Annotated in this window: 103 protein-coding genes, 4 tRNA genes, 4 pseudogenes and 1 riboswitch (1 of these 112 only partly in view); of the genes and pseudogenes, 68 read left to right on the plus strand and 43 right to left on the minus strand. The window is 70.2% G+C overall.

Annotated features, from left to right (window positions below):
* Positions 1–107: 107 nt before the first annotated feature.
* The gene (locus ACIBTS_RS29130; protein ID WP_399323275.1) at positions 108–626 is read right to left on the minus strand and encodes a GNAT family N-acetyltransferase; all 519 of its coding nucleotides are present in this window, start codon (positions 624–626) and stop codon (positions 108–110) included.
* Between the two features lie 269 nt (positions 627–895).
* Here ACIBTS_RS29130 and ACIBTS_RS29135 point away from each other — a divergent pair, with 269 nt between their 5' ends.
* Both ACIBTS_RS29135 and ACIBTS_RS29140 read left to right on the plus strand, forming a co-directional pair.
* Positions 896–1873, plus strand: coding sequence for a GlxA family transcriptional regulator (locus ACIBTS_RS29135; RefSeq protein ID WP_399323277.1), 978 nt, complete (start codon positions 896–898; stop codon positions 1871–1873).
* On the plus strand, positions 1873–2508 hold the full coding sequence (locus tag ACIBTS_RS29140; RefSeq protein ID WP_399323279.1) for a DJ-1/PfpI family protein: 636 nt from the start codon (positions 1873–1875) through the stop codon (positions 2506–2508). The genes ACIBTS_RS29135 and ACIBTS_RS29140 overlap by 1 nt, the downstream gene beginning before the upstream one ends.
* Positions 2509–2542: 34 nt before the next feature.
* On the opposite strand, the pseudogene ACIBTS_RS29145 reads toward ACIBTS_RS29140, so the two are convergent.
* The 4 genes and pseudogenes from ACIBTS_RS29145 to ACIBTS_RS29160 form a co-directional block, all read right to left on the minus strand.
* Positions 2543–2854 (minus strand): annotated as a pseudogene (locus ACIBTS_RS29145) (maleylpyruvate isomerase N-terminal domain-containing protein); the annotation flags it as partial.
* A gap of 43 nt (positions 2855–2897) precedes the next feature.
* Positions 2898–3644: a class I SAM-dependent methyltransferase gene (locus ACIBTS_RS29150; protein ID WP_399323281.1), complete on the minus strand. Its 747-nt coding sequence runs from the start codon at positions 3642–3644 to the stop codon at positions 2898–2900.
* 90 nt (positions 3645–3734) lie between these two features.
* Positions 3735–4055 carry an AzlD domain-containing protein gene (locus ACIBTS_RS29155; protein WP_399323283.1) on the minus strand — a complete coding sequence of 107 codons (321 nt, stop codon included), beginning with the start codon at positions 4053–4055 and terminating at the stop codon, positions 3735–3737.
* A complete protein-coding gene (locus tag ACIBTS_RS29160; RefSeq protein WP_399323285.1) occupies positions 4052–4768 on the minus strand; it encodes an AzlC family ABC transporter permease in 717 nt (238 codons plus the stop codon). The genes ACIBTS_RS29155 and ACIBTS_RS29160 overlap by 4 nt, the downstream gene beginning before the upstream one ends.
* 68 nt (positions 4769–4836) lie before the next feature.
* Here ACIBTS_RS29160 and ACIBTS_RS29165 point away from each other — a divergent pair, with 68 nt between their 5' ends.
* Complete coding sequence (locus tag ACIBTS_RS29165) at positions 4837–5412, plus strand: XRE family transcriptional regulator (RefSeq protein WP_319334367.1); 576 nt, start codon at positions 4837–4839, stop codon at positions 5410–5412.
* An 85-nt stretch (positions 5413–5497) separates the two neighbouring features.
* On the opposite strand, the gene ACIBTS_RS29170 is transcribed toward ACIBTS_RS29165, so the two are convergent.
* Positions 5498–5701: a cold-shock protein gene (locus ACIBTS_RS29170; RefSeq protein ID WP_003974443.1), complete on the minus strand. Its 204-nt coding sequence runs from the start codon at positions 5699–5701 to the stop codon at positions 5498–5500.
* A 296-nt stretch (positions 5702–5997) separates the two neighbouring features.
* Between ACIBTS_RS29170 and ACIBTS_RS29175 the strand changes: the two genes are divergently transcribed.
* The 5 genes from ACIBTS_RS29175 to ACIBTS_RS29195 all read left to right on the plus strand — a co-directional run bounded on the left by ACIBTS_RS29175 (position 5998) and on the right by ACIBTS_RS29195 (position 11518).
* Positions 5998–6855 (plus strand): menaquinone biosynthesis protein, encoded by an 858-nt coding sequence (locus ACIBTS_RS29175; RefSeq protein WP_319672746.1) that lies wholly within the window; start codon positions 5998–6000, stop codon positions 6853–6855.
* Between the two features lie 99 nt (positions 6856–6954).
* Positions 6955–8757: a serine/threonine-protein kinase gene (locus ACIBTS_RS29180; RefSeq protein ID WP_399323287.1), complete on the plus strand. Its 1803-nt coding sequence runs from the start codon at positions 6955–6957 to the stop codon at positions 8755–8757.
* A 3-nt stretch (positions 8758–8760) separates the two neighbouring features.
* Positions 8761–9525: a prepilin peptidase gene (locus ACIBTS_RS29185; RefSeq protein ID WP_399323289.1), complete on the plus strand. Its 765-nt coding sequence runs from the start codon at positions 8761–8763 to the stop codon at positions 9523–9525.
* 180 nt (positions 9526–9705) lie between these two features.
* Entirely contained in the window at positions 9706–10905 is a 1200-nt protein-coding gene (mqnC, locus tag ACIBTS_RS29190) for a cyclic dehypoxanthinyl futalosine synthase (protein ID WP_319672743.1), read from the plus strand.
* A 7-nt stretch (positions 10906–10912) separates the two neighbouring features.
* On the plus strand, positions 10913–11518 hold the full coding sequence (locus ACIBTS_RS29195; RefSeq protein ID WP_399323292.1) for a hypothetical protein: 606 nt from the start codon (positions 10913–10915) through the stop codon (positions 11516–11518).
* 69 nt (positions 11519–11587) lie between these two features.
* Here ACIBTS_RS29195 and ACIBTS_RS29200 read toward each other — a convergent pair whose 3' ends face one another.
* On the minus strand, positions 11588–12619 hold the full coding sequence (locus ACIBTS_RS29200; protein ID WP_399323293.1) for a chitinase: 1032 nt from the start codon (positions 12617–12619) through the stop codon (positions 11588–11590).
* A 349-nt stretch (positions 12620–12968) separates the two neighbouring features.
* Between ACIBTS_RS29200 and ACIBTS_RS29205 the strand changes: the two are divergent.
* Positions 12969–13478, plus strand: a pseudogene (locus tag ACIBTS_RS29205) (acyltransferase); the annotation flags it as partial.
* Between the two features lie 32 nt (positions 13479–13510).
* A complete protein-coding gene (locus tag ACIBTS_RS29210) occupies positions 13511–14206 on the plus strand; it encodes a demethylmenaquinone methyltransferase (protein WP_079660509.1) in 696 nt (231 codons plus the stop codon).
* A gap of 43 nt (positions 14207–14249) precedes the next feature.
* Here ACIBTS_RS29210 and ACIBTS_RS29215 read toward each other — a convergent pair whose 3' ends face one another.
* Positions 14250–14564: a PASTA domain-containing protein gene (locus ACIBTS_RS29215; protein ID WP_399323295.1), complete on the minus strand. Its 315-nt coding sequence runs from the start codon at positions 14562–14564 to the stop codon at positions 14250–14252.
* Between the two features lie 132 nt (positions 14565–14696).
* Positions 14697–15203, minus strand: a complete 507-nt coding sequence (locus ACIBTS_RS29220) for a GNAT family N-acetyltransferase (protein ID WP_399323296.1) — start codon at positions 15201–15203, stop codon at positions 14697–14699.
* A 97-nt stretch (positions 15204–15300) separates the two neighbouring features.
* On the opposite strand from ACIBTS_RS29220, the gene ACIBTS_RS29225 reads away from it, so the two are divergent.
* Positions 15301–16608: a geranylgeranyl reductase family protein gene (locus ACIBTS_RS29225; protein ID WP_399323299.1), complete on the plus strand. Its 1308-nt coding sequence runs from the start codon at positions 15301–15303 to the stop codon at positions 16606–16608.
* Positions 16609–16728: 120 nt separating this feature from the next.
* Here ACIBTS_RS29225 and def read toward each other — a convergent pair whose 3' ends face one another.
* Both def and ACIBTS_RS29235 read right to left on the minus strand, forming a co-directional pair.
* Complete coding sequence (gene def / locus ACIBTS_RS29230) at positions 16729–17391, minus strand: peptide deformylase (RefSeq protein WP_399323301.1); 663 nt, start codon at positions 17389–17391, stop codon at positions 16729–16731.
* Between the two features lie 501 nt (positions 17392–17892).
* Positions 17893–18702 carry a C40 family peptidase gene (locus ACIBTS_RS29235; RefSeq protein ID WP_319674907.1) on the minus strand — a complete coding sequence of 270 codons (810 nt, stop codon included), beginning with the start codon at positions 18700–18702 and terminating at the stop codon, positions 17893–17895.
* A gap of 754 nt (positions 18703–19456) precedes the next feature.
* On the opposite strand from ACIBTS_RS29235, the gene ACIBTS_RS29240 reads away from it, so the two are divergent.
* The 15 genes from ACIBTS_RS29240 to recQ all read left to right on the plus strand — a co-directional run bounded on the left by ACIBTS_RS29240 (position 19457) and on the right by recQ (position 37774).
* Positions 19457–19816 (plus strand): NADH-quinone oxidoreductase subunit A, encoded by a 360-nt coding sequence (locus ACIBTS_RS29240; protein WP_007383963.1) that lies wholly within the window; start codon positions 19457–19459, stop codon positions 19814–19816.
* 13 nt (positions 19817–19829) lie between these two features.
* The gene (locus ACIBTS_RS29245; RefSeq protein ID WP_055635348.1) at positions 19830–20384 is read left to right on the plus strand and encodes an NADH-quinone oxidoreductase subunit B family protein; all 555 of its coding nucleotides are present in this window, start codon (positions 19830–19832) and stop codon (positions 20382–20384) included.
* Positions 20381–21163, plus strand: coding sequence for an NADH-quinone oxidoreductase subunit C (locus tag ACIBTS_RS29250; protein ID WP_399323303.1), 783 nt, complete (start codon positions 20381–20383; stop codon positions 21161–21163). The genes ACIBTS_RS29245 and ACIBTS_RS29250 overlap by 4 nt, the downstream gene beginning before the upstream one ends.
* Positions 21160–22500, plus strand: a complete 1341-nt coding sequence (locus ACIBTS_RS29255; protein ID WP_319334333.1) for an NADH-quinone oxidoreductase subunit D — start codon at positions 21160–21162, stop codon at positions 22498–22500. The genes ACIBTS_RS29250 and ACIBTS_RS29255 overlap by 4 nt, the downstream gene beginning before the upstream one ends.
* On the plus strand, positions 22497–23369 hold the full coding sequence (gene nuoE / locus ACIBTS_RS29260; protein WP_319674906.1) for an NADH-quinone oxidoreductase subunit NuoE: 873 nt from the start codon (positions 22497–22499) through the stop codon (positions 23367–23369). The genes ACIBTS_RS29255 and nuoE overlap by 4 nt, the downstream gene beginning before the upstream one ends.
* Complete coding sequence (gene nuoF / locus ACIBTS_RS29265; protein WP_399323305.1) at positions 23366–24718, plus strand: NADH-quinone oxidoreductase subunit NuoF; 1353 nt, start codon at positions 23366–23368, stop codon at positions 24716–24718. The genes nuoE and nuoF overlap by 4 nt, the downstream gene beginning before the upstream one ends.
* The gene (locus ACIBTS_RS29270) at positions 24715–27216 is read left to right on the plus strand and encodes an NADH-quinone oxidoreductase subunit G (RefSeq protein ID WP_399323307.1); all 2502 of its coding nucleotides are present in this window, start codon (positions 24715–24717) and stop codon (positions 27214–27216) included. The genes nuoF and ACIBTS_RS29270 overlap by 4 nt, the downstream gene beginning before the upstream one ends.
* On the plus strand, positions 27213–28574 hold the full coding sequence (nuoH, locus tag ACIBTS_RS29275; RefSeq protein ID WP_319674904.1) for an NADH-quinone oxidoreductase subunit NuoH: 1362 nt from the start codon (positions 27213–27215) through the stop codon (positions 28572–28574). Before ACIBTS_RS29270 ends, nuoH begins: the two co-directional genes overlap by 4 nt.
* Entirely contained in the window at positions 28567–29169 is a 603-nt protein-coding gene (gene nuoI, locus ACIBTS_RS29280) for an NADH-quinone oxidoreductase subunit NuoI (protein WP_319674903.1), read from the plus strand. The genes nuoH and nuoI overlap by 8 nt, the downstream gene beginning before the upstream one ends.
* Positions 29166–30008, plus strand: coding sequence for an NADH-quinone oxidoreductase subunit J (locus tag ACIBTS_RS29285; RefSeq protein ID WP_399323309.1), 843 nt, complete (start codon positions 29166–29168; stop codon positions 30006–30008). Before nuoI ends, ACIBTS_RS29285 begins: the two co-directional genes overlap by 4 nt.
* The gene (nuoK, locus tag ACIBTS_RS29290; RefSeq protein WP_003974374.1) at positions 30005–30304 is read left to right on the plus strand and encodes an NADH-quinone oxidoreductase subunit NuoK; all 300 of its coding nucleotides are present in this window, start codon (positions 30005–30007) and stop codon (positions 30302–30304) included. The genes ACIBTS_RS29285 and nuoK (ACIBTS_RS29290) overlap by 4 nt, the downstream gene beginning before the upstream one ends.
* A gap of 15 nt (positions 30305–30319) precedes the next feature.
* Positions 30320–32284 (plus strand): NADH-quinone oxidoreductase subunit L, encoded by a 1965-nt coding sequence (gene nuoL / locus ACIBTS_RS29295; RefSeq protein WP_399323311.1) that lies wholly within the window; start codon positions 30320–30322, stop codon positions 32282–32284.
* A 5-nt stretch (positions 32285–32289) separates the two neighbouring features.
* Complete coding sequence (locus tag ACIBTS_RS29300) at positions 32290–33861, plus strand: NADH-quinone oxidoreductase subunit M (protein ID WP_399323312.1); 1572 nt, start codon at positions 32290–32292, stop codon at positions 33859–33861.
* Positions 33858–35516, plus strand: coding sequence for an NADH-quinone oxidoreductase subunit NuoN (gene nuoN / locus ACIBTS_RS29305; RefSeq protein ID WP_399323314.1), 1659 nt, complete (start codon positions 33858–33860; stop codon positions 35514–35516). The genes ACIBTS_RS29300 and nuoN overlap by 4 nt, the downstream gene beginning before the upstream one ends.
* A 224-nt stretch (positions 35517–35740) precedes the next feature.
* Positions 35741–37774 carry a DNA helicase RecQ gene (gene recQ / locus ACIBTS_RS29310; RefSeq protein ID WP_399323315.1) on the plus strand — a complete coding sequence of 678 codons (2034 nt, stop codon included), beginning with the start codon at positions 35741–35743 and terminating at the stop codon, positions 37772–37774.
* A gap of 54 nt (positions 37775–37828) precedes the next feature.
* On the opposite strand, the pseudogene ACIBTS_RS29315 reads toward recQ, so the two are convergent.
* The 3 genes and pseudogenes from ACIBTS_RS29315 to fahA form a co-directional block, all read right to left on the minus strand.
* Positions 37829–37948: pseudogene (locus tag ACIBTS_RS29315) on the minus strand (GntR family transcriptional regulator); the annotation flags it as partial.
* Between the two features lie 166 nt (positions 37949–38114).
* A complete protein-coding gene (locus ACIBTS_RS29320; RefSeq protein ID WP_399323317.1) occupies positions 38115–39053 on the minus strand; it encodes a M56 family metallopeptidase in 939 nt (312 codons plus the stop codon).
* Positions 39054–39396: 343 nt separating this feature from the next.
* Positions 39397–40620 carry a fumarylacetoacetase gene (gene fahA, locus ACIBTS_RS29325; protein WP_399323472.1) on the minus strand — a complete coding sequence of 408 codons (1224 nt, stop codon included), beginning with the start codon at positions 40618–40620 and terminating at the stop codon, positions 39397–39399.
* 301 nt (positions 40621–40921) lie between these two features.
* On the opposite strand from fahA, the gene ACIBTS_RS29330 reads away from it, so the two are divergent.
* Positions 40922–42157, plus strand: coding sequence for a DegT/DnrJ/EryC1/StrS family aminotransferase (locus ACIBTS_RS29330; protein WP_399323319.1), 1236 nt, complete (start codon positions 40922–40924; stop codon positions 42155–42157).
* A 67-nt stretch (positions 42158–42224) separates the two neighbouring features.
* On the plus strand, positions 42225–44582 hold the full coding sequence (locus ACIBTS_RS29335) for a lipopolysaccharide biosynthesis protein (protein WP_399323474.1): 2358 nt from the start codon (positions 42225–42227) through the stop codon (positions 44580–44582).
* On the opposite strand, the gene ACIBTS_RS29340 is transcribed toward ACIBTS_RS29335, so the two are convergent.
* The 6 genes from ACIBTS_RS29340 to ACIBTS_RS29365 form a co-directional block, all read right to left on the minus strand.
* Positions 44503–45582 (minus strand): glycoside hydrolase family 26 protein, encoded by a 1080-nt coding sequence (locus ACIBTS_RS29340; protein WP_399323321.1) that lies wholly within the window; start codon positions 45580–45582, stop codon positions 44503–44505. The genes ACIBTS_RS29335 and ACIBTS_RS29340 overlap by 80 nt on opposite strands.
* A 557-nt stretch (positions 45583–46139) precedes the next feature.
* Positions 46140–46619 carry a hypothetical protein gene (locus ACIBTS_RS29345; protein WP_399323323.1) on the minus strand — a complete coding sequence of 160 codons (480 nt, stop codon included), beginning with the start codon at positions 46617–46619 and terminating at the stop codon, positions 46140–46142.
* A gap of 38 nt (positions 46620–46657) precedes the next feature.
* Positions 46658–48535 (minus strand): hypothetical protein, encoded by a 1878-nt coding sequence (locus ACIBTS_RS29350; protein WP_399323325.1) that lies wholly within the window; start codon positions 48533–48535, stop codon positions 46658–46660.
* 103 nt (positions 48536–48638) lie between these two features.
* Entirely contained in the window at positions 48639–49394 is a 756-nt protein-coding gene (locus ACIBTS_RS29355; protein ID WP_399323476.1) for a polysaccharide deacetylase family protein, read from the minus strand.
* An 80-nt stretch (positions 49395–49474) separates the two neighbouring features.
* Positions 49475–50911: a glycosyltransferase gene (locus tag ACIBTS_RS29360; protein WP_399323327.1), complete on the minus strand. Its 1437-nt coding sequence runs from the start codon at positions 50909–50911 to the stop codon at positions 49475–49477.
* A 190-nt stretch (positions 50912–51101) separates the two neighbouring features.
* On the minus strand, positions 51102–52166 hold the full coding sequence (locus ACIBTS_RS29365; protein WP_399323328.1) for a GNAT family N-acetyltransferase: 1065 nt from the start codon (positions 52164–52166) through the stop codon (positions 51102–51104).
* 291 nt (positions 52167–52457) lie between these two features.
* Here ACIBTS_RS29365 and ACIBTS_RS29370 point away from each other — a divergent pair, with 291 nt between their 5' ends.
* A complete protein-coding gene (locus ACIBTS_RS29370; RefSeq protein ID WP_319677078.1) occupies positions 52458–53291 on the plus strand; it encodes an HAD family hydrolase in 834 nt (277 codons plus the stop codon).
* A 212-nt stretch (positions 53292–53503) separates the two neighbouring features.
* On the opposite strand, the gene ACIBTS_RS29375 is transcribed toward ACIBTS_RS29370, so the two are convergent.
* Complete coding sequence (locus ACIBTS_RS29375) at positions 53504–53986, minus strand: transglycosylase SLT domain-containing protein (RefSeq protein WP_319677077.1); 483 nt, start codon at positions 53984–53986, stop codon at positions 53504–53506.
* Between the two features lie 3 nt (positions 53987–53989).
* Positions 53990–54191: riboswitch (cyclic di-AMP (ydaO/yuaA leader) on the minus strand.
* 513 nt (positions 54192–54704) lie between these two features.
* On the opposite strand from ACIBTS_RS29375, the gene ACIBTS_RS29380 reads away from it, so the two are divergent.
* The 4 genes from ACIBTS_RS29380 (at position 54705) to ACIBTS_RS29395 (ending at position 59825) form a co-directional block, all read left to right on the plus strand.
* Positions 54705–55715 carry a polyprenyl synthetase family protein gene (locus ACIBTS_RS29380; RefSeq protein WP_319677076.1) on the plus strand — a complete coding sequence of 337 codons (1011 nt, stop codon included), beginning with the start codon at positions 54705–54707 and terminating at the stop codon, positions 55713–55715.
* Between the two features lie 871 nt (positions 55716–56586).
* Positions 56587–57855: an outer membrane lipoprotein carrier protein LolA gene (locus tag ACIBTS_RS29385; protein ID WP_399323331.1), complete on the plus strand. Its 1269-nt coding sequence runs from the start codon at positions 56587–56589 to the stop codon at positions 57853–57855.
* A gap of 31 nt (positions 57856–57886) precedes the next feature.
* Positions 57887–58894: an ABC transporter ATP-binding protein gene (locus ACIBTS_RS29390; RefSeq protein ID WP_399323332.1), complete on the plus strand. Its 1008-nt coding sequence runs from the start codon at positions 57887–57889 to the stop codon at positions 58892–58894.
* A complete protein-coding gene (locus tag ACIBTS_RS29395; RefSeq protein WP_399323335.1) occupies positions 58881–59825 on the plus strand; it encodes an ABC transporter permease in 945 nt (314 codons plus the stop codon). The genes ACIBTS_RS29390 and ACIBTS_RS29395 overlap by 14 nt, the downstream gene beginning before the upstream one ends.
* Positions 59826–59856: 31 nt before the next feature.
* Here ACIBTS_RS29395 and ACIBTS_RS29400 read toward each other — a convergent pair whose 3' ends face one another.
* The 3 genes from ACIBTS_RS29400 to ACIBTS_RS29410 form a co-directional block, all read right to left on the minus strand.
* Positions 59857–60444: a flavodoxin family protein gene (locus ACIBTS_RS29400; RefSeq protein WP_079660480.1), complete on the minus strand. Its 588-nt coding sequence runs from the start codon at positions 60442–60444 to the stop codon at positions 59857–59859.
* Positions 60445–60573: 129 nt separating this feature from the next.
* Positions 60574–61749, minus strand: coding sequence for an amidase family protein (locus tag ACIBTS_RS29405; RefSeq protein WP_399323477.1), 1176 nt, complete (start codon positions 61747–61749; stop codon positions 60574–60576).
* A gap of 5 nt (positions 61750–61754) precedes the next feature.
* Positions 61755–62255, minus strand: a complete 501-nt coding sequence (locus ACIBTS_RS29410) for a DUF6668 family protein (RefSeq protein ID WP_399323337.1) — start codon at positions 62253–62255, stop codon at positions 61755–61757.
* A gap of 219 nt (positions 62256–62474) precedes the next feature.
* On the opposite strand from ACIBTS_RS29410, the gene ACIBTS_RS29415 reads away from it, so the two are divergent.
* On the plus strand, positions 62475–64127 hold the full coding sequence (locus ACIBTS_RS29415) for a tetratricopeptide repeat protein (protein ID WP_399323339.1): 1653 nt from the start codon (positions 62475–62477) through the stop codon (positions 64125–64127).
* A gap of 51 nt (positions 64128–64178) precedes the next feature.
* Here the strand turns inward: ACIBTS_RS29415 and ACIBTS_RS29420 are convergent, their stop codons facing one another.
* From ACIBTS_RS29420 to ACIBTS_RS29460, 9 genes are all read right to left on the minus strand, one after another.
* Positions 64179–65138, minus strand: a complete 960-nt coding sequence (locus ACIBTS_RS29420; protein WP_399323478.1) for a M28 family metallopeptidase — start codon at positions 65136–65138, stop codon at positions 64179–64181.
* Between the two features lie 199 nt (positions 65139–65337).
* Positions 65338–65841, minus strand: a complete 504-nt coding sequence (locus ACIBTS_RS29425) for a VOC family protein (protein ID WP_399323341.1) — start codon at positions 65839–65841, stop codon at positions 65338–65340.
* 93 nt (positions 65842–65934) lie between these two features.
* Positions 65935–66948 (minus strand): EamA family transporter RarD, encoded by a 1014-nt coding sequence (gene rarD / locus ACIBTS_RS29430; protein ID WP_399323343.1) that lies wholly within the window; start codon positions 66946–66948, stop codon positions 65935–65937.
* A gap of 144 nt (positions 66949–67092) precedes the next feature.
* Positions 67093–67947: an SDR family oxidoreductase gene (locus tag ACIBTS_RS29435; RefSeq protein WP_399323345.1), complete on the minus strand. Its 855-nt coding sequence runs from the start codon at positions 67945–67947 to the stop codon at positions 67093–67095.
* 258 nt (positions 67948–68205) lie between these two features.
* On the minus strand, positions 68206–69285 hold the full coding sequence (locus ACIBTS_RS29440) for a 2-oxoacid:ferredoxin oxidoreductase subunit beta (protein ID WP_399323347.1): 1080 nt from the start codon (positions 69283–69285) through the stop codon (positions 68206–68208).
* Positions 69278–71224, minus strand: a complete 1947-nt coding sequence (locus tag ACIBTS_RS29445; RefSeq protein ID WP_399323350.1) for a 2-oxoacid:acceptor oxidoreductase subunit alpha — start codon at positions 71222–71224, stop codon at positions 69278–69280. Before ACIBTS_RS29445 ends, ACIBTS_RS29440 begins: the two co-directional genes overlap by 8 nt.
* A gap of 263 nt (positions 71225–71487) precedes the next feature.
* The gene (locus tag ACIBTS_RS29450) at positions 71488–72159 is read right to left on the minus strand and encodes a response regulator transcription factor (RefSeq protein ID WP_079660474.1); all 672 of its coding nucleotides are present in this window, start codon (positions 72157–72159) and stop codon (positions 71488–71490) included.
* A 334-nt stretch (positions 72160–72493) separates the two neighbouring features.
* On the minus strand, positions 72494–73903 hold the full coding sequence (locus ACIBTS_RS29455) for a sensor histidine kinase (RefSeq protein ID WP_399323352.1): 1410 nt from the start codon (positions 73901–73903) through the stop codon (positions 72494–72496).
* 126 nt (positions 73904–74029) lie between these two features.
* The gene (locus ACIBTS_RS29460; RefSeq protein ID WP_399323355.1) at positions 74030–75241 is read right to left on the minus strand and encodes a sensor histidine kinase; all 1212 of its coding nucleotides are present in this window, start codon (positions 75239–75241) and stop codon (positions 74030–74032) included.
* Between the two features lie 183 nt (positions 75242–75424).
* Here ACIBTS_RS29460 and ACIBTS_RS29465 point away from each other — a divergent pair, with 183 nt between their 5' ends.
* The 11 genes from ACIBTS_RS29465 (at position 75425) to htpX (ending at position 86706) form a co-directional block, all read left to right on the plus strand.
* Positions 75425–75820: an NADH-quinone oxidoreductase subunit A gene (locus ACIBTS_RS29465; protein ID WP_319334246.1), complete on the plus strand. Its 396-nt coding sequence runs from the start codon at positions 75425–75427 to the stop codon at positions 75818–75820.
* A complete protein-coding gene (locus tag ACIBTS_RS29470) occupies positions 75811–76488 on the plus strand; it encodes an NADH-quinone oxidoreductase subunit B (protein WP_399323358.1) in 678 nt (225 codons plus the stop codon). The genes ACIBTS_RS29465 and ACIBTS_RS29470 overlap by 10 nt, the downstream gene beginning before the upstream one ends.
* Positions 76485–77927 carry an NADH-quinone oxidoreductase subunit C gene (locus ACIBTS_RS29475; protein WP_399323360.1) on the plus strand — a complete coding sequence of 481 codons (1443 nt, stop codon included), beginning with the start codon at positions 76485–76487 and terminating at the stop codon, positions 77925–77927. Before ACIBTS_RS29470 ends, ACIBTS_RS29475 begins: the two co-directional genes overlap by 4 nt.
* Positions 77924–78892: an NADH-quinone oxidoreductase subunit H gene (locus tag ACIBTS_RS29480; RefSeq protein ID WP_399323363.1), complete on the plus strand. Its 969-nt coding sequence runs from the start codon at positions 77924–77926 to the stop codon at positions 78890–78892. Before ACIBTS_RS29475 ends, ACIBTS_RS29480 begins: the two co-directional genes overlap by 4 nt.
* 2 nt (positions 78893–78894) lie before the next feature.
* The gene (locus ACIBTS_RS29485; protein ID WP_399323365.1) at positions 78895–79455 is read left to right on the plus strand and encodes a NuoI/complex I 23 kDa subunit family protein; all 561 of its coding nucleotides are present in this window, start codon (positions 78895–78897) and stop codon (positions 79453–79455) included.
* The gene (locus tag ACIBTS_RS29490; RefSeq protein ID WP_399323367.1) at positions 79452–80129 is read left to right on the plus strand and encodes an NADH-quinone oxidoreductase subunit J; all 678 of its coding nucleotides are present in this window, start codon (positions 79452–79454) and stop codon (positions 80127–80129) included. Before ACIBTS_RS29485 ends, ACIBTS_RS29490 begins: the two co-directional genes overlap by 4 nt.
* Complete coding sequence (gene nuoK / locus ACIBTS_RS29495; RefSeq protein ID WP_079660466.1) at positions 80129–80530, plus strand: NADH-quinone oxidoreductase subunit NuoK; 402 nt, start codon at positions 80129–80131, stop codon at positions 80528–80530. Before ACIBTS_RS29490 ends, nuoK (ACIBTS_RS29495) begins: the two co-directional genes overlap by 1 nt.
* Positions 80527–82521, plus strand: a complete 1995-nt coding sequence (locus ACIBTS_RS29500) for an NADH-quinone oxidoreductase subunit L (protein ID WP_399323371.1) — start codon at positions 80527–80529, stop codon at positions 82519–82521. The genes nuoK (ACIBTS_RS29495) and ACIBTS_RS29500 overlap by 4 nt, the downstream gene beginning before the upstream one ends.
* 6 nt (positions 82522–82527) lie before the next feature.
* Positions 82528–84102: a NuoM family protein gene (locus ACIBTS_RS29505; RefSeq protein WP_399323373.1), complete on the plus strand. Its 1575-nt coding sequence runs from the start codon at positions 82528–82530 to the stop codon at positions 84100–84102.
* A complete protein-coding gene (locus tag ACIBTS_RS29510; protein ID WP_399323376.1) occupies positions 84099–85637 on the plus strand; it encodes an NADH-quinone oxidoreductase subunit N in 1539 nt (512 codons plus the stop codon). The genes ACIBTS_RS29505 and ACIBTS_RS29510 overlap by 4 nt, the downstream gene beginning before the upstream one ends.
* Before the next feature lie 205 nt (positions 85638–85842).
* Positions 85843–86706 carry a zinc metalloprotease HtpX gene (htpX, locus tag ACIBTS_RS29515; protein WP_079660462.1) on the plus strand — a complete coding sequence of 288 codons (864 nt, stop codon included), beginning with the start codon at positions 85843–85845 and terminating at the stop codon, positions 86704–86706.
* A gap of 15 nt (positions 86707–86721) precedes the next feature.
* Here the strand turns inward: htpX and ACIBTS_RS29520 are convergent, their stop codons facing one another.
* A complete protein-coding gene (locus ACIBTS_RS29520) occupies positions 86722–87099 on the minus strand; it encodes a transposase (RefSeq protein ID WP_399323379.1) in 378 nt (125 codons plus the stop codon).
* Positions 87100–87687: 588 nt separating this feature from the next.
* The gene (locus tag ACIBTS_RS29525) at positions 87688–88089 is read right to left on the minus strand and encodes a YccF domain-containing protein (protein ID WP_399323381.1); all 402 of its coding nucleotides are present in this window, start codon (positions 88087–88089) and stop codon (positions 87688–87690) included.
* Positions 88090–88208: 119 nt separating this feature from the next.
* Here ACIBTS_RS29525 and ACIBTS_RS29530 point away from each other — a divergent pair.
* Together ACIBTS_RS29530 and ACIBTS_RS29535 are read left to right on the plus strand one after the other, a co-directional pair.
* A pseudogene (locus ACIBTS_RS29530) lies at positions 88209–88444 on the plus strand (YccF domain-containing protein).
* A gap of 124 nt (positions 88445–88568) precedes the next feature.
* Positions 88569–89132 carry an SMI1/KNR4 family protein gene (locus ACIBTS_RS29535; protein ID WP_399323383.1) on the plus strand — a complete coding sequence of 188 codons (564 nt, stop codon included), beginning with the start codon at positions 88569–88571 and terminating at the stop codon, positions 89130–89132.
* Between the two features lie 303 nt (positions 89133–89435).
* Here the strand turns inward: ACIBTS_RS29535 and ACIBTS_RS29540 are convergent, their stop codons facing one another.
* Entirely contained in the window at positions 89436–90722 is a 1287-nt protein-coding gene (locus ACIBTS_RS29540; RefSeq protein ID WP_399323386.1) for an APC family permease, read from the minus strand.
* A 194-nt stretch (positions 90723–90916) separates the two neighbouring features.
* Between ACIBTS_RS29540 and ACIBTS_RS29545 the strand changes: the two genes are divergently transcribed.
* On the plus strand, positions 90917–91183 hold the full coding sequence (locus tag ACIBTS_RS29545) for a GlsB/YeaQ/YmgE family stress response membrane protein (protein ID WP_399323389.1): 267 nt from the start codon (positions 90917–90919) through the stop codon (positions 91181–91183).
* Positions 91184–91258: 75 nt separating this feature from the next.
* Here ACIBTS_RS29545 and ACIBTS_RS29550 read toward each other — a convergent pair whose 3' ends face one another.
* Positions 91259–91747: a YajQ family cyclic di-GMP-binding protein gene (locus tag ACIBTS_RS29550; protein WP_079660457.1), complete on the minus strand. Its 489-nt coding sequence runs from the start codon at positions 91745–91747 to the stop codon at positions 91259–91261.
* Between the two features lie 236 nt (positions 91748–91983).
* On the opposite strand from ACIBTS_RS29550, the gene ACIBTS_RS29555 reads away from it, so the two are divergent.
* Positions 91984–92065, plus strand: a tRNA-Tyr gene (locus ACIBTS_RS29555).
* A 101-nt stretch (positions 92066–92166) separates the two neighbouring features.
* On the opposite strand, the gene ACIBTS_RS29560 is transcribed toward ACIBTS_RS29555, so the two are convergent.
* Positions 92167–92466, minus strand: coding sequence for a hypothetical protein (locus ACIBTS_RS29560; RefSeq protein WP_334577844.1), 300 nt, complete (start codon positions 92464–92466; stop codon positions 92167–92169).
* A gap of 98 nt (positions 92467–92564) precedes the next feature.
* Between ACIBTS_RS29560 and ACIBTS_RS29565 the strand changes: the two genes are divergently transcribed.
* Complete coding sequence (locus ACIBTS_RS29565; RefSeq protein WP_399323392.1) at positions 92565–92804, plus strand: hypothetical protein; 240 nt, start codon at positions 92565–92567, stop codon at positions 92802–92804.
* 22 nt (positions 92805–92826) lie between these two features.
* On the opposite strand, the gene ACIBTS_RS29570 is transcribed toward ACIBTS_RS29565, so the two are convergent.
* Positions 92827–93483 (minus strand): SDR family oxidoreductase, encoded by a 657-nt coding sequence (locus ACIBTS_RS29570; protein ID WP_399323395.1) that lies wholly within the window; start codon positions 93481–93483, stop codon positions 92827–92829.
* A 173-nt stretch (positions 93484–93656) separates the two neighbouring features.
* Positions 93657–94991, minus strand: a complete 1335-nt coding sequence (locus ACIBTS_RS29575; protein ID WP_399323398.1) for a hydrolase — start codon at positions 94989–94991, stop codon at positions 93657–93659.
* A 257-nt stretch (positions 94992–95248) separates the two neighbouring features.
* Between ACIBTS_RS29575 and ACIBTS_RS29580 the strand changes: the two genes are divergently transcribed.
* From ACIBTS_RS29580 to ACIBTS_RS29605, 6 genes are all read left to right on the plus strand, one after another.
* A tRNA-Thr gene (locus tag ACIBTS_RS29580) sits at positions 95249–95321 on the plus strand.
* Between the two features lie 46 nt (positions 95322–95367).
* A tRNA-Met gene (locus tag ACIBTS_RS29585) sits at positions 95368–95440 on the plus strand.
* An 88-nt stretch (positions 95441–95528) separates the two neighbouring features.
* A complete protein-coding gene (rpmG, locus tag ACIBTS_RS29590) occupies positions 95529–95693 on the plus strand; it encodes a 50S ribosomal protein L33 (RefSeq protein ID WP_003948671.1) in 165 nt (54 codons plus the stop codon).
* A 181-nt stretch (positions 95694–95874) separates the two neighbouring features.
* Positions 95875–96363 carry a MaoC family dehydratase N-terminal domain-containing protein gene (locus ACIBTS_RS29595; RefSeq protein ID WP_399323400.1) on the plus strand — a complete coding sequence of 163 codons (489 nt, stop codon included), beginning with the start codon at positions 95875–95877 and terminating at the stop codon, positions 96361–96363.
* A gap of 7 nt (positions 96364–96370) precedes the next feature.
* Positions 96371–96799, plus strand: coding sequence for a MaoC family dehydratase (locus ACIBTS_RS29600; protein ID WP_319334151.1), 429 nt, complete (start codon positions 96371–96373; stop codon positions 96797–96799).
* 379 nt (positions 96800–97178) lie between these two features.
* The gene (locus ACIBTS_RS29605) at positions 97179–98234 is read left to right on the plus strand and encodes a UDP-N-acetylmuramate dehydrogenase (protein WP_399323402.1); all 1056 of its coding nucleotides are present in this window, start codon (positions 97179–97181) and stop codon (positions 98232–98234) included.
* Positions 98235–98261: 27 nt separating this feature from the next.
* Here ACIBTS_RS29605 and ACIBTS_RS29610 read toward each other — a convergent pair whose 3' ends face one another.
* A complete protein-coding gene (locus ACIBTS_RS29610) occupies positions 98262–98894 on the minus strand; it encodes an NAD(P)-dependent oxidoreductase (protein ID WP_399323404.1) in 633 nt (210 codons plus the stop codon).
* Between the two features lie 96 nt (positions 98895–98990).
* Here ACIBTS_RS29610 and ACIBTS_RS29615 point away from each other — a divergent pair, with 96 nt between their 5' ends.
* Positions 98991–99578 (plus strand): TetR/AcrR family transcriptional regulator, encoded by a 588-nt coding sequence (locus tag ACIBTS_RS29615; RefSeq protein ID WP_399323405.1) that lies wholly within the window; start codon positions 98991–98993, stop codon positions 99576–99578.
* Between the two features lie 4 nt (positions 99579–99582).
* Here the strand turns inward: ACIBTS_RS29615 and ACIBTS_RS29620 are convergent, their stop codons facing one another.
* Together ACIBTS_RS29620 and ACIBTS_RS29625 are read right to left on the minus strand one after the other, a co-directional pair.
* The gene (locus ACIBTS_RS29620) at positions 99583–100614 is read right to left on the minus strand and encodes an adenosine deaminase (RefSeq protein WP_399323407.1); all 1032 of its coding nucleotides are present in this window, start codon (positions 100612–100614) and stop codon (positions 99583–99585) included.
* Between the two features lie 145 nt (positions 100615–100759).
* Entirely contained in the window at positions 100760–101986 is a 1227-nt protein-coding gene (locus ACIBTS_RS29625) for a pyridoxal phosphate-dependent aminotransferase (RefSeq protein WP_319334140.1), read from the minus strand.
* A 240-nt stretch (positions 101987–102226) separates the two neighbouring features.
* Here ACIBTS_RS29625 and ACIBTS_RS29630 point away from each other — a divergent pair.
* The 11 genes from ACIBTS_RS29630 to ACIBTS_RS29680 form a co-directional block, all read left to right on the plus strand.
* Positions 102227–102299 (plus strand) — tRNA-Trp (locus tag ACIBTS_RS29630).
* Between the two features lie 116 nt (positions 102300–102415).
* Entirely contained in the window at positions 102416–102703 is a 288-nt protein-coding gene (gene secE / locus ACIBTS_RS29635) for a preprotein translocase subunit SecE (protein ID WP_079660434.1), read from the plus strand.
* Between the two features lie 80 nt (positions 102704–102783).
* Positions 102784–103641 (plus strand): transcription termination/antitermination protein NusG, encoded by an 858-nt coding sequence (gene nusG / locus ACIBTS_RS29640; protein WP_319673714.1) that lies wholly within the window; start codon positions 102784–102786, stop codon positions 103639–103641.
* A gap of 159 nt (positions 103642–103800) precedes the next feature.
* Positions 103801–104235, plus strand: coding sequence for a 50S ribosomal protein L11 (gene rplK, locus ACIBTS_RS29645; RefSeq protein WP_005481290.1), 435 nt, complete (start codon positions 103801–103803; stop codon positions 104233–104235).
* A gap of 82 nt (positions 104236–104317) precedes the next feature.
* Complete coding sequence (gene rplA, locus ACIBTS_RS29650; RefSeq protein WP_319673713.1) at positions 104318–105043, plus strand: 50S ribosomal protein L1; 726 nt, start codon at positions 104318–104320, stop codon at positions 105041–105043.
* Positions 105044–105219: 176 nt separating this feature from the next.
* Positions 105220–106122, plus strand: a complete 903-nt coding sequence (locus tag ACIBTS_RS29655) for a hypothetical protein (RefSeq protein ID WP_399323410.1) — start codon at positions 105220–105222, stop codon at positions 106120–106122.
* Between the two features lie 92 nt (positions 106123–106214).
* Complete coding sequence (locus ACIBTS_RS29660) at positions 106215–107036, plus strand: hypothetical protein (protein WP_399323412.1); 822 nt, start codon at positions 106215–106217, stop codon at positions 107034–107036.
* A 294-nt stretch (positions 107037–107330) separates the two neighbouring features.
* Entirely contained in the window at positions 107331–107861 is a 531-nt protein-coding gene (gene rplJ / locus ACIBTS_RS29665) for a 50S ribosomal protein L10 (RefSeq protein ID WP_399323413.1), read from the plus strand.
* A gap of 127 nt (positions 107862–107988) precedes the next feature.
* Positions 107989–108369 carry a 50S ribosomal protein L7/L12 gene (rplL, locus tag ACIBTS_RS29670; protein WP_399323415.1) on the plus strand — a complete coding sequence of 127 codons (381 nt, stop codon included), beginning with the start codon at positions 107989–107991 and terminating at the stop codon, positions 108367–108369.
* Between the two features lie 600 nt (positions 108370–108969).
* Complete coding sequence (rpoB, locus tag ACIBTS_RS29675) at positions 108970–112455, plus strand: DNA-directed RNA polymerase subunit beta (RefSeq protein WP_079660428.1); 3486 nt, start codon at positions 108970–108972, stop codon at positions 112453–112455.
* A gap of 110 nt (positions 112456–112565) precedes the next feature.
* Positions 112566–113985: the 5' portion of a DNA-directed RNA polymerase subunit beta' gene (locus ACIBTS_RS29680; RefSeq protein WP_399323417.1), read on the plus strand. Its footprint extends 2480 nt past the window's final position; 1420 of the gene's 3900 nt are visible here — the first part of the coding sequence; its start codon is at positions 112566–112568; its stop codon lies off the right edge, out of view.

Here is a 113985-nt window from a genome sequence, read left to right on the forward strand (position 1 = left end):
AGCCCGTTGCGGTTAACGTCGCACGACGGGTTCGGGAGGAGGCCGCTGGGAAAAGGGGCAGCTCCGCTGCCACCTCGCCCGGCGGCCCACCTCACACTGCCGCTCGCTCAGGGCGCGTCGTCCCGCAGCACGCTGTAGGACACGCCGTCGCGCCAGCGCCCGTCCCGGAACACGATGCTGCGCAGGACGCCCTCGCGGGTGAAACCCGCCTTCTCCAGGGCGCGTTGCTCGGCGATGTTCTCCACTTCGGTGTCCGCCTCGATCCTCATGACGGGCGTGTGCGCGAACAGGTAACGCACCAGGAGGCGTTGGGCCTGGGTGCCGACGCCACGCCCCTGGGCCCGCGGCAGCAGTTGGATGCCCATGTTCCAGCAGTACGAGCTGGGCGCGGTGACGACCTTGCGCCAGGCCACGAAGCCGAGCGCCTCCGCGCCGGACGTCACCATCAACTGGCCGCCGTCGTCGGAGAGCATGCCGTTCTCGGCCCACCGCCGCCTGAAGCGCCCCGGATCCGCCCACCCGAACCACGAGAACGGCCCGGCGGCCTCGGGGTCGACCAGGAACTGTTCCAGCATCAGCAGGTCGTCCTCGCGGACGGGACGCAGGCGCACGGTGTCGTCGATCACCCGGGCCACGCTAGCTGTCTTCCTGCCGCGACGGGGCGGCTAAGGCAACAGGCAGTGCCGAGTACCGGTTGCGCGGCCACGTCCTGGCCACCGGCAAACGCTTCGTCTCCGACCTGTGGATTGCCTACTCGGGCTCACCGACGCCCGATGCCACTTTCGGCATGGCCGGTTGACCGGAGGCTCGGCCACGTGCAGCCGCTCTGGCCGGGGCGGAAAAGGTGGGAAGCGCGTCATTGCTGCCATGTGTGCACGCTGCCAGGCTGGATGGCATGAGGTCTCGAAGTGTGATCATCGTGCTGTACGAGGGTGTGCAGAGTCTGGACGTCACGGGTCCGCTGGAGGTCTTCACCGGGGCAGGTGCCGCCGTGGGGCAGCCGGGCGTGTACCAGATCATGACCGCTGGGCCCGGTGGCAGGCCGGTGCGGACATGCAGTGGGCTGCGGCTGCTGCCCGACGACGACCTCAACCACGTCGAACCGGCGCACACACTTGTGGTGCCTGGCGGCGCGGGTACGGCCGACCCCGACCCGGCACTGGTACGCCGCATCGGTGAACTGGCGGCCGAAGCCGAGCGTGTGGTGTCGGTGTGTACCGGGGCCTTCCTGCTCGCCGAGACCGGCCTGCTGGCCGGACGCCGCGCCACCACGCACTGGGCGTACTGCGATTCGCTCGCGCGGCGTCATCCGGACATCGACGTCGATCCCGAACCGATCTACGTCAAGGACGGGAACACCGCCAGCTCGGCCGGCGTCACCGCAGGCATCGACCTTGCCCTGGCGCTGGTCGAGGAGGATCTCGGCCGCGACGCCGCCCTGCTCGTGGCCAGACACCTGGTGATGTTCCTGCGGAGGCCCGGAGGGCAGGCACAGTTCAGCACGCAATTGGCCGCTCAGTTCGCCGAACGCGATCCACTGCGCGAGGTCCAGCGTTGGATCGCCGAACACCCGGATGGCGACCTCTCCGTCGACACGCTCGCCCGCCGCGCCGCGCTGTCGCCCCGTCACTTCGCCCGAGCCTTCGCTGCCGAAGTGGGGGTGACGCCTGGCCGGTACGTGGACGGGGTCCGGTTGGAGACAGCCCGCCGACGGCTGGAGGACACCGACGACGGGATCGAGCAGATCGCCCGGTCCTGTGGCTACGGCACCCCGGAATCGATGCGGCGCGCCTTCGTCCGTGCCCTGGCCGTACCGCCGGTCGAGTACCGCCGCCGCTTCCGCCCCCACCGAACCCGAACCGGAGGAGAATGATGCAGATCGCCATACTGCTGTACGACCGCTTCACGGCGCTGGACGCCGTAGGCCCCTACGAGATCCTTTCCCGCGTCCCCGGCGCGGAGGTGGTCTTCACCGCCTCCCGACCCGGCCCGGTCCGCACCGACATGACCAGCCTCGCCCTCACGGCCGATGCCGCACTCGGCGAGGTGACCGCCCCCGACCTTCTGCTCGTCCCCGGCGGCCCCGGAACCGCCGACCTCCTGTCGGACGATCCCACCCTCGACTGGCTCCGCAGCCTCGACCACGCCACGACGTGGACCACATCGGTCTGCTCCGGCTCCCTGCTGCTGGCCGCCGCAGGACTGCTCACCGGGCGCCGGGCCACCTCGCACTGGGTCTGCCTCGACCATCTAGCGGCCTTCGGTGCCATCCCCGCCACGGACCGGGTCGTGATCGACGGGAAGTACGCCACCGCCGCCGGCGTATCGGCCGGCATCGACCTGGCCCTGTCCTTGACCGGCCGCATAGCGGGTGACGAAATCGCCGAAGCGATCCAGCTCGTCGTGGAGTACGACCCCCAACCGCCTTATGCCGCAGGCTCGGCCGCCACGGCGCCTGCCTCCCTCATCGCCGCCCTGCGCGCGAGCGACCTCGTCGTCAGCATCTGACCTTGCCGAGGAGCCGCGGTGATGGGGTGCGTTCACCGCTCTTCCGCAATGCGTCCAGCAGTTGCTCCGTGGACTTCGCCAACCAGGCCGGCAGGGCCTCGCGCTCCCGAGGCGCAGCCGGGGCGCCCTCCGCTGCGGACTTGGCCGGGGCAGGCCCTGCGGCGACGGTGGCGGCTCAGGCGCGGCGCCCCTCGCCGATGTGCTGCGCCAGATCGAACAGCGTCCACTCGGGGCAGGTCGGCACCTGCACATCGAGGCTGGGCGCGGAGGCGACCGCGGCGTGGAAGGCGGTCGATCGTTCGTCGATCAGCCGCAGCAGATCGGGGAACTCCAGAGTCTTTTCCACTCCGGCTGTCCATCACTGTGCCCCGACGACCGGACAGCGATTTTCACTGGCCCTGGGCGTCCCCGGAGTCCGGCTCCGCAGGCCTGCGGGCGATCAGGAACGCCTGTGGGACCGACTCGCCGAGCTCGGGCTCCGGCTCGCGTACGGTGCTCGATCGCATCGTGAAGCCGGCCGACGTCAGCAGGCCGGCCATCTGCTCGGGGCGGCGGCGTTCGAAGTCGAGGGCGACCGGGTGGCCCCAGGGGCGGTCGTGGCGGCGGGGCTCGTCGCCGACCTGGAAGGCGAGGAGGAGGTGCCCGCCGGGGGTGAGGACGCGGAGGAACTCGGCGAAGAGGGCGGGGAGTTCGTCCACAGGGGTGTGGATGGAGGAGTAGAAGGAGACGACCCCGTCGAGGGAGCCGTCCGCGTGCCCGTCCAGCTTCAGCATCGAGCCCTGCTCGAACCGGATCCCCGGGTTCTCGCGCCGCGCGACCGCCAGCATCGACTCCGACAGGTCGAGCCCGGACACGTCGAGCCCCATCGAGGCGAGACGCCCCGTCGTCCGGCCGGGACCGCACCCCAGGTCGGCCACCCGGCCACCCTCGCCGACGAGTTCGGCGTACGCCGCGAGCACGGCCCGCTCCAGCGGCCTCGCGACGAGTTCGGCACGGAAGCGCTCGGCGTAGTCCTCGGCGATGGCGTCGTAGAACGTGCGGGTGGCGGTCACGAATCCCGGGGCGGGGGGTGTCGTGTTTCCACTGGTTGCGGCGCGAGACTCGGGGGCCGTGGTGGGGGATGTGGTGTCGGTCATGGGGCGGGACCCTAGTGGGTGCCACCGACAACCGGGTGCGTTCCAAGCCACGCCCGGAGCCACGCCCTACGCCACGCCCGGAGCCACGCCCTACGCCACGCCCAGTGCCCGCAGGGCCCCCGCCGTCGCCGCTGCCCCCAGTACCACCACCGCGAACGGCGCTTTCCGCCACGCCAGTACCCCGCCGGCCAGCACCCCGGCCGGACGCGCCCAGCCGGCCAAGCCGCCGCCCTCGGTGAGCGCGCCCGTCGCCAACAGCGCGACCAGCAGGACCACCGCCCCGGCGGACAGCAACTCCTGCACCCGGGCAGGCAGTTCCACCCGCCCGTGCAGCACGGGGCCGACCAGCCGGAGGGCGTACGTCCCTACCGTCAGCGCCAGGATGAGGATCAAGGTGGCCGTCGTGCTCATGCCGCTGCCCTCCCCTTGCCGTTGTGGCTGCGGCCGTAGAGCGCCAGGCCGGCCAGCGCGAGCAGTACCGGTACCCCGGCCGGGGCTATCGGCGTCGCCGCCAGGGCGACGGCCGCGCCGAGTGCGGCCGGGCGTCGCAGCCCGGCGTCCTTGCGCAGGGTCGGCAGGACCAGCGCCACGAGGACCGCGGGGAAGGCCGCGTCCAGCCCGTAGGCCGCCGTGTCGCCGAGGGCGCTCCCGGCGACGGCGCCCGCGAGCACGCCGATGTTCCATACGGCGAACAGTCCGATCCCGGAGACCCAGAACGCGGCGCGGCGGCGGGCGGGGTCCGGCTGGGCGAGGGCGAAGGCGACCGTCTCGTCGGTCACCAGGTGCGCGCCGAGGAGGCGGCTCGCGCGGCCGGGGCCGAGGAGGTCGGCGACCGCCAGGCTGAACGCGGCGTTGCGCGTGTTGAGGAGCAGCCCGGTCGCGGCGGCGGCGAGCGGACCGCCCCCGGCCAGCACCACACCGACCGCGCTGAACTGGGCGGAGCCCGCGTACACCACCAGCGACATCACCACCGGCACCCACACCGGCAGCCCGCCGGCGACGGCGATCGCCCCGAAGGAGACACCCACCACCCCGCCGGCCAGCCAGACGAGTGAACTGTCGCGGACGAGGGGCCGGAGCACGGAGCTCTCCGAGGACGCGGGTGTTCGTTGTGGCGAACGCATGTTCTCTACAATGGACAGAGCGGCCCATGTTCGTCAAGCCGAACGACCGTACCGATGGAGCGAACGACATGTCCGACCCGGCGTCCCCGCCCCCCTCCCGCCTGCCCCTGGACTGGATCGCCGCCGCCCTGCGCCGCGAGCGCACTCGCGCCGGTCTCTCCCTCTCCGAGCTGGCCAAACGCGCCGGCATCGCGAAGTCCACGCTGTCGCAGTTGGAGGCGGCGAGCGGGAATCCGAGCGTGGAGACGCTCTGGGCGCTGGGCGTGGCGCTGGGTGTGCCGTTCTCGGTACTCGTCGAGCCGCCCGTCTCGGCCGTCCGGGTGATTCGCGCGGGGGAGGGGCCGACGGTCGCCTCGGAACGGGCGCCGTACGTGGCCACGCTGCTGTCGGCCAGCCCGCCGGGCGCGCGGCGGGACATCTACCACCTGCGGGCCGAACCGGGCCCCGCACGGGAATCGGACCCACATATTCCGGGCACGGTCGAGCATCTGATCGTGAGCACGGGACGGGTGAAGGCGGGCCCGGTCGGGGAGCTGGTGGAACTGGAGCCGGGGGACTATCTGACCTACCGGGGGGACGTGCCGCACTCGTACGAGGCGCTGGCACCGGGCACGACGTTCGTGTTGGTCATGCAGCACGTGTGACCCGGCACAGGCAGGAGCCCCGTGCCGGATGGCACAGGGCTCCTTGGGTACTGCTCTCAGACTTGCGATGTCACGGGTGTAAGGATCAGACGGGGGTGACGTTCTCCGCCTGAGGACCCTTCGGGCCCTGCGTCACGTCGAAGGAAACCTGCTGGTTCTCCTCGAGCGAACGGAAACCCTGCGCGTTGATCGCGGAGTAGTGGACGAAGACGTCGGGGCCGCCGCCTTCTTGGGCGATGAAGCCAAAGCCCTTTTCGGCGTTGAACCACTTCACGGTTCCGGTAGCCATAAGCCCTCCTTGGGCCCAAAGGGTTGCCCTGCTCCAGATCCTGCAAGTGTGAAAACAGTGCCGCACAACTGCATACGTCTGAAAACGACGAGAGCCTGCGGTTACATGCTCCGCAGGCTCTGTACTGCAAGGGAAACCAAACTGCAACTTGCGGCGAGCCTAGCATGCAGGCAGCCGAAAGCAATAGAGGTCAAGATCACGTCACCCGGATGTTTGAAGATCGCGAAAACAGGTTGACGTGGAGGGGTTCGGGGGTCGGAGTCCGGAGCGTACCCGACGGGGTCTAGTCTCGCGATGTGGACAATTCTCGCACCCGGCCGCGCGTGGGCCACATTCAGTTCCTCAACTGCCTGCCCCTGTACTGGGGGCTCGCGAGAACCGGCACCCTCCTCGACTTCGAGCTGACCAAGGACACCCCGGAGAAGCTCAGCGAGCGACTGGTGCAGGGCGACCTCGACATCGGGCCCATCACCCTCGTCGAGTTCCTCAAGAACGCCGACGACCTGGTCGCCTTCCCCGACATCGCCGTCGGCTGCGACGGCCCGGTGATGTCCTGCGTGATCGTCTCGAAGGTCCCGCTGGAGGAGCTGGACGGCGCCCGTGTCGCCCTCGGCTCGACCTCCCGCACCTCCGTCCGCCTCGCCCAGCTCCTGCTGGAGGACCGTTTCGGCGTCCAGCCGGACTACTACACCTGCCCGCCCGACCTCAGCCTGATGATGCAGGAGGCCGAGGCCGCCGTACTCATCGGCGACGCCGCCCTGCGGGCCAACCTGCTGGAGGGACCGCGCTTCGGCCTGGAGGTGCACGACCTCGGCGCCCTCTGGAAGGAGTGGACCGGCCTGCCCTTCGTCTTCGCGGTGTGGGCGGCCCGCCGGGACTACCTGGAGCGCGAGCCCGTCATCACCCGCGAGGTCCACCAGGCGTTCCTCGACTCCTGCAGCCTCTCCCTGGAGGAGGTCGGCAAGGTCGCCGAGCAGGCGGCCCGCTGGGAGGAGTTCGACGAAGAGGTCCTGGAGCGGTACTTCACCACCCTCGACTTCCGCTTCGGCGCACCCCAGCTGGCGGCCGTGACCGAGTTCGCCCGCCGCGTCGGCCCGACGACGGGCTTCCCGGCGGACGTGAACGTGGAACTGCTCCACCCCCGTTCTGCGTAACCTGCTGCAGAGACTTACGGGCTCCTTACGGGGCCTACAGGCTCCTTACGGGGCCTACGGGTCATGGCGGGTGTCCTTATGGGGGAGGGGTGGACGTCCATGCAGGCGCTCGGAGCTGACGAACCCACGGCCGTGGGGCCCTACCGGCTGCTCGGCCGGCTCGGGTCCGGCGGAATGGGCCGCGTCTACCTGGGCCGTAGCGCCGGCGGCCGCACAGTCGCCGTGAAGATCGTGCACCCGCACCTCGCCCTCGACGAGGAATTCCGCGCCCGTTTCCGGCGCGAGGTCGAGGCCGCGCGGCGGGTCGGCGGAGCCTGGACCGCGCCGGTCCTGGACGCCGACCCGGAGGCCACGATCCCGTGGGTCGCCACCGGCTACGCGGCCGGCCCCTCCCTGGCCGCCGCGGTCACCTCCGGCGGCGGACCGCTGCCCGAGACCTCCGTAAGGGTTCTCGGCGCGGGCCTGGCGGAGGCGCTCACGACCGTGCACGAGCTGGGCCTGGTGCACCGGGACGTGAAGCCGTCCAACGTCCTGCTGACCGTCGACGGCCCGCTGCTGATCGACTTCGGCATCGCCCGCGCCACCGACGGCACCGCCTCCCTCACCTCGACCGGGGTCTCGGTCGGCTCGCCCGGCTACATGGCCCCCGAGCAGATCCTCGGCAAGGGCGCGTCCGGCGCGTCCGACGTCTTCTCCCTCGGCGCGGTGCTGGCGTACGCGGCGACCGGACGGCCCCCGTTCCCCGGCGACTCCTCGGCCGCCCTCCTCTACAAGGTCGTCCACGAGCTGCCCGAACTGGGCGCGCCGGACGGCGAACTCCGTGGTGAGCTGCGGTCGGTGGTCGAGTCCTGCCTGTCCAAGGACCCGACCGCACGGCCGTCGCCGTCCGAAGTGGCCCACCGGCTCGCTCCCGAGGGCGCGGCCCGGCTGGTGGCGCGCGGGTGGCTGCCGGGGCCGCTGGTGGAGCAGGTGGGGCGCAGCGCCGTACACCTGCTGAACCTGGAGGTGACGGGTGCGGATGAGGATGAGGGCGCGGGGTCAGGCGTCGGTGCGGGTGCGGGTGCGGGTGCGGGTGCGGGCGCGGGTGTAGGGGTGGGTGCGGGCGTTGCCGTGTCCGGGCCGGTGGGGTTCAGCAGTCCGGCGGTGACGTCGGGGCAACCGGCGCTGACGGTCGGCGAGTTCGGGCCGCCGCCCGTGATGGACGGGAGCGCCGCCGCCACGCCGGTGGACGCGGCGCCTTCCGTGCCCGCGCCCCGGGACGCCGAGCCGGTAGCCGCCGGGGGCGGACGCCCCGGCAAGGTCTCCGTCACCGTGGCGGCCGGCGCGACACCCGGCGAGGGCGGCCGCGGACGACGGCTGAGCTGCACCGTCGTGCTGGCGGTCGCGGGCGCGATGGCGGCGGTGACGGTCGGCTCGGTGTTCCTGTTCGACCTGCTGCCGAACGACGACCGTGACGCCGGGAGCTCCGGCGCCGGCGCCTACTCGCCCGCGCCGACGGCCGGTTCGAGCTTCAGCGCCGAGGACGGCGGCCACGACGGCACCGCGCCCACCGCACTCCCGGCCCGCTACGTCGGCACCTGGGAGGGCCAGGGCACCGGCCTCGACGGCGCCCTCCCGATGGGCACCTTCCGGGTGACGGTCCAACCGGCCGACGTGGGCAAGAAGGTGGGGGAGCTGCGGCAGACGGATGTGCTCGGCGGCGTCTGCCTCGACGTCCTGACGCTGAAGCAGGTGACGAAGAAGGACGTCGTCGCCACCTCCGTCGGGGCGAAGAGCAACCACGCGGGCTGCAATCCGACGCCCCACACGATCCGCCTCACCCCGACCGGCGACGACCTCACCTACACCTCGGACAGCGCGGCCGAGGGCAACCCCGTGGCGCGGATGTCGAAGGTCCGATAGGGGATGCCCACACCCCCCAGTGACCTGACGCTGGCCGCCGTCGCCGCACTCTGGGGCGCCGTGGCGGGCGCGCTGCTGCCACGCGCCGCCTACCGCCTCGCCGTGCCCTGGGAGGAGACGGAGGACGGTGCGGAGAAGGACCCCGGCTGGCGGTCCACCTGCCCGGACGGCCACCCGATCCGGGGCTGGCTCGGCCGGGCCAGATGCGGCCGGCGCACCCCCTCCTACGCCCCCGGCGCCCTCCTCCTGCCCGTCCTCACCGCGCTCCTGTGCGCCGCGCTCGCCGCCGCCACCGGGGTGCGGCCCGAGCTGGTCGTATGGCTGGTGCTCGTGCCGGTCGGGGTGCTGCTGGCCGTCGTCGACCTGCGGGCGCACCGGCTGCCCGATCCGCTCACCCTCCCGCTCGCGGCCGCCGCCCTCGCCCTGCTGGGCCCGGCCGCGCTGCTGCCCGAGCACGCCGGCCACTGGACGACGGCCCTGCTGGGCGCGCTCGCCCTCGGCGTCGGCTACCTCGTGCTGCACCTCGTCAACCCCGCCGGCCTGGCCTTCGGCGACGTGAAGCTGGCGCTCGGGACGGGCGCCGTCCTCGGCTGGTACGGCTGGGCCACGGTCATGCTGGGCACGCTCGCCGCGTTCGGGTTCGGGGCGCTGTACGGGGCAGTGCTGGCCGTCGTGGGACAGGGAGGGCGCAAGGCGACGATCGCCTTCGGGCCGTTCATGCTCGCGGGGACGTTCACGGGTCTGCTGATCGGCGCGTACGCGGCGTGAGGGACAGGTCTGCTGATCGGCGCGTACGCGGCGTGAGGGACAGGTCTGCTGATCGGCGCGTGCGCGGCGTGAGGGACAGGTCTGCTGATCGGCGCGTGCGCGGCCTGAGGTCCGGGTGGCGAAAGGGCTGGCGTAGGCTGGTTCGGTCTGTCCACAACCCTTGACGAAAGGGACGCTCCGGTGCCCGAGAAGGCCGACCTCCAGTCTGTGCTCGACCGTGCCGCGGAGGGCGGGCGGATCACCCCGGAAGAGGCCCTCGACCTCTACCGCGACGCCCCGCTGCACGCGCTCGGCGCCGCCGCCGACGCCGTACGCCGCCGTCTGTACGCGGGAACCGAGCACATCGCGACGTACATCATCGAGCGGAACATCAACTACACGAACGTGTGCGTCACGGCGTGCAAGTTCTGCGCCTTCTACGCGGCCCCGAAGGACACCGCCAAGGGCTGGTCCCGCGACCTGGACGACATCCTGCGCCGCTGCGCCGAGACCGTCGAACTCGGCGGCACGCAGATCATGTTCCAGGGCGGCCACCACCCGGACTACGGCGTCGAGTACTACGAGAAGCACTTCGCCGCCATCAAGGAGGCGTTCCCGCAGCTGGTCATCCACTCGCTGGGCGCGTCCGAGGTCGAGCACATGGCGCGGATCTCCAAGGTGAGCGTGGAGGAGGCCATCACGCGGATCCACGCGGCCGGTCTCGACTCCTTCGCCGGCGCCGGCGCGGAGCTGCTCCCCGAGCGCCCCCGCAAGGCCATCGCGCCCCTGAAGGAGTCCGGCGAGCGCTGGCTGGAGATCATGGAGACCGCGCACAACCTGGGCGTGGAGTCGACGTCGACCATGCTGATGGGCACCGGCGAGACCAACGCCGAGCGCATCGAGCACCTGCGGATGATCCGTGACGTACAGGACCGGACGGGCGGCTTCCGCGCCTTCATCCCGTACACCTACCAGCCCGAGAACAACCACCTGAAGGGCCGCACGCAGGCCACGCTCTTCGAGTACCTGCGGATGATCGCCATCGCCCGGCTGTTCATGGACAACATCCGGCACATCCAGGGCTCCTGGCTGACCACGGGCAAGGAGGTCGGCCAACTCTCCCTGCACTACGGCGCGGACGACCTCGGCTCGATCATGCTGGAGGAGAACGTCGTCTCCTCGGCCGGCGCCAAGCACCGCTCCAACCGCCTGGAGATCATCGACCTGATCCGCAAGGCGGGCCGCGTCCCGGCCCAGCGTGCGACGACGTACGAGCACCTCGTCGTGCACGACGACCCGGCGAACGACCCCGTCGACGAGCGGGTCATGTCCCACATCTCGTCCACGGCGATCGCGGGCGGCACCGCCCACCCCGAGCTGAAGCTCCTCACCTCCAACTAGCCTGCGCATGCTGACGATTCACGCCGACTCCAGGGGCCGGGCGCTCGCCGTCGACGGCGCCTGGATCGCCGACGCCGGGCCGCTGGAGGAGCTCGTCGCCGCCCATCCGCGCGCGCGGGTCCGTACCTGGCCCGGCATCCTGACGCCCGGACTGATCAACCTGCACGGCAACGAGCTGCTGGAGGAGGCGTACCACCCGGATCCGCGCGAGGCCGAACTGCTGGGCACCGCGCCGCTGACCGGGGACGCGCTGGCGGAGCTCACCATGGACGACGTCCGCTGGGGCGCGAGCGCCCGGCGCGGGGTGCAGCGCATGCTGGCGCACGGCACGGTCCGGGCGGCCTGCGAGGAACTGCGCAACCGCGCGGTACGGGACGCCGTGCACCGCTCCGGCCTGGCGGTCATGGGCCGCATCGGGCGCCCCGGCGGAACCCCCGCGCTCGACCCGTACGCCGCCGGGCTGCCGGTCGAGTTCGCGCCGCCACGCGAGCGCCACTCCGCAGCCCGGTTCGCCGTCTTCGACGTACAGGACGAGACCGAGCTGGCGGAGCGCGGCGCAGCAAGTTGCGTGGCCACGGTGGTGGAGGGCCGCATCGTCTACCGGCGACGGTAGACGGGCGGCGGGCGGCGGGCCGCCTGGTCGGCCGACGGCGGCGGGCGGCGGGCGGCAAGGGGGGTTTTCCTACTTCGAAAACGCCTCCGCAAATGCTCCCGAACTCTGTTCGACCCCACTGCAGTTGGTCAGAGCGTCATCCTTGGTCGAATCCTTGTCCGAACACTGCTGATCCCGGAACGTCGACCACATGGAAACCCAGGAAATCCCCTTCTCCTCGGCGAACGCCCGCACCTGAGCCGCATCCGCCAGCGAAAACGTCTCGTTGGCGACATCGTTGGTCCCGATCATCGAGGTCAGCGCCATACCCCTCCACGCGACGGAGTCCGCCGTCCCGAACACCGACTTCAACTGCGCCTGCGCCGCCGTCGCCGAGGTGATCGCGTACCCGCCCATGTCACCGGCGTACGACTCGCCGTAGTTCATCGTCATGAGGTTGACGGTCGACACCTGCACGTCGTACTCGTTCGCGGACGCCAGCAGCGCCAGGCTGTCGGAGTCCAGCCCGGACGGCATCACCGGGAGCGTGAAGGAGACCTCCAGGCCGGGCCGTTCCTGCTGCAGCGCCGCGATCGCCCGGGAGCGCAGGGCGACCGAGGCGGGGTCGGTGAGTTCGTCGCCCTCGATGTCGAAGTCGGCCTGCGTGGAGCCGGCCGCGTCGAGCGCCTCTCCGTACGCCTCGGCGAGTTCCGACGCGCTGTCACAGGCGGCCGCCAACTCCTTGCCGGAGGCCCCGCCGAAGGAGACCCGCACCGTGGCGCCCGACTTCGTCAACGCCGAGATACGGGACTTCACCGCCGAGTCGCCGATGGCGTTCGTCTCGTTCCACTTCGGCGTACAGCTGCTGCCGTCGGCGATCACGAACGCCAGGTTGTACGTCGTCGGCGAGCCCGCCAAGTCGTTGACGGAGGCCTCCGCCGCGCTCACGTAGGGCGCGTAGGAGGTGCCCTTGCCCGTGCCCTTGCCGGTGTCGTTGTCCGTGGCCTTGCCCGTGGCCTTGGGCGCAGCGTCCGACGTGTTGTCGGACCCCGCGGAGCATCCTGCCAGTGCCAGGGCGAACAGGCAGGTGACCCCGGCCGTCGGCATCAGGAAACTCCTCATTGCGTATGCACCGCTCTCGTGATTTCTGCCTCAGCACGGAAACAAAGGCCGCTCAAAAGGGATAAGCAACCCTCCCATGGCGGCCAGTGGTTGCGCAGGAGTTTCATGGATCTCTCAGGGATTGAACAGGTTCACTCGTTTCTTGTGGGCCTCTCACATGAGGCTCAGAGTTTGTGCCACATAAAGGCTCTCTAATATCCGGGGAATGCAATCCGAGCCTGCCATCGAAAGCCGTGCCGCCGCCCGCGGCAGCCGTCGCGGTCGCAAACGTGACGTCGCCTCCGTAGAGGGGCCCGTGTTCGTTGACAACTCCTGACGCAGGTCGAAGCTGCTGCGCCGGATCGGTCTCCTCTTCTGCCGGATGCTCGGCTTCGCGCACCGTGACGGCGTCCTGCAGCGCGTGAAGCCGGCCCTGGTGACCGTGGTGTCGCCGGCGGCGATCGGCTTCGGCGGCTGGTACGCCTTCACGCACCAGGCGGACGCCGGCACCTACGACCTGGACGAGATCCCGCTCGCGCAGCCCTTCTGGTCGGCCGGCTTCGTCATGCTGCTGATGTGGGCGAAGGCCTACTTCGGCATCGACTTCGCCTGGCTCACCCGGCTCCGGCGCACGAACCGCGTCGTCACCGTCTTCAACACGCGCGCGGTGACGATCTACCTCTGGCACGAGATCGCCCTGATCCTCGCCGTGCCGCTGATCGACCGGTTCTGGGACATCCCCGCCTTAGAGACGTACCTGCCGCTGGACAGCCAGTGGTTCATGTTCGGCGTGGGCCGGCTGCTGATCGGCGTCCTCGTGCTGGCGTGCGGGTGGGTCGAGGACGTGACGGCACGGAAGAAGCCGAGGCTCCTGCCGTGAGCCGGTGAGGGAGGGGCTGCCACAATGGACGGGTGACCCGCGCTTCCCTGAACAAGCAGCCCAACGAAGTCGCCTCGATGTTCGACCGCGTGGCGGAACGGTACGACCTGACCAACGACGTGCTGTCGCTGGGCCAGGACCGGAGGTGGCGCAAGGAGGTCGCGAAGGCGGTCGACGCCCGCCCCGCCCAGAAGGTCCTGGACCTCGCCGCGGGCACGGCCACCTCCTCCCTCCCCTTCGCCCGCACCGGCGCCTACGTCGTCCCTTGCGACTTCTCCCTCGGCATGCTCCAGGTCGGCAAGCGGAACCACGCCTGGCTGCCCTTCACGGCCGGGGACGCGACGCGGCTGCCCTTCAAGGACGACACCTTCGACGCCGTCACCATCTCCTTCGGCCTGCGCAACGTGCAGGACTTCGACGCCGCCCTGCGCGAGATGTACCGGGTGACCCGGCCCGGCGGACGCGTCGTGATCTGCGAGTTCTCGCACCCGACCTGGGCGCCCTTCCGGACCGTCTACACCGAGTACCTGATGCGCGCCCTGCCCCCTGTCGCCCGCGCGGTCTCCTCCAACCCCGACGCCTACGTCTACCTCGCCGAGTCCATCCGCGCCTGGCCCGACCAGCCCGCCCTCGCCGAGCACCTGCGCAAGGCCGGCTGGTCGAAGGTCGCCTGGCGCAACCTGACCGGCGGCGTGGTCACCCTCCACCGAGGCTTCAAGGACGCCTGAGGCCCGGTTCTCGGCGTTCCTGCGCGGCCACGCTCCCGCGCCTCTACCTGCTGATCGCCTCGAAGGGATCCCCGGGCTGGTCCAGCTCGCGCTGCAGCCCGCCCCCGCCCGGTCTCGGCACGCGCGGCTCGCGCACACTCGCGCCTCCGCCGCCCTCCCCCTCCCCGAAGTCGAACCACACGGTGACGACGGCGCCACGCGGCACCTCGACACCTGGCGGCGGGTACTGCCGTACGACGTAGTCGACGACCGCGCGGTGGAAGTCGGGCCGGTCCGGGGCGGCCAGCAGCACGCCTTGCGCCGCGGCCGCCTCACGCGCGTCCACGGCCATCAGACCCACGAACCTAGGCACGCGCACTTCGGGCGTTTTGGGCGGTATGAGCACAGATGTCACCCCCAGCGGTACTGGAAGGGTAACCGCCCGAGGGTGCCGCCCGGAAGCGTCAAGTGTCTTTCTGTAGTCGATAATTGCGTAAATCGCTACAGAGAGTCACCAGGTGAGGCGGTAGCAGTGCCCTTCCCGCTCCAGCTCGGGCGTCAGGAACACCTCCGAAAGCCGCATCCCCAGCCGTTGCGCGACGGCAATCGACCGCTCGTTGCGCGCGTCGACCATGGCCACCACCCCCGGCACCCCGGCCGCCCGCACCCGCTCCAGCGTCATCTGCGCGGCCGTCGTCGCATACCCCCGCCCCCAGTGCTCCCGCCCCAGCCGCCACCCGATCTCGATCTCCCCCTTGGGACCCCACTCCCGCGGCCACGGCTGGGCGCCCGTGAACCCGATGACCCGGTCGTCCCGGTCCAGCATCGTCCACAGACAGAAACCGTGCTCGGCGTCGTGCCGCCGCTGGCGGGCGGTGAGCTCCTCGTAGGCGGACAGCTCCGCGGATCTGCCTCCGTGGAACTCCATCACCTCCGGGTGGTTGAACACCCGGTGCCACGCGACCGCGTCCTCGTCCGTGGGAACACGCAGCCGTACTTCGGGGAGAGCTCGGTTCACTGGGCAGCCCTTCAGCGGGGTGATCAATTCTGCTGAATAGACTGCCCATGTCCAGTGCCGGTCGGCACGCAGATTCCGAACTTGGGGAGATCCCGCCGTGACCGCCGTGAACGAGCCCCACGCCGAGCCCTTCTCCGAGCACACCGCCGACGTGATCGTCGTCGGCGCGGGGCCGGCCGGCTCCACGACCGCCTACTACCTCGCCAAGGCCGGACTCGACGTACTCCTCCTAGAGAAGACCGAGTTCCCGCGCGAGAAGGTCTGCGGCGACGGCCTCACCCCGCGCGCCACCAAGCAGCTCGTGGCCATGGGCATCGACATCTCCGAGGAGGCCGGCTGGCTGCGCAACAAGGGCCTGAGGATCATCGGCGGCGGCGTGCGCCTGCAGCTCGACTGGCCGGATCTCGCCTCCTTCCCCGACTACGGCCTCGTCCGCAAGCGCGACGACTTCGACGAACAGCTCGCCCGCCAGGCCCAGAAGGCGGGCGCCCGCCTGTACGAGCGCTGCAACGTCGGCGCCCCGATCATCGACGACCGCACCGGCCGCATCACCGGTGTGCGCGCCAAGCTCGGCGAGGAGAAGCGTGAAGTCACCTTCCACGCCCCGCTGGTGGTGGCCGCCGACGGCAACTCCACCCGTCTCTCGCTCGCGATGGGCCTGCACCGCCGCGAGGACCGCCCGATGGGCGTCGCCGTCCGCACCTACTTCACCTCCCCGCGCCACGAGGACGACTACCTGGAGTCCTGGCTGGAGCTGTGGGACCGCCGAGGCCCCGGCGAGGACCGGCTGCTGCCGGGCTACGGCTGGATCTTCGGCATGGGGGACGGCACGTCGAACGTCGGCCTGGGCGTGCTGAACACCTCCGACTCCTTCAAGGAGCTCGACTGGCGCGAGGTCCTCAAGGCCTGGTGCGCGTCCATGCCGGAGGACTGGGGATACACCCCGGAGAACATGACCGGCCCGATCCGCGGCGCCGCCCTCCCCATGGCCTTCAACCGCAAGCCCCACTACACCAAGGGGCTGCTGCTGGTCGGCGACGCCGGCGGCCTGGTGAACCCCTTCAACGGCGAGGGCATCGCCTACGCCATGGAGTCCGGCCAGATCGCCGCCGACGTCATCGTCCAGGCCCACGCCCGCGCCACCCCCGGCCAGCGTGAACTCGCCCTGCAGCGCTACCCGCAGATCCTCGCGGACACCTACGGCGGTTACTACACGCTGGGCCGCGCCTTCGTGAAGCTCATCGGCAACCCGAAGGTCATGAAGATCGCGGCCCAGCGCGGCCTGACCCACCCCTTGCTGATGAAGTTCACCCTCAAGATGCTCGCCAACCTGACCGACCCCACGGGCGGCGACGCGATGGACCGCATCATCAACGGCCTGAGCAAGGCAGCCCCAAAGGCCTGACCACCAACCAACCCGGGCCCTGTGACGGCGGCGGCCCCCACCCCAGGGGCAGCGGCCGCCCCCGCCCCGGAGAACAGCGGCCGGCGCTGGCCCGGTGCAGCGGCTGCCCTCGACCTAGGGCTAGGCCTCCTGCGCCTGCGCCTGAGCCTGAGTGTGGGCTTGGCTCAGGGCCGTGGCCTTGGCGGCCCGGCGCGCGAAGACCTCGTCCCGCCGGTCCGCCACCTGCCGCAGCGCGTCCTTCCGGCCCCTCTTCGAGAGCCGGTCCAGATAGACCTGTCCGTCGAGATGGTCACTCTCGTGCTCCAGGCACCGCGCGAAGTACCCGCGCCCCTCGACGACCAGCGGACGGCCCTCCCGGTCGTACCCCCGCACCACGGCCCGGTCCGGCCGCGGTACGTCCATGACGGCGCCCGGCACCGACAGGCACCCCTCGCCCTCGTCGAGCAGCCGTCGCCCGGCCGGGTCGAGCCGGTCCAGCACCGGATTGACGATGTGTCCGACATGTCGGACACCTTCGTCGTCCCGACAGTCGTAGACGAAGACCCGCAGTCCGACACCGACCTGGTTCGCCGCAAGGCCGGCCCCGTCGGCGACGTACATGGTGAGGAACATGTCGTCGATGAGTGCGGCCAGATCCGGCCCGAACTCGGTGACGTCCCGGCAGGACTTGTGCAGGACCTCTTCGCCGACCTCGGTGATCCGCCGCACCGACCCACCCCGGGCCTCGGGCGCGAACGGCGGATACGACGCAACCGGCTGCCCTTGCACGAACACACGTGGCATGACGTTCTCTCCTCCATCTCATGGACAGGCCATGGAGCTCCACAACCCGCCCACCGAGCATCCCAAGAGAACGACAACCGCGTCCGCGAATCGGGAGAGGATTGGCAGCCGCGAAGCCCGTGTGGTCGAGCAGGCCGAGAGAGCGGCGCGCGGTGCCCGCACGACGAGGGGAGAGGCCGGAGTGCGTGGCCGAGCGCGCCAGAGGCGCGGCTGACGCCCGCCCGAACGCACCGAGAGGGCGGCCAAGGAGGCGAGCCCGATGTGGGAGGGGCTGGCGCGGGAAGGCCCGGCGCGGGAGAGGTGTGGGAGGGGCCGGAGGGGTCGCCGATGCGCGCCCGAACGCGCCGGGGGAGCGGCGCCCGTGGCGGGCCGCGAGAGCGGTCGAACTGCGGGACGATCGGGCCCGCCGCCGGGCGGGCAGGCGGAGCCCGAAGGGCCGCTGCCCCCGAGGCGGCTGCGGCCCTTCCGTGCGTGAGGCGCCCTACGGGCACCGAGAGGGCGTCAGAGCACCCGCACCGCTCCGGTCGGCGGGTCGTACGACAGCGGCTTCTCGGCCACGCCGGTGGACGGGTTCTGCGCACCGACGAACATGCCGTCGCCGACGTACACCGCCACGTGGTACGCGCTGCCCGCGCTCCCCCAGTAGAGGATGTCGCCCGGCTGCAGGTTGTCCAGCGACACCTGGGTGCCGGCGGTGGACTGGTCCTGCGAGACGCGCGGCAGGTCGATGCCGACCTGCTTGAAGGCGGTCTGCACCAGACCCGAGCAGTCCCACGAGTTCGGGCCGGTGCCGCCGGAGACGTAGGCGTCCCCGATCTGCGCCTTCACGAACGCGATGACGGCGGCGGCCGAACCGGTCGCCGTGGACGAGCTGAACGAGCTGGTCGAGCTGCTGCTCGACGCGGACGTCGAGGCCAGCGTGGTCCGCTCGGCGTTGCGCGTGGCACGCTCGGCGGCGGCCTTGCGGGCGGCCTCGGCCTTCTTCGTCGCCTCGGCCTTGGCGTCGGCGAGGTCCTTCTTGGCCTCCTTGGCGGCTGCTGCGGCGGCCGCGTCACGCTCGGCCTGCAGCTGGTAGTTCGCTGCGGCCTGCTGCGTGGCCTGAGCGGACTGCGCGACCTGGGCGGCCAGGTCGCCCGTGAGTACGGGCAGTTCGAGCGTCTGCGTCACCGGCTCGGCGGCGTTCGCCGAACCGGCCGCGGTGGCGACGGCCAGCGTGCCGAGGACACCACTGGCGACTCCGGCCCGCATCGCGATCGTCGACGCGCTGCGGCGGGGTTTCCGGTGGCTGCGTATGTGAGCGGTGTGGGACATGAGTCCAACCGGTATCAGGGGCTCCTCCATACCTTCAAGAAACGTGTGCTGCGCCACAGTTGTTCAATCAACGCCCCAATTCCCCTGCCTCGCGTTCTTTATTGACGCCGTAACGGACATTACGGACGCGGGTGATCAAGCCTGTGATCATGGGCTTTCGTCGTTACGCCCGGATTGCCCGGCACCTACCATCGGTCGAGACTGTTGGCCAAGCCCGCTTCTTGGGCGCCTCTGATGAATGTGGCGGAGGTCACGGAACGGTTACCGCGGCGGCCGCGTCTCGCGCATGCGGTGGGATCGCCTCCGCTCGTGAACGCGTGCACGCGTCCACATGCCGTCCACACCCCGTCCCGCGCTCCCCCTGATGTGTGAACGCGGCCCACTATCAGGACGCCGCATCCATCACGAATTTGCATGCAAGGGAAGCTTCTTGATATTGAGACGCCCCTCGCGGCCTGCGGCGACGAGCGTAAATGTCACTTCTTGTGATCACTCTGACGCTTCGCGTACGAAGATCACCGCTGATATGACTTCATGATCCTTCGTTAGGTGGTGGAGATCACAAAGCTTGTGTAATACCCCGTGTCGCAGATCACAGAGTGGCGGGCATAGGATGCGAGGCAGTTGGGCTTGTGACCTGCTTCACATGTTCGCGATCTTCGCCGGGACAGGCGGGGTTCGTGGGGCCGGTGGGGCCGACGTGAGTCCGATGCCATCGCCAGCAGTCAGTGCCGACTGAGAGGAGCGAGGAGCGGTGAACGCGTATGCGCCCATCCTCGTACTGGGAGCCCTCGGGGCAGGCTTTGCGATCTTCTCCGTGGTCATGGCCACGCTGATCGGGCCGAAGCGGTACAACCGCGCCAAGCTCGAGGCCTACGAGTGCGGTATCGAGCCGACCCCCACGCCGGCCGGCGGCGGGCGCTTCCCCATCAAGTACTACCTGACGGCGATGCTCTTCATCGTCTTCGACATCGAGATCGTCTTCCTCTACCCCTGGGCCGTCACCTTCGACGCCCTGGGTGTCTTCGGGCTCGTGGAGATGCTGCTCTTCGTGCTCACCGTCTTCGTCGCGTACGCGTACGTATGGCGGCGCGGCGGCCTGGAATGGGACTGAGGGGCCTTTAGTCATGGGACTCGAAGAAAAGCTGCCGAGCGGTTTCCTGCTGACCACCGTCGAGCAGGCCGCGGGCTGGGTGCGCAAGGCGTCCGTCTTCCCCGCCACGTTCGGCCTCGCCTGCTGTGCCATCGAGATGATGACCACCGGCGCAGGCCGCTACGACCTGGCGCGCTTCGGTATGGAGGTCTTCCGAGGTTCGCCCCGCCAAGCGGACCTGATGATCGTCGCGGGCCGGGTCAGTCAGAAGATGGCGCCGGTGCTCCGGCAGGTCTACGACCAGATGCCGAACCCGAAGTGGGTCATCTCCATGGGGGTGTGCGCCTCCTCGGGCGGCATGTTCAACAACTACGCGATCGTCCAGGGCGTCGACCACATCGTGCCCGTCGACATCTACCTCCCGGGCTGCCCGCCGCGCCCCGAGATGCTGATGGACGCGATCCTCAAGCTCCACCACAAGATCCAGAACTCCAAGCTGGGCGTGAACGCCGAGGAGGCGGCCCGCGAGGCGGAGGAAGCGGCGCTCAAGGCCCTGCCCACGATCGAGATGAAGGGGCTGCTGCGGTGAGCGACGCGAACGGCACCCATGGCGCGAACGGCTCCTCGAACGGGGTGAACGGCTCGAACGGGGTCAACCCCGAGAAGGATCTCTCCGCTTCCAACCTCCCCGGCCAGCGCGGCCGGGGCGGCGAGGAGGTCCGCGTCCAGCGCGGCATGTTCGGAGCCAACAACGGCGGCGACACCTCCGGCTACGGCGGCCTGGTCCGCTCGATCCGGCTCCCGGGGGCGGCGAGCCGGCCCTACGGCGGCTGGTTCGACGAGGTCGCCGACGAACTCGAGGGCGCACTGGAGGAGCAGGGCCTCCTCCCCGAGAACGCGATCGAGAAGACGATCGTCGACCGCGACGAGCTCACCTTCCACATCGAGCGCGAGCACCTGCTGCGTGTCGCCCGCACCCTGCGCGACGACCCCGCCCTGCGTTTCGAGCTCTGCACCGGCGTCAGCGCCGTGCACTACCCGAATGACAAGGGCCGCGAGCTGCACGCCGTCTACCACCTGCGCTCGATCACCCACAATCGGCTGATCCGCCTGGAAGTCAGCGCCCCGGACGCCGACCCGCACATCCCGTCCCTGGTCTCCGTGTATCCGACCAACGACTGGCACGAGCGCGAGACCTACGACTTCTTCGGGATCGTCTTCGACGGTCACCCGGCCCTGACGCGGATCATGATGCCGGACGACTGGCAGGGCCACCCGCAGCGCAAGGACTACCCCCTCGGCGGCATCCCCGTCGAGTACAAGGGCGCCCAGATCCCGGCTCCGGACCAGCGGAGGTCGTACTCGTGAGCACGCAGTCAGCATCCGCGGCCTCTGCCGCTTCGGCGCGCGAGACCACCGAGGGCACCGTGTACACGGTCACCGGTGGCGACTGGGACGAGGTCGTCCAGTCCGCGGCCCGCGCCGACGACGAGCGCATCGTCGTCAACATGGGGCCGCAGCACCCGTCCACCCACGGAGTGCTCCGCCTCATCCTGGAGATCGAGGGCGAGACGGTCACCGAGGCCCGCTGCGGCATCGGCTACCTCCACACCGGCATCGAGAAGAACCTCGAGTACCGCACGTGGACGCAGGGCACCACGTTCGTGACGCGCATGGACTACCTGACGTCCTTCTTCAACGAGACCGCCTACTGTCTCGCCGTCGAGAAGCTCCTCGGCATCGAGGACCAGATCACCGAGCGAGCCAAGATCATCCGGGTGCTCCTGATGGAGCTGAACCGGATGTCCTCCCATCTGGTGTGCATTGCCACCGGCGGCATGGAGCTCGGCGCCACCACGATCATGATCTACGGATTCCGTGATCGTGAAATGATTCTCGACATCTACGAGCTCATCACGGGCCTCCGGATGAACCACGCGTACATCCGCCCCGGCGGACTCGCCCAGGACCTGCCGCCCGGCGCGGTGGACCAGATCCGCGAGTTCGTGAAGAAGATGAAGAAGAACCTCCCCGAGTACGACAAGCTCGCCACCGGGAACCCCATCTTCAAGGCCCGTATGCAGGACGTCGGCTATCTCGACCTGGCCGGCTGCATGGCCCTCGGTGCCACCGGCCCGATCCTGCGCTCCACCGGCCTCCCGCACGACCTGCGCAAGGCGCAGCCGTACTGCGACTACGAGACGTACGACTTCGACGTCCCGACCGCCGACTCCTGCGACTCCTACGGCCGCTTCCTCATCCGCCTGGAGGAGATGCGCCAGTCGCTCAGGATCGTCGAGCAGTGCCTGGACCGGCTGCAGCCCGGCCCGGTCATGGTCGCCGACCGGAAGATCGCCTGGCCCGCCCAGCTCGCCCTGGGCCCCGACGGTCTCGGCAACTCCCTCGACCACATCAAGAAGATCATGGGCACCTCGATGGAGGCCCTGATCCACCACTTCAAGCTGGTCACCGAGGGTTTCCGCGTCCCGCCGGGACAGGCGTACGCGGCGGTCGAGTCGCCCAAGGGCGAACTCGGGGTGCACGCCGTCTCCGACGGAGGCACCCGCCCCTACCGGGTCCACTTCCGGGACCCGTCCTTCACCAACCTGCAGGCCATGGCGGCGATGTGCGAAGGCGGCCAGGTCGCCGACGTCATCGTCGCCGTCGCGTCCATCGACCCCGTGATGGGAGGCGTCGACCGGTGACCACCTCTTCTTCCGAGCAGGGCGTCAGCCTGGGCATGCCCGAACTGCCCGCGCCCGCCTACCCGGACGACGTCCGAGCCCGGCTGGAGGCGGACGCGCGCGAGATCATCGCCCGCTACCCCGACTCCCGGTCCGCGCTCCTGCCGTTGCTGCACCTCGTGCAGGCGGAGGAGGGTCACGTCACACGCACCGGGATGCGGTTCTGCGCGGACGTGCTGGGCCTGACCACGGCCGAGGTCACCGCGGTCGCCACCTTCTACACCATGTACCGGCGCCGCCCCAGCGGTGACTATCAGCTGGGTGTCTGCACCAACACGCTGTGCGCGGTGATGGGCGGCGACGCGATCTTCGAGGAGCTCCAGGAGTACCTGGGTGTCGGCAACGGTGAGACCACCGACGACGGAAAGATCACTCTGGAGCACATCGAGTGCAACGCGGCCTGCGACTTCGCGCCGGTCGTGATGGTCAACTGGGAGTTCTTCGACAACCAGACCGTGCAGAGCGCCAAGCGCCTGGTGGACGACCTGCGGACCGGACGCACGGTCTCGCCGACGCGCGGTGCGCCGCTGTGCACCTTCAAGGAGACCGCCCGGATCCTGGCGGGCTTCCCCGACGAGCGGGACGGCGCTGTCGAGGCGAGCGGCAGTGCGGGACCGGCGTCGCTGGTGGGTCTTCGCCTGGCAAGGGGAGAGACCGCACCCGCGCGCGTGGTCCACCCGCGGGACGGCGGGCCGCACGACGAGCCGCAGGACCGGGCGGTGCACGAGCCGTCGCCCGCCGAGCACCTGAGTTCGCACGATGCGCCGCAGGACACGTCGGCCTCCGACCCAGCCCACCCGGCAGGGCCTACCGCCGAGGAGGGGGAGTGATGACCTTGGCACCCGAACTGAAAGGCAGCAGCCCCGAGAAGCTGCTCGCACCCGTGCTGTCGGCCTTCTGGGACGAGGACAGGTCCTGGAGTCTGGACGTCTACCGAAGGCACGAGGGATACGAGGGCCTGCGCAAGGCGCTCGCCATGTCGCCGGACGACCTGATCGCGTACGTCAAGGACTCCGGTCTGCGTGGGCGGGGCGGCGCGGGATTCCCGACAGGAATGAAATGGCAGTTCATTCCCCAGGGGGATGGAAAGCCGCACTATCTAGTTGTCAACGCCGACGAATCGGAGCCCGGGACCTGTAAGGACATCCCGCTCCTCTTCGCGAACCCGCATAGCCTCATCGAGGGCATTGTGATCGCGTGTTATGCCATCAGGTCGTCTCATGCCTTCATCTATCTGCGTGGTGAAGTCGTCCCTGTGCTGCGGCGGTTGCACGAGGCCGTGCGCGAGGCCTACGCGGCGGGCTACCTCGGCGAGAACATCCTGGGCAGCGGACTCGACCTCGAACTCACCGTCCACGCCGGCGCCGGCGCGTACATCTGCGGTGAGGAGACCGCGCTGCTCGACTCGCTCGAAGGCCGCCGTGGTCAACCGCGGCTCCGTCCCCCCTTTCCTGCGGTCGCGGGCCTCTATGCGTGCCCGACTGTGGTGAATAACGTCGAGTCGATCGCGTCAGTTCCCGCCATCCTGCAAAAAGGCAAGGAATGGTTCAGGTCGATGGGAAGCGAGAAGTCTCCGGGCTTCACGCTCTACTCGCTCAGCGGCCATGTCGCCAGCCCCGGCCAGTACGAGGCCCCGCTCGGCATCACCCTGCGCCAACTCCTCGAGATGAGCGGCGGCATGCGACCCGGGCACCGGCTCAAGTTCTGGACGCCGGGCGGCTCCTCGACGCCGATGTTCACCGACGAGCACCTCGACGTCCCTCTCGACTACGAAGGGGTGGGTGCCGCGGGCTCCATGCTCGGCACCAAAGCCCTGCAGTGCTTCGACGAGACGACCTGCGTCGTGCGCGCCGTGACCCGCTGGACCGAGTTCTACGCCCACGAGTCCTGCGGAAAGTGCACCCCGTGCCGCGAAGGCACGTACTGGCTCGTGCAGTTGCTGCGGGACATCGAGGCCGGCAAGGGCGCCCTGTCCGACCTCGACAAGCTCAACGACATCGCCGACAACATCAACGGCAAGTCCTTCTGCGCCCTCGGCGACGGCGCCGCCTCGCCGATCTTCTCCTCGCTCAAGTACTTCCGCGAGGAGTACGAGGAGCACATCACGGGCCGAGGCTGCCCCTTCGACTCCGCCAGGTCGACGGCCTGGGCGGACCAGCACACGGAGGTGAACGCATGACGGTGACCACCAGCACTCCCTCCGGGGGCGGCGAGGCGGCGGTCCCGCCGGAGGATCTCGTGACGCTGACGATCGACGGCGCCGAGATCAGCGTGCCCAAGGGCACCCTGGTCATCCGGGCCGCCGAACAACTCGGCATCGAGATCCCCCGCTTCTGCGACCATCCTCTCCTCGACCCGGTCGGCGCCTGCCGGCAGTGCATCGTCGAGGTCGAGGGCCAGCGCAAGCCCATGGCGTCCTGCACGATCACGTGTACGGACGGCATGGTCGTGAAGACTCACCTCACGTCACCCGTGGCCGAGAAGGCGCAGCACGGTGTGATGGAGCTGCTCCTCATCAACCACCCGCTGGACTGCCCGGTCTGCGACAAGGGCGGCGAGTGCCCCCTGCAGAACCAGGCCATGTCGCACGGCCAGGCCGAGTCCCGCTTCGAGGGCCGCAAGCGGACCTACGAGAAGCCGGTCCCGATCTCCACGCAGGTGCTGCTCGACCGTGAGCGGTGCGTGCTGTGCGCCCGCTGCACCCGGTTCTCCAACCAGGTGGCGGGCGACCCGATGATCGAGCTCATCGAGCGCGGCGCGCTGCAGCAGGTCGGGACCGGAGAGGGCGACCCCTTCGAGTCGTACTTCTCCGGCAACACCATCCAGATCTGCCCCGTCGGCGCGCTGACCTCTGCGGCGTACCGATTCCGCTCCCGGCCCTTCGACCTGGTCTCCTCGCCCTCGGTCTGCGAGCACTGCTCCGGCGGCTGCGCCACGCGCACCGACCACCGGCGCGGCAAGGTCATGCGGCGCCTGGCCGCCAACGACCCCGAGGTCAACGAGGAGTGGATCTGCGACAAGGGGCGGTTCGCGTTCCGGTACGCGCAAGCGCGCGACCGGCTCGAAACGCCTCTGGTGCGCAACGCCGAGGGGGACCTCGTACCGGCTTCCTGGCCGGAGGCCTTGCAGATCGCGGCTCAGGGACTGCTGGCGTCGCGCGGCAGGACCGGCGTCCTGACCGGCGGCCGGCTCACCATCGAGGACGCCTACGCGTACAGCAAGTTCGCGCGCGTGGCGCTCGACACCAACGACATCGACTTCCGCGCGCGCGTGCACAGCGGCGAGGAGGCCGACTTCCTGGCCGCCCGCGTCGCCGGCCGCGGCCGTGACCTCGACGGTACGGGAGTCACGTACACCTTCCTGGAGAAGGCGCCCGCCGTCCTGCTCGTCGGGTTCGAGTCGGAGGAGGAGGCGCCCGGCGTCTTCCTGCGGCTGCGCAAGGCCTGGCGGGGTCACGGTCAGCGGGTGTTCTCGCTGGCCACGCACGCCACCCGGGGACTGGAGAAGGCGGGCGGCACTCTGCTGCCGGCCGCTCCGGGCACCGAGACGGAGTGGCTGGACGCGCTGGCGAGCGGGGTCGGCCTGGAGGCCGGGGGCGCCGAGGCCGCCGAGGCGCTGCGGGCCGACGGCGCGGTGATCGTCGTCGGAGAGCGGCTGGCCCGTGTGGTCGGCGGTCTCACCGCCGCGGTGCGGGCCTCCTCGGCCACCGGCGCCCGGTTGGCGTGGATTCCGCGCCGGGCGGGCGAGCGGGGCGCGATCGAAGCCGGCGCGCTGCCGTCGCTGCTGCCGGGCGGTCGTCCGGCCACCGACCCACGCGCGCGTGAGGAGGTCGCCGCGGCCTGGGGGGTGGCCGAACTCCCGCACCGCTACGGCCGGGACACCGGGCAGATCATCGAGGCCGCCGCGTCCGGGGAGCTTCAGGCGCTGCTCGTCGCGGGCGTCGAGGTCGCGGACCTGCCCGACCCGGCACGCGCGCGTGAGGCGCTGGCCGAGGCCGGCTTCGTGGTGTCGCTGGAGCTGCGGCCCGGCGAGGTCACCGAGCACGCCGACGTCGTCCTGCCGGTGGCCGCGGTCGCAGAGAAGGCGGGCGCCTTCTTGAACTGGGAGGGTCGGGTCCGCTTCTTCGAGACGGCCCTGAAGCCCGACCAGATGACCCGCCGCCTCGCGCCCGGCGACGCGCGCGTGCTGCAGATGATCGCCGACGCCATGGACGTCCACCTCGGCCTGCCGGACCTGCGCACCGCGCGCGCGGAGCTCGACCGGCTCGGCGCCTGGGACGGCCCCCGGGCCACCGACCCCCTGGAAGCCGCGGCGCAGTTGCCGCGGCCCGCCGCCGGGGAGGCCGTTCTCGCCGGGCACCGCCTGCTGCTCGACCAGGGTGTCCTCCAGCAGGGCGACGAAGCGCTCGCCGGGACCCGGCACGCCGCACGCGCGCGTGTGTCGCCCGCCACGGCCGCCGAGGCGGGCGTCAAGGACGGCGACGTCCTCGCCGTGACCGGACCCGCCGGGGTGGTTGAACTTCCGCTGCAGATCACCGAGATGCCCGACCGGGTGGTCTGGCTCCCGCTGAACTCCACCGGCCGGGGCGTCGCCTCCGACGCCGGGGCCACGCCCGGCTCCCTCGTCCGTATCGGCCCGGCGACGCCCGCCGACGCCCCCAAGGAGGTGGAGGCATGAGCCCGTACCTCGCCGCTGAAGACCTCTCGATGTTCGGCCACGACCCCTGGTGGCTGGTCGTCGTCAAGGCGGTCTTCTGCTTCGCCTTCCTGATGGTGACCGTGCTGTTCTCCATCGTGTGGGAGCGCAAGGTCGTCGCCTGGATGCAGCTGCGCATCGGCCCCAACCGGCACGGCCCCTGGGGCATGCTCCAGTCCCTCGCCGACGGCATCAAGCTGATGCTGAAGGAGGACGTCGTCGTCAAACGCGCGGACAAGGTGGTGTACGTCCTCGCGCCGATCGTCGCGGCCATCCCGGCCTTCATGGCGATCGCGGTGATCCCCTTCGGGCCGGCCGACAACGAGATCTCGATCTTCGGCCAGCGCACCACGATGCAGCTGACCGACCTGCCGATCGCGATGCTCTACATCCTCGCGGTCGCCTCCGTCGGCATCTACGGCATCGTCCTGGCGGGCTGGAGCTCCGGCTCCACCTACCCGCTGCTGGGCGGCCTGCGGTCCTGCGCGCAGATGATCTCCTACGAGATCGCGATGGGCGCCGCGTTCGCCTCGGTGTTCCTCTACTCGGGGTCGATGTCGACGTCGACGATCGTCGAGCAGCAGCAGGACCGCTGGTACATCCTCCTGCTGCCGGTCTCGTTCATCCTGTACATCGTCACGATGGTCGGCGAGACCAACCGCGCCCCCTTCGACATGCCGGAGTCCGAGGGCGACCTCGTCGGCGGCTTCAACACCGAGTACTCGTCGATCAAGTTCGCGCTGTTCATGCTCGCCGAGTACGTGAACATGGTGACGGTCTCCGCGGTGTCGACCACGCTCTTCCTCGGCGGCTGGCGGGCCCCCTGGCCGATCAGCAGCTTCTGGGAGGGCGCGAACCACGGCTGGTGGCCGATGCTCTGGTTCGTCGTCAAGGTGCAGCTGCTGCTGTTCTTCTTCATCTGGCTGCGCGGCACGCTGCCCCGCGTGCGCTACGACCAGTTGATGAAACTCGGCTGGAAGGTCCTGATCCCGGTCTCGGTGACGTGGCTGATGCTCGTCGCGACCGTACGGACGCTGCGCAACGAGAACTACGGCTTCGCCGACATCGCGTTGTATGTCGGCGGCGGTGTCCTGGTCCTGCTGTTGCTCTCCTTCGTCGTGGACATGTTCCGCAACGGGGGGAAGGAGGCACAGGCCCCGGCCGAGCCCGTCGGCTTCGACCCGATGGCGGGCGGATTCCCCGTCCCGCCGCTGCCCGGACAGGAGCTGCCGCCGGTGCCCAGGCGCGGTCCGCGACGGGAGCGGGAGCTCATTGTCAGTGGTGGGGTGGACACTGTGAGTGACGGATCGCTGGATGGAAAGGAGGCGTCCGATGGCTGAGGAGCCCAAGGAGACCAAGCCCGGTTTCCAGAACCCCGTGGCCGGCTTCGGCGTGACCTTCAAGGCCATGTTCAAGAAGCGGCTGACCGAGCAGTACCCGGAGCAGGAGAAGACCACAGCTCCCCGGTTCCACGGACGGCACCAGCTCAACCGCCATCCGGACGGCCTGGAGAAGTGCGTCGGCTGTGAGCTGTGCGCCTGGGCCTGCCCCGCCGACGCCATCTATGTGGAGGGCGCGGACAACACCGAGGAGGAGCGCTACTCGCCGGGCGAGCGGTACGGCCGCGTCTACCAGATCAACTACGCCCGTTGCATTCTGTGCGGCCTGTGCATCGAGGCGTGCCCCACGCGCGCGTTGACGATGACCAACGAGTTCGAGCTCGCCGACTCCAGCCGCGCCAACCTGATCTACACCAAGGAGCAGCTGCTCGCCGGCCTCGAGGACGGCATGGTGGACACCCCCCACGCCATCTACCCGGGGACGGACGAGCAGGACTACTACCGGGGTCTGGTGACGGAGGCGGCGCCCGGCACGGAACGCCAGGTGGCCGTCTCCAACGGCGAGAAGCCCTCCCAAGAGGAGGTGGAGGCATGAGCGCGCAGCTCGCCGCCTACTCCACGTCCACCGGCGAGGCCTTCCAGTTCTGGGTGCTCGGTGCCGTCGCCGTGATCGGCGCCCTGTGCACCGTCTTCATGAAGAGGGCCGTGCACAGCGCGCTCTGTCTCGCCGGCACCATGATCATCCTGGCGGTGTTCTACCTCGCCAACGGCGCCTACTTCCTGGGCATCGTGCAGATCGTCGTCTACACCGGCGCGATCATGATGCTGTTCCTGTTCGTGGTGATGCTCGTCGGCGTCACCGCGGCGGACTCGCTGAAGGAGACCATCAAGGGCCAGCGCTGGCTGGCCCTCGTCAGTGGCCTCGGCTTCGGCATCCTGCTGATCGCCGGCATCGGCAACGCCTCCCTGACGGAGTTCAACGGCCTCGCCGAGGCGAACGCGAACGGCAACGTGGAGGGCCTCGCGGCCCTCATCTTCACCAAGTACGTCTTCGCCTTCGAAATCACCGGCGCCCTGCTCATCACGGCCGCCGTCGGCGCCATGGTGCTCACCCACCGCGAGCGCACCGAGCGTGCCAAGACCCAGCGGGAGCTGTCCGAGCAGCGTGTCCGCGAGGGCAAGCACGTACCGCCGCTGCCCGCACCCGGTGTGTACGCGCGGCACAACGCCGTCGACATCCAGGGTCTGCTGCCCGACGGCACTCCGTCGGAGCTCACGGTCAGCAAGACGCTGCGCGAGCGAGGGCAGATCCGGGACGTGTCCACCGAGGCGCTCAACGATCTCAAGGCCCTGGAGCGGCGGGCCGAGGAGCGTCTGGAGCGGGCCGCGATCGAGCCGCCGCACCTGAAGCGGACCGAGGAGGCGTCGAAGTGAACCCCGTCAACTACCTCTACCTCGCCGCCCTGTTGTTCACGATCGGTGCGACGGGCGTACTGATCAGACGCAACGCGATCGTCGTGTTCATGTGCATCGAGCTCATGCTCAACGCCTGCAACCTCGCGTTCGTCGCCTTCTCCCGGATGCACGGCAATCTCGACGGCCAGATCATCGCCTTCTTCACGATGGTCGTCGCCGCCGCGGAGGTCGTGGTGGGACTCGCGATCATCGTGTCGCTGTTCCGTTCCCGCCACTCGGCCTCGGTCGACGACGCCAGCCTGATGAAGCTGTAAGGGGTCGGAAGAATCGTGGAGAACCTGATTGCGCTGCTCATCGCGGCGCCCCTGCTCGGAGCGGCCGTCCTCCTGGTCGGCGGCCGCCGGCTCGACGCCGTGGGCCACTGGATCGGCACGCTCCTGTCGGCCGTCTCCTTCGTGTTCGGCGTCGTCCTCTTCAGCGACCTGCTGAGCAAGGACGCCGAACACCGGACACTGACGCAGCACCTGTTCAGCTGGGTCCCGGTCGAGGGCTTCCAGGCGGACGTCGCGTTCCGCCTCGACCAGTTGTCGATGACGTTCGTGCTGCTGATCACGGGCGTCGGCTCGCTGATCCACCTGTACTCGGTCGGGTACATGGAGCACGACGAGCGGCGCCGCCGCTTCTTCGGCTACCTGAACCTGTTCCTCGCGGCGATGCTGCTGCTCGTCCTCGCCGACAACTACCTGCTGCTGTACGTCGGCTGGGAGGGCGTCGGTCTCGCGTCCTACCTGCTCATCGGCTTCTGGCAGCACAAGCCCAGTGCCGCGACGGCCGCGAAGAAGGCCTTCCTGGTCAACCGCGTCGGCGACATGGGCCTGTCGATCGCCATCATGCTGATGTTCACCACCTTCGGGACCTTCGCCTTCGGCCCGCTGCTGGGCACGCACGAGCAGGCGGGACTCGCCGGTGACGCCGGCGAGGGCAAGCTCACCGCCATCGCCCTGATGCTGCTGCTCGCCGCCTGCGGCAAGTCCGCCCAGGTGCCGCTGCAGTCCTGGCTCGGGGACGCGATGGAAGGCCCGACCCCGGTCTCGGCCCTCATCCACGCGGCCACGATGGTGACCGCCGGCGTGTACCTGATCGTCCGCTCCGGCGCGATCTTCAACGCGGCCCCCGACGCGCAACTCGTCGTCACCGTCGTCGGCGCCGTCACCCTCCTGTTCGGTGCGATCGTCGGTTGCGCGAAGGACGACATCAAGAAGGCGCTGGCCGGCTCGACGATGTCGCAGATCGGCTACATGGTGCTGGCCGCGGGCCTCGGCCCCATCGGCTACGTCTTCGCGATCATGCACCTGGTGACGCACGGCTTCTTCAAGGCCGGGCTGTTCCTCGGTGCGGGCTCGGTCATGCACGGCATGAACGACGAGGTCGACATGCGCAAGTACGGCGGCCTTCGCAAGTACATGCCCGTCACCTTCGTCACCTTCGGCCTCGGCTATCTCGCGATCATCGGCTTCCCGGGCCTGTCCGGCTTCTTCTCCAAGGACAAGATCATCGAGGCGGCGTTCGCCAAGGGCGGCACCGAGGGCTGGATCCTCGGCGCCTGCGCCCTGCTCGGCGCGGCCATCACCGCGTACTACATGACGCGCGTGATGCTGATGACGTTCTTCGGCGAGGAGCGTTGGAAGAACCAACCCACTCGTTCGCCCGAGGCGCCCAGTGCGGAACCGGCCGCCGAGCATCACGGCGAGCACGCGGAGCCGCACCCGCACGAGTCGCCGAAGTCCATGACGATCCCGATGATCCTGCTGGCGTTCGGATCGGTCTTCGCCGGCGGGTTCTTCAGCATCGGCGACCGCTTCTTGCACTGGCTCGAGCCAGTCACCGGCCACTCCCACGGCGACTCGCCGGTCAGCGCCCTCACCGTCACCCTCTCCACGATGGTGGTCCTGGTGATCGGCGTCGCCATCGCCTACGCGCAGTACGGCCGCCGCCCGGTCCCGGTCCTCGCCCCGCGCGGGTCGCTGCTCACGCGGGCCGCCCGCCGCGACCTTCTCCAGGACGACTTCAACCACATCGTCCTGGTCCGCGGCGGCGAGCACCTCACGCGCTCCCTGGTGTACGTCGACCACACCCTGGTCGACGGGGTCGTCAACGGCACGGCGGCCTCCATGGGCGGCCTGTCCGGACGCCTCCGCAAGCTGCAGAACGGCTTCGCGCGGTCGTACGCGGTCTCGATGTTCGGCGGTGCGGCGATCCTCGTCGCCGCGACCCTGCTGATGAGGGCGGTCTGATACCGATGTCCTTTCCTCTGCTGACAGCGACAGCGGCACTCCCGGCGATCGGGGCGGTCGCCACGGCCGCCGTACCGGCCGCCCGGCGCAACGCCGCCAAAGCGCTGGCGCTGCTGTTCTCCCTCGCGACGCTCGCCCTGGCGATCGTCGTCCTGGTCCGCTTCGACCCCGACGGCGACCGTTACCAACTCACCGAATCCCACTCCTGGATCAAGGAATTCGGGGTCAGGTACGAACTGGGCGTGGACGGCATCGCGGTGGCTCTCATCGCGCTGACCGCCCTGCTGATCCCGTTCATCATCCTGGCGGGCTGGCACGACGCCGACCCGCTGGAGACGGGCAACAAGCGCTGGCGGCCGACGCAGGGCTTCTTCGGCCTGATCCTGGCCGTCGAGGCGATGGTGATCATCTCCTTCGAGGCCACCGACGTCTTCCTCTTCTACATCTTCTTCGAAGCCATGCTCATCCCGATGTACTTCCTCATCGGCGGCTTCGGGGACCGCGCCCACGAGCACGGCGAGGAGACGGCGTCCACGCAACGGTCGTACGCGGCCGTGAAGTTCCTGCTGTACAACCTGGTCGGCGGCCTGATCATGCTGGCCGCGGTGATCGGCCTCTATGTGGTCGCCGGGAACTTCTCGCTCGCGGAGATCGCCCAGGCGCGCGCCAACGGAACGCTCGACATGGCGACGAACACCGAACGCTGGCTGTTCCTCGGCTTCTTCTTCGCCTTCGCGGTGAAGGCCCCCCTGTGGCCGTTGCACACCTGGCTGCCCAACGCCATGGGCGAGGCCACCGCCCCGGTCGCCGTGCTCATCACCGCGGTCGTCGACAAGGTGGGCACCTTCGCGATGCTCCGGTTCTGCCTCCAACTGTTCCCGGAGGCGAGCAAGTGGGCGACGCCCGTCATCCTCGTCCTCGCGGTGATCAGCATCATCTACGGGGCGCTGCTCGCCGTGGGACAGCGGGACATCAAGCGACTGGTGGCTTACGCGTCGATCTCGCACTTCGGGTTCATCATCCTGGGCATCTTCGCGATGACCAGCCAGGGCCAGTCCGGCGCCACGCTGTACATGGTCAACCACGGCATCTCGACGGCCGCCCTGATGCTGGTCGCGGGCTTCCTGATCTCGCGGCGCGGCTCGCGGCTCATCGCCGACTACGGCGGTGTGCAGAAGGTCGCCCCGGTGCTCGCAGGCACCTTCCTGATCGGCGGTCTGGCGACGCTGTCACTGCCGGGGCTCGCGCCGTTCGTGAGCGAGTTCCTCGTCCTGGTCGGCACGTTCGCGCGCTACCCGGCGATCGGCATCATCGCCACCTTCGGCATCGTCCTCGCCGCGCTCTACACCCTCGTCCTCTACCAGCGGACGATGACGGGCCCGGTGAAACCCGAGGTCGCCGCGATGCCGGACCTGCGCGCGCGTGAGCTCGTGGTCGTCGCCCCGTTGATCGTGCTGCTGATCTTCCTCGGGGTCTACCCGAAGCCGGTCACGGACATCGTGAACCCGGCGGTCAAGCAGACCTTGTCCGACGTACACAAGAAGGATCCCAAGCCCGAGGTGGAGGCGGCCAAGTGAGCGCATCAGCCGTCCACAGCCTGTGGACAACGGCGGCAACCGCGGCCGAGCCGATCTCGAAGATCGACTCCCCGAAGATCGAGTACGGGCAATTGTCGCCCACCTTGATCGTCATCGGCGCGGCGATCATCGGGGTGCTGGTCGAGGCGTTCGTGCCGCGCAAGCACCGCTACTACGCACAGGTGTTCGTATCCGTCGTGGCGCTGGTCGCCGCCTTCGCCGCCGTGATCGCGCTGGCGGAGGGCGGGTACGGCACCACGAAGGCGCGCATCGCCGCCATGGGCGCGATCGCGGTCGACGGACCGGCCCTCTTCCTGCAGGGCACGATCCTGCTGGCCGCCCTCGTCGGCCTGTTCACCTTCGCCGAACGGCGCCTCGACCCCGAGACGCACGGCAACAGGGTCGACTCGTTCGCCGCCCAGGCGGCCTCCGTGCCGGGCAGTGACAGCGAGAAGGCCGCGGTCAAGGCCGGTTTCACGACCACCGAGGTCTTCCCGCTGCTGCTGTTCGCGGTCGCCGGCATGCTGGTCTTCCCGTCGGCCAACGACCTGCTGACCCTCTTCATCGCACTGGAAGTCTTCTCGCTGCCCCTGTACCTCCTGTGCGCACTGGCCCGCCGCAAGCGGCTCATGTCGCAGGAGGCCGCGGTCAAGTACTTCCTCCTCGGCGCGTTCGCCTCCGCGTTCACCCTCTTCGGCATCGCACTGCTGTACGGGTACGCGGGCTCGGTGTCATACGGGACGATCGCGCAGGTCGTCGACGGCACGATCAAGAACGTCGACCCGGCGCTCGCCGACACCATGGGCAATGACGCGCTGCTCCTCGTCGGCGCCGCGATGATCGTCATGGGGCTGCTCTTCAAGGTGGGCGCGGTGCCGTTCCACATGTGGACGCCCGACGTCTACCAGGGCGCGCCGACCCCGGTCACCGGCTTCATGGCCGCGGCGACCAAGGTGGCCGCCTTCGGTGCTCTGCTGCGCCTGCTGTACGTCGTCCTGCCCGGCCTGCGCTGGGACTGGCGGCCGGTCATGTGGGGCGTCGCGATCGTCACCATGCTGGGCGGCGCGATCGTCGCGATCACGCAGACCGACATCAAGCGGTTGCTGGCGTACTCGTCCATCGCGCACGCCGGATTCATCCTTGCGGGTGTCATCGCGACCACTCCGGACGGCGTCTCGTCCGTCCTGTTCTACCTGGCCGCGTACTCGTTCGTGACGATCGGCGCGTTCGCGGTGGTCACCCTCGTGCGCGACGCCGGCGGCGAGGCCACGCACCTGTCCAAGTGGGCGGGGCTCGGCCGGCGGTCGCCGCTGGTGGCGGCCGTGTTCGCGGTGTTCCTGCTGGCCTTCGCGGGCATCCCGCTGACCTCCGGCTTCGCCGGGAAGTTCGCCGTGTTCAAGGCGGCTGCGGAGGGCGGCGCGGCCCCGCTGGTCGTCGTCGGTGTGATCTCGTCGGCGATCGCTGCCTTCTTCTACATCCGGGTGATCGTGCTGATGTTCTTCAGCGAGCCGCGACCCGAGGGCCCGACCGTCGCCGTTCCGTCGCCGCTGACGATTATGGCGATCGGGGTGGGCGTGGCGGTCACGCTGGTGCTCGGCGTGGCGCCGCAGTACTTCCTGGACCTGGCGAACCAGGCGGGAGTGTTCGTGCGCTGAGCCGCTTCGCCGCGGTGCGCTGACCTGCGTGCGTCTGTGTGACGGGCCCGGTTCCCCCAGCGGGGGCCGGGCCCGTCGAGGTCGTACGGGTGATCGAGTTCAGGGACTTCCCCGCCCTCATCACGCAGAGTCACCGGAACCGGCCTGTGGATAACTCGGGCGCTGTCAGTCCGGACCCCTATCGTGGAGGCAGTGGTCGAGGGACGACGTACGGGGGACAGGCGATGGGTGGGACGGGTGGGATCAGCGGGATGACAGGGATCACCGGGACGCCGGGGCGGACCGAGAGCGAGGCGCTGGCCACGCTGCACCGGGTCTTCGGGTACGAGGCCTTCCGCGGCGAGCAGGAAGCGGTCATCGAGCACGTGGTGGCCGGAGGGGACGCGGTCGTCCTCATGCCGACAGGCGGCGGCAAGTCGCTGTGCTACCAGATCCCCGCCCTGGTCAGACCCGGTACGGGCATCGTCGTCTCGCCACTGATCGCACTCATGCAGGACCAGGTGGACGCGTTGCGGGCGCTCGGCGTGCGCGCCGGATTCGTCAACTCAACGCAGGACTTCGACGAGCGGCGCGTCGTCGAGGCCGAGTTCCTCGCCGGCGAGCTGGACCTGCTGTACCTGGCGCCGGAGCGACTGCGCCTGGACTCAACCCTGGACCTCCTCTCACGAGGCAAGATCGCGGTCTTCGCGATCGACGAGGCGCACTGCGTGTCCCAGTGGGGCCACGACTTCCGCCCCGACTACCTCTCCCTCTCCCTGCTCGGCGAGCGCTGGCCGGACGTCCCTCGGATCGCCCTCACGGCGACGGCCACCCGCGCGACGCACGAGGAGATCACCCAGCGGCTGAACATGCCGACGGCCCGCCACTTCGTGGCGAGCTTCGACCGGCCCAACATCCAGTACCGGATCGTGCCCAAGGCCGACCCCAAGAAGCAGTTGCTGAGCTTCCTGCGCGAGGAGCACGCGGGTGACGCGGGCATCGTGTACTGCCTCTCGCGCAACTCCGTGGAGAAGACGGCCGAGTTCCTCTCCCGCAACGGCGTCGAGGCGGTGCCCTACCACGCGGGTCTGGACTCGGGGACGCGCGCGGCACACCAGTCCCGGTTCCTGCGGGAGGAGGGCCTGGTCGTCTGCGCGACCATCGCCTTCGGTATGGGCATCGACAAGCCGGACGTGCGTTTCGTCGCCCACCTCGACCTGCCCAAGTCGATCGAGGGCTACTACCAGGAGACGGGGCGCGGCGGCCGTGACGGACTGCCCTCCACGGCCTGGATGGCGTATGGCCTCAACGACGTCATACAGCAGCGCAAACTGATCCAGTCCGGCGAGGGCGACGAGGCCTTCCGGCGGCGGGCCGCCGCCCACCTGGACTCGATGCTGGCACTGTGCGAGACCGCCCGGTGCCGCCGCGGCCAACTCCTCGCCTACTTCGGCCAGGAACCGGCCCCGGCGGGCTGCGGCAACTGCGACACCTGCCTCGCACCGCCGGAGACCTGGGACGGCACGGTCGCGGCCCAGAAGGTGCTGTCGACCGTGGTGCGACTGCAGCGCGAGCGCGGACAGAAGTTCGGCGCGGTGCAGATCGTCGACATCCTGATGGGCAAGCGCACGGCCAAGGTGATCCAGTTCGACCACGACCAACTGTCGGTGTTCGGCATCGGCGAGGAGCTCACCGAGGGTGAATGGCGGGGCGTCGTACGGCAACTGCTGGCCCAGGGGCTGCTCGCGGTCGAGGGGGAGTACGGCACGCTGGTGCTGACGGAGGCCAGCGGGGCGGTGCTGCGCCGCGAGCGGGACGTGCCGCTGCGCAAGGAACCGAAGAAACCGGCGGCGGCGAAAGCGCCGGGCTCGTCCTCCTCCGGCAGGGGCAAGGCGAAGACGGCCGCGGTCGAGCTGCCCGAGCAACTGCTGCCCGCCTTCGAGGCCCTGCGCGCCTGGCGTGCCGAACAGGCCCGCGAACAGGGCGTTCCCGCGTACGTCATCTTCCACGACGCCACACTCCGGGAGATCGCCACGGTGTGGCCCACGTCGGTGCGACAACTCGGCGGCATCAGCGGCGTCGGCGAGAAGAAGTTGGCGACGTACGGCGAGGGCGTGGTCGCGGTCCTGGCCTCACTGGGCGGTACGCCGGACACCACCGCTCCAGCGCCCGCCGACGGCCCCGCCCCCGGCGCTGCCCCGGCCGCCGAAACGGATCCGGGAGACCCGGACCACTGGCCCGAGATGGACGAGGAGCCGGAGCCCGAGGACTGGATATAGCGAACTGGACCTCGGGACCGGTCGGGGACGGGACATCGGGGACTGGCTGGACGGGCGCAGGAGGTCGGCGAGCTGACGGGCCTGGTCCGCACGCAGCCGACGACGCGCGCGGTGGGCGGCGACGGTGGTCGCGCCCTGCCCGGCGTGGTCACGGATGCGGTCGGTGGGTGCCATGTTTCGAACCATAGCGAGTCGGTAGGAAAAGCGGTGTGTTGCAGGAGTATTGCGCCACCTGCGGGGCCGTCAGGTAAGGCACTGACCAGGGAAAACGGGCGGATCTTGAGCAAGATCTGCCAGGTCGGGATCTGACCGGTCGAGTGCCATGTCGCGCTCTGCCAGGTCAGGACAACGCCGTCAGCCCCGGGGCGAACGTGATCAGCAGGGGCAGTAGGGGGACCAGCGAAGCCACCGTCGTCGTCAGCGCCCGGTGCCTGCGGAGCAGGCGCGGGGGCGGCTGGAGCAGCCGGTCGACCCGCTCGCCCAGGAGACGGTGACTGGAGGCGCAGGACAGGACGCCCCGGTGTTGGTTCAGCTCGATCAGAGCCAGCGCGGTGGTCAGGTGGCCGCAGCGGCGCGACGCCGTGTCGTCGGCGGCGAGTTCGACCAGGCGGTGGGTCTGGTCGCAGAAATGGGAGAACAACGGAATGCGGGGGAATCCGGTGGCAAGGGCGGTCGAGAGGTGGAGCAGCCAGTCGTGGTGGGCGCGGGCATGGCCGCGTTCGTGGGTGAGGACGGCGTCCAGCTGGTGGGAGGTGAGGCGGTGCAGGGCGCCCGTCGTCACGATCAACTGGGGTGGACTGCCGGGCATCCACCAGGCGTCCGGGTACTCGTCCTCCAGGACGAGCAGCGGGCCGCGGGCGGACGGCAGGCCCGCCGGCAGGTCCGGGGCGCGCTCACGCAGGTGCGCCCTGGCCTGGCCGCGGCGTCGGCGCGCCTCGACGAGCTCGCGGGTCAGCATCGCGGTGGTCCAGGCGGCCCCGCAGGCCAGCAGCAAGGTCAGGGCCACGGCCCACACCGGGGCGGCGGAGAGGTCGTACGCCTCGGTGACCGCAGGCGGTGCGGGGGCGAAGACGCGCGCGCGGACTGTGTGGAACACGGCCGCGGCGCCCAGCACCAGTGCTGTCAGGCAGCACAGCAGGACCGTGGCGACCAGGCACTGCCACACCCACAACCCGACCACGGGCTCCCGCTCGGGCCATGCGGAACGGGTGAGTGCGCGCGGCGCCGGCACGGCGGCCGTCAGCGCGACGACGCTCAGCAGGAGCAGGCAGAGGGTCATGCCATGGGCTCCGGATCCTGGTCGGGACGGGGGCGTGCGCCACGTGCGCGCGGGGTGCGTACCGCGTACCCGCGTGCGTGCGGCCTGCCACGGGCGGCGGGCTCGGCGCGAGGACCGTGCCCGCCGCCAGTATGACGGTGGTTACTCCGCGAGTCAGCCCACGAAGAAGCCCCGATTCAGCCCGGGGTGCCCGGCCTCGACCCGAGCCTCGTTCCTGGCCCTGCCACCTGCCCTGTCACCTGCCCTGTCACCTGCCCTGTCACCTGCGCTGCCACCTGCCCTGTCGCCGATCCCGTCCCGCGTCCCATCGCCGGCCCCGGTGTCGGCTGTGTCACGGGTCTCGTCAGCCGTCGCTTCGCCCGGCGACCACCCGCCCGCTCACCTCTCCCAGTCCCACCTGTGCCCCGCCAGGGCCGGGAGCCCACGCCGACAGCGTCACCACGTCGCCGTCCTCCAGGAACGTCCGCTTGCCGTCGGGGAGTTCGAGCGGATCACGGCCGTTCCAGGTCAGTTCGAGGAGAGAGCCGCGCTCGTTCGGGTTCGGGCCGCTGACCGTGCCGGAGCCGTACAGGTCGCCGGTGCGCAGCGAGGCGCCGTTGACCGTGAGGTGGGCGAGTTGCTGGGCGGCCGTCCAGTACATGGTGGAGAACGGCGGACCGGAGATGACGTGACCGTTGAGCGCGACGGAGATACGCAGGTCGTAGCCGGCGGGTTCGGTGGCCGAGTCGTCCAGGTAGGGCAACAGGGGGTGGGTGCGCTCCGGGGGCGAGACCCGCGCCTCGTCCAAGGCCTCCAGCGGGGTGATCCAGGCCGACACCGACGTGGCGAACGACTTGGCGAGGAACGGGCCGAGGGGGACGTACTCCCAGGCCTGGAGATCGCGGGCCGACCAGTCGTTGAGCAGGCACAGACCGAAGACGTGCTCACGGAAGTCGGCCAGTGCGACGGGGCTGCCCTGGGGAGAGGGCACACCCACCACGAATCCGACCTCGGCCTCGATGTCGAGTCGCACGGACGGCCCGAAGACGGGGGCCGGGTCGGCGGGAGCCTTGCGCTGGCCCGAGGGGCGGACGACATCGGTGCCGGAGACCACGACCGTCCCGGCGCGGCCGTGGTAGCCGATCGGCAGGTGCTTCCAGTTGGGCAGTAGGACGTCCCCCGCGTCCGGGCGGAAGATCGCTCCCGCGTTCCGGGCGTGGTGCTCGGAGGAGTAGAAGTCGACGTAGTCGGCGACGTCGAAGGGGAGGTGCAGGGTCACCGCGGAGAGGGGGTGGAAGAGCGGTTCGACGGTGGGGCGGTGGGCGGGGTCGGTCACCCACTCAGTCAGCGCGCCGCGGACCTGCGACCAGGTCGTACGGCCCGCCGCCAGCAACGGATCGAGGGTCGGCGCCGCGAGCAGGCCGGCGTGCGGCGAGCCGAGCGCGCGCGCCGCCGCGCCCGCGTCGAGGACGTGGTCGCCGAGCCGGACGCCGACGGACCGCTCCGCGGAGCCCGCAAGGGAGAACACACCGTAGGGGAGGTTGTGCGGGCCGAAGGGATCGCCCTCGGGAAGGTCGAAGGGGGGCATCGGGTTCTGCCTCTCTTTCGTGCGCTCTTTGGTGCTCGCCATGTCGTGCTCGCCGGACTCCGAGCGGGTGTCGCGCGGTTGCGCCGAGCCGCGCCACACGTTACGGCCGACCTCACGGAAGTGACACGGGGGCGGGACCGGCGAGGCGCATCGGCCGACAGCGCTGCGCATCCGGTCGCTTACCGAATGTCGCCCATGGACAGGTCCGCAATCTTGACGGAGCGGTGCGAAAGGGGACACTCTGAGCGGGTGCTGGAAGGCCTCGGGGAGGGGGCCTTCGCCTGGCACACCTGGGGGGCGAATGGCCATAGGGGAGGCCGGCCTCGGGTCGGTGCGGCGTGGCTCACGGCCGAAACGGCTGGAAGCGACCATGCGCGACAGACTCGGCCGGGAATGCGTGTACGTGCCGTCGTGCAGATTCGGGCTGTTCGTGGCCTTGCGCCACTGGTGCCCGCCCGGCGGACGCGTGCTGATGTCGCCGGTCAACGACGACGTGATCTTCTTCGTTCTGCTCGCGGCCGGACTCAGGCCGGTGCAGGCGCCGTTGAACCCACTGGACGCGTCGATCGACGTCGATGGCGTGCCCGACGAGGTGTGGCGCTCCCTGTCCGGCGTGCTCACGACGAATCTGTACGGCAACCCGGACGACAGCATGCGCCTGCGGGAGAAGTGCGACGCGCTGGGCATCCCGTTGTTCGAGGACGCGGCCCACGCGATCGGCAGCGAAGTGGCCGGGCGACCGGTCGGGGCCTGGGGCGACGCCTCCGTTTTCAGCCTGTCCAAGCATGTCGGCGCCAAGGCCGGCGGTTTCCTGGCCTGTGCCGACCCGGGGCTGCGCGAGGCCCTGGAGAAGACCTGCGAGGACCTGCTGCTGCCGGGGCGGTTCACGGCGGAACTCGCCTACACCGTCCGACCGTACGCGGAGGCGACCGTGCGCGGGCTGCGGCTGCGGCGGGCCGCCTGGGCCACGATGCGGCTGCTCGGGCTGATGGAACGGGAGGAGATCCGGATGCCACTGCGCCCGACCGAGCTGGCCCGCGCCGTCGACACGGCGCCGGACCTCGCCGCGCACGACTCCTGGATCCGCGTCGACATGCACGACTACCGGCTGCGGTCAGGACCGCTGAGGACGGGCCGCATCGGCCGCAGGCTCGACCGCCTGGACGAGGTGCTGGCCGCCTGCCGGGCGGGCACGGAACTGCTGCTGTCCACACCATGGGCGCAGCCCGCGGCGCCCCGCGCCGACCGGGTCCAACCCCTTTTCCGGGTCCCCTTGTTCGTCGCCGACCGGGATGCCGCGAGGGTGGCGCTCGCGGGGCGCGGCATCGTCGTGGGGTACCTCTATGACCCGCCCCTGGACGACTACGCGGGTGCCCCGTTCACCGACCCGTCGCCCGATCCCGCGGGGGCCCGCTGGTTCGCCCGGCATGCGCTGCCCGTGGATCCGCTGCGGGCCCGGCAGGTCGTCGAGGTGCTGCAGGACTCCGGCGTACGGCCGGCCGAGGTGCCGGGAGGGCTGGAGCCGACCCGTGGCTGAGACGCAGGCGGAAATCCAGGTACCCGAACCCTCGGCGCCGTCAGCCGGAACGGAGCCGACCGGCCCGATGCCGGCCGACAGCACCCGCGGCTCCGACTCCCTGTTCAGGAACGCCTACTTCCTGATGCTCAGCACGGGCGTATCCGCCGTGCTGGGACTGGGCTTCTGGCTGGTGGCAGCCCGTTACTACTCGGAGGAGGCCGTCGGGCAGGGCTCGGCCGCCATCGCGGCGATGCGGCTGCTCGCCAGCGTCACGGCGACCACGATGATCGGTGCCGTCGTCCGCTTCGTGCCGCGCGCCGGGCGGGCGACGGGCTCGCTGGTGTGGCGGGCGTACGCCGCCAGTTCGGTGGTCGTCGCCGTCGCCGCGTTCGTGTTCCTGCTCACCCTCGACCTGTGGGGGGCGACGTACGCGCCGCTCGGCACGGCAGCCGCGGGGGCGACGTTCGTCGTCGCCTGCGTGGCGTGGGCCCTGCTCACGCTCCAGGACGGGGTGCTCACCGGGCTGCGCCGGTCGGGGTGGGTGCCCGTCGGCAACGCGGTGTTCTCCGTCGGCAAGCTGATCCTGCTGGTGGTCTTCGCGACCGCGCTGCCGGTGCTCGGCATCTTCGTGTCCTGGGCCGTCGCCATCGCGTTCTCGACCCTGCCGCTGGGCTGGTTGATCTTCCGCCGGCTGATCCCGCGCCAGGCCGCAGCCGACCGGGACCTGGAGCCCCCCGGGCTGCGGGAGATGGGCCGCTTCCTGGCCGGGGACTCGCTGGGCGCGCTGTTCAGCCTGGCGATGATCAACCTGCTGCCGGTCATGGTCGCCGTCCGCTTCAGCGCGGCGGAGAACGGCTATTTCTACGTGGCGTACACCGTCGGCGGCACGATGGAGTTCATGGCCATCAACATGGCCTCCTCCCTCACCGCGCACGCCTCGCACGACCCGCGCCGTCTCGCCGACGGAGTGCGCGGGGCGCTGCGTCGGATGACGTTGCTGCTGGTGCCGGTGGTGCTGGTGCTGGTGCTGTTCGCCCCGCAGATCCTGATGCCGTTCAACGAGGACTACGCCGAACACGGCACCACCGTGCTGCGGCTGCTGGCCGCGGGCGCGCTGCCCAGGGTCGTGGTGGAGCTGTACATCGGCGTGCTGCGGGTGCAGGGCCGTACCGGCGTGCTCGCCGCGCTCCAGGGTGCCATGTGCACGCTCGTGCTGGGCAGCGCGGCCGTGCTGTTCGCCCCGGCCGGGATCGCGGGCGCGGGCTGGGCGGTGCTGCTCAGCATGACCCTGATCGCCGTCGTCTCCGCCGTGGGCCTGCGCTCCGCGCTGCGCCGGCACCACCTGCCCACCGGCCGGTCCGCCGCCGCCTCGGCCTACGGCACTCGCTGGGCGCGGCTGAACGCCACCGCCGGGTACGGCACGAACTGGGCGCGCCGGGCGGCGTACGAGCGGGAGGGCATCGACGAGGACACGGTCACCCTGTTCATAGGGCGTCCCGGGTATGAACGCGAGGCGTTGCAGGCGGACACCCTCGCGCTCATCGTGCGGCCGCACGAGTCCGACGGGGACACGGAGAGCGAGCGGGGCGAAGCTAGTAGGGGGAGCAAGGAGAGCAGTAGGGGGAGTCAGGGGCGTAGGGAGAATGGTGGGCTGGAGGAGTGGGATGAGGCCGGCCGGAAGGGTGTGACGGCCCGGTCCTCGTCGGCCGGTGCCCGGTCTTTGTCGGCCCGCGCCCGGGAGCGGTGGGGTGGGGGCGCCCTGTGGGGTCTGCTCGGTGTGGCCACCGTGGCCTACTGGGCGGCGCTGCGCGACCTGCCGTGGTTCGACGGGCCGTCCGCCGATGTGCTGACCGGGCGTCAGCTGCTGGCGGCACTGCCGCTCACAGCGCTCGTCGCGGGGGGACTGGTGCTGGTGGTGTTCGTCGGCTCGGTGACGCTGCGCGCCGCGAGAGACACATGGCTGCCGGGGGCGGCACTGGCGTCCGCCCTGCTCGCCCTGTACGCCGTACCTGTCGCGTTCGGCTGGGAACCGGCGCCGGTCGGTGGGGCCTTGTACGAGAGCGCGGCCCGTTTCCTCGCCGACGGGGTGGGGCTCGACGGCCCCGAGCCGCTGTTGCGGTGGGCGCCGCCGGTCGGGCAGGTCCTGTGCCTCATACCGCTGTGGCTGCTGCTGGCCCGCGCGGGGCGGCGGCTGACATGGCCGGGCCGCTGGGGGGTCCTCTACCTCATGGCGCTGGGCGGCTGGGTGTGGCGGCAGGAGCTCGCGTCCACAGCCCTGCCCCTGTTCGTCGTACTCGCCTTCGCCGCACTCTTCCTGTCGCTCCGTGAGAAAGAAAGAGGGACACAGACCCGACGAACGGGCGTCAGCGCGGCGGCACGGGCTGGTGGAAGTAGCCGTTCTTCCCCGCCTCGCGGTAACCCTGGAGACCCGGACCCTCGTTGACGGTCAGATCGCACGCGGCCTGCTCGGAGGTCGGCCGGTTCCAGTGCACCAGGGCCTTCACCTCGGGGAGCTGCTTCACGGCGGCGGGGATCTGCGTGTACCAGTCGCGCTGGCGCTGCGGGGCGCCGGCGTCGGGGGCAGTCGCGAACTCCGCGAGCATCACGGGCTTGTCGTCGCTGATGTTCGCGCGCAGCCACTCGTAGCTGGGCCGTTGGCTGCGCAGGAAGTCCTTCCAGTCGGTGGTGCCATGGCACTGGTAGTAGTTGTACTGGTCCATGGCGATCCAGTCGACGTACTCGTCGCCGGGGTAGAGCGCCTTCATGTCGGCCGCGCTGCCGAGGTAGCCGGAGACGGTCCACACCCACACGACGTTGTCGGCGCCCAGTTGCCGGAACCGTTCGCGCAGGTGGCGGTAGGCCGCGATGAACTCCTTCGGAGTGCCGGCACCTTCCTTGATGCGGGCGTCGGTCTCCTGGTCGAAGGAGAAGAAGACGCGCTTGCCGTAGGCCTTGATGCGCCGGATCTGCGGATCGAGGATCTTCTCGTCGAGTTTTCCGGAGGCGATGTTCTTCCAGCCGAGCTGGGTCTCCGTCCAGTTCTCGTGGTGCGGCTCGGTCCAGACTGTGGACTCCCAGGCCAGCATCAGCAGCCGGTCCTTGCCGAGTTCCTGTTCGTCGGGGGTGAGCAGCTCGCCGTCGAGCTTGGTGCCCGACATGTCGTGGTAGTTGTAGACGAGGTCCAGCTTGCGGCCGATCCTCTTCTCGAAGCCGAGCACGGCGTCCTTGAGCGAGCCGTTCCCGGCGTACGGCACGGCGGCGCCCCACCACGCGCCGCAGGGCGGGATCAGCGCGTCCGTGGGGGCGCAGGGGCCGGTGGGCAGCTCGCCCGAAGCCGCGTTCTCGGGCACGGCGTCATCGGCGGACTCCGAGTCCTCGGAGCGGCCGACCCAGACGCCGAGCCCCGCGAGCAACGCGGCCACCGCCACCAGCACCACGGCCATGTAGGCGCGCCTCGCACCCCCCGTGTCCCCTCTCAAACCCCGCCCTGAACCACCACCCGAACCGCCCCCCACAACACCCCCGGCACCCCCGGCACCCCCGGCACCCCTCCCCGCACCCCTCGTCACGACATCCCCCGCGGCGTCCCCCACGCCGCTCCCCGTGGCGTCCCCCGGGGTGCTCTCCAATTCGCCCCTCGCGGCATTGCCCGTGCCGCTCCCCGTGCCGCTCCCCGTGCCGCTCCCCGTGCCGCTCCCCGTGCCGAGCCTCGTGGCGTCCTTCGGGGTGTTTTCCGTGCTGCTCTTCGTGGTGCCGCCTGCGGCGTCCCCCGGGGTGCGCTCCGGGCTGCTCCCCATGGCGCTCGCCGTGCCGCTTCCCACGGCACCCTCCTTCTCGCTACCCCTGCCCCGCCCCCTGCCCCGCCCCCTGACGGGCCTCGTGCCGACCCTCGCGGCGTCCTCCGTTTCGTCCCTCATGGTGTTGCTCCCCGTGGTGCTCGCCTTGTCCGGCCTTGGTGGCTTGGGTGGCTTGGGTGGCTTGCGTGGGCGGTGGCGGCCGGTCATGTGTTGCTGCTGCCGGAGGGCCTGCGTTTGATCTTGGTGCGTTCCAGGGCGCCGCGCCGTGCGGCCGGCAGTGGTAGCCCCGGGAGGGCGGCGACGACTGTCGTGAAGCCGGCGAGCGAGACGAGGAAGACGGTCATCGAGAAGCCCTTCACCAGGAACAGGGAGGTGGCGGTGAGTACGCCGAGCGAGAGGCTGATGGGCGCGGCGAGTGCGACGGCCTCCAGCCTGGCGCCGGAGGCCAGTGCCCCCGGCTGCGGATACAGCGCCGCACAGCCCGGGCCGAACAGGACGAAGAGCAGTACCGGGATCCAGCGCAGCGGAGAGTGACCGGGCACGGTGGTGGCGGCCAGGGCCAGCCAGCCCGAGGCCGCGACGAGGAGTCTGAGGTGGGTCGGGGTGATCCTGGTGGCGTCCGTGGCGTCCGTGGCGTCCGTGGCGTCCGTGGCGTCCGTGGCGTCTTCGGTGTTGTCCGTCAATTCGATCACCTTGTGGTCGGTCGGCGGCCATCGGTCGGTCATCGGGCGGCCGGGCGGTACTCCAGCACGACGCCGTAGGGATGGCTCTCGATGGTCCGGAAGCGGGGCGAGGCGGTCAGTTTCGATCGCAGGGTCTCGAAGCCGCCGGGCGGTAGCAGGCCCTCGCCGGAGGCGTAGATGTCCTGGGTGCGGGTGAGGACGACGTACGCCTTCGCGCCCGGCGGGATGCCGGCGGCGAGGTAGGACGCCGGGTCCTTCAGCATCTTCTCGTTCTCGGGCAGCGCCTGCTCGGCGAAGAACCAGTGTTCGAGGCGGTCGTAGTGGCGGAGTGCCTGCGGGAAGGAGCCGCTGGTGGCGAGGATCAGCGAGCCGTCGGGGGCGTCGTCCAGAGCCCTGGTGACGAGCGCGGTCTCCTCGGGCGGCGTGTAGAACATCTTCTCCTTGCCGTAGTACGACGGCAGGAAGCCGGCCAGCAGCATCAGCAGCACGGTCGGCAGGGCGACGGCCGCGGTCCGCCGCCGCAGCGTCTTCGCCCTGCTGCGGTGGGTCCCCGCGACGGCCGGCACGAGCGCGGCGGCGGCGAAGAAGGCCGCGCCGGGCAGGGCGAACAGATAGACGCGGAAGAGCATTTCGCCGCCGTAGTCGTTGACGGCGAACAGTGGCACCGGGGCGACGGAGACCAGCAGCAGCGGCAGCGCGCTGCGCGTCAGCCGGCGCCGCAGCACGACGGCGGTCCCGGCGAGGACGGCGATCGCCAACACCATCACGATGTTGGCCGTGCCCGCGAGTTCGGGGCCGGGGCCGGTGAGCTGTCCCGCGTAGCCCGCGCGGGAGTTCTCGGTCAGTTCCCCGATCGACTTCCTGACGGTGGCGAGGGTCTCGACGAACAGCGGCCGCCCCATGGTCAGGTCCCAGGTGAGCATCAGCAGCGCGGCGACGATCAGCAACCCGTAGTTGCGGTAGCGGCGGGTGAAGCTGAGCGCGAGCAGACAGATGGTGAGCATCACCGGGGTGAGCTGGTGCGTGGCGTTGATGGCGGCGATCAGCGGGGCCAGGATCACCACGCAGACCGCGCGCTGCCTGCTCCCGGTGGGCGGCGGGACGGGGGCGGCGACGGGGTCGAGGTAGGTACGGTCCCGTAGTCGTCCGGCCGAGCCGGGGCGTACGAAGTGTCGCAGCACCACCGCGAGGACCGTCAGATGCAACAGGTAGGCGAGGGCCTGTGGGGCGAAGTAGTCCTGGCCGACCCAGTTGGCGAGCTGGAAGATCCACACGCCGGTCCAGATCAGCCGCCAGTCCTCGCAGAAGGTGCGGTAGATCAGGACGAGCACCGGCATCATGAGCAGGCCGAAGACGATCGGCGCCCAGTTGGCGTACGTGGCGGCGCTCTGCACGCCGAACGCCCGCACCAGGCCCGCGTTGAGCGTGAAGAAGCCCGGCCACTGGTCGTAGGCGGACATATTGCCCGACAGTGCGGCGCCCGGCCGCAGCTCACCGTTGGCGAGCAGCGTGTTGACGATGGCGTCGTGCTTGGAGGCCCACGGGTAGCGCACCGCGTCGTACAGCACCGCCGGCGGCGCCTTCAGCGCGAACAGCAGTGCGGCGCAGTGCGCGGCCGGCCACCAGGGTGCGGTGCCCGCGCGCCGCAGACTGAGTACGAAGCCCGCGGTGAGGACCAGCAACGAGGCGTAGTAGGTGATCGGGAGACGGTCCAGCAGGCCGTAGTCGCCCATCTCCCGGAAGCCGATGCGGGGCAGCGCGTATACCCACAGCCCGGCGGCGAGCAGCAGGGTCACCAGCGCGGCGTCCGGCGGGCGGCGCGGGATCCGCCAGGGTCTGCGCTCGCCGCCGGCGGCCCGGACAAGGGTGGGTAGCTCGCTGCTCTCGCTGGTCGGTACAGGCACATGTTGCTGCACGCTGAGGCTCCCCTCCCCCAGGTCAACTATAGGAATTTCGTCTGCTTTTCACACCAAAATCGTCGAACCTTCCGGCGGACCGGCCGGTTCCTGGCACCCCGTTTCAGCCTGCGAAAACGGGCCCCCGAACGACGGCCCGGGCCCGGCGGTACCACCGCCAGCCGACCGTCCTCGGTCCGTCCCGATACGGGGCCACTCGGGCGCCGGAACCCGCCAGCCAGCCCTCGACGTCGGCGACGGTGTGGCCGCGACGCACGATGAGCCGGGCGATGCGGTAGGGCTCGTCTCGGTCCGAACTGAGCGCGTGCCGCACGGCGGTGGCCGTCTCGTAGCCCGCGGCGGCGGCCGCCCGCCGCACCCGGCCGCTGTTGTAGCCGTGCGGATAGGCGAGGTGGCGGACCTGATGGCCGAGGGTGTCCTCCAACACCGAGCGGGACGCCCGCAGTTCGTGCGCGAGCGCGTTGGGCGCGAGGGTGTCCAGCTGGGCGTGGGCGACCGTGTGGCTGCCGATCTCCATGCCGTACTGCTCCAGCCGGGCCGCCTCGTCCAGCGTCATCATCGGGGCGGGCGGCAGCAGACTGCGCCCGCCCGCCGTGATGGCGCCGGTGGTGAGGTACGCGGTGGCGGACAGCCCGCGCCCGGCCAGCGCCTCGGCGGTCGCACCGGGCAGGTCGGCGAAACCGTCGTCGAAGGTGAGCAGCACCGGCCGGGACGGCAGCGGCGCGCGTCCGGCGAGATGGTCGGCGAGCGCGCTGATCGTGACGGGCGTGCGACCGCTGTCGACGACGGCGGCCAAGTGCTCGCCGAACTGTTTCGGGCTCACGGTGAACTCGGCGATCCAGTCGGGCGGATCCTCCATCACGGCGTGGTACAGGAACACGGGGATGCTGCCGTCTGCGGGCACCGGGACGCCGCCGCCTCTGTGTGCGGACGCCGCCGTCATCGCGCGGCCCCCCGCTGCCGCAACCGCTGCCGCAGTGCGCGTCGGGCCCGCAGGTAGCCCAGCGGTCCGTAGAGCATTCCGCGCCTCTGGAGCCGGGACAGCCGCCCGGGCCAGGCGTGCGTCCGATCGTCATGCCCACCGGGCGCGCCCCTCGCACGCCGGGGCCCGCCCCCCGCGCTCCCCGGCACGTCCGCCCCCGATCGCGCCCCCGATCGACTCCCCGAATCGCCCCCCGAATGACCCCCCGATTGAGCCCCCGCTTCCGACCCCGGTTCCGGCCCGGACGCCGCCTCGCGGCTCGCCGTCAGTGAGCGTGCGTATGCCAGTCCCCGGGGCAGCCGGGCCAGGAACGCCGGGAGCAGACCGGGCCGGTTGACGAGGATCGCCGTGAGGTAGGCGGTGAGGCCGGCGCCGTAGCCGTAGGCCTGGGTCTCCAGGTCCTGCCAGGTCTCCCGGTGGCGGTGCCAGACCAGGGCCTGCGGGGTGTAGTGCAGCCGGTGGCCCTCGGCGAGGACACGGACGAACCCGTAGAGGTCGTCGCCGCCCCGCGCGAGCGTGCCCGCGCCCGTCGCCGGGTCGAAGCCGCCGACCGCCCGCAGTACTTCCGTACGGAAGGCCATGCTGGCGCCGGAGCCGAAGCGGCCCGCGGTGAAGGGGAACAGCGGCTCGTCGGCGGGCGGCTCGTACGGGTCGTAGGTGCGGGCCGTGAAGCCCTTGGCGAAGCCGCCATGGCCCTCCAGGAGGACCTGGGCGGGCGTGCGCAGCCGGGCCGGGAGGATCAGGCCGGTGGCGCAGCCGAGGCGGGGGTCGGCGGTGAACGGCGCGGTGAGTTCCGTGAGCCAGCGCGGGTCCGCCACGACATCGTCGTCCGTGAAGGCGATCACCTCGCCGTGCGCGGCCTCGACGCCCTTGTTGTGCGCGACGGCGAGACCGGGCGCAGGCTCGGTCACGTACCGCACGCGCTCGGCGTACTTGTGGGTCACCAGGTCCCGGGTCGCGTCTGTCACGGGCGCGTTGTCGACGACGATGATCTCGAAGTCCGGGTGGTCCTGGGCGAGGAGCGAGTCGAGGGCGTGGGCGAGCAGTCCGGCGCGTTCGCGGGTGGCGATGACGACGGTGGTGAACGGGACGGACTTCGGGCCGGACAGTCTTGCGGGACCCGGCGCCATGTGCTCACGGGCGGCCAGGTCCACGAGGACCGCCTTCGGATCGGCGCCCTCCGGTACCTGCCCGAGGAGCGTCCCGACCGGCCGCCCACCCCGCCTGACCAGCACGAACACCAGACCGTGGATCACAGGCGGGCTGCCCGGACCGGGTCTGAGCGCGCCACCGTCGTCCAGTTCGAGCTCGGCGATCTGCACCGGCCGGATGCCGAGAAACCTCTCGATCTCCAGCCGCACGATCTCCTGCTGCGCACCTCTTGCGCGGGACATGAACCCCCCTTGTCTCATGACCGCCCCTGACAATCGCCCGCCACGCCTGGCGATCCCCGACCGCCCCTGACAATCTCCGACTGCCCTCGACCCGTCCCCGACTGTCTCTGACCGTCACTCGTGTGCCCGTGTGCCCGTGTGCCCGTGAGCCGTGTGCACGTGAGCCGTGCGACCGTCCCCCGTGTGATCGTCACGCGCCGCGTAGGCGGCCCGCGCTCTTCAAGGTTCGGGCGGCCGCCGCGGCGAGCCTCGGCCGGTTGCGTACGAAGTGGTGTGCGCGGCGCGACGGTTCACGGCTGAGCCAGTGGAGCGCGGCGCCCACCCCCGGACGCGTCCACGCGCCCTCGAACACGGGGATCTCCCCGGTCTTCAACGAGTCCTTGTACTCTGCCGCGCCCCGCCCCAGGTCGAGCAGGCCGATGCCCTCGGCGGCAGCCGACTCCGCCATCCGCAGATGCAGCACCAGGCCCGGCGAGAACTTCGCGAACTCCGGATCGTACGACGGGAACCAGCAGGCCAGGACCGTCGAGGAACGCAGTCCGAAGTGCGCGGCGAGCGGCCGCTCACCGGCGTAGAGGACGGACAGCGTGCCGGAGCACTCCGGCGCGCGCGTCTCGGCGAGCGCGTCCACCAGCCGGGTGATCCACTCCTGGGCGAACCGGTCCCGGCGGCCGGTCCTGCGGTACTGCGCCGACTTCCATGCCATGAGCGTGCGCAGCGCGGCCGGGTCGCGTTCGTCGAACACGAACCGCAGCTCCCCGACCTGACGGCCGAGCCTGCGCTCCTTGGCGAGCGTCGTCTTCAGGAACTTCGGCGACTGGGACCGCAGTACGGACTCGTAGGTCTCGTAACCCTTTTCGACGTCGATGACGTAGGCGGCGTACTCCTCGGCCGCGTGCGGGACGAACAGCCCCTGTGCCGCCTCCAGGTTGTCGAAGGCGAAGCTCGACAGGGAGCACGCCCGCATCAGTTCGGCGGCGTTCAGCCCGAGACCCGGGGCCAGCACCGCGCCCTGCGCGTCCGAGACGCCGTACGCGAGGGCCTGACCCTGGCCGAGCCGGCCCCGCTCATAGGGGAGGAAGCCGACCGGCTCACGCCCCTCGTACACCACCGCCACGCGCGCGCGTGGCCGCACGAGGCCCACGGCGTCGGTGAACTCCGGTTCCATGAAGGGGTTTCGCGGAAGCGCCGACGCGGCACGCAGCGCGCGCCACCGCTCCCTGTCCCCCTCGCCGAGGTCTTCCGGCCTCAGCACACGAATGCGCCCACTGCTCAACCTGACCCCCCGATCAAGTCCCCCCTGGACACCTGGACGGTACCGCTCCACCCGGGCGTCGCGGTAGGTAGCGTCCCATCTTGTTGCCAACCGGTACAGAGGCCTTTAACCGTCCGCTACCCGGCGATGCGCCAGAAAGCCGTTTCTTTGTGCCCGGCCTCAGCCAGTTCCGCACCAGTAGACAAAGGGGAGTTGGCAGAACCGGACAGGACCTGGTCGTCGTCCGGCTCGCGTCGAACCAGGGGGGTGCGGCATCCGTATTCTCTGATCATGGCCGCACCCACCGCATACGCCGAGCGCACCCCGTACTCCGCGTACTCCCTCATCGCCACCGACCTGGACGGAACGCTGCTGCGCGGCGACGACACGTTCTCCGACCGGTCCCTCGACGCGCTCGCGCGGGTGGCCGCCGCCGGCGCACGCCACCTGGTGGTCACAGGACGCCCCGCGCCCCGCGTACGCCCCCTGTTCGACCGGCTGCACAGCAGGGGGCTCGCGGTGTGCGGACAGGGCGCGCAGTTGTACGACGCCGGCGCGGACCGTCTGCTGTGGTCGGTCACCCTGGACCGGGAGCTGGCCGAGACCGCGCTCGGCAAGATCGAGGCGGAGGTGGGGCAGCTGTACGCGGCCGTCGACCAGGACGGCGTGGACGGGCTGACGCTCATCGAGCCGGGCTACCGGATGCCGCACCCGACGCTGCCCGCCCTGCGTGTCGACCGGCGCGACGATCTGTGGTGCGAGCCGATCAGCAAGGTGCTGCTGCGCCATCCCACCCTGTCCGACGACGAGTTGGCGGCGACGGCCCGCGCGGCGGTCGGCTCGCTCGCCACGGTCACCATGTCGGGACCCGGCACGGTCGAGCTCCAGCCCTGCGGGATCACCAAGGCGACGGGCCTGGCCCTGGCCGCCGAACACCTGGGCCTGCGGCCCGAGGACACCGTCGCCTTCGGGGACATGCCCAACGACATCCCGATGTTCGACTGGGCCGCGCGCGGAGTCGCGATGGCCAACGCCCACCCCGAACTCAAGGCGGTGGCCGACGAGGTGACGACGTCGAACGAGGACGACGGCGTGGCCGTCGTCCTCGAAAGACTGTTCCCGTAGGGCCCGCGGACCCGTGGACCTCGCAGACCCGTAGACCCCGCAGGCCAATGAACCCCACAGACGCGTAGGACCTGCAGACCTGCAGACCTGCAGACCTGCAGACCTGCAGAGCCTGCAGAGCCTGCAGAGCCTGCAGAGCCTGTAGGGCCTGTAGGGCCTGTAGGGCCTGTAGGACCCGTAGGCCCCTGGGCTGGGGTTCCTACGGAGATCTGTCAGTACGCGCCGAACACGTTGTCGATCGAGCCGTAACGGGCGGCCGCGTAGTTGCAGGCGGCGGTGATGTTGGCGACCGGTTCGTAGGAGTCCCAGGAGGTGCCTGCGACGTGATAGGCGCGGAAGGTCGGGTCGATGACCTGAAGCAGGCCCTTGGACGGGATGCCCGCGGCCGCGTTGGAGTCCCAGAGGTTGATGGCGTAGGGGTTGCCGGAGGACTCGCGGATGACGTTGCGGTAGATGCCGTTGTACGTCCCCGGGATGCCGTGCTGGGCCATGACGTGGAGGGAGGCGCGGATCCAGCCGTCGAGGTTGTTGGCGTACCCGAGGCTGGTGGCGGTGGCGACGGTCGGGGTCGCCGCGGAGGCGCCGGTCGCGCCGAGGAGCGGAAGGGCGAGCACGGCCGCGCCGGTGGCGGCGACGGTGAGCGTGCGGACGAGACGGTTACGACGGGTGCGGCGCGGCTGAGCGGCAGCGGGCATGACGAATTTCCTCTCCGGCGCCTGCGAGGTGAGCTGTCGGGTTCGGGCAGGAGTTGCCCGGTCGCGTTCTGACGGGCGCGACTTCACCCCGAGCCGTACCGATATGTCTGAGACATCCGGCCCGGCGACTTACCTGGTTCCCCCGCTCCTGCCGTGCGTTCTAGGTGGGTGTACGGGCGGCGGCAGGATTCGGCGTTCCGCCCGACAGGCCGGGAACGTATGCGAGAGCACATGTCCGAAACAAGTAGCAGATTCATAGATCACCCATATTGACCTTGGTCTGTGGCCTATGGGGCGCTTGATCCTTTGTGAGTGCAAAGCCTCAACTTGCTTGGAGATGTGGAGAATCCGTGAACGGTCGGATCGGGCGGGGCTGGGCGGGTTCGACGGGGGGAGTGAGTCAAGTCACCAGCGTCCACAAGTGCGGCGAATCGGGCATTAAATCCCAAGTCGGTGACGGTGGGGAGGGGGTGGAGATGGCGACTCCGGCGTCGATGGCGTTGCCGGGCGGAAGTCCTTACTTCCGGCTAACTCTACAAATATCAGTTCATATATTTGAATCAGGAACATATCGGGCGTGATCCGATACCGCCTGGCCTGTAACCGTGGGGGCTATCGGTGATCGAAACGTGACCGGATACGCTGACTTGAGTGATGGCAGAGACCTATCGACAAACCGCGTAATCGCCAGTAGACACCAGCAGACAGGAGACCCCTCGTGACCGTCGTCGGGCCGTTCGGGCTGAGCGTGCGGGACCAGGCTCTGGAAGCCGATGTCCAGGCCGGATTGGCGGCTGTCGAGGAAGGCTTGCTCGAGGCCACCAAGAGTGAGGTTCCGTTCATCACGGAGGCCGCCCAGCATCTCGTGCGGGCGGGCGGGAAGCGGTTCCGGCCGCTGCTCGTGGTGCTCGCGTCGCAGTTCGGGGACCCGTACGCGCCGGGCATCGTGCCGTCGGCCGTGGTCGTGGAGCTGACTCACCTGGCTACGCTGTACCACGACGACGTGATGGACGAGGCCGCCGTGCGCCGCGGGGTGCCCAGCGCGAACGCCCGCTGGGGGAACTCCGTCGCCGTCCTCACGGGCGACTTCCTCTTCGCGCGCGCCTCCCACATCCTGGCCGACCTCGGACCGGAGGCGGTGCGGGTACAGGCCGAGGCGTTCGAGCGGCTGGTCACCGGGCAGATCCTGGAGACGGCCGGTCCTACCGACGGACGGGACCCGGTCGAGCACTACCTCGACGTGCTCGGCGGCAAGACGGGCTCGCTGGTGGCGGTGGCCTGCCGGTTCGGGGCAATGATGTCGGGCGCCGACGAGACGGTCGTCGACGTGCTCACGCAGTACGGCGAGCGGCTGGGCGTCGCCTTCCAGCTGGCCGACGACGTCCTGGACATCGCGTCCGACTCGCACGAGTCGGGCAAGACGCCGGGGACGGATCTTCGTGAGGGCGTTCCCACGCTGCCCGTGCTACGGCTGCGAGAGCGGGCGGCGCGCCTGTCGCTGCCCGAGGACATCGCCCTGTGCGAGCTGCTGGACTCCGACCTGAGCGACGACGCCCGGCTCGCCGAGGCCCTGGAGGCGCTCCGCGTGCACCCCGCGCTGGAGCAGGCCCGCCGGGACACCGTGCGGTACGCCAAGGACGCGCGGTCCGCGCTCGCGCCACTGCGGGAGTGCGGCGCGAAGGCGGCGCTGATGGAACTGTGCGACGCGGTGGTCCACCGAGCCGGCTGACCCCTCCGCCCCGCCGCTAGCACCCACCTCCGGCCCGGCACGCCGCCCCGCCGCTAGCACCCGCCTGCGGCCCGGCACGCCGCCTGCGGTCCGGCGCCGTTCCGGTCCGGTACCCCGTTCCGGTCCGGCACCCCGCTTCGGCCCGGCGATCGCCTCCGGTTCGGCACCCCCCGTCCGGTTCAGCACCCCCCGTCCGGTTCAGCACCCCCCGTCCGGTTCAGCACCCCCCGTCCGGTTCGGCACCCCCTGCGATCCGGCGACCTCTCCGGTGCCGCACCCTCCTCCGGTCCGGCACCCGCGCAGGTCCGGCGATCGCCTCCGGCCCGGCCCCCTCTCAGGTGCCGCACTCCGCTTCGGCCCGGCACCCCTCAGGCCCGGCACCCCTCAGGGCCCGCACCCCCTCAGGGCCCGCACCCCCTCAGGGCCCGCACCCCCTCAGACCCCGCGCACCCCCCCCACGCCGCTCGCCCCTCACCCCGGCCCCCACGCCCCTCGCCCCCCTCACCCCTCGCCCCTCGCCCCGCACCCCCCACACCGCTCGCCCCTCGCCCCGCCCCCCCCGCACCACTCGTCCTCACCGCGAGCCCCGCGACCCTTCCTCGCCTGCACCCTCCAACCCCTGTGTCCCTAGGGGAAGGTGTCGTCTTCCGGAGGGACCCCTACGGGTCGGTTGGCCTTTCCTTGCTTTCGTGTCATACCGCAGGCGTACGCGGAGTTGAGCCCTCGGGTTGACGTTTTCGGGTGGGCGATTTGGTCAGATGGGGACTACGAGAAAACACCACTCCTCACCGATTCGGGTGAGAATGGCGGCTTGGGTGGGGCGTTCAGCGTGAGATGACCAGCCGCCGCCGACGACGGAGGTAAGGCACACATGGCACCGAAGGCATCCGACGACACCCTGACCGGCGGGGAGCCGAACAGCGGGGAGGCCGACGACCTGCGCGCCGGCCGGCGCAAGGCCGTGCGGTACGTCGTCCCGGTCACCGTGATCGGTGTCGCCGCGGCGACGATCGGGCTGGTCCCGGCACTCGCCGACTCCGGCGACCCCGACCTGCCGAAGATCACCGCACAGCAACTCCTCGACAAGATCGCCGCATCGGACGTCCAGCAGCTGTCCGGCACGGTGAAGATCACCACCGATCTCGGACTGCCCGACCTCGGCGGGCTGGAGAGCGGTCTGCTTTCCGGGGCCGCCCAGCAGGGTGGTGACGGTTCGTCCGCCGACCCGTCCACCAAGCTCACCGAACTCGCGTCCGGCACGCACACCCTGCGCGTCGCCGCCGACGGCCCGGACCGGCAGAAGCTCTCGCTGTTGGAGAAGGCCGCCGAATACAGCGTCATCCACAACGGCAAGGACGTGTGGGGGTACGACAGCGCCTCCAACGAGGTCTACCACTCCACCGTCGACGAGAGCTCCGGCAAGGCGGACACCCCTGTTCCGGCCACCCCCAAGGACCTCACCGAGGACGCCCTGAAGGCGGTCGACGACACGACGTCCGTGACCGTCGACGGCACCGTCCAGGTCGCCGGGCGCGACGCCTACAAGCTGCTGGTCAAGCCGAAGCAGTCCGGTTCCACGGTGGGCGCGATCAGCGTGGCCGTGGACGCGAAGACGGGCCTGCCGCTGAAGTTCACGCTGACCCCGGCGAGCGGCGGCGCCGCCGTCGTGGACGCGGGCTTCACCCAGGTCACCTTCGCCAAGCCGGCCGCCTCCACCTTCGACTTCACCACCCCCAAGGGCGCGAAGGTCACCGAGGGCGACAAGGCCGAGAAGGGCGACGGCGGAGGCAAGTGGGGCGACGAGGGCGCGACGCGGACGGCTCCGGGGCACTCCGGCAGGCTCGACGACGACCTCGCCAAGGACCTCGGCGGCCCCGCCGGTCTCAACGTCCTCGGTGAGGGCTGGACCTCCGTCGCCACCTTCGACACCGGCGGCCAGGGCATGCCCTCGGGCTCGGAGGCCGGCGGCGCCCTCGGTGGCTTCCTCGGCTCCTTCGGAGACAAGGTGAGCGGTAAGTTCGGCTCCGGCACGGTCTTCTCCACCCGCCTGATCAACGCCCTGATGACCGACGACGGCAAGGTCTACGTCGGCGCGGTCACCAAGGACGCCCTGGTGAAGGCGGCTAACGCGGGGAAGTAGGCAGCGACCGGGCGGGGTGTGAGGGGAGCCGATGACGCAGTCCACGGGTGGTGCCGCGGGTCGTGCCACAGGTGGTGCCGAGGTTGGTGCCGCGGGCGAAGGCGACGCCGTCATCCACACCCGCGCCCTCACCAAGCGCTACCGCGGCGGACAGCTCGCCGTCGACGGTCTCGATCTGACCGTCCCGGCGGGCAGCGTCTTCGGCTTCCTCGGTCCCAACGGCTCGGGCAAGACAACCACCATCCGCATGCTGATGGGGCTCATCGAGCCCACGGCCGGCGCGGCCCGCGTCCTGGGGCACCCCATGCCGCGGGCCGCCCGCGCCGTTCTGCCCCACGTCGGGGCGCTCATCGAGGGCCCCGCCCTCTACGGCTTCCTCTCCGGCCGCGACAACCTGCTCCGCTACGACGCCGCCGACCCGACCGCCGACCCGCGCACCCGGCGTACGCGGGTCACGGCGACGCTGGAGCGGGTCGGGCTGACGGCCGCCGCCGGCAAGAAGGCGAAGGCGTACTCGCTCGGCATGAAGCAGCGCCTGGGCCTTGCCGCCGCCCTGCTCCAGCCCCGCCGCCTGCTCGTCCTCGACGAGCCGACCAACGGCCTGGACCCCCAGGGCATGCGGGAGATCCGTTCGCTGATCCGGGAGCTGGCCGCGGAGGGCACGACCGTCTTCCTCTCCTCCCACCTCCTCGACGAGATCGAGCAGGTGTGCACGCACGCGGCGGTGATGGCGCAGGGCCGGCTGCTCGCACAGGGCTCGGTGGCGGACCTCGCGGCGGGGACCCGCGGCCGGCTGGTCGTGACGACCCCGGACCCGGCGGACGCGGCCCGGGTGCTGAAGGAGCAGGGCGTGGGCGACGTCGTCGTCGCCGAGGACCGGGTGAGCGCGGAGGCTCCGCCCGCGGAGCGCGAGCTCGCCGACCTGAACGCCGCGTTGGTGACGGCGGGCGTCCGCGTTCGCGGCTTCGCCGTCGAACGGGCCTCCCTGGAGGACGCGTTCGTGGCGCTCACGGGGGAGGGCTTCGATGTCGCGGGCTGAAGCGGAAGTGAGTAGGACCCGGAGCGGGACTCCCCGCGAGGACTCCTCGTCGACCCGCACCAGGTCCTGGACCAGGTCCTGGACCTGGACCTGGACTTTCGGACTCCTGCGCAGCGAGTTGCTGACCACCTTCCGGCGCTGGCGCACCCTCGCGCTGCTGGCCGTGCTCGCGGCCGTGCCGGTCCTGGTCGGGATCGCCGTGAAGATCGAGACGAGCGACGGCTCGTCCGCCGGTCCCGGTGGCGGCGGTGGAGGCGGCGGCCCGGCGTTCATCTCGCAGGTCACCAACAACGGCCTGTTCCTGGTCTTCACCGCGCTGGCCGTGACACTGCCGTTCTTCCTGCCGATGGCGATCGGTGTGATCGCGGGCGACGCGATCGCCGGAGAGGCGAACTCGGGCACGCTGCGCTACCTCCTGGTCGCCCCCGCCGGCCGCACCCGCCTCCTCCTGGCCAAGTACGCGACCGTCATGATCTTCTGCCTGGCGGCCACGCTCGTGGTCGCGCTGTCGGCACTGACGGTCGGTGCGCTGCTCTTCCCGCTCGGCGACCTGACGACGATCTCCGGCACCCGGATCGGCTTCGGCGACGGTCTGCTGCGTGCGCTGCTGATGGCCCTGGTCGTCGCCGTGTCCCTGATCGGCGTGGCGGCGCTCGGACTGTTCGTCTCCACGCTGACGAGCAGCGGCATCGCGGCGATGGCGACGACCGTGGGCCTGCTGATCACGATCCAGATCCTCGACCAGATCCCCCAGCTGCACGCGCTCCAGCCGTACTTCTTCTCGCACTACTGGCTGTCCTTCGCCGACCTCATGCGCGAGCCGGTCTACTGGGACGAGCTCCAGAAGAACCTCGGCCTGCAGGCCCTGTACGCGGCGGTCTTCGGTTCGGCGGCCTGGGCGCGCTTCACGACGAAGGACGTCACCGCCTGACGAGGCGCTGCCGGCCGAGGCCCAGGGCGTGTCAGACCGTCTCGTGGGCGAACCGGGCGAGGGGCGCCTCCGGTGCGAAGAACGTCTTCGCACGTGTCAGCGCCTGCGTGTCCTTCAGGACGTCGCCCGGCTTGCTGCCGTTGCCGAGCAGCACCCCGCCGAAACGCATCCGCAGGTACGCGGCCGAGTTGTTGAGCGTGCCGATGAGCGGATCGGCGACCACGGGCTGGTCGTCCGCGAGCACGGACACGCCCCAGAGGGTGCGCCCGGCGAGCGTCGCCTTGAAGTCGACGCCGGGGGTGCGCAGCCAGCCCGACCAGTGGTCCAGGTAGCGCTTGGTCTGGCCGGACACCGAGTACCAGTACAGCGGGGACGCGATCACGATGTCCGTCGCGGCGAGCGTGGCGTCGAGCAGCAGCGCCGGGCTGCCCTCGGTGGGGCGGATGTGGTCGCTGTCGTGGCGCAGGTCCTCGAAGTCGGGCAGTGGGTGCCGGGCGAGGCTGATCCAGGTCTGCTCGATGTCGGAGGGCAACTGCTCGGCGGCCTCGCGGGCCAGCAGTTCGGTGTTGCCGTCCGGTCGGCTGCTGCCCAGCACGAACAGGAAACTGCGGTGCGTCATGATCCGATCCCCCAAAAGTAGTCGGCGTGCGACGCTAGTCTGCCTCTGCATTATATGTTCATGCAAGCAATTTCTTCAGGACCCGCGGAGCGCGCGCGGGGCTTACGGGGCGGGCAGGGCCCGCGGGGCTTACGGGGCGGGCAGGGCCCGCGGGGCGTGCGGGAAGGTCGCGCTCCTTGCGACCGTCAGCAACGTCGCCTCCGCGCCGTGGGCCGCGACCGCCTGCAACCCCACCGGACAGCCGTCCGCGCCGACTCCCGCCGGGAGGCTGATCGCCGGGTGCCCGCTGAGGTTGAACGCCCAGGTGAGCGCCGTCGAGTAGCGGTCGCCGGGGCCGTCGTGACCGTGCGCGGCGTTCGGGGTCGTCGGCGTCAGCAGCAGGTCGGCACGGGAGAAGAGGCCGGACAGCAGCCGGTCGTTCGCCTCCCGGACCCGTGCGGCCGCGCGGAGGTCGGAACCCGCGGTGCGCAGCGCGAGCCAGGCCGGCCCGGGGTCCTCCAGGCACAAGGGCGTGTCATGGACCGGCAGCCGTACGACACCGGCGGCGGCCAGGCGTTCGGCGGCGGCACGGGCGAGGGCGAGCGGCTCGGGGTCGGGCTCGGCGAAGCCCAGGTCGGGGGAGAAGACGGCGAGGGGAGGAGCGGGAACCGAGGGGCGCGCCGAGGGCGCCGCCGCCGGGGACAGGACCCGCCAGTACGTCTCGGCGTCCACCGCGTACCGCACGAGGACGCCGGGCGCCGCCAGACCCGTACGGTCAGGAGGCGGCCGGTCTCCGGCGGGTGTTCGCCCGTTCGTCGTCTTCAGGCCGATCACGCCGCACCACGCGGCCGGGATGCGTACGGAGCCCGCGCCGTCGCTGCCGGTGGCCAGGGGGACGAGGCCGGCGGCCACCGCCGCCGCGGAGCCGGCCGAGGAACCGCCGGGCGTGCGGTCGGCGCGCCAGGGGTTGACGGTGCGGCCGTGGGCGCCGAGGCCCCAGGTCTGCCAGGGAGTGCCCGGTCCGGGGACGGCGGTCGCTCCGACGGGCACACATCCGGCGGCGATCAGCGGGGCCGCCGTACGCAGCCCGTGACGGCCCTTCACGCCGATCGGCACCCCGGCCAGCGACAGCCTCTCGCCCGCGGCGATCCGTACGTCGACCTCACGGGCCCACGCCCGCGCCCGCTCCTCCCACACCCCGGCGAACGCGCACAGGGAACGGTCGACCCGGGCGATCCGTCCGAGCGCCTCGCCCACGACGTCCACGGCCCGCAGCCGTCCAGCCCGCACGGCCGCGGCGATCTCCACGGCCGGCGGCCACGCCAGGGGCGTCACCCCCCGGTGAGCCGGGCCAGTGCCGCGGTCTCCCGTGGCGGGCTGCCGTCCAGGTCACCGAGGCGCCAGTCCGTCACCCAGGGGACGCGGTATACGTCGATGAGCGATTCGATCACCCGCGCCCGCTGGACGAGCGGCCGGGGCAACCGGCCGGGCGCGTCCGCGACGAGGACCACCGCGTCCAGATCGAGCCCCTGCGGAGCCTCCCCGCGCCGGAAGACGTCCACCGTCCGCAGCACGGACTCCAGCCCGGCCGCATGCGTGCGGGCGACCAGCAGTACGGACGGCGGATCGCCGGCGCCGGGCCACTCCCGCCCGCAGTCGTGGCCGCCGTAGACCGCGGCGAGCGTGGAGGCGCCGGCCCCGCCGTGAGCGGCGACCCAGGAGAAGCGCCGGGGCGTGGCGGTGGGGACGTACGGCATCGGAACCGGATCGGGCGCGGCCACCGGCCCCCGGATCCAGATCTCCGGCCCCCGTTGCCCGTCCGTCGTCCGCATGAACCGTGCCCCTCCCAGTCGTCGCCGTCCCTCCGGGGCGCTCCCCTGATCCTGGCTGGTCCTGGGGCGGCCACGGCCGCGAGGCGTGGGTTCCTGGAACGAGGCTGTGACGTCGCGGTGACGTGAGGACCGGGAGCGCTCGGAGAGACTCAACAGTACGTGTACTCGTACACGGACCTGGACGACCGGATCGTGACGACGCATCCGAGTGAGGAACCGATGTCTCGACTCAGCCGCGAGAAAAAGCGGGAACAGAAGCACGCCGGCCGGCCGGCCGCCGTGGTGGCGCCGCTCGACGTCCATGTCCGCGGGGGCGGGACGGCGACGATAGGCGGCGCACCGGTGGCGGCGGTCGACGGCGGGGAGATCCAGCGCGCCGTGCTGAGCCACCTGCACCGCATCGCCCTCGCCACCGGCCACCCCGTCCTCGCCACGGTCCACGACGAACGCATCGGCTACGTCGTCCCCCTGCGCGTGGACCCCGACGGCTCCAGCCACTTCACGGCGGAACCCCTGCGTACGACTGCGACCCCGACCCCGGGGGCGGTACCGCCGGCGGCCCCGGCGGCGACCCCGACTCCGGCGGCGGTACGGGAGCCGGCACCCGTGCGGGAGGCGGCCCCGGACGCGCAGATCACCGACCCGGCCCCGGCGGCCGCCCCCGCGCCAGTCGAGGACGAGCAGCCTGCTCGGCCGCGAAACGACAAGGCCACGCACTTGCTGCGCCAGGTACCCGAGCCGGTACGGGACGCGGCCCCCACGTTCCCGTTGCGCGCGATCCCCGAGTCGGCGGCCGAGCAGGGACCGCAGTCGGCGCCGGTACCCGATTCGGCGCCCACGTATGCGATCCGGGCGATCCCGGAACCCCAGGACGACATCCCGGCCCCCGGCACGGTCACCGCCCCGACGGGCGTGTTCGGCCCACCTCCGACGATGGACGACCAGCCGAACAACGAGCAGCCGAACCCGGACGCCGACCCTACCTCGCCCCCCATCTCAGCCCCGACTTCCACCCCCACACCGACGCCGACTTCCACCCCCACACCGACGCCGACTTCGACCCACACGCCGACCCCCACCTTGAACCCCACGTCGACCCCGGCCCCGCCCTCAACGCCACCCGCAACCCCGCCCCTGACCCCGACCGCACCCTCAGCCTCACCCGCAACCTCGCCCCTGACCCCGACCCCCGTCCCTGCCCCGCTCCTTGCCTCGGCGCGGATTCCGCTTCCGTTGCCGGTCCCCGCCCCGCCCCCCGTATCCCCGGCCCCCACCCCCCTCCTCCCCGACGACCTCGTCTCCGACTCGGTCTTCGACTCCGACTCCAAGCCCACCCCCGCCCGTGGCTTCGACGCGGTGGCGGAGGCGGTGCTCGGTGACGATCCCCGGACCCTTCAGGGCGACGGCGGCGGCCCCGCCCTGCTCGGACAACAGATGGCGCGGGTCAACGAGGCCGTGCGGACGGGCCGGATAGACGCGGCGGCCGCTCTCGCGGAGCAGACGGTGCTGGAGGCGTCCGGCACGCTGGGGCCGGAGCATCCCGAGGTGCTCCGGTTGCGTGAACTCGGCGCGTACATCGCCTACTTGGCGGGCGACCCGCTCCGCGCCTTCCATGTCTCCCTCGACCTGGCCCGGATCCGCCGCAGCGCCCGGGACGGCGAGGCCGCGTACGGCAACGTCCAGAGCGCGGCGGCGGCCTGGCGCGCCGTACGCGACCCCGTGCAGGGGCTGAACCTGGGGACCGAACTCCTCGGCCTGTGGACGGAGCTCACCGCCGAGGAGGGCCCGGCCGCCGAAGACGTCGAGCAGCTGGAGTCGGCCCGCGCGCGCATGCTCCGGCTGGCCGAACGCGCCCGCCGCTCGGGCGCGTAGCGGCCTCGGCCGTCGATCGGCATCGGGGATCGTTCCGGTCAGGGGGAGCCGTCAGGAGGACAGCGCCCAGACCGCGTAGGCGACGGCGTCCGCGTTGCGGTCCAGGGCGGTGTCGTTGATGTTGGCCGTGGTGTCGCAGGAGGAGTGGTAGCAGCGGTCGAAGGCCTGCCCGGCCGTACCGCCCCACTTGGCCGCCTGCGCTGCCGTCTTGACGTAGTCGGCGCCGCTGAACAGGCCGCCCACCGGGACGCCGGCGTTCTTGAAGGGAGCGTGGTCGGAGCGGCCGTCGCCCTCGGTCTCGATCTCCGTCGCGACGCCCAGGCCCGTGAAGTAGTCCTTGAAGGTCTTCTCGATGGTCGGGTCGTCGTCGTAGACGAAGTAGCCGGGGTTCGGCGAGCCGATCATGTCGAAGTTGAGGTAGCCGCTGATGCGGGCGCGGTTCGCCGAGGACAGGTTGTTGACGTAGTACCTGGACCCGACCAGGCCCAGTTCCTCCGCGCCCCACCAGGCGAACCGCAGGTGTTTGGTGGGCTGGTAGCCGGACCGGGCCACGGCCAGGGCCGTTTCCAGTACGGCCGCCGAGCCGGAGCCGTTGTCGTTGATCCCGGCGCCGGAGGTCACGGAGTCCAGATGGGACCCCGCCATGACGACCTTGCCGGTGTCACCGCCGGGCCAGTCGGCTATGAGGTTGTAGCCGGTGCGGCCGGAGGAGGTGAACTGCTGGACGGTGGTGGTGAATCCCGCGGCGTCCAGCTTGGCCTTCACGTAGTCGAGCGAGGCCTTGTAGCCGGTACGGCCATGGGCGCGGTTGCCGCCGTTGGCGGTGGCGATGGACTGCAACTGCGTCAGATGCGCCTTGACGTTGGCCACGGAGATGTCGGGAGCGGCGGCGAGGGCGGCGGACCCCTGCGCAGGTGCGGGCGCCGCGCCGACCATCGATCCGCATGTCAGGAGCATGACAACCGAGACGGCGCCGGCGGTCGCCGTACGCCCGGAAACGGGAAGCTTCAAAGCGGGGAGCTGTATGGCGGGGAGCTGCATGTGGGGGGCTCCGAATTCCTCGGGAATCGCCGGGTCGCAGGGATTCCACAGTGAATGGGGTTCCAGGATGGTGAACGGGGAACCAACTCCGCGTCAAGAGCGCTATCAGGACACGCGGTTCACATACCGGATATCGAGAGCCCCTCCAGGCCTCCGGCTCTGCGCTCGGCTAATTCACGCAGAACTCGTTGCCCTCCGGGTCCGTCATCACCACCCACGCTCCGGACGGCTCGTTCACCTCCCGCAGCACGCTCGCCCCCAGCGCCTTCAGCCGCTCGACCTCCCCGGCCCGCAGTTGCGCACCGGGATGCAGATCGAGATGCAGCCGGTTCTTCACCGTCTTCGGCTCCGGCACCCGCTGGAACAGCAGCCGCCGCCCGAGCCCGGTCCCGCTGTCGGGGTCGTACGGGTCGTCGGGGTGGCGTACGGCGATCAGGTCCAGGAAGGCGGGACGGCCGTGGAACTCCACGGTTGCCGCGCCCGGCAGCGCGCCGAGCTCAAGCAGCCGCTCGATCAGCGCGCTGTTGTCCTCGACCGTGTAGTGCAACGCGGCGGCCCAGAAGTCGGCCTGCGCATGCGGGTCGGCGGAATCGACGACGACCTTCCAGTGCACGGGCGCGGGTACGGCCTCGGATGCTGACGGTGTCTCGGATGCGGCGGGAGTCTCGGTCATGCAGCCACTTGTAGCAGGCTCACGCCGGGTTGGCCTCCCGCACGCCGTACTCCGCCCGGCTCAGCGATCGGGATCCCCGCCGGGAAACGCGTCCTAAGGCTTGGCGGCGGGAGCGGCGGGAGCGGCGGCCGCCGCGCCCTCGGTCCTCCGTGCGGCGTCGTCCGGGGTGTCGAGGACGTCCTGGGCGTCGGCGATGCCGCCGGCGAGGGCGCGGGCCGCCCGGCGCGAGGTGCGCAACGCGTCCCCGGTGAGCAGCACCAGCGCCAGCCATACCAGCGCGAAGCCGGCCCACCGCTCGGGCGGCATGTCCTCCCCGAAGTAGAGGACGCCGAGGATGAACTGCAGGACGGGCGCGAGGTACTGCAGCAGCCCCAGGGTGGACAGCGGTACGCGGATCGCCGCCGCACCGAAGCAGACGAGGGGCAGTGCGGTGACGATGCCGGTGGAGGCGAGCAGGGCGGCGTGTCCGACCCCCTCGGTCGTGAAGGTGGCGTCGCCGTGCGCGGACAGCCACAGCAGGTAGCCCAGCGCGGGCAGGAACTGGACGGCGGTCTCGGCGGTCAGGGACTCGACCCCGCCGAGGTTGACCTTCTTCTTGACCAGCCCGTAGGTGGCGAAGGAGAAGGCGAGGATCAGGGAGATCCACGGCGGGTGGCCGTAGCCGATGGTCAGAACCAGCACCGCGGTGAAGCCGATGCCGACCGCCGCCCACTGCACGGGCCGCAGTCGCTCCTTCAGGATCAGCACGCCCATCGCGATGGTGACCAGCGGGTTGATGAAGTACCCGAGGGACGCCTCGACGACATGGCCGCTGTTCACGGCCCAGATGTAGACGCCCCAGTTCACGGTGATCACGGCTGCGGCGATCACCACGAGACAGAGCCGGCGCGGCTGTCGCAGCAGCTCACCGGCCCACGCCCAGCGCCGTACGACGAGCAGTGCGGCGGCGACGAAGGCGAGGGACCACACCATGCGGTTCGCGAGGATCTCGGACGCCCCGGCGGGCTTGAGCAGGGGCCAGAAGAGGGGCACCAGCCCCCACATCCCGTATGCCGCGAAGCCGTTCAGCAGACCGGTCCGGCCCTCACTCTTCGACATCCCGGCCACGGGGTCCCTCTTTCTCACGTTCAGGCATGCGTGGTCGAAGGTAACGCCGAGCACCCCTGCCTGTCATGTCCGTATCGCAATACGGTCATGACAGGCAGGGGTGGGTGACTCGACGGGCCCGTACGGGAGTCCTCAGGGGGAGGGTCAGCCCTTGAGCGCCGCCGTGATCGCCTCGGCGAGCGGGGTGGTCGGGCGGCCGGCGAGGCGGGCCAGGTCGCCGCTGGAGACGACGAGCTCGCCCTGCTCGATCGACGCGTCCACGCCGGCGAAGACCCCGGCGAGCGGCTCGGGCAGCCCCGCGCCGGTCAGGATGCCGATGAGCACCTCGGCCGGCACGGCGTTGTAGGCGATCTCCTTGCCGGTCTGCTTGCTCAGCTCGGCCGCGTACTCGGCGAAGCTCCATGCCTCGTCGCCGCCCAGCTCGTACGTCTTGTTCTCGTGGCCCTCGCCGGTCAGCACGGCGACGGCGGCGGCGGCGTAGTCGGCGCGGGAGGCGGAGGAGACCCGGCCCTCACCGGCGGCCGCGACGACGGCGTTGTGCTCCAGCACCGGGGCGAGCTGCTCGGTGTAGTTCTCGTGGTACCAGCCGTTGCGCAGCAGCGTGTACGGCAGGCCGGAGGCGAGCAGCGCCTTCTCGGTGGCGCGGTGGTCGTCGGCCAGCGCCGCGGTCAGGGTGCCCGGCGCGCTGGTGTACGCGAGGAGCGCGACCCCGGCGGCCTTCGCGGCGTCGATGACGACCTGGTGCTGGGCCGGGCGGCCCTTGTCGAACTCGTTGCCCGAGATCAGCAGCACCTTGTCGCCGGAGGCGAAGAGGCTGCCGAACGTCTCGGGGGCGTTGTAGTCGGCGACGGCGAGCTTGACGCCGCGGGCCGCGAGGTCGAAGGCCTTGGCCTCGTCGCGGACGACGGCGGTGATCTGCTCGGCCGGGACCTTCTCCAGCAGCTGCTCGACTACGTGGCGGCCGAGGTGTCCGGTGGCTCCGGTGACGACGATGCTCATGGCTTCAGGAACTCCTAGTGCGGATGCGGGGGTCTTCCACTAACCATAGGAGGTGCGCTAACTCAACGAAAGTACCCACTTTGAAGTAAGCTACTTACGTCAAGGTAAGTATGGGCAGGGCGTCGAGTGCGTAGGGCCGCCGAGTGAGTGGGGCGCCGGGCGAGTAGGGGCAAGTACCGAGCCTGGTCCACGCACCCGAAGAGGCCCGACACTGGAGGAGCTCCAGTCCCGGGCCTCACTGCCGGTCGGCCTCCTGCGTCAGCCGACGACCGTCCAGGTGTCCCCGCCCGCCAGCAGCGCCGCCAGGTCGCCCTTGCCGTGCTGTTCGATCGCCGTGTCGAGCTGGTCGGCCATCTGGGTGTCGTAGACCGGCCGCTCGACCGAGCGCAGCACACCGATCGGTGTTTGGTGCAGGCTGTCCGGATCGGCCAGGCGCGACAGGGCGAACGCGGTGGTCGGGGACGCGGCATGCGCGTCATGGACCACCACGTCCGCCTCGTTCTGCGGGGTCACCGTGACGACCTTCAGATCCCCGGTCGCCGCATCGCGCACGACCCCCCGCGCGCGGTCCGCCCCGAACCTGATCGGCTGCCCGTGCTCCAGCCGGATCACCGCCTCCTCGGCTGACGCCCGGTCCTTCAGCGCCTCGAACGCGCCGTCGTTGAAGATGTTGCAGTTCTGGTAGATCTCGACCAGCGCCGTGCCCGGATGGGCGGCAGCCTGGCGCAGCACCTCCGTCAGGTGCTTGCGGTCGGAGTCGATGGTCCGGGCGACGAAGGAGGCCTCGGCGCCGATGGCCAGGGAGACCGGGTTGAAGGGCGCGTCCAGTGAACCCATCGGCGTCGACTTGGTGATCTTGCCGACCTCGGAGGTGGGCGAGTACTGGCCCTTGGTGAGGCCGTAGATACGGTTGTTGAAGAGCAGGATCTTCAGGTTCACGTTGCGGCGCAGGGCGTGGATGAGATGGTTGCCGCCGATGGACAGCGCGTCGCCGTCGCCGGTCACCACCCACACACTCAGATCGCGCCTGCTGGCGGCGAGCCCGGTCGCGATTGCCGGGGCCCGCCCGTGAATCGAATGCATCCCGTAGGTGTTCATGTAGTACGGGAAGCGCGACGAGCAGCCGATGCCCGAGACGAAGACGATGTTCTCCTTGGCCAGGCCGAGTTCGGGCATGAAGCCCTGGACGGCCGCCAGGATCGCGTAGTCACCGCAGCCGGGGCACCAGCGCACTTCCTGATCGGACTTGAAGTCCTTCATGGACTGCCTGGCCTCGGCCTTGGGGACGAGCGAGAGCGCCTCGATCGTGCCCGTGCCTTCCGTTCCGGTCTCAGCCATCGATGGCCTCCTTGAGCGCCGTGGCGAGCTGCTCCGCCTTGAACGGCATGCCGTTGACCTGGTTGTAGGAGTGGGCGTCGACCAGGTATCTCGCCCGGACGAGGGTGGCGAGCTGGCCGAGGTTCATCTCGGGAATGACGACCTTGTCGTAACGACTGAGGACCGTGCCGAGGTTGTGCGGGAACGGGTTCAGATGCCGCAGATGGGCCTGCGCGATGGCCTCCCCCGCCGTCCGCAGCCTTCGTACGGCCGCGGTGATGGGCCCGTAGGTGGAACCCCAGCCGAGCACCAGGGTGCTCGCCCCGTGCGGATCGTCGACCTCCACATCCGGGACGTCGATGCCGTCGATCTTGGCCTGGCGGGTGCGGACCATGAAGTCGTGGTTGGCGGGGGCGTAGGAGATGTTCCCGGTGCCGTCCTCCTTCTCGATCCCGCCGATACGGTGCTCCAGACCCGGCGTGCCCGGGATCGCCCACGGCCGGGCGAGGGTCTGCGGGTCACGCTTGTACGGCCAGAAGACCTCGGTGCCGTCGTCCAGCGTGTGGTTCGGCCCCTGCGCGAACTGCACGCGCAGATCCGGCAGCTCGTCCAGCTCGGGGATGCGCCACGGCTCGGAGCCGTTGGCGAGGTAGCCGTCGGACAGGAGCATCACCGGCGTGCGGTAGGTGAGCGCGATCCGCGCGGCTTCCAGCGCGGCGTCGAAGCAGTCGGCGGGCGTGCGGGGCGCGACGATCGGCACCGGCGCCTCGCCGTTGCGCCCGAACATGGCCTGGAGCAGGTCGGCCTGCTCGGTCTTGGTCGGCAGACCGGTCGACGGCCCACCCCGCTGGATGTCGATGACCAGCAGCGGCAGCTCCAGCGAGACGGCGAGCCCGATGGTCTCGGACTTCAGCGCCACACCGGGCCCGGAGGTGGTGGTGACGGCGAGGGACCCGCCGAAGGCGGCCCCGAGCGCCGCGCCGATCCCCGCGATCTCGTCCTCCGCCTGGAAGGTCCGCACACCGAAGTTCTTGTGGCGGCTGAGCTCATGCAGGATGTCGGAGGCCGGAGTGATCGGGTACGACCCGAGGAACAGCGGCAGATCGGCCTGCCGGGAGGCGCTGACCAGGCCGTACGCCAGAGCCAGGTTCCCGGAGATGTTCCGGTAGGTTCCGACGGGAAAGGCCTTCGCGGCCGGGGCGACCTCATAACTGACCGCGAAGTCCTCGGTCGTCTCCCCGAAGTTCCACCCGGCGCGGAACGCGGCGATGTTGGCGGCGGCGATGTCGGGCTTCTTCGCGAACTTCGACTTCAGGAACTTCTCGGTGCCCTCGGTGGGCCGGTGGTACATCCACGACAAGAGGCCGAGCGCGAACATGTTCTTGCTGCGCTCGGCCTCCTTACGGGTGAGGTCGAATTCCTTCAGTGCCTCGACGGTCAGGGTGGTCAGCGGGACCGGATGGAGCTGGTAACCGTCGAGGGATCCGTCCTCCAGCGGCGAGGCCGCGTACCCCACCTTCTGCATCGCCCGCTTGGTGAACTCGTCCGTGTTGACGATGATCTCCGCACCGCGCGGCACATCGGCGATGTTCGCCTTCAGCGCGGCCGGGTTCATCGCGACCAGCACATTGGGCGCGTCACCGGGGGTCAGGATGTCGTGGTCGGCGAAGTGCAGCTGGAACGAGGAGACGCCGGGCAGGGTGCCGGCGGGCGCGCGGATCTCGGCGGGGAAGTTCGGCAGGGTGGAGAGGTCGTTCCCGAAGGAAGCCGTCTCCGAGGTGAAACGGTCACCGGTGAGCTGCATACCGTCACCCGAGTCACCCGCGAACCTGATGATCACCCGGTCGAGACGGCGTACGTCCTTCGTCCCGTCCGGTTGGCGCTGCTCTCCCACGACGGCCGCGTCCGCTCCGCCGGTTCCGTCGGCCTGTTCCGCTGGGCTGCTGACCTGACTGGTCACTGAACTGGACCTCCCTCGAGGTGGCTGTCCCGGAGGGGCCTTCCCGAAGACCCTCCATGGATCAACCCTACGTCGGTAAGGGTCGCCTTCCCTCGGCCATTTCGTGTGACTGTCAGCTGACTGTCAGCGCCCCGACACGGCCCGGCACCCCCGTTGCCATGATTTCCCGCCCCCCGGCGTCGTTCTGGTTAGACGCACCGGCCAGAAGACGTGGTCACCCGAGACGCGTGGTCACCCGTGACGACTGGCACAGTGCCACTTCGTCATGAGTTGAGATAGGTGAGGACCGCGAGAACACGACGGTGATCCCCGTCACTCGGGGACAGACCGAGCTTCAGGAAAATGTTGCTGACGTGCTTCTCCACCGCCCCGTCGCTGACGACCAGCTGCCGGGCGATCGCCGAGTTCGTGCGCCCCTCGGCCATCAGCCCCAGGACCTCCCGCTCCCGCGGGGTCAGTCCCGCCAGCACGTCCTGCTTCCTGCTGCGCCCGAGCAGCTGCGCGACGACCTCCGGGTCCAGGGCGGTGCCGCCCTGCGCGACCCGGACCACGGCGTCGACGAACTCCCGCACCTCGGCCACCCGGTCCTTGAGCAGATACCCGACCCCGCGACTGGAACCGGCCAACAGTTCGGTGGCGTACCGCTCCTCCACGTACTGCGACAACACCAGCACCCCGAGCCCCGGATGCGCCCTGCGCAGCTGTACGGCGGCCCGCACCCCTTCGTCGGTGTGAGTGGGCGGCATCCGCACGTCCGCGACGACGACATCGGGCAGCGCACCCTCGTCGTCCAGCTCGGTAATGGTCTTGACCAGCGCCTCCGCATCCCCGACCCCGGCGACCACGTCATGCCCCCGGTCGGTCAGCAACCGGGTCAGCCCCTCCCGCAACAGCACCGAATCCTCGGCGATGACCACCCGCACCCTGTCCTCCACGCTCCTCGGCCCCCCAGCCGTCCACCCGTCGGTCGAACCAGTCAAGCATTCCAGCTTCTGGCTCGTCTGCACCCGACAACAGGGGGCCCAGGCCCGAGGACGGCGCGAATACGGCCACCACCCACCCACTTTCGGCCGATCCACAGCTCGGGAACGGGGCAGTCGGCTGGGGGCGGGCCGGCCCATTCAGCCCGTCCGGCGTTTGAGGACGAGGCCTGTCACGGGCCTACAGCGGGGGTCTGGGGGGTCTGGGGGGCTGGGGGGTCTGGGGGCGCAGCCCCCAGGGGACGGATGGGAACGGGTAGCGGCGGCGGGGCGAGAAGAATCCGCCCCCTCAGACCCCTTCCGCCCGCCAGGGCAACTCCGCGGTGATCCGAGTGGGCCCGCCCACCGGCGAATCCACCACCAGAATCCCGTCCACCGAGTCCAACCGCCCCGCAAGCCCGGCCAACCCCGACCCGCCCCCGGCCCCCCCGCCGGAGGCATCCGCTCCGCCCACCCCGTCATCCACCACCTGCAACATCAACCGATCCTCCACCCGCCACACATCCACCGCGGCCGACCGCGCCCCACTGTGCTTGCTGATGTTCTGCAGCAGCTCCGACACGGTGAAGTAGGCGATCCCCTCGATCGCCGGCGCCGGCCGCTCCACCAGATCCACCTCCACCCGCACCGGCACCACGCACCGCGACGCCACCGCCGACAACGCCGCGTCCAGCCCCCGGTCCGTCAGCACCGCCGGATGAATCCCCCGCGCCAGATCCCGCAGCTCCTGCAGCGCCGTCTTCACCTCACCGTGCGCGTCGTCCACCATCCGTGCCGCCGCCTGCGGATTCTCCCGCAGCGTCTCCTTCGCCACCCCCAGATCCATCGCCAGCGCCACCAGCCGGGCCTGCGCCCCGTCGTGCAGATCGCGCTCGATGCGCCGCAGATCGGCGGCCGCCGTGTCCACCACGACACCCCGGTCAGACTCCAGCTCCACCACCCGCGCCCCCAGCGACGTCGGCCCGAGCAGCCCGTGCACCAGCAGCCGGTCCACCGTCGTCAGCGCCCGCACGATCCACGGCGTGGCCAGCGTGATCAGCAGGCCCACCAGCGCCGTTACGGCGATCTCGAACGGGTTGTCGAGGTAGACGCTGTGCTGCTCGTCTCCGTACAGCTGAAGCCCGCCCTGACCGCCGTACACCGGGAAGACCCAGAACCACAGCGGATACGTCAGCATGCTCCAGCCGAACGACCACACCGTCACGGTGACGCCGAAGGAGAACACCGCCCACGGGAACTGCACCACCGCGTACAGCACGTTCCGCCACGACGTGCCGCTCTTGAGGACGGTGCCCATCCAGGCCATCGGGCCGCTGCCGCGCGGCCGCAGCGGCTCGGGCGCGTCGACCTCCAGGCCGAGCAGCCCGCGCGCCCGCGCCCGCTCCACCGCCCCGAAGCCCCGGCACGCGGCGAGCCCCGCCGCCAGCACCGGGACACCGAGGAACGTCACCAGCAGGCCCGCGCCCAGCGACAGCATCGTGACCGCGAACGTGAACAGCACGATGCCGATCGGCAGACCGAGCAGGACGTAGAGGAGCTCACGCCAGTGGCGAGCCGTGAGCGGCTCACGCAGCCCCGACGGCAACAGATGCCGGCGCTCCCCGCCCCGGCGCCGGTACTCGGGCCCGTGCTCGTCGTACCGGTCGTACTGGTTGTACTCGTCGTAGTACTGCCCGTACTGCCCGTACTGCGTGGCCATCGGCGTCGTCCGTTCTACTCGTTCGTACCTGCACGTCGCGCAGCTGTCGATCCGTACCTCCAACCCTCCTCGGCGGCGGGCCGACGGACCATGGAGGCCGTCGGCCTCTTGAACGGGGGGTTTTCCCTACCTCCCACGGTCACCGGCTCCCCGGTCCCGCCAGGGGAGTTCCGCGGTCACCGTCGTCGGACCGCCCGCCGGCGACTCCACGACGAAGATCCCGTCGACGGCGTCCAGCCGCTCCGCCAGCCCGCGCATCCCCGACCCGCCGTCGAGCCGTGCGCCGCCCCGGCCGTCGTCCCACACCTGGATGAGCAGCCGGTCGTCCGACCGCCACACGTCCACCGACGCCGACCGGGCCCCGCTGTGCTTGCTGACGTTCTGCAGCAGCTCCGAGACGGTGAAGTAGGCGATGCCCTCGATGGCCTGCGCCGGCCTGGACGTCAGGTCGGCGGTCACCTTCACCGGCACGGTGCAGCGCGAGGCCACCGACGACAGCGCCGCGTCCAGCCCCCGGTCGGTCAGGACGGCCGGATGGATCCCGCGCGCGAGGTCCCGCAGCTCCTGCAGCGCGAGCTTCACCTCGCCGTGCGCCTCCTCCACCATCGCCGCGACGGCGTCGTCGGCCTGCCCCTCCAGCAGCTTCTCCTTCGCCAGACCCAGCCCCATCGCCAGATTGACCAGCCGGGCCTGCGCCCCGTCGTGCAGATCGCGCTCGATGCGCCGCAGATCGGCGGCCGCCGTGTCCACCACGACTCCCCGGTCCGACTCCAGCTCCGCGATCCGCCGCTCCAACTCGTCGGAGGGCGACAGCAGCCCCCGCACCATCGCCCGGTCCACGTTCGTCAGCCCGCGCGCCAGGAACGGCAGCACCGGCCACAGCACGAACAGCGAGGGCACGACCACGCTGAACGTCAGAATCCCCCAGGGCAGCCGGACGAGGTCGTACAGCACCGTGCGCCAGGCCACCGGATCCTTCAGCGCCAGCCACATCCGCTGGAAGAAGCCGCCCGCCCTGCGCAGCGGCAGCGGGCTCGGCTCGTCGATCCGCACCCCGAGCAGCCGACGCGCCCGCCCACGCTCGAACCGGCCCATCAGCCGCGCCCCCGCCAGCCCGAGCGCCAGCAACGGGAACCCGACCACGGTGACGGTCATCGCGGCCCCGGTGACGATCACCGTCATCACATACGTGAACCCGATCAACGACATCGGCAGGTTCGCCAGCAGATGCGCGATCTCCTTCCAGGTCTGCGGGTCGTAGGCGAAGCGGGCCGGCGGCGGACGATCGTCGTCGTGCCCCGTTCCACCCAGGTGGGAGGAGGGCTGGGAAGTGGTCATATGGGCTAGCGTGCCGGTCCGCGGGCCGCCGCGCCATGAGGTCATCCGCCTCCGTCGCCTGGGGAAAACCCCCGCCCCGCATCCCGAAGCGTGACGGGCTGCTTACCGTCCCTTTATCAGGGCCTAGACTCCCGTCCGTACAGATCGTCGAAGACGCTGAGGTCAGGGAGCGAGGGGACGGACGTGCGGGAACCGACCGTCGAAGTCGCGGCGGACTACTTCCAGTCCTATTCCGTCGTCGGACTGCTCGCCCTGGTCGGCGTGCTGTTCGTCGCCGTCGCCTTCGGCGCGGGACGCCTGCTGCGCCCGGTGGTCCCCACCCCCGAGAAGCTCCTGACGTACGAGTGCGGCGTCGACCCGGTCGGCGAGGGCTGGGCCCACACCCAGGTCCGCTACTACGTCTACGCCTTCCTCTATGTGATCTTCGCGGTCGACTCGATCTTCCTCTTCCCCTGGGCGACGGTGTTTGCTGGAGATGGGTACGGCGCGACGACGCTCGTCGAGATGTTCATCTTCCTCGGCTTCCTGGCCGTGGGCCTGCTGTACGCATACAAGAAGGGCGTCCTGACATGGACGTGACCCCAGAAGCGACTTCCCCGGACGTGACTTCCCCGGAAGCGACGTCCTCCGGGCCGGTGCTGCTGCCCGAGCCGAAGCGCCTGGGCACCCTGGCCCGCCTCGCCCCCGAGCCGATGAAGGTGGTCCTGAACTGGGGCCGCCGCTACTCGCTCTGGGTCTTCAACTTCGGCCTCGCCTGCTGCGCGATCGAGTTCATCGCCGCGTCGATGGCCCGCCACGACTTCATCCGCCTCGGCGTCATCCCCTTCGCGCCCGGCCCGCGCCAGGCCGACCTGATGGTCGTCTCCGGCACGGTCACGGACAAGATGGCCCCGGCCGTGAAGCGCCTCTACGAGCAGATGCCCGAGCCGAAGTACGTCATCTCCTTCGGCGCGTGCAGCAACTGCGGCGGCCCCTACTGGGACTCCTACTCCGTGACGAAGGGCGTCGACCAGATCATCCCGGTGGACGTCTACGTCCCGGGCTGCCCCCCGCGCCCCGAGGCCCTGCTCCAGGGCATCCTCAAGCTCCAGGAGAAGATCGCGCGCGAGTCCCTGGACGACCGCTACGCCACGCCCGCACCCCGCCCGGCCGCCCCCCGACCCTCGACGGCGGCCCTGCAGAGCGCCCTGGTACAGCCACCCCAGGCCCCGTCTCCTCCGGCGCCGGGGGAGGGGGAGGGCCGATGAGCACGGTCGGCTGGCTCCCGGTCCCCGCCGAGGAACTCTTCGGCCCGCAGGCCACGGCCGAGGAGTCCTACGACGTCCTGACGGTGGACGTCCCGCCGACGTCCTGGACCGCTGCGCTGCGCGTCGCCCGCGACCGGCTGTCCTGCACCTACTTCGACTGGCTGAGCGCGGTCGACGAACCCGGCACCGGCTTCCGGGTCTCGGCCCACCTGGTCGCCCTGTCCCCGGTCCGCCGCCTCCTCGTGCGCACGACGATCCCGCACGAGACGCCGACCCTCGCCTCCGCCGTCGACGTCTACGCCGGCGCCGCCTGGCACGAACGCGAGACGCACGAAATGTTCGGCGTCGCCTTCGAGGGCCACCCCGCCCTGAACCACCTCCTCCTCCCGGAGACCTTCGAAGGTCACCCCCTGCGCAAGGACTTCGTCCTCGCGGCCCGCGTCGCCAAGGCGTGGCCAGGCGCGAAGGAACCCGGCGAGTCCGAGCACGGCGGCCCCAAGCGCCGCCAGATGCTCCCCCCAGGCGTCCCCGACCCGAACGAATGGGGCCCCCTGAAGGGCCAACTCCCCCCCGCCCCGGCCCGCCCGACCCGAGCAGCGGCACGCCCGGCCGGCGACCGCCCGGTCCGCCGCGCCCGCACCACAGCAGAAGGCTCAGCAAGCCAGACCCCGACGCCGACATCCCCGACCGAGCCAACCGCAACACCCCCGACCGGCCCCCGCCGAGCCCGAAGCGCAACCACGGGTTCGGCATCACAGCGGGCGGCCCACCCGGAACCCGCAAGTGCGGTGGAAGCCGGGGAGGCCGCTGGAGCCGCTGGCACCGCGGAGGCGGGACCCACGGCTCCCGAGCCCACCCCGCAGCCCCCGGCCGGCCCCCGCCGAGCCCGAAGCGCCTCCCAGGGTTCGGCCTCCCAGCGCCCCCAGCCCCCGACGACCTCCCCGGGCACCCCCACCCGCCCCGCCACGCCCCACCGCAGCTCCGACGCCCCCTGGCACCACGCCCGCCCAGCATTCGACGAGCCAAAGCCGGACCCGGACCCGGACCCGGACCCGGACCCGGAGCGGCAACAGAAGCCACAGCAGAAGCCAGATCCGGAGCGGGATCAGGAAGCGAAGCCAGAACGGGGACAGAAGCAAGAGCCGGAACCGGAGCCCAGGCAGGACTCGGCACAGAACCCAGAGCCGGACCCGAAGCCGGCCCCCAGGCGCGAAGCGTTGTCCGAGCCGGAGCCGGAGCCGGAGCCGGAGCCGGAGCCGGAGCCGGACCCGGAGCTCAGGAATGGGGCAGAGCCCCAGCTGGAGCCCAGGAGCGGCGTACAGCCCATGCGCGAGCCGGAACAGTCCTGTGCCGAGCAGTCGGCCACCGGGGGGAAGCCGGCGCCCGCCGAAGAGACCGAACGCCCCGCCCCCGACGACCCCGCAGGAGGCCAGCAGTGAACGACGCTGTCGACGTCGCCCTGCGACTTCTCGTCGTGTTCGTCGTCTTTCTCACCTTCCCCCTGATCGTCGGCCAGACCGAGCACAAGGTGATGGCCCACATGCAGGGCCGCCTGGGTCCGATGTACGCGGGCGGCTTCCACGGCTGGGCCCAACTCATCGCGGACGGTGTGAAGTTCGCGCAGAAGGAGGACATCGTCCCCGCGGGCGCGGACCGCCGTATCTTCCAGCTCGCCCCTGCCGTGGCCCTCCTCCCGTATCTCCTCGTCCTTCTCGCCATCCCCGTCGGCCCCGGCGAGGGCGCCGTCGGCCAGGTCCTGGACGCGGGCATCTTCTTCGTGCTCGCCGTGATGGGCGTCGGAGTCCTCGGCTCCCTCATGGCCGGCTGGGCCAGCGCCAACAAGTTCTCCCTCCTCGGCGGCCTGCGCACCGCCGCTCAGCTCCTCGCCTACGAGCTCCCGATGCTGCTCACCGCCGCCTCGGTGGCGATGGCGGCCGGCACGGTCTCCCTGCCCGGCATCGTCGACGCCTTCGAGTGGTGGTGGCTGCCCTGGCAGATCACCGGCGCGATCGTCTTCTTCGTCGCCGGCCTCGCCGAACTCCAGCGCCCGCCCTTCGACATGCCGGTCGCCGACTCGGAGATCATCTTCGGCGCGTACACCGAGTACACCGGTCTTCGCTTCGCTCTCTTCCTCCTCGCCGAGTACGCCGGAATCGTCGTCCTGTGCGGGCTGACCACTGTCCTCTTCCTGGGAGGCTGGCACGGCCCCTGGGGCACCGATGGCCTCGGCTGGGTCTGGACCCTCCTCAAGACGGCCGTCCTCGCCTTCGTCGTGATCTGGCTCCGCGTCACCTATCCCCGCCTGCGTGAGGACCAGCTCCAGAAGCTCTCCTGGACCCTCCTCGTCCCCCTCTCCCTCGCCCAGATCGCCCTCACCGGCGTCGTCAAGGTGGTGATCCAGTAACCATGGCCCCCATTCCCGGTAGTGGCCTCGCCAAAGGCCTGGCCGTCACCCTTCGCACGATGACGCGCAAGACCGTCACCGAGCAGTACCCGGACGCCCAGCCCGACCTCCCGCCCCGAACCCGGGGCGTCATCGGCCTGTTCGAGGAGAACTGCACGGTCTGCATGCTGTGCGCCCGTGAGTGCCCCGACTGGTGCATCTACATCGACTCCCACAAGGAGACGGTGCCGCCCGCCGCCCCGGGCGGCCGTGAGCGCAGCCGCAACGTCCTCGACCGGTTCGCCATCGACTTCTCCCTGTGCATGTACTGCGGTATCTGCATCGAGGTGTGTCCTTTCGACGCCCTGTTCTGGTCCCCGGAGTTCGAGTACGCCGAGACCGACATCCACGAACTCACCCACGAACGCGACAAGCTCCGCGAGTGGATGTGGACCGTCCCGGCCCCGCCCGCCCTCGACCCCGCCGCCGAGGAGCCGAAGGAGATCGCGGCCGCCCGCAAGACGGCCGAGAAGCTGGCGGCGGCCAAGGCCGAGCCGAACGAAGCCCAGGGAGGAGCATCGTGACCCTCGCTCAGGCGCCCCACGGCTTCCTCTCCCCGACCGGCGTGGAGATCGCCTTCCTACTGGTCGGCCTGGTCACCTTCGGCGCAGCCCTCGTCACCGTCACCACGAAGCAGTTGGTGCACGCCGCCCTGTGGCTCGTGGTCACCCTCGGCGGTCTCGCTGTCGAGTACCTCCTGCTCACCGCCGAGTTCATCGCCTGGGTGCAGGTCCTCATCTATGTCGGTTCCGTCGTCGTCCTCCTCCTCTTCGGTCTGATGCTCACCAAGGCCCCCATCGGCCGCTCCCCGGACGCGGACTCCGGCAACCGCTGGGCCGCCCTCACCGTCGCCGTCGCTGCGGCGGCCGCCCTGATCTGGGTCGTCGTCGACGCCTTCCGCGCCACCTGGATCGACCTGGACGGCCCCGCCGCCGGCTCCACCGAGGTCACCGGAGCGAGCCTCTTCCAGAACTGGGTGCTTCCCTTCGAGGCCCTCTCCGTACTTCTCCTCGCGGCACTGGTCGGCGCGATCGTCCTGTCCCGCAAGGCGAAGGCGGAGTCGAGCTCTCCCCCTGTGAACGCCCGGCCCACCACCAAGAGTTCCCATCCGGTCACGGATAGTTCCGAAAAATCCGGAAGCCCCTCGGCCGTCCCGGACAGCCGCGCGAACCCGGCCGAGCAGGAAGGCGCCCGCTGATGCACCTCGCCTATCCCGCCGTCCTCTCCGCCCTCCTCTTCTGCACCGGCCTGTACGGCGTCCTCGCCCGCCGCAACGCGATCCTGGTCCTGATGTCGGTCGAGCTGATGCTCAACGCCGTCAACCTCAACCTGGTCGCCTTCGACGTCTGGCTCAGCAAGGCCGCCGAGGAGACCCTCCACTCCGGCCAGGCCCTGACCCTGTTCACCATCGCCATCGCCGCCGCCGAGATCGGCATCGGCCTGGCGATCGTCCTCGCAGTCCACCGCAATCGCGGCACCGCGGACATCGACCGGCTCCGCGACACCGCCGAGGGCCACGAGAGCCCCGGAGCCGACGGCCCCGACAGCGACACCCCCGCGACCGGAACGGCCACCGAGAAGGCTGAGGCCACCGCGTGACCACGACCACCCTCGCCGTCCTCGTCCCCCTCCTTCCGTTCCTCGGCGCCGCCGCCGGACTGCTCCTGGGCCGCACCGCCCCCGGATTCGTCCGCCCCCTCGCTGTCCTGCCGACCCTCGCCGCCCTCGTACTGGCCGCGGTCGTCGCCGTACGCCAGGGCGGGGACGCCTCCGTCGACGCGGCCACCGAGCTGACCCCCACCGGGTCCGTCCCCGTCGAACTCGCCCTGCACATCGACGGCTTCGCCGCTCTCGTCGCCATCCTGGTCGCACTGGTCGCCACCTGCGTGCAGATCTACTCGATCGGCTACCTGCGCGAAGACCCGCGCTACCCCTCATACGCCGCGCTCGTCTCCCTGTTCACCTCCGCGATGCTGCTGGTCGTCTACTCCGGCGACCTGATCGTGCTGCTGGTCGGCTGGGAAGTCATGGGCATCTGCTCCTACTTCCTGGTCGGCCACTACTGGGAGACCCCGGAGGCCCGCGCCGCCTCCATCAAGGCCTTCCTGGTCACCAAACTCGGCGACGTCCCCTTCCTCATCGGCCTGTTCGCCCTCGCCACCGACGTCGGCTCCTTCCGGATCACTAAGGTCCTCGGCGCAGTCACCCACGGCGGACTCGACCATCCGACCCTGGTCGCCCTGCTGCTCCTCGCGGGTTGCGCCGGCAAGTCCGCGCAGTTCCCGCTGCACACCTGGCTCCCGGACGCGATGGCGGGCCCCACACCCGTCTCCGCACTGATCCACGCCGCGACGATGGTCGCCGCCGGTGTCTACTTCATCGCCCGCCTCCTCCCGGTCTTCGAGGCATCCTCGGCCGCCATGCTGGTCCTCGCCGTGATGGCCGCCGTCACGATGGTCGGCTCGGGCCTGGCCGCGCTCGCCCAGGACGACATCAAGCGCGTCCTCGCCTACTCGACGATCGGCCAACTCGGCTACATGACCGGCGCCCTCGCCGTCGGCGACCGCGGTGCCGCCGTCTTCCACCTCCTCTCGCACGGCGCCTTCAAGGCGCTGCTGTTCCTCGCCGCCGGCGTGATCATCCACGCCGCCGGAACCAACTCGCTGGCCGCCATGTCCCGCATGAGCCACCTGCGCGACCGCATCCCCGACGCCTACTGGACGATGACCGTCGCGCTCCTCGCGCTCGCAGCGATCCCGCCGTTCAGCGGCTTCTTCTCCAAGGAGTCCGTCCTCGGCGCCGCCGAGCACGTCACGGCCGGTCACACCGAGCACGCCCCCGGCGCCGCAGGCTGGACCGTCCTCGTCGCCGGCCTGCTCACCGCCCTCCTCACCGCCGCCTACGCGACCCGTCTGTGGCTGCTGGCCTTCCGCGGCCGGGGCGTCGAGGCCCCCGACCACGGCCGCCAGCCCCTGACCATGACCGTGGTGCTGTGGGTCCTGGCCGTCCCGTCCCTCGCCCTCGGCGGGTTCACCTACCGCACGCTCCCCGACTGGTTCGACGGCAACGACCTCGCCCCCGCTCTCACCACCTCCGTCCTCGGCACGGGCGTGGCCCTGGCCGGCGTACTCCTCACGTATGCGGCCTGGCGCCACCTCACCGGACTCGCCGCGCGCGTCCCGATCGGCGCGGTCGCCGCACACCCCGAGGGCGACGCGGCCCGCGTCGAGGCCGAGGCCATCGCCACGCACGCGCCCGCCTACGGAGACGTGGCCTCCGCCCCCGACCCGGCGGACCCCGGACGGCTCCTGCTCGGCCCGCTGCACCGCCACGCCGCCGTCGGCTTCCATCTCGACGCCGTCTACCAGGCGCTGTTCGTGCGCCCCGTCCAGGCCGGCGCGAGCCTCGTACGATTCCTCGACCGCGAGGTCGTCGATACCTACGTGCGCGGCGCGGGCACCCTGCCGCGCTGGCTCGGGGCCGCCGTACGGCGCGCCCAGACCGGCAACGTCCAGACCTATGTGAGCGCGCTGCTCGCCGGCACCGTCGTCCTGGCGGTCGCTGCCCTTCTCGTCGCCTCGGGAGCGTGAGCAGGCGTGATCGATATCAACGAGTCCGTGATGCAGTTCCTTCTGGCGTTCATCGTGGTCGGCCCGCTCCTCGGCGCCGCCGCCGCTCTCCTCCCGGCCCCGCCCGGACTGAAGGGCAGGTCACCCGAGCAGGCCGTGCTCCGGCACGGCGTGACCGTGACCGGCGCGATCCTCATCGCCGCGATCGTCCTCGCGCTCGGCTTCGACCACGACCATCCCTCGAAGATGCAGGCCAGCACCGACATCAGCTGGATCCCCGCACTCGACGTGCGCATCCACCTCGGCATCGACGGCATCTCCCTCCCCCTGCTGGTCCTGACCGCGCTGCTGACCTTCCTCTGCGCGCTCTACTCCTACTTCAAGATGCCCGCGGGCCCGTCCCCGAAGGCCTTCGTCGCGCTCGTACTCGTCCTCGAGTCCGGCACCCTCGCGACCTTCGCCGTCCTCGACCTGCTGCTGTTCTTCCTCGCCTTCGAGATGGTCCTCATCCCGATGTACTTCCTCATCGCCCGCTGGGGCGGCGCAGGCCGGACCCAGGCGGCCTGGAAGTTCATCCTCTTCACACTGCTCGGATCCGTGGTCATGCTGCTCGGCCTGCTCCTGATCGGAATCAAGGCGGGCACCTTCGACATGGTGGCACTCGCCACTGACAACGGCCGGTCGCTGACTACATCCGTGCAGGTCATCGCCGTTCTGGCGATCGGGATCGGGCTCGCGGTCAAGACGCCGATGTGGCCCCTGCACAGCTGGCTCCCCGACGCCCACACCGCCGCCCCGACCGTCGGCTCGGTCCTGCTGGCCGGCGTTCTGCTGAAGATGGGTACATACGGGTTCGTCCGGATTCTTCTGCCGATTGCGCCCGACGGCTTCCGCACCTTCGCGCCCTACCTCGCCGCGTTCGCCGTCGTCGGGATCATCTACGGATCCCTCGCCTGCCTCGCCCTCGCGAAACAGGGCGCGAAGGGCGACCTCAAACGCCTGATCGCCTACTCCTCCGTCGGCCACATGGGCTTCGTCCTGCTCGGCATCGCGACCATGACCCCCACCGGTGTGAACGGCGCCCTGTTCGCCAACATCGCCCACGGCCTCATCACCGGCCTGCTCTTCTTCCTGGTCGGAGCCCTGAAGGACCGAACGGGCACGACCGACCTGGACACCCTCGCCGAGCAGACCGGCGCCGCCCTGTACGGCAGGTCCCCCCGCCTCGGCGGCCTCCTCGCCTTCGCCGCCGTCGCCTCGCTCGGCCTGCCGGGACTCGCCGGATTCTGGGGCGAGATGCTGGCCCTGTTCGGCGCCTTCGACCCCGCCGGCGACCTCAGCCGCCCCGCCTTCCTCACCTTCACGGCCGTCGCCGCGTTCGGCACCCTGCTGACGGCCGCCTACCTGCTCGTCGTGGTCCGCCGCGTCTGCATGGGCACCGTCCCCCAGGACGCCCCACACCTCGCCGACGTGCAGACCTACGAGTTCGCGGCCTGGACCCCGCTCGTCGCCCTCACCGTCGTCGCCGGCCTGTGGCCCAAGACCCTCCTCGGCCTGACCGACCCGGCCGTGCAGCAGCTCCTCGCAGGAGGCACCCGATGAGCTCCCTGGTCCAGCCTTCGGCCGCCCAGCCCCTGGCCGAGTCGGTGGTCCAGTCCGTCGACTGGCAGGCCATCGCGCCGCCCACCCTCGCGGCGGTCGTCGCGCTCGTGGTCCTCGTCGCCGACCTCTTCGTCGGCGACGCCCGCAAGCCGCTTCTCGGCTGGCTCTCCGTCGGGGGCCTCACGGCCTCCACAGCCCTCCTCCTGCCCCTCCTGGACGGCAACCGCTCCACCTTCTGCCTCACCGGCGACCCCAGCGCGTGCAGCTACACCGCCGACCGCTTCACCCTCGTCATCCAGTTCCTGGTGCTCGGCGGAGCACTGCTGGCGGCCCTCCTGTCGGTCACCGCCCTGAAGGACGCGCGCGGGAGACTCCCCGAAGGGGAGTTCTGGTTCCTGCTGCTGTCCTCCGCCGCCGGCGCCGCCCTCCTGCCCGCCTCCCGCGACCTCGCCACCCTCGTCGTCGCCCTGGAGGTCGCCTCCCTGCCCGCCTTCGCCCTCGTCGGCATCCGACACGGCGACCGCAGGTCCTCCGAGGCGGCCCTGAAGTTCTTCCTGTCGTCCGTCACCGCGACCACCGTCAGCCTCCTGGGCATCAGCTTCGTGTACGCGACGACCGGAACCCTGTACCTGACCCAGGTCGCCGACCGCATCCAGCACGTCGACGGCCAACTGCACACCCTGGCCCAGACCGGCGTGGTCCTCACGCTCATCGGCTTCGCCTTCAAGACAGCCGCCGTCCCCTTCCACTTCTGGGTCCCCGACACCTACGTCGGCGCCCCCCTGCCCGTCGCCGCCTACCTGTCGGTCGTCGGCAAGGCCGTCGGCTTCTCCGGCCTCATCCTCGTCACCGTCATCGGCTTCCCCTCCTACGCCGAAGTCTGGGGCCCCGCCCTCGCCGCGCTGGCCGCCCTCACCATGACCGCCGGCAACGTCGGCGCCCTGCGCCAACAAGCCACGCGCGCGTACAGCGCCGTACGCCTCCTCGCCTGGTCCTCCGTCGGCCAAGCCGGCTACCTCCTCGTACCGATCGCCGCCGCCGCGTACTCCGACGACGCCGAACACGCGATCGGCTCCACCGTCGCGTACGCCCTCATGTACGCCGCCGTGAACCTCGGCGCCTTCGCGGTGGCCGCCCTGGTGGGCCGTACGAGCACGACGAACCGGATCACCGACTACCGGGGCCTCTACGCCAGAAACCCCGCGGCAGCCCTCCTCCTGGCCTTCTTCCTGCTCTGCCTCGCAGGACTGCCGCCCGGCATCATCGGCCTCTTCGCGAAAGTCACCGTCTTCTCCGCGGCCGTCGACGCCGGCCTCGGCTGGCTCGCCGTCGTCATGGCCGTCAACGTGGTGATCGCCCTGTACTACTACCTCCAGTGGACGGCCCTGCTCTTCCGCGCCCCCGAGGGCGAGCCGGAGAAACACCGCGTCCCCGCCCCCCTCACAGCCGCGATCACCCTCACCGCGGCCCTCGGCATCGCCCTGTCCGGAGCACCCCAACTGGTCCTGCACTTCGCCGACACCGGCCTCTTCTGAGCCCCCACGCGCGCGTACGCCCCCGCCCTCACCCGGACGGCCCACGTCCCTGCTCCCCCAGGCACAAGGGAACTCATGCCTCCCGCCTGGCGTTGACCAGTACGGGAAGGTGCACTGGATGTGACACCACGGCACCAGTGCCACCGGAGAACAGCAAGATCCGCAAGCAAAGGGTTCCCCTGCTGCACGACTTGGAGGGCGTACCGTGCACCGCCGGCACAACGGGCTCAGGACCGCAGTACTCCTCGGGGGACTGTCCGCACTCATCATCGTCATCGGCAGCTTCTTCGGCCGCACCGGGCTCGTTGTCGCAGTCCTGATCGCGCTCGGCACCAACGCGTACGCGTACTGGAACAGCGACAAGCTGGCGCTACGCGCGATGCGCGCCCGCCCGGTGAGCGAGTTCGAGGCCCCCGCCCTCTACCGGATGGTCCGCGAGCTCTCCACCCAGGCCCGCCAGCCCATGCCCCGCCTGTACATCTCCCCGACCGAGGCGCCCAACGCCTTCGCGACCGGCCGCAACCCGCGCAACGCCGCCGTGTGCTGCACGGACGGCATCCTGCGCCTCCTCGACGAGCGCGAACTGCGCGGCGTCATCGGTCACGAGCTCAGCCACGTCTACAACCGCGACATCCTCATCTCCTCGGTCGCCGGCGCCCTCGCTTCCGTGATCATGTTCCTGGTCAACTTCGCCTGGCTGATCCCGATCGGCCGCTCCGACGACGATGACGGCCCCGGCATCCTCGGCATGCTCCTGATCATGATCCTGGGCCCGCTCGCCGCAAGTCTCATCCAGCTCGCGATCAGCCGCTCCCGGGAGTACGAGGCGGACGCCTCGGGGGCCCAGCTCACCGGTGACCCACTGGCCCTCGCGAGCGCCCTGCGCAAGCTGGAGACGGGCACCAAGCAGCTTCCGCTGCCCCCGGAGCCCCGCATCGAGACCGCGAGCCACATGATGATCGCGAACCCCTTCCGCCCGGGCCAGGGAATCTCCAAAATGTTCTCGACGCACCCGCCGATGGCGGACCGCATCGCCCGGCTGGAGAAAATGGCAGGTCGCCACCAGTGAAGAACATCCTGAACGTCATCTGGCTGATCCTGAGCGGCTGAAGCTCCGGGAGAGAGAGATCTTTTCCACGTTCGCCAAGGCAGCGTCGACGCGACTCCAGGTGCCTTCTGACGTCCAGGTGTTGAAGTGCTTCGAGGCTTGGATCGTGGCACCAGTTTCCTTGAGCACGTTAGGCCACGATTTACCGGTCCGTGCCTTGTAGAAGATCGCCTCTACGGAACGATGGACCGTGCCCCCACGTCCCTCGGGCAGTAGGGGAGCGGCCTTTGCCCACTGCTCATCAGAGAGCGAAACAGCGGGGATCGCGCCCGTGATGGTGACCTTCAGTTCCAGCATGGACAAGATGGCAGCTTGTTGCTCTGGAGCCATGTCCGGGAAGGACTTCTTCGCCATGCTCACCAGCGCGATGAGATCACCGGCGCGCTGATGGGACTGTCTCAAATCCCAGGGCAACGTGAGTTTCTGACGTTACGTTGGGTTTTCTGCGGGTTCGTCCGCCGATGGGCCTGCGGTCCGAACAGAACTCGCGGGATGAACACGCGCGACGGCAGAAGAGAGCATTTTGTCTGGAAGCCAGATGGCCTTCGTCTCAGTCACTGGATCCACCCCCGTTGTTGCGCTGGCACCCGGCTCAACTCTTGATTGACACGGAGTCTTCGACGATGCCCACAGCGATCAGTGCGCCGAAGGGGGAGGGTCGCGAAGCCCGTCGTATCGCCACCAGGCATCCGTGATCGTGTCGGAAATGCCGGTGTGGCCGACGTGGTGGGCGCGTTCGGCGCGGAGTGCTGCGTAGGTGGTGGAGCAGGCGCGGGATTTGGTGAGGATGTGGTTCCGGCAGCTGAGGGGGCGGGTCCTGGCCTGGAAGCGGCGAGACCCGTACTCGGGAGGCTGCCGAGCCGCCAACAGGCGCGCAGGAGAGCGCGAACGTATTCGCTCACGCGTACTGGGTCGATGTTGGCCCAGTTGGTGACTCTGTGATCAGCGTTCGCCGAACCGCTGATCTGTCGGCACAACCTCGCGCCCCAGCGGCATGAGCGAGATCGGGATCAGCTTCAGATTGGCCCAGCCGAACGGGATGCCGATGATCGACAGGAACAGCGGAATGCTCGTGACGAGGTGGGCCAGAGCCAGCCACCAGCCCGCGAAGATCACCCAGATCACGTTCCCGATGAACGACCCGGCCCCAGCGCCCGGCCGCTCCACAGTGGTGCGGCCGAACGGCCAGATGACGAAGCCGGCGATGCGCAGCGACGCGATGCCGAATGGGATGGTGACGATCAAGACGAAGCAGATCAGCGCGGCGATCAGGTAGCCGATGGCCATCCAGATGCCGCAGAAGACGAGCCAGATGATGTTCAGCAGCAGGTTGAACAGCTTCATGATCGACACCTTCCAAGGTGGGTCCGCCCGTACCGTCCTGGTACCACCAATATCAGCAGGTCACGCCTTCAGGCGGAACCGCAGCGCCCTTGTAGCGTGATCGAGAACGTTCGAAGACGATCCCGTTCGGCATCGCCGCCTTTCGGATCGGGATCTTCGCCCTCTGGCCGTTCGGCTACACGACGGTCGCCGCGACGGGGGGCTCTCCACCGACCACATCGTCACCGGCCTCCTCCGCTGCGTCACGATCATCGGAACACCGTTCGGCATCGCGAACTTCAAGCTGATTCGGGTCTCGCTGTTCCCCCTCGGCGGCGAAATCGTGCCCACCGACCAGCCGTTCGCCTCGCGCTGACTGCGCAGGCCCCGGCTGCTCGCCGTCCACAGCCGGTCTGCGTCGCGCCGTGGTTGGTTGTCCACAACGGGCGAGTTATCCACAGGCCGCCCCGACTGTCAGTGGCGGCTTGCATCATGAACGCATGACCGAGAACGAGCAGTTGCTGGCAAGGGTGGCGGCCAAGGCGGCCACCACCCGCCCGTGGGGCTGGCCTTCGCTCCCCGACCCCGTGGACGAGGCCACCCTCTCCCGTGCCGAGGCCGCCCTCGGCTTCCGCCTGCCCCCACTGCTCGCCGACCTCTACCTGCGCATAGGAGACGGCGGATTCGGCCCGGAGTACGGCCTGCTGCCCCTCTTCGACAGCCCTCCGGCCGGCGAACCCGCCGCCGTCACCCAATACCTCGCCAACCGCGAAAGCGGCCGCCAGGACCCCGACTGGCCCTGGCCCGAGGGCCTCCTGCCGATATCCCACTGGGGCTGCGCGATGTACGCGTGCGTGGACTGCCACTTCCCACAGGAGACGGTCCTGCTTTTCGAACCCAACCCGGGCGACCCCGACCACGCCTGGTTCGTCGACGCCCCCAGCCTCACGGACTGGCTGCACGCCTGGCTCGACGGCACCGGCTGGTACGACGTCATGGACGAGGACCTCAGCCTGACGCCCTGGACCGAGTTCCGAATACGCACGTCGGCGACTCGGGCCTGACGTCACACAGAACACAGGAGAGGTGGGCGAGGGGGGCGGGCGTAGCGATTCGACACCGTGGTCGGCGGCGGCAGCAGCCGGCTCCCGCGCACGCGCCGACCGGAGGCCTCACACCGCCGTCCGCGCGACTGCACGTCCACCGAGCGCCGCCCTACGGGGGAACCCGCTCACCTGGCGCCCGACAGGAACCCGCTTGTCCGCCGCTCTACGGGAACCGCACAGCCCACCCTCGGCCCCGCAGTCCCGACCCCGACCTCTACCCCTCCCCGACCTCGACCCCGTCCCCTCCTCGGCCCCGTACGGCTATCGCGCGCCCGCCCGCCGCCGTACCCCGTACGCGAGCACGCCCACAGCCAGCACCCCCGTACCCGCAACCACCGAAGTCCCCGGCAGCGCGAATGCGAGGACCGTGCAGCCCAGGAGTCCCGCGGCGGGCAGCACCCGCCTGGCGGGGGCCGAATCCAGCGTCCAGGCCGAAGCGTTGGCCACCGCGTAGTACGCCAGCACACCGAAGGAGGAGAACCCGATAGCGCCCCGGACATCCACCGTGGCGGCCAGGACCGCGACCACCGAGCCCACAGCGAGCTCGGCCCGGTGCGGCACCTGGAAGCGCGGATGGACGGCCGACAGGGCGCCGGGCAGGTGCCCGTCCCTCGCCATCGCCAGCGTCGTGCGCGAGACGCCCAGGATGAGGGCGAGCAGTGAGCCCAGCGCGGCCACTGCCGCCCCGACCCGCACCACCGGCACCAGCCCGGGCACTCCCGCCGCCCGCACCGCGTCGGCCAGCGGCGCACCAGCCCGTCCGAGGCCGTCCACTCCCAGCACGGAAAGGACAGCGACCGCCACACACGCATACACAGCCAGCGTGATCCCCAGGGCCAACGGGATCGCGCGGGGGATGGTGCGCGCGGGGTCCCGCACCTCCTCGCCGAGGGTCGCGATGCGCGCGTACCCGGCGAAGGCGAAGAACAGCAGGCCGCCGGCCTGCAGCACCCCGCCGACACCCTCGGAGACGCCGATGTCCAGCCGCCCCGCCTCGGCGGCGCCGGACGACAGGCACACGACCACTACGGAAGCGAGGACCGCCAGGACCACCGCCACGATCGCCCGCGTCAGCCAGGCCGACTTCTGGATGCCGCCGTAGTTCACCGCGGTCAGCGCCACCACTGCCGCGACCGCCACCGCGTGCGCCTGCCCCGGCCAGACGTACGCCCCGACCGTCAGCGCCATCGCCGCACAGGAGGCCGTCTTCCCGACCACGAACGACCAACCAGCCAGATACCCCCAGAAGGCGCCGAGCCGCTCGCGCCCGTACACATAGGTGCCGCCCGAGGCCGGATACAGCGCGGCGAGTCGCGCCGACGACATGGCGTTGCAGTAGGCGACCACTGCGGCGAGCGCGAGTGAGAGAAGCAGCCCGGAGCCCGCTGCATGAGCGGCTGGAGCGAGAGCGGCGAAGACGCCGGCACCGATCATCGAGCCGAGCCCGATGACCACGGCGTCGCCGACGCCCAGTGTCCGCCGCAGCTCGGCGGGCGAACCGACAGGTGAACCGGCAGGCGATCCCGTGGGCGATCCGGACTGAGTCATGGGCCGCACCCTACTGATCGACGGAACCACCGGGTGCCGTCGCGGCGTCGTCCACATCAACACGGCGCGAACCCACGTGCGACGAAACACGCGGGTGGCGCGGGGCGCGGCGAGACGAGCACGGCCCGTCCGGAGCGAGCGACATCACAGTGCCCGGACAGCACGGGCACAGCACGGAAGGGCAGGTTCAGGACATGAGCATCATCAGCTGGATCATCCTCGGGCTGTTGGCCGGAGTCATCGCCAAGGTCCTGCTGCCTGGTCGTGACCCGGGCGGCTTCATCGGTACGACCCTCATCGGCATCGCGGGCGCGTTCATCGGCGGCTGGATATCGACCCGCTGGCTGGACCACCCCATCACCAAGGACTTCTACGACGGCGCCACCTGGGCCGCGGCGATCGGCGGTTCGCTCGTGCTCCTGATCGTCTACCGCCTGCTGTTCGGCAACTCGCGCGACTGAGTCAACCCGGAGCAGTCCTGTCGGCGGCCGGGAGGACCACAAGGGTGGGCACCCGACGGGCGCCCACCCGGCCGACTACCGGTAGTTCACGAACTGCAGCGCGAAGTCGAAGTCCTGGCCCTTGAGAAGGGTGATGACGGTCTGCAGGTCATCGCGGCTCTTGGAGCTGACGCGCAGCTCCTCGCCCTGCACCTGGGCCTTCACACCCTTGGGGCCCTCGTCGCGGATGAGCTTCGCGACCTTCTTCGCGTTCTCCTGGGAGATGCCCTCCTTGATCTCCGCGAAGAGCTTGTACTCCTTGCCGGAGAGCTGGGGCTCGCCCGCGTCCAGCGCCTTGAGCGAGATCCCGCGCTTGATCAGCTTGGACTGGAACACGTCGAGGACAGCGTTCACCCGGTCCTCGGAGTTCGCCTCCATGAGGATCTTGTCACCGGACCACGAGATCGAGGCACCGACGCCCTTGAAGTCGTAGCGCTGCGAGATCTCCTTGGCGGCCTGGTTGAGGGCGTTGTCGACCTCCTGCCGCTCGACCTTCGAGACGATGTCGAAACTGGAGTCGGCCATGTCCTGTGGCTCCTTGTATCGGGGTTGTATCGGAGTGCGTGTCGGGCGGGTATCGGCGTACGTGGGGATGACCGCCGAGCCCGGCGTGATCCCGGGCCGCATCCGGACAAGCCTAGCCACCCCGCTCGCCCCGGGCGGCGAGGAATCAGGTGGCGAAGCACCCCGGTGCATCGGGTATCGTTTACGTCGTTGCCAGGGAGCACCGCCGAAAAGCGGTTCGAATGGGCAGCAACCCCGGCGGTGTGCCCGAGCGGCCAAAGGGAGCAGACTGTAAATCTGCCGGCTCAGCCTTCCCAGGTTCGAATCCTGGCGCCGCCACGCTGAGAGAGGGAACCCCTCCATACTGCGGAAACGCAGGATGGAGGGGTTTCTTCGTGTGTGAGGGGGGAAGTGCGCGGGGCGACCGCGCTTCACTCGCCCTACTCTCCCTCGGGCGATGTTTGCGAGCTGTCTCCCGGTGGCTTCCCCGCCCTTTTCACCTCCGCCTCGACGTCTGTACGCGGTTTGTTCTCGTCCTTGGCGTACTCGGTCACCGCGGCCTGGACGTCGCGGGCGAGGTCGCGCCAGGCACGCCAGGCGGTTTCGTAGGTGTCGGTCTGGATCTCCGACCAGGGGGTGGCCGTGGGTGCGCCGTACGCGTCCCGCAGCTCTTCGACCCTCGCGTGTGCCTCGTCGGCCGCGCGCTGCTTCTCCACGAGTTCCTCGAAGGTATGTGCCACGTGTACGGATGCTAAGCAGGTGACCGCACTTCCGCGCGGCGAGCGGGGCGCGTCCCGCCACGGGATACCCGCGTGGCCCACTGGGGCAGACTGGCCCCATGTCCAGCACGTCCAGCACGTCCAGCACGTCCAGCCGTCGTAGAACCTGCCCCGAGTGCCGTCGCGAGATCGCCGTCGTCGCCGGACGGTTCGCCCGGCACGACCCGCCGGGCGCGCGGGAGAGCGGGGAGCTCGTCTCCTGCCCCGGCTCCCGCAGGACGGCGCAACTCGGCGCAGCCCAGCCGTCGTTGGACGGATATACAGTCCCGGAGTTCCCGGGACAGCTGCCTCTCTTCTAGCGCCGGCGCCGCGCGGCTGCCCTCAGTTCCCCGCCACCGCCTTCACCGCCACCGACACCGGTGCCGAGCCGCTGATCAGCTCCAGGGTGAGGCCGGACGTCGCCGGGGTGTCCAGCAGCTCAGCCAGCACGGCCGCCACGTCGTCGCGCGGGACGGGACCACGGCCCGTACGGGCCTCCAGGCGGACCAGACCGGTGCCGGCGTCGTCCGTCAGCGCGCCCGGCCGCAGGATCGTCCAGTCGAGGGAGCTCAGGCCCTGCACGTACGCGTCCGCCTCGCCCTTGGCGCGCTGGTAGACGTCGAAGGCCTCGTCGCCCTGGTGATCGGCGTCCGCACCCATCGACGACACGACCACGAAGCGCCGTACGCCCGCCCGGACCGCGGCGTCCGCGAACAGCACCGCCGCGCCCCTGTCCACCGTGTCCTTGCGGGCCGTCCCGCTGCCCGGGCCCGCGCCCGCCGCGAACACCGCCGCATCCGCGCCGCGCAGCCGCTCCGCGACCTCCTCGACGGACGCCGACTCCAGGTCCAGGACCACCGGTTCGGCACCGGCCGCCCGCAGGTCGTCGGCCTGCTCGGCCTTGCGGATGATCCCCGCGACCTCGTCTCCGCGCGCGGCGAGCAGACGCTCCAGCCGCAGCGCGATCTGACCATGTCCACCAGCGATGACAATGCGCATGCTTCCGACCGTACGCCCGGACAACCCCATCCGCCGCATGACTTCGGCCAGACCCCGCCCGTATTGCCGACCGCACCCCCGACCGCGCCCCCGAACCCCCAAAGCGGCCCTTCCGGCTGGGCCGCGGCCCCCAACTCCTCGGCGTCCTCGGCGTCCTCGGCGGCCGCGGCGTTCTACGAAAGCTCCCCCCTGCCCTGCCTCGGCAGGCCCAACTCCGTTGCGGCCGTCGAGTTGCAGTACTCGCGGACCGCGCTCGTGCGGGCCACCACGCGCCCCCGGTGGATCACGATCCGGCTGTACGCCAGCGACAGGACGTCCGCCAGCCGGTCGCCGCGGACGGCCAGCAGGTCGGCCGGGAACCCCGCCTCCACGCGGACCTCGGGCAGGCCCAGAGCGGCCCGTGCGGACGTGCTCACGGCGTCGTAGGCGTCCTCGGGGCGCAGGCCGTGGCGGGAGGCGAGCAGGTAGGCCGCCTCCAGGGGGTCGCCGCGGCCGACCGGGTTGGAGACGTCCCGCAACGCCCCGCTGCCGGCCGCCACCCGCACCCCGGCCGCACGCAACAGCCGTACGGGTGCCGCGCCCCGGTGTTGGGCGGAGCCGCAGCCGCCCTGGGGGAGGCAGACCACCGTCACGCCGGCGGCGGCCAGTTGGCCGGCGGCGCGGCCGGCCGTCTCGGCGGAAAGGTGGTCGAGGCCACCGCAGGGGCTGAGGGTGACGCCGGGGCGCAGGCCGCCGGCCATCGCGGCGAGGCGGGCGAGACGCGCCGGGTCGGCGGCGTCGGTGTGCAGGTCGACGGGACAACCGTGCTCGGCGGCGACCTCCAGGACGGCCTCCACGTAGCCCGTCGGATCGGGGTCCAGGTCCGGGCAGCCGCCCACCACCGAGGCGCCCATCTTCACCGCGTCGTGCAGCATCGCGAGCCCGTCCGCCCCCGCTGCCCCCGTCAGCACCCGGGGAACCGCCACGGCCGTCAGCTCGACGAGCCCGCGCAGCGAACGCCCGGCCTGGAGTACGGCGGCCAGCGCGCCGAGACCCTGGACGTCGCCCACCCGCACATGGGCGCGCAGCGCTGTCGCGCCATGGCCGAGCTGCAGCAGCGCGGCCTCCGTGGCACGACGCTGGACGTCCAGAGGGGCGTACGAGACGGGGCCGTCGATGTCGGCCGTGAGCGCGGCGTCGGCGTGCGCGTGCGGCTCGGCGGGTGCGGGGAGCAGGAGGTAGCCCCCGAGGTCCAGGCGCGTGCCGCCGGGGGACTGGCCGGTCGCCGGGCCCACGGTCAGGCTGCCGGCCGTGCCGACCGCCTCGATGCGCCCGCCGCCCAGCCGTACGTCCACGGTCCGGCCGTCCGTCAGACGCGCCCCGCACAACAGGAGGGGGGCCGGGTCCGGCGAGTCTCCCGAAGCACCGGACCAGGACGACCAGGGCGACCAGGGCGACCAGGACGACCAGGACGACCGGGACGGCCAGGACGACCACGAGGGGGGCGGCTGCGGCTGGCTGTCGGGCATCGCGCTCCAGGGGCTCGGCGACTGTGTCGTACGAGATCACGCGGGAACGCAAGATCACGCAGAGTGAGTCGAGCCTAGGGCGGCGGTTCGGGGCGGGCGGGGAGGAGCGCAATAGTCATACCGGTGTGGTCGGACGTGTCGGAGGGGCTCAGGAGACCGCCGGGACCTTGGGGAAACGGCCCCCTCGGCGGCCCCGTAGGGCCTCGCGAAACGGATTTGGGTGAACGGCTGCGGACCGTGTAATGTCTTCATCGCTCGCCCCAATAGCTCAGTCGGCAGAGCGTCTCCATGGTAAGGAGAAGGTCTACGGTTCGATTCCGTATTGGGGCTCTGGTGGGTGAGGTTCCCGTCGCAAGGCGGGACCTGATCCCATCAAAGCGGTGTAGCTCAGTCGGTAGAGCAAGCGGCTCATAATCGCTGTGTCACCGGTTCAAGTCCGGTCACCGCTACTGACAGTAGCCGATTGTGGGGTCGGTCCTTCGATCGGCTACTCTTTTATGCGTTAATCGTCCCATCCGTTCGTCAAGGAGCACTCCTGTGGCTGCCACCGACGTCCGCCCGAAGATCACGCTGGCCTGCGTGGAGTGCAAGGAGCGGAACTACATCACCAAGAAGAACCGGCGTAACAACCCGGACCGACTGGAGATGAAGAAGCACTGCCCGCGTTGCAACGCGCACACCGCGCACCGCGAGACGCGATAAATCAGGCTCGTATGCGAGGCCGTCCCCGAGTGATCGGGGGCGGCCTCGTGTCGTTGAGTGATCCGTACCGGTTGGTAAGCCTGATCACTGGATCCGGTCGGTGAAGCCGGCCAGTAATGCAGCACAGCCAGTAACGCAACGCAGCGCAACCACGCAGAGCAACCAGGAGGTGCCGAGGCCCATGGCGCTCGACCAGTCCTTCGTCGGGCGGATCTACCCGCCCACCGATCCCTATGAGGTCGGCCGGGAGAAGATCCGCGAGTTCGCCGAGGCCGTGGGCGACGCCAACCCGGCGTACACCGACCCGGAAGCCGCCAAGGCGCTTGGATACGCCGATGTGATCGCGCCTCCGACCTTCGTGTTCTCGATCACCTTCAAGGCGGCGGGACAGGTCGTCCGGGACCCTCAGCTGGGCCTCGACTACAACCGCGTGGTGCACGGCGACCAGAAGTTCGCCTACAAGCGTCCGGTGCGCGCCGGCGACCGGCTCACGGTCACTTCGACCATCGAGGCGGTCAAGTCCATGGCCGGCAACGACATCCTGGACATCCGTGGCGAGGTCCACGACGAGTCCGGCGAGCACGTCGTCACCGCCTGGACCAAACTGGTCGCCCGCGCGGCGGAGCCTGAGCAGGCATCGACGCCCGCAGAAACAGACGCGGAGGCGTGAGGAACCGATGACAGCGAAGATCGCTTACGACGACGTCGAGGTCGGCACCGAGCTGCCGGCCCAGTCCTTCCCTGTGAACCGCGCCACGCTCGTGCAGTACGCCGGTGCCTCGGGGGACTTCAACCCCATCCACTGGAACGAGAAGTTCGCCAAGGAGGTGGGCCTGCCGGACGTCATCGCGCACGGCATGTTCACCATGGCCGAGGCGATCCGCGTCGTCACCGACTGGACCGGCGACCCGGGCGCGCTCGTCGACTACGGAGTCCGCTTCACCAGGCCGGTCGTGGTCCCGAACGACGACCAGGGCGCGGTGATCGAGGTCACCGGCAAGGTCGGCGCCAAGCTCGACGACAACACCGTGCGGGTCGACCTGACCGTGACCAGCGGCGGACAGAAGGTGCTCGGGATGTCCCGGGCGGTCGTGCGGCTGGGCTGACGTCGGGCGGTTGCGCGCAGGTACGTGAGTAAGGGGCGTTCTCCATTGCGGGGCGCTCCTTACTTGTTTGCGGCCCCCTACCTGCCCCAACGGGCGAGGCCGGGACGACGTTCCGTCGGCCCTTGGCGCAGGCCTCGCGGTGCCCCTCCCGGCCCTTGGCGCAGGCCTCGCGGTGCCCCTCCCGGCCCTTGACGCAGGCCTCACGGTGCCCTTCCCGGCCCCCTCCCCTCAGCCGCGTCGGCATGGCGTTGTTCTTCACCCCGGCCTCCAACCTGGTGGTGTCCAGCGTCCGTCTGCGGGAGCACGGTCGACGGCGGTGCCGACGGTGCCGACGGGACGGCGGGCGGGGCTGTCGGTGGTGTCTCGTAGGCTTGGGCGCGTGCAGGAACTCCAGGACGCCCCGCTCGCCCCGCTGACCACCTTCCGGCTGGGCGGTCCCGCCACCAGGCTGGTGACCGCGACGACCGACGCCGAGGTGATCGCCGCCGTGCGCGAGGCCGACGCCGACGGCACACCGCTGCTCGTCGTCGGCGGCGGCTCCAACCTCGTCATCGGCGACAAGGGCTTCGAGGGCACGGCCCTGCGCATCGCCACCCGAGGCTTCGAACTCCTCGGGACCCGGCTGGAACTGGCCGCAGGCGAGGTCTGGACCGACGCCGTCGCCCGCACCGTGGAGGCCGGGCTCGCCGGCGTCGAGTGCCTGGCCGGCATCCCCGGCTCGGCGGGCGCCACGCCGATCCAGAACGTCGGGGCGTACGGCCAGGAGGTCTCCTCGACGATCACCGAGGTCATCGCCTACGACCGCCGGGCGGGCGAGACGGTCGCGCTCACCAACGAGGAGTGCGCCTTCTCCTACCGTCACAGCCGCTTCAAGGCCGACCCCGAGCGGTATGTCGTCCTGCGCGTCCGCTTCGAACTGGCCGACGCGGACGGGCTGTCGGCGCCCCTGAAGTACGCCGAGACGGCACGCGCGCTGGGCGTCGAACCGGGGGACCGGGTGCCGCTCGCGCAGGCGCGCGAGACCGTGCTGAAGCTGCGCGCCGGGAAGGGCATGGTCCTCGACGCCGAGGACCACGACACCTGGTCGGCCGGTTCGTTCTTCACCAACCCGATCCTCACCGACACCGACTTCGCCGTGTTCCACGCGCGCGTGCGCGATCGGCTGGGCGACGGAGTGGAACCGCCCGCCTATCCGGCCGGCGAGGGCCACACCAAGACCTCCGCTGCCTGGCTGATCGACAAGGCCGGCTTCACCAAGGGATACGGCAGCGGGCCCGCCCGCATCTCCACCAAGCACACCCTCGCCCTCACCAACCGCGGCTCGGCCACCACGGAGGACCTGCTGGCGCTGGCCCGCGACGTCGTGACCGGCGTGCGCGAGGCCTTCGGGATCACCCTGGTCAACGAGCCGGTGATGGTGGGCGTCAGCCTGTAGGCGCCCGTCGAGCGGGCCGCCGGCCTGCTAGTAAGCCACCCCCACCCCCTGCTTCACCGTCCCCGTGTCTTCCACCATCGCCAGCATCGCGTGCGCCACGTCGGCCCGCCCGATGAACCGGCCCTTGCGCGGGAAGCCGCCCACAACGGTCCGGTATGCCCCGGTCACCGGCTTGTCCTGCAGCCGGGGCGGTCGTACCACCGTCCAGTCGGTGGCGCTGCGCGCCAGTTCCGCCTCCATCTCCCGCAGGTCGGCGTACACGTCCTTCAGGGCCGCCGAGACGATGCCGCGCACCGTGCGGTCCAGGGCGCCGTCCCCCTCCGGCTCCGGGCCGACCGGACCGGCGCTCACCACGAGCAGTCGGCGCACGCCTTCCGCCTCCAGGGCCGACAGGACCGTACGCGTCAGCCGGGCGGCGACGCCGGCGTCCTGGCGGCGGCGCGCGCCGAGCCCGGACAGGACGGCGTCCCGGCCGGTCACGGCGGGGCGCAGCGCCTCCGGGTCGGTGAGGTCCGCGCGGACCACCTCCAGGCGTCCGCCGGTGACGGCGAGCCGGGCGGGATCCCGTACGACGGCCGTGACCTCGTGGCCCGCGTCCAGGGCCTGACGGACCAGCTCCCGGCCGATGCCTCCGGTGGCGCCGAAAACGGTGAACTTCATGGCGTGCTCCTCCCCCTCGGGTGGGTGAGCATTCACTCACCCTTGCTTCCTCTAGAGTGGGTAAGCATTCACCCACCCGTCAAGAGGGGAACCCGCATGGATCGACCGGCCCGCGTCCGCATCCTCGACGCCGCGCACGAGCTGATGCTCACCGTCGGACTGGCCCGTGCCACCACCAAGGAGATCGCGAAGGCCGCCGGCTGCTCCGAGGCGGCGCTCTACAAGTACTTCGCGAGCAAGGAGGAGCTGTTCATCCGCGTCCTCGCGGAGCGGCTGCCCCGGCTGACCCCGATGCTGAACAGCCTGGCCGCGGAGCCCGGCCGGGGCACGCTGGAGGGGAACCTCACCGAGATCGCCCGCCACGCGGCGCTCTTCTACGAGCAGAGCTTCCCGATCGCGGCCTCCCTGTACGCCGAGACCCAGCTCAAGCGGCGGCACGACGAGGCCATGCGGGAGCTGGGCGCGGGCCCCCACGTGCCGATCGAGCAGCTCGCGGCGTATCTGCGGGCCGAGCAGGGCGTGGGCCGGGTCCGGCAGGAGGCGGACGTGTTCGCCGCGGCCGCGCTGCTGATGGGGGCCTGCGCCCAGCGGGCGTTCGCCTACGACGCGCTGGGAGAGCGGCCGGACGCGGCAGACTTCGCCGCCCGCCTGGCCCGTACCCTGCTGGCCGGCATCGCCGGCTGAGGGCTCAGGACGCCAGCCAGTCCTCCACGCCCGACAGCAGCTTCACCTGCACGTCCTGCGGCGCCGCCGATCCCCGTACCGACTGCCGGGCCAGTTCCGCCAACTCCTCGTCCGTGAAGGCGTGGTGATGGCGGGCGAGGTCGTACTGGGCCGCCAGCCGCGAACCGAACAGCAGCGGGTCGTCGGCGCCCAGGGCCATGGGGACGCCCGCGTCGAACAGGGTCCGCAGCGGAACGTCCTCCGGCTTCTCGTAGACGCCCAGCGCCACGTTCGACGCCGGGCACACCTCGCAGGTCACGCCCCGGTCGGCGAGCTTCTTCAGCAGCCGCGGATCCTCGGCCGCCCGCACCCCGTGCCCCAGCCGGTTCGCGTGCAGATCGTCCAGGCAGTCGCGCACGGACGCAGGCCCCGTCAACTCGCCGCCGTGCGGCGCGGACAGCAGACCGCCCTCGCGCGCGATGGCGAACGCCCGGTCGAAGTCCCGGGCCATGCCCCGACGTTCGTCGTTCGACAGCCCGAACCCCACCACCCCCCGGTCCGCGTACCGCACGGCCAGCCGGGCCAGAGTGCGGGCGTCCAGCGGATGCTTCATACGGTTCGCCGCCACCAGCACCCGCATGCCGAGCCCGGTGTCGCGCGAGGCCGACTCCACCGCGTCCAGGATGATCTCCAGCGCCGGGATCAGCCCACCCAGCCGAGGCGCGTACGACGTCGGGTCCACCTGGATCTCCAGCCAGCCCGAGCCGTCCTTCAGGTCCTCCTCCGCGGCCTCCCGCACCAGCCGATGGATGTCCTCCGGCTCCCTGAGGCACGAGCGCGCCGCGTCGTACAGGCGCTGGAAGCGGAACCAGCCCCGCTCGTCGGTGGCCCGCAGCTTCGGGGGCTCCCCGCTCGTCAGCGCCTCGGTCAGCGCCTCGGGCAGGCGCACGCCGTACTTGTCGGCCAGTTCCAGCACGGTGGCCGGCCGCATCGAACCGGTGAAGTGCAGGTGCAGATGGGCCTTCGGCAGCTCAGAGACATCACGTACACGCTCCATTGGGTGATCCTGCCGTACGCGGGCGTCGTCCGGGTAGCCGATTCCCCGAACGTGGCCTTGCTCGCACACAGCAACGGGCCGCCTCCCGAAGGAGACGGCCCGCGGACTGCTCACGTGAGTAGTCGGTCCCTGGCTGTGGGGCCGGTCAGTCCCTGGCCTCCGCCAGCAGCTTCTGGATGCGGCTCACGCCCTCGACGAGGTCCTCGTCGCCCAGCGCGTACGACAGGCGCAGATAGCCCGGCGTGCCGAAGGCCTCGCCCGGCACCACCGCGACCTCGGCCTCCTCCAGGATGAGCGCGGCGAGCTCGACCGAGTCCTGCGGGCGCTTGCCGCGGATCTCCTTGCCGAGCAGCCCCTTCACCGACGGGTAGGCGTAGAACGCGCCCTCGGGCTCCGGGCAGAGGACGCCGTCGATCTCGTTGAGCATCCGCACGATGGTCTTGCGGCGCCGGTCGAAGGCCTCGCGCATCTTCGCGACCGCCTCCAGATCACCGGAGACGGCGGCCAGCGCGGCGACCTGCGCCACGTTGGAGACGTTCGACGTGGCGTGCGACTGCAGGTTCGTCGCGGCCTTGACGACGTCCTTCGGACCGATGATCCAGCCCACCCGCCAGCCGGTCATCGCGTACGTCTTGGCGACACCGTTGACGACGATGCACTTGTCGCGCAGCTCAGGGAGGATCGCGGGCAGCGAAGTGAACGTCGCGTCGCCGTAGACGAGGTGCTCGTAGATCTCGTCGGTCATCACCCACAGGCCGTGCTCCACGGCCCAGCGGCCGATCGCCTCGGCGTCCTCGGCACTGTAGACCGCGCCCGTCGGGTTGGAGGGCGAGACGAAGAGGACGACCTTCGTGTTCTCGGTGCGCGCCGCCTCCAGCTGCTCGACGGAGACCCGGTAGCCGGTCGTCTCGTCGGCGACGACCTCCACCGGGACACCGCCGGCCAGCCGGATCGACTCCGGGTACGTGGTCCAGTACGGCGCCGGGACGATGACCTCGTCGCCCGGGTCGAGGATCGCGGCGAACGCCTCGTAGATCGCCTGCTTGCCGCCGTTGGTCACCAGGATCTGGGACGCGTCGACCTCGTAGCCGGAGTCGCGCAGCGTCTTCGCGGCGATCGCGGCCTTCAGCTCGGGCAGACCGCCGGCCGGCGTGTACCGGTGGTACTTCGGGTTCTTGCAGGCCTCGATCGCGGCCTCGACGATGTAGTCCGGAGTCGGGAAGTCGGGCTCACCGGCGCCGAAGCCGATCACCGGCCGCCCGGCGGCCTTCAGGGCCTTGGCCTTGGCGTCCACGGCGAGAGTGGCGGACTCGGAGATCGCGCCGACTCGGGCGGAGACCCGGCGCTCGGTGGGAGGGGTTGCAGCGCTCATGGGGTCCATGGTTTCAGACCGGAAACCCGCCCGGCACACGGGTTTCACGGACTGGTCAGCCGACGGTCCATCAGCGTGAACATCGTGGTGAACAGCGGAGCGAATCCGATCAAGAACGCTTTCCGTTCGACGAGGGGCCCAAGACCACGTACACTCACACGTCGTTGGCCTTCAACGCCGCGCCACAACAGGTGCACACCGAGCACCCGGTCGGATGCGGTACGTTGGGGAACACAACAAAGGGTCGTAGCTCAATTGGTAGAGCACTGGTCTCCAAAACCAGCGGTTGGGGGTTCAAGTCCCTCCGGCCCTGCTACACACACCATCACCAGGATGTGTGCGCAGCGCATGTACGTACAGCAGCAATGCACCGCCGTGCGGCTCAGACCGGGCGCGGCACGGCCACGACCCGGGAACAGGTGAGGACGAATGGCGGACGCCGTGGGCTCCATCGACACGCCTGATGCCCAGGACGAGGTGCCTGAGGCGCAGAAGAAGACCCGCAAGGGCGGCAAGCGCGCCAAGAAGGGCCCGCTGAAGCGTCTGGCCATCTTCTATCGGCAGATCGTCGCGGAGCTCCGCAAGGTCGTATGGCCGACGCGGAGCCAGCTGACGACGTACACGACCGTGGTGATCGTCTTCGTCGTCATCATGATCGGCCTGGTGACCGTGATTGACTATGGACTCAGCCACGCCGCCAAGTACGTCTTCGGCTGATCCAATCGCGAAGGGCGCCGAGGTATCCGGCGCCCCTTTCGCATGTTCCACCCCTATGTATCCAGGAAGAAGCAGCCACCGTGTCTGACCAGAACCTGAACGAGGACGTCGAGTCCGTGGACGACGAGCTCGACATCGTCGAGGGCGCGGACGAGGACCTGGACGAGTTCGAGGCTGCCGAGGCCGAGGCGGGCGAGCCCGCTGAGGAAGCCGCGCTCCACGTCGAGGACGAGGAAGCCGAGGGCGAGGAAGCCGACGAGGACGTCGAGGACGAGGACGTCGTCGCCGACGAGGCCGAGGAAGCGGAGCCGGCCGAGCCCGTCGACCCCGTCGTCGCCCTGCGCGAGGAGCTGCGCACCCTCCCCGGCGAGTGGTACGTGATCCACACGTACGCCGGTTACGAGAACCGCGTGAAGACCAACCTGGAGCAGCGCGCCGTCTCGCTGAACGTCGAGGACTACATCTTCCAGGCCGAGGTGCCGCAGGAAGAGGTCGTCCAGATCAAGAACGGCGACCGCAAGACCATCCGTCAGAACAAGCTCCCCGGCTATGTGCTGGTGCGCATGGACCTGACGAACGAGTCCTGGGGCGTCGTCCGCAACACCCCCGGCGTCACCGGCTTCGTGGGCAACGCCTACGACCCGTACCCGCTGACCCTGGACGAGATCGTCAAGATGCTCGCCCCGGAGGCCGAGGAGAAGGCCGCCCGCGAGGCCGCCGAGGCCGAGGGCAAGCCGGCTCCGGCCCGCAAGGTCGAGGTCCAGGTGCTGGACTTCGAGGTCGGCGACTCGGTCACCGTCACCGACGGCCCGTTCGCCACGCTGCAGGCCACGATCAACGAGATCAACGCCGACTCGAAGAAGGTCAAGGGCCTCGTCGAGATCTTCGGTCGCGAGACCCCGGTCGAGCTCAGCTTCGACCAGATCCAGAAGAACTAGATCTCACTGCTTCCGACCAGGTCAGGCGGGCTGCCTCAGCTTGCCTGACCTGCTCGGTTTTTGGCCGCGCATCTATACCCGTTATCGTTGTGCGGTATGCCTGCGTTCGGTTGGTTCCCTGGCGCGGGCATGGACCCGAATGAAAGGACCCGGAGAGCAATGCCTCCCAAGAAGAAGAAGGTCACGGGGCTCATCAAGCTCCAGATCAACGCCGGTGCGGCGAACCCGGCCCCGCCGGTCGGCCCCGCGCTCGGTCAGCACGGCGTCAACATCATGGAGTTCTGCAAGGCCTACAACGCCGCGACCGAGTCGCAGCGTGGCTGGGTGATCCCGGTGGAGATCACGGTCTACGAGGACCGTTCCTTCACCTTCGTCACCAAGACGCCGCCGGCCGCGAAGATGATCCTCAAGGCCGCCGGTGTCGAGAAGGGCTCGGGCGAGCCGCACAAGACCAAGGTCGCCAAGATCACCGAGGCGCAGGTCCGTGAGATCGCCACGACCAAGCTGCCCGACCTGAACGCCAACGACCTGGACGCCGCGTCGAAGATCATCGCCGGCACCGCCCGTTCCATGGGCATCACCGTCGAGGGCTGACCTCACCCCCCCGTACCAAGCAGACGTGTGGAAGGGCCTGCTCGGCCCGTACCACGACTCCTCAGAATCACCAGGAGCAGTAGTGAGCAAGCGCAGCAAGTCTCTCCGCGCTGCGGACGCCAAGATCGACCGGGAGAAGCTGTACGCCCCGCTCGAGGCCGTCCGTCTCGCCAAGGAGACCTCCACGAGCAAGTTCGACGGCACCGTCGAGGTCGCCTTCCGCCTGGGTGTCGACCCGCGCAAGGCCGACCAGATGGTCCGTGGCACCGTGAACCTGCCGCACGGCACCGGCAAGACCGCCCGGGTCCTGGTCTTCGCGACCGGTGACCGTGCTGCGGCCGCGGAGGCCGCGGGCGCCGACATCGTCGGCTCCGACGAACTGATCGACGAGGTCGCGAAGGGCCGTCTGGACTTCGACGCCGTCGTCGCCACCCCGGACCTCATGGGCAAGGTCGGCCGTCTCGGCCGCGTGCTCGGTCCGCGTGGTCTGATGCCGAACCCGAAGACCGGCACTGTCACCCCCGACGTGGCCAAGGCCGTCACGGAGATCAAGGGCGGCAAGATCGAGTTCCGCGTCGACAAGCACTCGAACCTGCACTTCATCATCGGCAAGTCGTCCTTCGACGACACCCAGCTGGTGGAGAACTACGGCGCGGCCCTGGAGGAGATCCTCCGTCTGAAGCCGTCCGCCGCCAAGGGTCGCTACATCAAGAAGGCCGCGATCAGCACCACGATCGGCCCCGGCATCCAGGTCGACCCGAACCGCACCCGCAACCTCCTCGTCGAGGAGGACCCGGCCGCGGTCTGAACCTGACGGTTCGCCCTGAGTCGGCGACGAGCCCCGCAACCTTTCGAGGTGCGGGGCTCGTCCCTTTCGCCGTACGGGTGTCAGTGCTGTGCGTTAGCGTGCAGTCACGGGAATCCTTGGGGGTGGGGCGAGTGAAGCGTGCGACCGTGCGCCGGGCAAGTCTGTCGATCGTTGCGATGACGCTGTTCACGGGGGTGGCCGCCTGCAGTTCCGGCGGGTCGGGCGGGTCCGCGAGCTCCTCGAGTTCCGAAAGCTCCGCGAGATCCGGTGGTGGCTCCGACAAGGGCGGCGGGGGCGGCAGTCCGCGGCTCAGCCCCATAGCGGCCCTGCGCACCGCCGAGAAGTCCACCGACGGCGCCGACTCCGCCAAGGTCGAGTCGACCACCACGATGGGCTCGGTGATGTCGATGACCGCCGACGGCGCCCTCGGCTGGGGCGACGGCCTCACCGGCACCCTCACCATCACCTACACCGGTGGCACCATGGCCGACACCATGCGCCAGCTGGGCACCACGTCGATGGAGGCCCGCTATCTGCCCGACGCCTACTACGCCAGGATGGGCGACACCTTCGCCACCCAGGCCGGCGGCCGGCACTGGATCAAGTACGCCTACGACGACCTGGAGAGCCTCGGCGGCTCCTCCGGCGCGTATCTGAAGGACCAGATGCAGAACACCACCCCCAACCAGTCGGTGAAGCTCCTGCTGGCCTCCGGGGACGTGCGGGAGGTCGGCGAGGAGAAGGTGCGGGGGCAGCACACCACGCACTACTCGGGCACGCTCGCCGTGGCCGACCTCGCCGAGAAGAACTCCAGCCTCACCCGCAGCCAGCTCGACGACCTGCGCAAGACGCTGGAGCAGGCCGGCGTGACCACCGAGACCGTCGACATCTGGGTCGACGACCGGGACCTGCTGGTCAAGAAGATCGAGAAGGGCCAGACCACGGCGGGCGCCTACTCCCAGACCGCGTACTACACCGACTACGGCACCAAGATCTCCGCCCGGACGCCCCCGGCGAGCGACACCGCCGACTTCACGGAGCTGGTGAAGCAGCAGAAGGGGGCAGGCGTCGGCTCGTAATTCACGAGACCTCCCCGGCCTCTGCGGGATACCTTCACGGTCTTGCTGCGCATCGACCGTGTGTTCTCTGTATGGGGTTCTGGGGGAAATGAATGAGATCTTCCGTAGGCGTCCTCGGGCTGTCCGCGCTGCTCGTCGCCGGCTGCGCGGCGACGGGCGGCACGGACGGCGGCGGTGACTCGAAGGCCGCAGCCGCCGTCACCCGCGCCGCGAAGAAGGCGGAGCAGCCCGTGTCCCTGCGCTACCGCATGACCGGCCGGACCCCGGAGGAGGGCCGGATCAAGGCCGAGGCCGCCATCGGCGTCAAGCCGCCGGCCATGAGCCTGAAATCCACCGTGCTCAGCGGCCCGGACCAGGGCACGGGCGAGTACCGGATGGTCGACGGAGCGCTGTACGTGGGCACCGACGAGGCCAACGAGGACGGAAAGCACTGGGTCAAGTTCGGTGCGCCGGGCAAGTCCGGCACGCCCGGCGGCCTCAAGGTCGACACCGGCACGGCGACCGACAAGGTCCGTGAGAACCCCTCCCACGAGAGCGGCTTCCTCACCGCGGCCGACGACCTGAAGAAGGCCGGCGCCGAGACCGTCGAGGGCGTCCGCACCACGCACTACACGGGCACGGCCACCATCGACGAGATCCGCGCCGCCTACAAGGGCGACGCCGCGGGCGTCCGGCAGCGGACCGAGAAGAGTCTCGCGCAGTACGAGAAGCTGGGCGTCGACGAGCTCACCATGGACCTGTGGGTCGACGCCGAGGACCGCACGCGGCAGCTGCGCATGCAGGGCATGGGGCGGCACGGCCAGCTCGACCTCACCATCACGTTCCTCGACTTCGGCAAGCCCGTGACCGTGAAGGCGCCGCCCGCCTCCGACACCGTCGACATGGCCAAGGAGCTGAAGGAGGCCCGCGGCTGAGCCGGAAGAGGGCCCGTCCGGGCGGATTTGCTTGACGGTGACCCGTTCACGTACTCTTCCCCAGAAGCCAAAGACCGCTGGTCGTTGCCGTGCTCTCGGACAGAGGGGGCGGTGGCCGAAGGATCCGCTGCAATGCGGACGACCCGCGCAGGTGTCAGTGGATGTGCTCCCGGATCGAACTCCTTCCATGGATTCGTTCGGTCGAGCTACGCCCCGTGCGCCTGCGCCGGGGCGTTTCGTCTGTCACAGCCCCTTCTGAGCGGTCCTCATCACCCGGAAGGAGGCCGACGCTCTATGGCAAGGCCCGACAAGGCTGCCGCGGTAGCCGAGCTGACGGAGTCGTTCCGCAGCTCGAACGCCGCCGTGCTGACCGAGTACCGGGGTCTCACCGTGGCGCAGCTGAAGACGCTGCGTCGTTCGCTCGGTGAGAACGCCCAGTACGCCGTGGTGAAGAACACGCTGACCAAGATTGCGGCCAACGAGGCCGGGATCAAAACGCTCGACGACCTGTTCAACGGTCCGACGGCGGTCGCCTTCATCACCGGTGACCCGGTGGAGTCGGCGAAGGGTCTTCGTGACTTCGCCAAGGACAACCCGAACCTCGTCATCAAGGGCGGTGTCCTTGACGGCAAGGCGCTGTCCGCCGACGAGATCAAGAAGCTTGCGGACCTCGAGTCCCGCGAGGTTCTGCTCAGCAAGCTGGCGGGTGCCTTCAAGGGCAAGCAGTCTCAGGCTGCTCAGCTCTTCCAGGCGCTTCCCTCGAAGCTCGTCCGCACCGTGGACGCTCTTCGCGCCAAGCAGGCCGAGCAGGGCGGTGCCGAGTAATTCGGCTCCCGAAATGACCGCGGCCTGAGGCAGCCCGCCTGAAGCAGTGGTCGTTAGCGGGCCGAACGTACGCCCGCCAGACATGTACATACCGGCACCAGCCGAATAAGTGGAAGGATCGCCCACCATGGCGAAGCTCAGCCAGGAAGACCTGCTCGCGCAGTTCGAGGAGATGACCCTCATCGAGCTCTCCGAGTTCGTGAAGGCCTTCGAGGACAAGTTCGACGTCACCGCCGCCGCCGCGGTTGCCGCTGCCCCGGCCGGCCCCGCCGCCGTCGCTGAGGTTGCCGAGGAGCAGGACGAGTTCGACGTCGTCCTCACCGGCGCCGGCGAGAAGAAGATCCAGGTCATCAAGGTCGTGCGTGAGCTGACCTCCCTGGGTCTGAAGGAGGCCAAGGACCTCGTGGACGGCGCCCCGAAGCCCGTTCTCGAGAAGGTCGCCAAGGAGGCCGCCGAGAAGGCCGCCGAGTCCCTCAAGGCCGCCGGCGCCTCGGTCGAGGTCAAGTAAGTAACCCTGTCCGGCTACCGCCGGGTGGCTCACGGTCGGCGACGACCGTACGCGAAGGCTGAATCAGTCCCTCCGGGGTTGTAACGCCGACGCACCGAAGAGCGATCATCCATCTGGGTGGTCGCTCTTCGTCGTTCCTGGGGGCGCGGCCACGGTTACCTCGCACCCCTGTGAGCGGGGGGTATGGTGATCTTCGTCGTGTCTCCGAGCGCCCCGGTCAGCGCGGGGAGGCCTTGACGAACCGCACGCAGCGCGCAATTCTCAGGACGCGTCGTCACAAGGATCCGAATCCGAGGCATGGATCGGCGACGAAGAGGGCAGTATCACCGTGCGTTGAGGACGAGCAGACCGAGGGCGTTGAGAACCACGAGGGTCTCGAAAAACCCGCACTGGACATCAGTGTGCCAAGTGGCTACACTGACCCTTTGCGCTGCCTGTTAGCTGTCCCCTGCCCGTCACCAGGGGCATGCCCTCCCTTGAGTCCGGACGATCAGACCTCCCTGACCTGGCCCTTTTTGCCAGATCCGGAAAGCTGTCTCCGTGCACAGGAGAGGGGCCGGTACGCGCGTAGTGAGTCCGAGCCCTCGGAAGGACCCCCTCTTGGCCGCCTCGCGCAACGCCTCGACCGCGAATACGAACAACGCTGCCAGCACCGCCCCGCTGCGCATCTCCTTTGCAAAGATCAAGGAGCCCCTCGAGGTTCCCAACCTGCTCGCGTTGCAGACCGAGAGCTTTGACTGGCTGCTCGGGAACACCGCCTGGCAGAGTCGGGTCGAGGCGGCTCTGGAGTCGGGTCAGGACGTCCCCACGAAGTCCGGTCTGGAGGAGATCTTCGAGGAGATCTCCCCGATCGAGGACTTCTCCGGGTCGATGTCGCTGACCTTCCGCGACCACCGTTTCGAGCCGCCTAAGAACAGCATCGACGAGTGCAAGGACCGTGACTTCACGTACGCGGCCCCGCTCTTCGTGACGGCCGAGTTCACGAACAACGAGACCGGCGAGATCAAGTCCCAGACGGTCTTCATGGGCGACTTCCCGCTCATGACGAACAAGGGCACCTTCGTCATCAACGGCACCGAGCGTGTCGTGGTGTCCCAGCTGGTCCGTTCGCCGGGTGTCTACTTCGACTCCTCCATCGACAAGACGTCCGACAAGGACATCTTCTCCGCCAAGATCATTCCTTCCCGGGGTGCCTGGCTGGAGATGGAGATCGACAAGCGCGACATGGTCGGTGTGCGCATCGACCGCAAGCGCAAGCAGTCCGTCACCGTTCTCCTGAAGGCTCTCGGCTGGACGACCGAGCAGATCCTCGAGGAGTTCGGCGAGTACGAGTCCATGCGCGCCACCCTGGAGAAGGACCACACCCAGGGCCAGGACGACGCGCTGCTCGACATCTACCGCAAGCTGCGTCCGGGCGAGCCCCCCACGCGTGAGGCCGCGCAGACGCTGCTCGAGAACCTCTACTTCAACCCCAAGCGCTACGACCTCGCGAAGGTCGGCCGCTACAAGGTCAACAAGAAGCTGGGTGCGGACGCTCCGCTGGACGCGGGTGTCCTGACCGTCGAGGACGTCATCTCGACGATCAAGTACCTGGTCAAGCTGCACGCCGGCGAGACCGAGACGGCCGCGGACAACGGCCAGACGATCGTCGTCGAGACCGACGACATCGACCACTTCGGCAACCGTCGTCTGCGCAGCGTCGGCGAGCTCATCCAGAACCAGGTCCGCACGGGTCTGGCGCGTATGGAGCGAGTCGTCCGCGAGCGCATGACGACCCAGGACGTCGAGGCGATCACGCCGCAGACCCTGATCAACATCCGGCCGGTCGTCGCCTCCATCAAGGAGTTCTTCGGCACCAGCCAGCTGTCGCAGTTCATGGACCAGAACAACCCGCTGTCGGGTCTCACCCACAAGCGCCGTCTGTCGGCGCTCGGCCCGGGTGGTCTCTCCCGTGAGCGGGCCGGCTTCGAGGTCCGTGACGTGCACCCGTCCCACTACGGACGCATGTGCCCGATCGAGACCCCCGAAGGCCCGAACATCGGCCTGATCGGTTCGCTCGCCTCCTACGGCCGCGTCAACGCGTTCGGTTTCGTGGAGACGCCGTACCGCAAGGTCGTCGACGGCCAGGTCACCGACGAGGTCGACTACCTGACGGCCGACGAGGAGGACCGCTACGTCATCGCGCAGGCCAACGCCACGCTGAACGACGACATGCAGTTCACCGAGGCCCGCGTCCTGGTCCGCCGCCGTGGCGGCGAGGTCGACTACGTCGCCGGTGACGACGTGGACTACATGGACGTCTCGCCGCGCCAGATGGTGTCGGTCGCGACCGCCATGATCCCGTTCCTCGAGCACGACGACGCCAACCGTGCCCTCATGGGCGCGAACATGATGCGTCAGGCCGTGCCGCTCATCAAGAGCGAGTCCCCGCTCGTCGGCACCGGCATGGAGTACCGCTCCGCCGTCGACGCCGGCGACGTGGTCAAGGCCGAGAAGGCGGGTGTGGTCCAGGAGGTCTCCGCGGACTACATCACCACCACCAACGACGACGGCACGTACATCACGTACCGCCTGGCCAAGTTCGCCCGCTCCAACCAGGGCACCTCGGTCAACCAGAAGGTCATCGTCAACGAGGGCGACCGGATCATCGAGGGCCAGGTCCTGGCCGACGGTCCGGCCACCGAGAACGGCGAGATGGCGCTGGGCAAGAACCTGCTCGTGGCGTTCATGCCGTGGGAGGGTCACAACTACGAGGACGCGATCATCCTGTCGCAGCGCCTCGTGCAGGACGACGTCCTCTCCTCGATCCACATCGAGGAGCACGAGGTCGACGCCCGTGACACCAAGCTCGGCCCCGAGGAGATCACCCGGGACATCCCGAACGTCTCCGAGGAGGTCCTCGCCGACCTCGACGAGCGCGGCATCATCCGCATCGGTGCCGAGGTCGTCGCCGGCGACATCCTGGTCGGCAAGGTCACGCCCAAGGGCGAGACCGAGCTGACCCCGGAGGAGCGCCTGCTGCGCGCGATCTTCGGCGAGAAGGCCCGTGAGGTCCGTGACACCTCGCTGAAGGTGCCGCACGGCGAGATCGGCAAGGTCATCGGCGTCCGCGTCTTCGACCGTGAAGAGGGCGACGAGCTGCCGCCGGGCGTGAACCAGCTGGTTCGCGTCTACGTGGCGCAGAAGCGCAAGATCACGGACGGTGACAAGCTCGCGGGCCGTCACGGCAACAAGGGCGTCATCTCCAAGATCCTGCCCATCGAGGACATGCCGTTCCTCGAGGACGGGACCCCGGTCGACATCATCCTCAACCCGCTGGGTGTGCCGTCCCGAATGAACCCGGGACAGGTCCTGGAGATCCACCTCGGCTGGCTCGCCAGCCGCGGCTGGGACGTCTCCGGGCTCGGCGAGGAGTGGGCGCAGCGTCTGCAGGTGATCGGCGCCGACTCGGTCGCCCCCGGCACCAACGTCGCCACCCCGGTCTTCGACGGCGCGCGTGAGGACGAGCTGGCGGGTCTGCTGCAGCACACCATCCCGAACCGCGACGGCGAGCGCATGGTGCAGCCGACCGGTAAGGCGCGGCTGTTCGACGGCCGCTCCGGTGAGCCGTTCCCGGACCCGATCTCCATCGGCTACATGTACATCCTGAAGCTGCACCACCTGGTCGACGACAAGCTGCACGCCCGCTCGACCGGCCCGTACTCGATGATCACCCAGCAGCCGCTGGGTGGTAAGGCGCAGTTCGGCGGTCAGCGCTTCGGTGAGATGGAGGTGTGGGCGCTGGAGGCTTACGGCGCCGCGTACGCCCTCCAGGAGCTGCTGACCATCAAGTCCGACGACGTGACCGGCCGCGTGAAGGTCTACGAGGCCATCGTCAAGGGCGAGAACATCCCCGAGCCCGGCATCCCCGAGTCCTTCAAGGTGCTCATCAAGGAGATGCAGTCTCTCTGCCTGAACGTGGAGGTGCTGTCCAGCGACGGTATGTCCATCGAGATGCGTGACACCGACGAGGACGTCTTCCGCGCGGCGGAGGAGCTCGGCATCGACCTGTCCCGGCGCGAGCCGAGCAGCGTCGAAGAGGTCTGACGGGAGTCCGGTCCGGAGGTTCAGCGATGAAGATCCCTGAGCCTCCGGCCGGCCCCGGGACCCCCGTATCAGACCCCAAGACTTACAACCCTGAGAGGGATTGACGCATAGTGCTCGACGTCAACTTCTTCGACGAGCTCCGGATCGGCCTGGCCACGGCGGACGACATCCGTCAGTGGAGCCACGGCGAGGTCAAGAAGCCCGAGACGATCAACTACCGCACGCTCAAGCCGGAAAAGGACGGACTCTTCTGCGAGAAGATCTTCGGTCCGACCCGGGACTGGGAGTGCTACTGCGGCAAGTACAAGCGTGTCCGGTTCAAGGGCATCATCTGCGAGCGCTGCGGCGTCGAGGTCACTCGCGCCAAGGTGCGTCGTGAGCGGATGGGCCACATCGAGCTGGCCGCCCCCGTCACGCACATCTGGTACTTCAAGGGCGTTCCGTCGCGCCTCGGCTACCTGCTCGACCTCGCCCCGAAGGACCTCGAGAAGGTCATCTACTTCGCGGCGTACATGATCACGTTCGTCGACGACGAGCGCCGTACGCGTGACCTGCCCTCGCTGGAGGCGCACGTCTCCGTCGAGCGTCAGCAGATCGAGAACCGTCGCGACGCCGACCTCGAGGCCCGCGCCAAGAAGCTCGAGACCGACCTGGCCGAGCTGGAGGCCGAGGGCGCCAAGGCCGACGTGCGCCGCAAGGTGCGCGAAGGCGCCGAGCGGGAGATGAAGCAGCTGCGCGACCGTGCGCAGCGCGAGATCGACCGTCTCGACGAGGTGTGGACCCGCTTCAAGAACCTCAAGGTCCAGGACCTGGAGGGCGACGAGCTCCTCTACCGCGAGCTGCGTGACCGCTTCGGCACGTACTTCGACGGTTCGATGGGCGCCGCGGCGCTGCAGAAGCGCCTGGAGTCCTTCGACCTGGACGAGGAGGCCGAGCGCCTCCGCGAGATCATCCGTACCGGCAAGGGCCAGAAGAAGACCCGTGCGCTCAAGCGCCTGAAGGTCGTCTCCGCGTTCCTGCAGACCAGCAACAGCCCCAAGGGCATGGTGCTGGACTGCGTGCCGGTCATCCCGCCGGACCTTCGCCCGATGGTGCAGCTGGACGGTGGCCGCTTCGCGACCTCCGACCTGAACGACCTGTACCGCCGTGTGATCAACCGCAACAACCGCCTGAAGCGCCTTCTCGACCTCGGTGCGCCCGAGATCATCGTGAACAACGAGAAGCGCATGCTCCAGGAGGCCGTGGACGCGCTGTTCGACAACGGCCGTCGTGGCCGTCCGGTCACCGGTCCCGGCAACCGCCCGCTGAAGTCCCTCAGCGACATGCTGAAGGGCAAGCAGGGTCGATTCCGTCAGAACCTGCTCGGCAAGCGTGTGGACTACTCCGCGCGTTCCGTGATCGTCGTCGGTCCGCAGCTGAAGCTGCACCAGTGCGGTCTGCCGAAGGCGATGGCGCTGGAGCTGTTCAAGCCGTTCGTGATGAAGCGCCTGGTCGACCTGAACCACGCGCAGAACATCAAGAGCGCCAAGC

This window comes from Streptomyces sp. NPDC050121 (genome assembly GCF_044460385.1).
GTDB classification, from domain to species: Bacteria; Actinomycetota; Actinomycetes; order Streptomycetales; family Streptomycetaceae; genus Streptomyces; species Streptomyces soliscabiei.

Excerpts from the sequence above, each read along its gene's own strand:
- ACIBTS_RS29135 (WP_399323277.1), top strand. The coding sequence starts at position 896 with ATGAGGTCTCGAAGTGTGATCATCGTGCTGTACGAGGGTGTGCAGAGT.
- ACIBTS_RS29140 (WP_399323279.1), top strand. The coding sequence starts at position 1,873 with ATGCAGATCGCCATACTGCTGTACGACCGCTTCACGGCGCTGGACGCC.
- ACIBTS_RS29150 (WP_399323281.1), bottom strand. The coding sequence starts at position 3,644 with ATGACCGACACCACATCCCCCACCACGGCCCCCGAGTCTCGCGCCGCA.
- ACIBTS_RS29155 (WP_399323283.1), bottom strand. The coding sequence starts at position 4,055 with ATGAGCACGACGGCCACCTTGATCCTCATCCTGGCGCTGACGGTAGGG.
- ACIBTS_RS29160 (WP_399323285.1), bottom strand. The coding sequence starts at position 4,768 with ATGCGTTCGCCACAACGAACACCCGCGTCCTCGGAGAGCTCCGTGCTC.
- ACIBTS_RS29165 (WP_319334367.1), top strand. The coding sequence starts at position 4,837 with ATGTCCGACCCGGCGTCCCCGCCCCCCTCCCGCCTGCCCCTGGACTGG.
- ACIBTS_RS29170 (WP_003974443.1), bottom strand. The coding sequence starts at position 5,701 with ATGGCTACCGGAACCGTGAAGTGGTTCAACGCCGAAAAGGGCTTTGGC.
- ACIBTS_RS29180 (WP_399323287.1), top strand. The coding sequence starts at position 6,955 with ATGCAGGCGCTCGGAGCTGACGAACCCACGGCCGTGGGGCCCTACCGG.
- ACIBTS_RS29185 (WP_399323289.1), top strand. The coding sequence starts at position 8,761 with ATGCCCACACCCCCCAGTGACCTGACGCTGGCCGCCGTCGCCGCACTC.
- ACIBTS_RS29195 (WP_399323292.1), top strand. The coding sequence starts at position 10,913 with ATGCTGACGATTCACGCCGACTCCAGGGGCCGGGCGCTCGCCGTCGAC.
- ACIBTS_RS29200 (WP_399323293.1), bottom strand. The coding sequence starts at position 12,619 with ATGAGGAGTTTCCTGATGCCGACGGCCGGGGTCACCTGCCTGTTCGCC.
- def (WP_399323301.1), bottom strand. The coding sequence starts at position 17,391 with ATGCCACGTGTGTTCGTGCAAGGGCAGCCGGTTGCGTCGTATCCGCCG.
- ACIBTS_RS29235 (WP_319674907.1), bottom strand. The coding sequence starts at position 18,702 with ATGTCCCACACCGCTCACATACGCAGCCACCGGAAACCCCGCCGCAGC.
- ACIBTS_RS29245 (WP_055635348.1), top strand. The coding sequence starts at position 19,830 with ATGGGACTCGAAGAAAAGCTGCCGAGCGGTTTCCTGCTGACCACCGTC.
- ACIBTS_RS29270 (WP_399323307.1), top strand. The coding sequence starts at position 24,715 with ATGACGGTGACCACCAGCACTCCCTCCGGGGGCGGCGAGGCGGCGGTC.
- nuoH (WP_319674904.1), top strand. The coding sequence starts at position 27,213 with ATGAGCCCGTACCTCGCCGCTGAAGACCTCTCGATGTTCGGCCACGAC.
- nuoI (WP_319674903.1), top strand. The coding sequence starts at position 28,567 with ATGGCTGAGGAGCCCAAGGAGACCAAGCCCGGTTTCCAGAACCCCGTG.
- ACIBTS_RS29285 (WP_399323309.1), top strand. The coding sequence starts at position 29,166 with ATGAGCGCGCAGCTCGCCGCCTACTCCACGTCCACCGGCGAGGCCTTC.
- ACIBTS_RS29300 (WP_399323312.1), top strand. The coding sequence starts at position 32,290 with ATGTCCTTTCCTCTGCTGACAGCGACAGCGGCACTCCCGGCGATCGGG.
- recQ (WP_399323315.1), top strand. The coding sequence starts at position 35,741 with ATGGGTGGGACGGGTGGGATCAGCGGGATGACAGGGATCACCGGGACG.
- ACIBTS_RS29320 (WP_399323317.1), bottom strand. The coding sequence starts at position 39,053 with ATGACCCTCTGCCTGCTCCTGCTGAGCGTCGTCGCGCTGACGGCCGCC.
- fahA (WP_399323472.1), bottom strand. The coding sequence starts at position 40,620 with ATGCCCCCCTTCGACCTTCCCGAGGGCGATCCCTTCGGCCCGCACAAC.
- ACIBTS_RS29330 (WP_399323319.1), top strand. The coding sequence starts at position 40,922 with ATGGCCATAGGGGAGGCCGGCCTCGGGTCGGTGCGGCGTGGCTCACGG.
- ACIBTS_RS29335 (WP_399323474.1), top strand. The coding sequence starts at position 42,225 with ATGCCGGCCGACAGCACCCGCGGCTCCGACTCCCTGTTCAGGAACGCC.
- ACIBTS_RS29340 (WP_399323321.1), bottom strand. The coding sequence starts at position 45,582 with ATGGCCGTGGTGCTGGTGGCGGTGGCCGCGTTGCTCGCGGGGCTCGGC.
- ACIBTS_RS29355 (WP_399323476.1), bottom strand. The coding sequence starts at position 49,394 with ATGGAGGATCCGCCCGACTGGATCGCCGAGTTCACCGTGAGCCCGAAA.
- ACIBTS_RS29360 (WP_399323327.1), bottom strand. The coding sequence starts at position 50,911 with ATGTCCCGCGCAAGAGGTGCGCAGCAGGAGATCGTGCGGCTGGAGATC.
- ACIBTS_RS29370 (WP_319677078.1), top strand. The coding sequence starts at position 52,458 with ATGGCCGCACCCACCGCATACGCCGAGCGCACCCCGTACTCCGCGTAC.
- ACIBTS_RS29375 (WP_319677077.1), bottom strand. The coding sequence starts at position 53,986 with ATGCCCGCTGCCGCTCAGCCGCGCCGCACCCGTCGTAACCGTCTCGTC.
- ACIBTS_RS29385 (WP_399323331.1), top strand. The coding sequence starts at position 56,587 with ATGGCACCGAAGGCATCCGACGACACCCTGACCGGCGGGGAGCCGAAC.
- ACIBTS_RS29390 (WP_399323332.1), top strand. The coding sequence starts at position 57,887 with ATGACGCAGTCCACGGGTGGTGCCGCGGGTCGTGCCACAGGTGGTGCC.
- ACIBTS_RS29395 (WP_399323335.1), top strand. The coding sequence starts at position 58,881 with ATGTCGCGGGCTGAAGCGGAAGTGAGTAGGACCCGGAGCGGGACTCCC.
- ACIBTS_RS29400 (WP_079660480.1), bottom strand. The coding sequence starts at position 60,444 with ATGACGCACCGCAGTTTCCTGTTCGTGCTGGGCAGCAGCCGACCGGAC.
- ACIBTS_RS29410 (WP_399323337.1), bottom strand. The coding sequence starts at position 62,255 with ATGCGGACGACGGACGGGCAACGGGGGCCGGAGATCTGGATCCGGGGG.
- ACIBTS_RS29415 (WP_399323339.1), top strand. The coding sequence starts at position 62,475 with ATGTCTCGACTCAGCCGCGAGAAAAAGCGGGAACAGAAGCACGCCGGC.
- ACIBTS_RS29425 (WP_399323341.1), bottom strand. The coding sequence starts at position 65,841 with ATGACCGAGACTCCCGCCGCATCCGAGACACCGTCAGCATCCGAGGCC.
- ACIBTS_RS29435 (WP_399323345.1), bottom strand. The coding sequence starts at position 67,947 with ATGAGCATCGTCGTCACCGGAGCCACCGGACACCTCGGCCGCCACGTA.
- ACIBTS_RS29440 (WP_399323347.1), bottom strand. The coding sequence starts at position 69,285 with ATGGCTGAGACCGGAACGGAAGGCACGGGCACGATCGAGGCGCTCTCG.
- ACIBTS_RS29455 (WP_399323352.1), bottom strand. The coding sequence starts at position 73,903 with ATGGCCACGCAGTACGGGCAGTACGGGCAGTACTACGACGAGTACAAC.
- ACIBTS_RS29460 (WP_399323355.1), bottom strand. The coding sequence starts at position 75,241 with ATGACCACTTCCCAGCCCTCCTCCCACCTGGGTGGAACGGGGCACGAC.
- ACIBTS_RS29470 (WP_399323358.1), top strand. The coding sequence starts at position 75,811 with ATGGACGTGACCCCAGAAGCGACTTCCCCGGACGTGACTTCCCCGGAA.
- ACIBTS_RS29475 (WP_399323360.1), top strand. The coding sequence starts at position 76,485 with ATGAGCACGGTCGGCTGGCTCCCGGTCCCCGCCGAGGAACTCTTCGGC.
- ACIBTS_RS29485 (WP_399323365.1), top strand. The coding sequence starts at position 78,895 with ATGGCCCCCATTCCCGGTAGTGGCCTCGCCAAAGGCCTGGCCGTCACC.
- nuoK (WP_079660466.1), top strand. The coding sequence starts at position 80,129 with ATGCACCTCGCCTATCCCGCCGTCCTCTCCGCCCTCCTCTTCTGCACC.
- ACIBTS_RS29510 (WP_399323376.1), top strand. The coding sequence starts at position 84,099 with ATGAGCTCCCTGGTCCAGCCTTCGGCCGCCCAGCCCCTGGCCGAGTCG.
- ACIBTS_RS29520 (WP_399323379.1), bottom strand. The coding sequence starts at position 87,099 with ATGGCGAAGAAGTCCTTCCCGGACATGGCTCCAGAGCAACAAGCTGCC.
- ACIBTS_RS29525 (WP_399323381.1), bottom strand. The coding sequence starts at position 88,089 with ATGAAGCTGTTCAACCTGCTGCTGAACATCATCTGGCTCGTCTTCTGC.
- ACIBTS_RS29535 (WP_399323383.1), top strand. The coding sequence starts at position 88,569 with ATGACCGAGAACGAGCAGTTGCTGGCAAGGGTGGCGGCCAAGGCGGCC.
- ACIBTS_RS29540 (WP_399323386.1), bottom strand. The coding sequence starts at position 90,722 with ATGACTCAGTCCGGATCGCCCACGGGATCGCCTGCCGGTTCACCTGTC.
- ACIBTS_RS29545 (WP_399323389.1), top strand. The coding sequence starts at position 90,917 with ATGAGCATCATCAGCTGGATCATCCTCGGGCTGTTGGCCGGAGTCATC.
- ACIBTS_RS29550 (WP_079660457.1), bottom strand. The coding sequence starts at position 91,747 with ATGGCCGACTCCAGTTTCGACATCGTCTCGAAGGTCGAGCGGCAGGAG.
- ACIBTS_RS29565 (WP_399323392.1), top strand. The coding sequence starts at position 92,565 with ATGTCCAGCACGTCCAGCACGTCCAGCACGTCCAGCCGTCGTAGAACC.
- ACIBTS_RS29570 (WP_399323395.1), bottom strand. The coding sequence starts at position 93,483 with ATGCGCATTGTCATCGCTGGTGGACATGGTCAGATCGCGCTGCGGCTG.
- ACIBTS_RS29575 (WP_399323398.1), bottom strand. The coding sequence starts at position 94,991 with ATGCCCGACAGCCAGCCGCAGCCGCCCCCCTCGTGGTCGTCCTGGCCG.
- ACIBTS_RS29595 (WP_399323400.1), top strand. The coding sequence starts at position 95,875 with ATGGCGCTCGACCAGTCCTTCGTCGGGCGGATCTACCCGCCCACCGAT.
- ACIBTS_RS29600 (WP_319334151.1), top strand. The coding sequence starts at position 96,371 with ATGACAGCGAAGATCGCTTACGACGACGTCGAGGTCGGCACCGAGCTG.
- ACIBTS_RS29610 (WP_399323404.1), bottom strand. The coding sequence starts at position 98,894 with ATGAAGTTCACCGTTTTCGGCGCCACCGGAGGCATCGGCCGGGAGCTG.
- ACIBTS_RS29615 (WP_399323405.1), top strand. The coding sequence starts at position 98,991 with ATGGATCGACCGGCCCGCGTCCGCATCCTCGACGCCGCGCACGAGCTG.
- ACIBTS_RS29620 (WP_399323407.1), bottom strand. The coding sequence starts at position 100,614 with ATGGAGCGTGTACGTGATGTCTCTGAGCTGCCGAAGGCCCATCTGCAC.
- ACIBTS_RS29625 (WP_319334140.1), bottom strand. The coding sequence starts at position 101,986 with ATGAGCGCTGCAACCCCTCCCACCGAGCGCCGGGTCTCCGCCCGAGTC.
- secE (WP_079660434.1), top strand. The coding sequence starts at position 102,416 with ATGGCGGACGCCGTGGGCTCCATCGACACGCCTGATGCCCAGGACGAG.
- rplK (WP_005481290.1), top strand. The coding sequence starts at position 103,801 with ATGCCTCCCAAGAAGAAGAAGGTCACGGGGCTCATCAAGCTCCAGATC.
- ACIBTS_RS29655 (WP_399323410.1), top strand. The coding sequence starts at position 105,220 with ATGACGCTGTTCACGGGGGTGGCCGCCTGCAGTTCCGGCGGGTCGGGC.
- ACIBTS_RS29660 (WP_399323412.1), top strand. The coding sequence starts at position 106,215 with ATGAGATCTTCCGTAGGCGTCCTCGGGCTGTCCGCGCTGCTCGTCGCC.
- rplJ (WP_399323413.1), top strand. The coding sequence starts at position 107,331 with ATGGCAAGGCCCGACAAGGCTGCCGCGGTAGCCGAGCTGACGGAGTCG.
- rplL (WP_399323415.1), top strand. The coding sequence starts at position 107,989 with ATGGCGAAGCTCAGCCAGGAAGACCTGCTCGCGCAGTTCGAGGAGATG.